Origin of the sequence: Dyadobacter sp. (assembly GCF_039919315.1) — a bacterium.
Lineage (GTDB): Bacteria > Bacteroidota > Bacteroidia > Cytophagales > Spirosomataceae > Dyadobacter.
Genome location: NZ_JBDSFX010000047.1, coordinates 1 through 115,343 on the forward strand (window position 1 = coordinate 1; position 115,343 = coordinate 115,343).

General features: G+C 46.0%; 87 protein-coding genes (1 of these 87 running past the window's edge). 54 read left to right on the forward strand and 33 right to left on the reverse strand.

The annotated features are described in order from the left end of the window. On the reverse strand, window positions 1–1,962 hold a 1,962-nt coding region (locus ABIO93_RS12595), incomplete at its 3' end, for a hypothetical protein (protein ID WP_348068086.1). 736 nt (window positions 1,963–2,698) lie between these two features. Here ABIO93_RS12595 and ABIO93_RS12600 point away from each other — a divergent pair. From ABIO93_RS12600 to ABIO93_RS12620, 5 genes are all read left to right on the forward strand, one after another. After that, window positions 2,699–3,292: an RNA polymerase sigma-70 factor gene (locus tag ABIO93_RS12600; RefSeq protein WP_348068088.1), complete on the forward strand. Its 594-nt coding sequence runs from the start codon at window positions 2,699–2,701 to the stop codon at window positions 3,290–3,292. Between the two features lie 233 nt (window positions 3,293–3,525). After that, complete coding sequence (locus ABIO93_RS12605; protein ID WP_348068090.1) at window positions 3,526–4,713, forward strand: FecR domain-containing protein; 1,188 nt, start codon at window positions 3,526–3,528, stop codon at window positions 4,711–4,713. 164 nt (window positions 4,714–4,877) lie between these two features. Then, complete coding sequence (locus ABIO93_RS12610) at window positions 4,878–8,234, forward strand: TonB-dependent receptor (RefSeq protein WP_348068092.1); 3,357 nt, start codon at window positions 4,878–4,880, stop codon at window positions 8,232–8,234. Window positions 8,235–8,253: 19 nt separating this feature from the next. After that, a complete protein-coding gene (locus ABIO93_RS12615) occupies window positions 8,254–9,864 on the forward strand; it encodes a RagB/SusD family nutrient uptake outer membrane protein (RefSeq protein WP_348068094.1) in 1,611 nt (536 codons plus the stop codon). A gap of 109 nt (window positions 9,865–9,973) precedes the next feature. Next, window positions 9,974–12,220, forward strand: a complete 2,247-nt coding sequence (locus ABIO93_RS12620; RefSeq protein ID WP_348068096.1) for an alpha-N-acetylglucosaminidase — start codon at window positions 9,974–9,976, stop codon at window positions 12,218–12,220. A gap of 151 nt (window positions 12,221–12,371) precedes the next feature. Here the strand turns inward: ABIO93_RS12620 and ABIO93_RS12625 are convergent, their stop codons facing one another. Beyond that, on the reverse strand, window positions 12,372–12,539 hold the full coding sequence (locus tag ABIO93_RS12625; RefSeq protein ID WP_348068098.1) for a hypothetical protein: 168 nt from the start codon (window positions 12,537–12,539) through the stop codon (window positions 12,372–12,374). 262 nt (window positions 12,540–12,801) lie between these two features. Here ABIO93_RS12625 and ABIO93_RS12630 point away from each other — a divergent pair, with 262 nt between their 5' ends. Beyond that, window positions 12,802–13,347 carry a hypothetical protein gene (locus ABIO93_RS12630; protein ID WP_348068100.1) on the forward strand — a complete coding sequence of 182 codons (546 nt, stop codon included), beginning with the start codon at window positions 12,802–12,804 and terminating at the stop codon, window positions 13,345–13,347. 4 nt (window positions 13,348–13,351) lie between these two features. Here the strand turns inward: ABIO93_RS12630 and ABIO93_RS12635 are convergent, their stop codons facing one another. From ABIO93_RS12635 to ABIO93_RS12655, 5 genes are all read right to left on the reverse strand, one after another. Continuing rightward, entirely contained in the window at window positions 13,352–13,564 is a 213-nt protein-coding gene (locus tag ABIO93_RS12635; RefSeq protein ID WP_348068102.1) for a hypothetical protein, read from the reverse strand. Continuing rightward, entirely contained in the window at window positions 13,561–13,695 is a 135-nt protein-coding gene (locus ABIO93_RS12640; protein WP_348068103.1) for a hypothetical protein, read from the reverse strand. Before ABIO93_RS12640 ends, ABIO93_RS12635 begins: the two co-directional genes overlap by 4 nt. Before the next feature lie 200 nt (window positions 13,696–13,895). Further along, entirely contained in the window at window positions 13,896–16,304 is a 2,409-nt protein-coding gene (locus ABIO93_RS12645; protein ID WP_348068105.1) for a phosphoketolase family protein, read from the reverse strand. An 8-nt stretch (window positions 16,305–16,312) separates the two neighbouring features. Further along, on the reverse strand, window positions 16,313–17,506 hold the full coding sequence (locus tag ABIO93_RS12650) for an acetate/propionate family kinase (protein ID WP_348068107.1): 1,194 nt from the start codon (window positions 17,504–17,506) through the stop codon (window positions 16,313–16,315). Between the two features lie 457 nt (window positions 17,507–17,963). After that, window positions 17,964–22,073: a two-component regulator propeller domain-containing protein gene (locus tag ABIO93_RS12655; protein ID WP_348068109.1), complete on the reverse strand. Its 4,110-nt coding sequence runs from the start codon at window positions 22,071–22,073 to the stop codon at window positions 17,964–17,966. 362 nt (window positions 22,074–22,435) lie between these two features. Here ABIO93_RS12655 and ABIO93_RS12660 point away from each other — a divergent pair, with 362 nt between their 5' ends. The 7 genes from ABIO93_RS12660 to ABIO93_RS12690 all read left to right on the forward strand — a co-directional run bounded on the left by ABIO93_RS12660 (window position 22,436) and on the right by ABIO93_RS12690 (window position 36,104). After that, window positions 22,436–25,582 carry a TonB-dependent receptor gene (locus tag ABIO93_RS12660; protein WP_348068111.1) on the forward strand — a complete coding sequence of 1,049 codons (3,147 nt, stop codon included), beginning with the start codon at window positions 22,436–22,438 and terminating at the stop codon, window positions 25,580–25,582. Window positions 25,583–25,610: 28 nt separating this feature from the next. Beyond that, window positions 25,611–27,152 (forward strand): RagB/SusD family nutrient uptake outer membrane protein, encoded by a 1,542-nt coding sequence (locus ABIO93_RS12665; RefSeq protein WP_348068113.1) that lies wholly within the window; start codon window positions 25,611–25,613, stop codon window positions 27,150–27,152. Between the two features lie 14 nt (window positions 27,153–27,166). Beyond that, window positions 27,167–30,601 carry a VCBS repeat-containing protein gene (locus ABIO93_RS12670; RefSeq protein WP_348068115.1) on the forward strand — a complete coding sequence of 1,145 codons (3,435 nt, stop codon included), beginning with the start codon at window positions 27,167–27,169 and terminating at the stop codon, window positions 30,599–30,601. 11 nt (window positions 30,602–30,612) lie between these two features. Continuing rightward, window positions 30,613–31,662, forward strand: a complete 1,050-nt coding sequence (locus ABIO93_RS12675) for a glycoside hydrolase family 43 protein (RefSeq protein WP_348068117.1) — start codon at window positions 30,613–30,615, stop codon at window positions 31,660–31,662. A 61-nt stretch (window positions 31,663–31,723) separates the two neighbouring features. Further along, on the forward strand, window positions 31,724–32,812 hold the full coding sequence (locus tag ABIO93_RS12680; protein ID WP_348068119.1) for a Gfo/Idh/MocA family oxidoreductase: 1,089 nt from the start codon (window positions 31,724–31,726) through the stop codon (window positions 32,810–32,812). 239 nt (window positions 32,813–33,051) lie between these two features. Beyond that, window positions 33,052–34,983, forward strand: a complete 1,932-nt coding sequence (locus ABIO93_RS12685) for an alpha/beta hydrolase-fold protein (RefSeq protein ID WP_348068121.1) — start codon at window positions 33,052–33,054, stop codon at window positions 34,981–34,983. A gap of 35 nt (window positions 34,984–35,018) precedes the next feature. Then, on the forward strand, window positions 35,019–36,104 hold the full coding sequence (locus ABIO93_RS12690; RefSeq protein WP_348068123.1) for an endo-1,4-beta-xylanase: 1,086 nt from the start codon (window positions 35,019–35,021) through the stop codon (window positions 36,102–36,104). Window positions 36,105–36,116: 12 nt separating this feature from the next. Here the strand turns inward: ABIO93_RS12690 and ABIO93_RS12695 are convergent, their stop codons facing one another. Together ABIO93_RS12695 and ABIO93_RS12700 are read right to left on the reverse strand one after the other, a co-directional pair. Then, the gene (locus tag ABIO93_RS12695) at window positions 36,117–36,872 is read right to left on the reverse strand and encodes a response regulator (RefSeq protein WP_348068125.1); all 756 of its coding nucleotides are present in this window, start codon (window positions 36,870–36,872) and stop codon (window positions 36,117–36,119) included. Then, window positions 36,865–38,652, reverse strand: coding sequence for a sensor histidine kinase (locus ABIO93_RS12700; protein WP_348068127.1), 1,788 nt, complete (start codon window positions 38,650–38,652; stop codon window positions 36,865–36,867). The genes ABIO93_RS12695 and ABIO93_RS12700 overlap by 8 nt, the downstream gene beginning before the upstream one ends. Before the next feature lie 236 nt (window positions 38,653–38,888). Here ABIO93_RS12700 and ABIO93_RS12705 point away from each other — a divergent pair, with 236 nt between their 5' ends. After that, window positions 38,889–40,754: a T9SS type A sorting domain-containing protein gene (locus tag ABIO93_RS12705; protein WP_348068129.1), complete on the forward strand. Its 1,866-nt coding sequence runs from the start codon at window positions 38,889–38,891 to the stop codon at window positions 40,752–40,754. Between the two features lie 157 nt (window positions 40,755–40,911). On the opposite strand, the gene ABIO93_RS12710 is transcribed toward ABIO93_RS12705, so the two are convergent. Both ABIO93_RS12710 and ABIO93_RS12715 read right to left on the reverse strand, forming a co-directional pair. Further along, window positions 40,912–41,616, reverse strand: coding sequence for a LytTR family DNA-binding domain-containing protein (locus tag ABIO93_RS12710; RefSeq protein WP_348068131.1), 705 nt, complete (start codon window positions 41,614–41,616; stop codon window positions 40,912–40,914). Continuing rightward, window positions 41,616–42,656 (reverse strand): histidine kinase, encoded by a 1,041-nt coding sequence (locus tag ABIO93_RS12715; protein WP_348068133.1) that lies wholly within the window; start codon window positions 42,654–42,656, stop codon window positions 41,616–41,618. Before ABIO93_RS12715 ends, ABIO93_RS12710 begins: the two co-directional genes overlap by 1 nt. Window positions 42,657–42,855: 199 nt before the next feature. Here ABIO93_RS12715 and ABIO93_RS12720 point away from each other — a divergent pair, with 199 nt between their 5' ends. The 5 genes from ABIO93_RS12720 (at window position 42,856) to ABIO93_RS12740 (ending at window position 47,674) form a co-directional block, all read left to right on the forward strand. After that, window positions 42,856–43,785, forward strand: coding sequence for an ABC transporter ATP-binding protein (locus ABIO93_RS12720; RefSeq protein WP_348068135.1), 930 nt, complete (start codon window positions 42,856–42,858; stop codon window positions 43,783–43,785). Next, window positions 43,782–44,543, forward strand: coding sequence for an ABC transporter permease (locus ABIO93_RS12725; RefSeq protein ID WP_348068137.1), 762 nt, complete (start codon window positions 43,782–43,784; stop codon window positions 44,541–44,543). The genes ABIO93_RS12720 and ABIO93_RS12725 overlap by 4 nt, the downstream gene beginning before the upstream one ends. Window positions 44,544–44,754: 211 nt before the next feature. Next, window positions 44,755–45,693 (forward strand): pirin family protein, encoded by a 939-nt coding sequence (locus tag ABIO93_RS12730; protein ID WP_348068139.1) that lies wholly within the window; start codon window positions 44,755–44,757, stop codon window positions 45,691–45,693. Window positions 45,694–45,785: 92 nt separating this feature from the next. Next, the gene (locus ABIO93_RS12735; RefSeq protein WP_348068141.1) at window positions 45,786–46,805 is read left to right on the forward strand and encodes an Atu2307/SP_0267 family LLM class monooxygenase; all 1,020 of its coding nucleotides are present in this window, start codon (window positions 45,786–45,788) and stop codon (window positions 46,803–46,805) included. 65 nt (window positions 46,806–46,870) lie between these two features. Further along, on the forward strand, window positions 46,871–47,674 hold the full coding sequence (locus ABIO93_RS12740) for a TSUP family transporter (protein ID WP_348068143.1): 804 nt from the start codon (window positions 46,871–46,873) through the stop codon (window positions 47,672–47,674). A 56-nt stretch (window positions 47,675–47,730) separates the two neighbouring features. Here ABIO93_RS12740 and ABIO93_RS12745 read toward each other — a convergent pair whose 3' ends face one another. The 7 genes from ABIO93_RS12745 to ABIO93_RS12775 form a co-directional block, all read right to left on the reverse strand. After that, window positions 47,731–51,558 carry a DUF748 domain-containing protein gene (locus tag ABIO93_RS12745; protein WP_348068145.1) on the reverse strand — a complete coding sequence of 1,276 codons (3,828 nt, stop codon included), beginning with the start codon at window positions 51,556–51,558 and terminating at the stop codon, window positions 47,731–47,733. A 155-nt stretch (window positions 51,559–51,713) separates the two neighbouring features. Continuing rightward, window positions 51,714–52,598 carry an NmrA/HSCARG family protein gene (locus ABIO93_RS12750; protein ID WP_348068147.1) on the reverse strand — a complete coding sequence of 295 codons (885 nt, stop codon included), beginning with the start codon at window positions 52,596–52,598 and terminating at the stop codon, window positions 51,714–51,716. Window positions 52,599–52,736: 138 nt separating this feature from the next. Further along, the gene (locus tag ABIO93_RS12755; RefSeq protein ID WP_348068149.1) at window positions 52,737–53,321 is read right to left on the reverse strand and encodes a Crp/Fnr family transcriptional regulator; all 585 of its coding nucleotides are present in this window, start codon (window positions 53,319–53,321) and stop codon (window positions 52,737–52,739) included. A gap of 136 nt (window positions 53,322–53,457) precedes the next feature. Next, on the reverse strand, window positions 53,458–53,745 hold the full coding sequence (locus ABIO93_RS12760; protein WP_348068151.1) for a TIGR03643 family protein: 288 nt from the start codon (window positions 53,743–53,745) through the stop codon (window positions 53,458–53,460). A gap of 34 nt (window positions 53,746–53,779) precedes the next feature. After that, a complete protein-coding gene (locus ABIO93_RS12765) occupies window positions 53,780–54,901 on the reverse strand; it encodes an AI-2E family transporter (RefSeq protein WP_348068153.1) in 1,122 nt (373 codons plus the stop codon). Window positions 54,902–55,031: 130 nt separating this feature from the next. Further along, window positions 55,032–55,610 (reverse strand): porin family protein, encoded by a 579-nt coding sequence (locus tag ABIO93_RS12770; RefSeq protein WP_348068155.1) that lies wholly within the window; start codon window positions 55,608–55,610, stop codon window positions 55,032–55,034. A gap of 334 nt (window positions 55,611–55,944) precedes the next feature. Beyond that, window positions 55,945–56,481, reverse strand: coding sequence for a GNAT family N-acetyltransferase (locus ABIO93_RS12775; protein ID WP_348068157.1), 537 nt, complete (start codon window positions 56,479–56,481; stop codon window positions 55,945–55,947). Window positions 56,482–56,772: 291 nt separating this feature from the next. Between ABIO93_RS12775 and ABIO93_RS12780 the strand changes: the two genes are divergently transcribed. Beyond that, window positions 56,773–58,269 carry an IMP dehydrogenase gene (locus ABIO93_RS12780; RefSeq protein ID WP_348068159.1) on the forward strand — a complete coding sequence of 499 codons (1,497 nt, stop codon included), beginning with the start codon at window positions 56,773–56,775 and terminating at the stop codon, window positions 58,267–58,269. 235 nt (window positions 58,270–58,504) lie between these two features. On the opposite strand, the gene ABIO93_RS12785 is transcribed toward ABIO93_RS12780, so the two are convergent. From ABIO93_RS12785 to ABIO93_RS12820, 8 genes are all read right to left on the reverse strand, one after another. Next, on the reverse strand, window positions 58,505–60,790 hold the full coding sequence (locus ABIO93_RS12785; protein WP_348068161.1) for a PAS domain-containing protein: 2,286 nt from the start codon (window positions 60,788–60,790) through the stop codon (window positions 58,505–58,507). A gap of 160 nt (window positions 60,791–60,950) precedes the next feature. Further along, window positions 60,951–61,334: a LytTR family DNA-binding domain-containing protein gene (locus ABIO93_RS12790; RefSeq protein ID WP_348068162.1), complete on the reverse strand. Its 384-nt coding sequence runs from the start codon at window positions 61,332–61,334 to the stop codon at window positions 60,951–60,953. Between the two features lie 122 nt (window positions 61,335–61,456). Beyond that, the gene (locus ABIO93_RS12795) at window positions 61,457–61,624 is read right to left on the reverse strand and encodes a hypothetical protein (protein ID WP_348068299.1); all 168 of its coding nucleotides are present in this window, start codon (window positions 61,622–61,624) and stop codon (window positions 61,457–61,459) included. A gap of 45 nt (window positions 61,625–61,669) precedes the next feature. Next, entirely contained in the window at window positions 61,670–62,083 is a 414-nt protein-coding gene (locus ABIO93_RS12800) for an EamA family transporter (protein WP_348068164.1), read from the reverse strand. Between the two features lie 2 nt (window positions 62,084–62,085). Then, window positions 62,086–62,763 (reverse strand): phosphatase PAP2 family protein, encoded by a 678-nt coding sequence (locus ABIO93_RS12805; protein WP_348068166.1) that lies wholly within the window; start codon window positions 62,761–62,763, stop codon window positions 62,086–62,088. 27 nt (window positions 62,764–62,790) lie between these two features. Next, the gene (locus ABIO93_RS12810; RefSeq protein WP_348068168.1) at window positions 62,791–65,199 is read right to left on the reverse strand and encodes an outer membrane beta-barrel family protein; all 2,409 of its coding nucleotides are present in this window, start codon (window positions 65,197–65,199) and stop codon (window positions 62,791–62,793) included. Window positions 65,200–65,262: 63 nt separating this feature from the next. Continuing rightward, the gene (locus tag ABIO93_RS12815) at window positions 65,263–66,534 is read right to left on the reverse strand and encodes a HAMP domain-containing sensor histidine kinase (protein WP_348068170.1); all 1,272 of its coding nucleotides are present in this window, start codon (window positions 66,532–66,534) and stop codon (window positions 65,263–65,265) included. Beyond that, window positions 66,531–67,205, reverse strand: a complete 675-nt coding sequence (locus ABIO93_RS12820; RefSeq protein ID WP_348068172.1) for a response regulator transcription factor — start codon at window positions 67,203–67,205, stop codon at window positions 66,531–66,533. The genes ABIO93_RS12815 and ABIO93_RS12820 overlap by 4 nt, the downstream gene beginning before the upstream one ends. A 267-nt stretch (window positions 67,206–67,472) precedes the next feature. On the opposite strand from ABIO93_RS12820, the gene ABIO93_RS12825 reads away from it, so the two are divergent. Further along, complete coding sequence (locus tag ABIO93_RS12825; protein WP_348068301.1) at window positions 67,473–67,664, forward strand: LytTR family DNA-binding domain-containing protein; 192 nt, start codon at window positions 67,473–67,475, stop codon at window positions 67,662–67,664. 56 nt (window positions 67,665–67,720) lie between these two features. Here ABIO93_RS12825 and ABIO93_RS12830 read toward each other — a convergent pair whose 3' ends face one another. Together ABIO93_RS12830 and ABIO93_RS12835 are read right to left on the reverse strand one after the other, a co-directional pair. Then, window positions 67,721–68,698, reverse strand: coding sequence for a glycoside hydrolase family 43 protein (locus tag ABIO93_RS12830; protein ID WP_348068174.1), 978 nt, complete (start codon window positions 68,696–68,698; stop codon window positions 67,721–67,723). 71 nt (window positions 68,699–68,769) lie between these two features. Then, a complete protein-coding gene (locus tag ABIO93_RS12835) occupies window positions 68,770–69,198 on the reverse strand; it encodes a helix-turn-helix domain-containing protein (RefSeq protein WP_348068176.1) in 429 nt (142 codons plus the stop codon). Window positions 69,199–69,315: 117 nt separating this feature from the next. On the opposite strand from ABIO93_RS12835, the gene ABIO93_RS12840 reads away from it, so the two are divergent. Next, window positions 69,316–69,810, forward strand: a complete 495-nt coding sequence (locus tag ABIO93_RS12840) for a PaaI family thioesterase (RefSeq protein WP_348068178.1) — start codon at window positions 69,316–69,318, stop codon at window positions 69,808–69,810. Window positions 69,811–69,980: 170 nt separating this feature from the next. Next, window positions 69,981–70,955, forward strand: coding sequence for a methylenetetrahydrofolate reductase (locus ABIO93_RS12845; protein WP_348068180.1), 975 nt, complete (start codon window positions 69,981–69,983; stop codon window positions 70,953–70,955). A 1-nt stretch (window position 70,956) separates the two neighbouring features. Here ABIO93_RS12845 and ABIO93_RS12850 read toward each other — a convergent pair whose 3' ends face one another. From ABIO93_RS12850 to ABIO93_RS12860, 3 genes are read right to left on the reverse strand one after another with little or no spacing between them, the layout of a single operon-like run. Then, window positions 70,957–71,757, reverse strand: coding sequence for a DUF4097 family beta strand repeat-containing protein (locus ABIO93_RS12850; protein ID WP_348068182.1), 801 nt, complete (start codon window positions 71,755–71,757; stop codon window positions 70,957–70,959). 44 nt (window positions 71,758–71,801) lie between these two features. After that, window positions 71,802–72,638, reverse strand: coding sequence for a HEAT repeat domain-containing protein (locus ABIO93_RS12855; RefSeq protein WP_348068184.1), 837 nt, complete (start codon window positions 72,636–72,638; stop codon window positions 71,802–71,804). Beyond that, the gene (locus ABIO93_RS12860; RefSeq protein WP_348068186.1) at window positions 72,628–73,185 is read right to left on the reverse strand and encodes an RNA polymerase sigma factor; all 558 of its coding nucleotides are present in this window, start codon (window positions 73,183–73,185) and stop codon (window positions 72,628–72,630) included. The genes ABIO93_RS12855 and ABIO93_RS12860 overlap by 11 nt, the downstream gene beginning before the upstream one ends. Window positions 73,186–73,451: 266 nt before the next feature. On the opposite strand from ABIO93_RS12860, the gene ABIO93_RS12865 reads away from it, so the two are divergent. Both ABIO93_RS12865 and ABIO93_RS12870 read left to right on the forward strand, forming a co-directional pair. Then, the gene (locus ABIO93_RS12865; RefSeq protein ID WP_348068188.1) at window positions 73,452–76,919 is read left to right on the forward strand and encodes a T9SS type A sorting domain-containing protein; all 3,468 of its coding nucleotides are present in this window, start codon (window positions 73,452–73,454) and stop codon (window positions 76,917–76,919) included. A 115-nt stretch (window positions 76,920–77,034) separates the two neighbouring features. Then, on the forward strand, window positions 77,035–77,583 hold the full coding sequence (locus tag ABIO93_RS12870) for a biopolymer transporter ExbD (protein WP_348068190.1): 549 nt from the start codon (window positions 77,035–77,037) through the stop codon (window positions 77,581–77,583). 80 nt (window positions 77,584–77,663) lie between these two features. Here ABIO93_RS12870 and ABIO93_RS12875 read toward each other — a convergent pair whose 3' ends face one another. Then, window positions 77,664–77,921 carry a DUF1801 domain-containing protein gene (locus tag ABIO93_RS12875; RefSeq protein ID WP_348068192.1) on the reverse strand — a complete coding sequence of 86 codons (258 nt, stop codon included), beginning with the start codon at window positions 77,919–77,921 and terminating at the stop codon, window positions 77,664–77,666. A 90-nt stretch (window positions 77,922–78,011) separates the two neighbouring features. Here ABIO93_RS12875 and ABIO93_RS12880 point away from each other — a divergent pair, with 90 nt between their 5' ends. The 29 genes from ABIO93_RS12880 to ABIO93_RS13020 all read left to right on the forward strand — a co-directional run bounded on the left by ABIO93_RS12880 (window position 78,012) and on the right by ABIO93_RS13020 (window position 115,183). Then, window positions 78,012–79,178, forward strand: coding sequence for a hypothetical protein (locus tag ABIO93_RS12880; protein WP_348068194.1), 1,167 nt, complete (start codon window positions 78,012–78,014; stop codon window positions 79,176–79,178). Window positions 79,179–79,351: 173 nt separating this feature from the next. Continuing rightward, complete coding sequence (locus ABIO93_RS12885) at window positions 79,352–81,172, forward strand: M2 family metallopeptidase (RefSeq protein WP_348068196.1); 1,821 nt, start codon at window positions 79,352–79,354, stop codon at window positions 81,170–81,172. A 228-nt stretch (window positions 81,173–81,400) separates the two neighbouring features. Next, window positions 81,401–82,894, forward strand: coding sequence for a ferritin-like protein (locus ABIO93_RS12890; protein ID WP_348068198.1), 1,494 nt, complete (start codon window positions 81,401–81,403; stop codon window positions 82,892–82,894). 39 nt (window positions 82,895–82,933) lie between these two features. Further along, window positions 82,934–85,201, forward strand: coding sequence for a hypothetical protein (locus tag ABIO93_RS12895; RefSeq protein WP_348068200.1), 2,268 nt, complete (start codon window positions 82,934–82,936; stop codon window positions 85,199–85,201). After that, on the forward strand, window positions 85,198–86,586 hold the full coding sequence (locus ABIO93_RS12900; protein WP_348068202.1) for a radical SAM protein: 1,389 nt from the start codon (window positions 85,198–85,200) through the stop codon (window positions 86,584–86,586). Before ABIO93_RS12895 ends, ABIO93_RS12900 begins: the two co-directional genes overlap by 4 nt. A 5-nt stretch (window positions 86,587–86,591) precedes the next feature. Then, window positions 86,592–88,073, forward strand: coding sequence for a tryptophan 7-halogenase (locus ABIO93_RS12905; protein WP_348068204.1), 1,482 nt, complete (start codon window positions 86,592–86,594; stop codon window positions 88,071–88,073). Window positions 88,074–88,104: 31 nt separating this feature from the next. Continuing rightward, a complete protein-coding gene (locus ABIO93_RS12910) occupies window positions 88,105–90,015 on the forward strand; it encodes a LodA/GoxA family CTQ-dependent oxidase (protein WP_348068206.1) in 1,911 nt (636 codons plus the stop codon). After that, window positions 90,016–91,119, forward strand: coding sequence for an NAD(P)/FAD-dependent oxidoreductase (locus ABIO93_RS12915; RefSeq protein WP_348068208.1), 1,104 nt, complete (start codon window positions 90,016–90,018; stop codon window positions 91,117–91,119). Between the two features lie 89 nt (window positions 91,120–91,208). Then, complete coding sequence (locus ABIO93_RS12920; protein WP_348068210.1) at window positions 91,209–92,225, forward strand: hypothetical protein; 1,017 nt, start codon at window positions 91,209–91,211, stop codon at window positions 92,223–92,225. 50 nt (window positions 92,226–92,275) lie between these two features. Further along, window positions 92,276–93,277 carry a LacI family DNA-binding transcriptional regulator gene (locus ABIO93_RS12925; RefSeq protein WP_348068212.1) on the forward strand — a complete coding sequence of 334 codons (1,002 nt, stop codon included), beginning with the start codon at window positions 92,276–92,278 and terminating at the stop codon, window positions 93,275–93,277. A gap of 247 nt (window positions 93,278–93,524) precedes the next feature. After that, a complete protein-coding gene (locus ABIO93_RS12930; RefSeq protein ID WP_348068214.1) occupies window positions 93,525–94,607 on the forward strand; it encodes a galactokinase family protein in 1,083 nt (360 codons plus the stop codon). Between the two features lie 112 nt (window positions 94,608–94,719). Beyond that, complete coding sequence (locus tag ABIO93_RS12935; protein ID WP_348068216.1) at window positions 94,720–96,123, forward strand: Gfo/Idh/MocA family oxidoreductase; 1,404 nt, start codon at window positions 94,720–94,722, stop codon at window positions 96,121–96,123. 162 nt (window positions 96,124–96,285) lie between these two features. Continuing rightward, the gene (locus tag ABIO93_RS12940) at window positions 96,286–96,867 is read left to right on the forward strand and encodes a sigma-70 family RNA polymerase sigma factor (protein WP_348068218.1); all 582 of its coding nucleotides are present in this window, start codon (window positions 96,286–96,288) and stop codon (window positions 96,865–96,867) included. Window positions 96,868–96,940: 73 nt separating this feature from the next. Next, window positions 96,941–98,032 (forward strand): FecR family protein, encoded by a 1,092-nt coding sequence (locus tag ABIO93_RS12945; RefSeq protein WP_348068220.1) that lies wholly within the window; start codon window positions 96,941–96,943, stop codon window positions 98,030–98,032. Between the two features lie 196 nt (window positions 98,033–98,228). Next, window positions 98,229–101,675, forward strand: a complete 3,447-nt coding sequence (locus tag ABIO93_RS12950; protein WP_348068222.1) for a TonB-dependent receptor — start codon at window positions 98,229–98,231, stop codon at window positions 101,673–101,675. 19 nt (window positions 101,676–101,694) lie between these two features. After that, window positions 101,695–103,536 carry a RagB/SusD family nutrient uptake outer membrane protein gene (locus ABIO93_RS12955; protein WP_348068224.1) on the forward strand — a complete coding sequence of 614 codons (1,842 nt, stop codon included), beginning with the start codon at window positions 101,695–101,697 and terminating at the stop codon, window positions 103,534–103,536. A gap of 41 nt (window positions 103,537–103,577) precedes the next feature. Beyond that, window positions 103,578–104,882 carry an IPT/TIG domain-containing protein gene (locus ABIO93_RS12960; protein ID WP_348068226.1) on the forward strand — a complete coding sequence of 435 codons (1,305 nt, stop codon included), beginning with the start codon at window positions 103,578–103,580 and terminating at the stop codon, window positions 104,880–104,882. Window positions 104,883–105,066: 184 nt separating this feature from the next. Beyond that, the gene (locus ABIO93_RS12965; protein WP_348068228.1) at window positions 105,067–105,705 is read left to right on the forward strand and encodes an outer membrane beta-barrel protein; all 639 of its coding nucleotides are present in this window, start codon (window positions 105,067–105,069) and stop codon (window positions 105,703–105,705) included. Between the two features lie 289 nt (window positions 105,706–105,994). After that, a complete protein-coding gene (mnmH, locus tag ABIO93_RS12970) occupies window positions 105,995–107,032 on the forward strand; it encodes a tRNA 2-selenouridine(34) synthase MnmH (RefSeq protein WP_348068230.1) in 1,038 nt (345 codons plus the stop codon). 2 nt (window positions 107,033–107,034) lie between these two features. Beyond that, window positions 107,035–108,075: a selenide, water dikinase SelD gene (gene selD / locus ABIO93_RS12975; protein ID WP_348068232.1), complete on the forward strand. Its 1,041-nt coding sequence runs from the start codon at window positions 107,035–107,037 to the stop codon at window positions 108,073–108,075. A gap of 60 nt (window positions 108,076–108,135) precedes the next feature. Beyond that, the gene (locus ABIO93_RS12980) at window positions 108,136–108,576 is read left to right on the forward strand and encodes a rhodanese-like domain-containing protein (protein ID WP_348068234.1); all 441 of its coding nucleotides are present in this window, start codon (window positions 108,136–108,138) and stop codon (window positions 108,574–108,576) included. An 8-nt stretch (window positions 108,577–108,584) separates the two neighbouring features. Then, window positions 108,585–109,109 carry a TlpA disulfide reductase family protein gene (locus ABIO93_RS12985; protein WP_348068236.1) on the forward strand — a complete coding sequence of 175 codons (525 nt, stop codon included), beginning with the start codon at window positions 108,585–108,587 and terminating at the stop codon, window positions 109,107–109,109. A gap of 341 nt (window positions 109,110–109,450) precedes the next feature. Beyond that, a complete protein-coding gene (locus tag ABIO93_RS12990; protein WP_348068238.1) occupies window positions 109,451–110,296 on the forward strand; it encodes a DKNYY domain-containing protein in 846 nt (281 codons plus the stop codon). A gap of 6 nt (window positions 110,297–110,302) precedes the next feature. Next, complete coding sequence (locus ABIO93_RS12995; protein WP_348068240.1) at window positions 110,303–111,823, forward strand: TPM domain-containing protein; 1,521 nt, start codon at window positions 110,303–110,305, stop codon at window positions 111,821–111,823. 39 nt (window positions 111,824–111,862) lie between these two features. Beyond that, complete coding sequence (locus ABIO93_RS13000; protein ID WP_348068242.1) at window positions 111,863–112,090, forward strand: hypothetical protein; 228 nt, start codon at window positions 111,863–111,865, stop codon at window positions 112,088–112,090. Continuing rightward, entirely contained in the window at window positions 112,080–113,267 is a 1,188-nt protein-coding gene (locus ABIO93_RS13005; RefSeq protein WP_348068243.1) for a hypothetical protein, read from the forward strand. Before ABIO93_RS13000 ends, ABIO93_RS13005 begins: the two co-directional genes overlap by 11 nt. 11 nt (window positions 113,268–113,278) lie before the next feature. Beyond that, a complete protein-coding gene (locus ABIO93_RS13010) occupies window positions 113,279–113,926 on the forward strand; it encodes a hypothetical protein (RefSeq protein WP_348068245.1) in 648 nt (215 codons plus the stop codon). A gap of 134 nt (window positions 113,927–114,060) precedes the next feature. Then, window positions 114,061–114,558, forward strand: coding sequence for a YbjN domain-containing protein (locus tag ABIO93_RS13015; protein WP_348068247.1), 498 nt, complete (start codon window positions 114,061–114,063; stop codon window positions 114,556–114,558). A 4-nt stretch (window positions 114,559–114,562) separates the two neighbouring features. Further along, window positions 114,563–115,183, forward strand: coding sequence for a hypothetical protein (locus ABIO93_RS13020; protein ID WP_348068248.1), 621 nt, complete (start codon window positions 114,563–114,565; stop codon window positions 115,181–115,183). Here ABIO93_RS13020 and ABIO93_RS13025 read toward each other — a convergent pair. Beyond that, window positions 115,160–115,343, reverse strand: partial view of a DKNYY domain-containing protein gene (locus tag ABIO93_RS13025; RefSeq protein WP_348068250.1) — the 3' portion only. 509 nt of this gene lie beyond the right edge of the window; the window shows 184 of its 693 coding nt (coding positions 510–693); the start codon falls outside the window, past its right edge; its stop codon occupies window positions 115,160–115,162. The two genes, ABIO93_RS13020 and ABIO93_RS13025, sit on opposite strands and share 24 nt — an antisense overlap.

Consider the following 115,343-nt stretch of genomic DNA (forward strand, 5'->3'; position numbering starts at 1 on the left):
ATTAGGGTAGGTAGTAGCACCGAATGCAACTTTCGGGGTTTCATCTTCCTCCGCTACACCTTCCTGCAAGGCCGTGCGGCAGCCGCCGCAAGGTGCTGCTTCCTCCCATCCCGTAACCGGCATATCAGGTTCAAAAAGATAGTCATTCGATATCAGCAAAGTTCCGCCATTTCCACCCGCGACATACCGTCCCTGCGCGCAAAGAATGGTATTAAGGTGTTTATAAGTGGATGATGATGGATTTGACCACGTTGAGTTTGATATATACCTGACTATCTTACCGTTGGTTCCCGTTGTCACAAACTGATTGTGGGCGAAAATGATATCTGTATAATCACTGTTGCCTATGCTGATATTCGGGGTTAGCGGTGTCCACTTGATGCCGTTGGTAGAAGTGAGCATGGTATTGTTGTATCCAACCAAAATCCATTTACCGTTTCCATATGCCGCTCCTCTGAGGTGATTCGTTGTGCCGCTATACTGGTACGTCCAGGTACTGCCATCGGGCGAAGTTCCAAGAAGACCGTAGTTTCCGACGACCACGAACAATCCGTTGGCATAGGCCACCTTATCGAATGAGTAAAGGGCCGTGTTGGTTGATTTATGCCAATCCTTTCCATCATAAGACCAGAGAATACGGCCATGAAGGCCCACTGCCACGAACCTTCCATTGCCAAATGTGACGCCGTTAAGTTGTTGTCCAAATTCGACCTGGCGATAAGTCCAGTCTTTCCCATCCGTCGAAGTCTGGATCAATGCATCGGCCCCAACGGCTACAAATAAATCGTTTCCGAAAGCAACATCATGAATGGATTTTGCGCCACCCACCAGCTTGACCGTTTCCCCGACCGAATAATTCACCCCGTCTCTGGAAGCAATAGCGAGGTTTGTATTTCCCAGCCCCGTGTCTCCATTGTCCAGCGCCGCATTTCCAACCGCTACATAAGTCCCGTTTCCATAGGCCAGGCCGTTCAGCTGTATAGTCCTGAAATTGGTGGTTGTTGAAGACCAGGAATAGCCGTTGTTATACGATGAACGCAACGTTCCCTTGCCTCCGACGGCCAGAAATGAATTTTGTAAATATCGGATGCGGTTGAAATACCAGGCCGATCCGGTTGGCTTGGGTGCGTCACCCCAGCTAAGTCCATCGGGCGATACTAACGCCACAGTTTTGTTAGAGCAAACGGCCACGAAACGGCCGTTCGACGGATTGCATTCGATACCACTCAGCGATAATGTTTTGTCCTGGTTTGGAATGGATGTCCAGTAGGTACTGTTCTTTGAATGCAAGATGGTTCCCTTGTCACCTACGATCACAGAACTTCCGTTAAGCCCACCTTTCACGGCCCGCAATTCGTTAAGGGTGCCCGATCCCCGCACTGACCAGTCTACGCCAGGTCCAGAAGATGTTTTGATCAATCCATTCGATCCCACAGCAATAAAACCGTAATTCACATAGGCAACATCATTCAGATTATCCAGGCCATTTGGGCGCTTTGTCCAGTTTAGGCCGTCTGGCGATGTCAGTAATGCGCCTTCTGAGCCTACGATTACGAATGTTCCGTAACCATAGGCTATACCTTTGAGTATCTGTGCTGTAAACAGCTTTTTTTCGGTCCACCAAATCCCATCCGGTGAAGTGACGATCGAACCCTTACTGCCGACCGCAACAAACAGGTTATTGGCAAAAACAACACTGTATAATGTGACACCGACGGGCAGGCCGGATATAGCCGTTTTCCAGGTTGCACCGTCTTTTGAAGTGCGGATGATACTATTTTCACCCACTGAAACATATATGCCCCCTCCAAATGCCACATCATTAAGCTGTTGCTCAGGGCTCAGCGTCAGGCCCGCCCATTGAGTTTGAGCATCCGCAGTGAGGATTTTTAATAATAAGAAAACAAATGTCAGTGTGTGAATGAAATAATGGAATGGTCTGGTGGTAATGATTCTTTTCATGACTAATAGTAATTTGAAATAATGGCTGAACTGCTCTCCCGGAACAAAATGAAATGTCTGTTCAGGAAGGCAATGCAAACCTAGGGCGGATAAATGGAGGCAACAATTTTTGGGGGTACACAAAAGGTCAATGACCTTGAAATGAGGGTATACAAAAGGTAAACATGGCAGGATAGCTTGCAGAGACCGATAGAGCGCACCTGCCATTCTGATATTTTTAAAAAATATTGCCTACTTCGAGTTCTTTCTCCTTGTACAGATTGGAAGACATTAAACCGGCGTCCAGTTCGTGGCCCTTTGCCCGGGGTATGTGGTATCTGCGTCAGTGACTTCTCAAAGACTTAACATTCGCTTTTTCGCTAAGCTGATCGTTGTCAGTAAGACGTATAGGGCTATTCGTTTCCGTTTGGCCGTGTAGAATTGCCAGTTCAATGCTGACTGCTGCACGTTACATGCTCCGGGCAAGCAATGCTACATTGATTATCGACTTAAAACTTTAAAATAATGAGAGCATTTCAATACAGGTCTTAGGAAAAGATATTTTCGGAAGGGAAACTTCCGGTAGCATCTCCGGCGATTGAATGGCGAATTTTAACCATCCATGTCAAATGTTCTCAAAGGAATATTGTTGTTTTGGAACTAGGCTTTTATAAAATTTTATTTCTAGTTTTGATGATTATTTAAAATAAAATATTGTTTTTTTGACTGAACGTTAGTTCTATATTCTCTCCTTGCCGTGGTAGAGCCAACAGGAAATACTGAGAAAGCATTGTTAGTACTTGCATCTGCGGGCGACGTAGTTGCTTTTTCTTCGCTTTTCCATTTACACAAGCACAAGCTTTTCTCATACTTATTAGCTCTGACAGAATCGCAAATGCTTGCAGAAGATATTGTGCAGGATGTTTTTTTGAAGTTGTGGAATGAACATGAGTCTCTTACCGGCATTGAAAATTTTGGAAACTATATTTTTCGAATGTCAAAAAATCATGCGATCAATCATTTCCGGCGAATGGCACATGAAACGCTGATCATTTCTGAAATGTTTCAGGCGGATCCGACCCATAATCAAACAGAGGATTTCATCGCGCTGCAAGAGACCGAAAAAATACTAGCTGAGATTATTGACAAACTGCCTGCGCAGCAAAAAGCAATATACCATCTTAGCCGCCATGAGGGCAGGAGTCATGAAGAGATTGCGGCTTTGCTTAAAATTTCCCCTCATACCGTCAGAAATCACATTGTTCAGGCAATGTCGACGATACGTACGCACCTCATTCGTCATTCCGAAATCTTTCTCATTTTGGCACTGACAGCCAGCTTTAAAAAATAGAATTTTTTCGAAGTGCAATTTTTGAAAATATTTTATGGTGAGAAAACACCCATTACAGCCCGTTTGAGGACTTTCTCAAAAAAAAATTCATTTTTTGTGAGTTCGACTAGTTCCTGAGCGATTCCCATTTGTCTTTTATTTGGTGAAAGGCGGATTTGATGTCAAAAACATCTGCCAAATTCCTGGATAGCAGAACAGAAAATAAGTGCAAAGGAAGATGTCAAGTATTTAATATGTATACAGAAAGAGTAAAATATCTGACAGCCAAGTATTTCGAGGGAAAATGCAGCAAAGCTGAAAGGCAAGAACTTGCGCTATGGATAGACCAAAATCCGGACCAAGCATTGTCAGAGGCGCTGGAAAAAGAATGGGAGAATTTTGAAAGCGATACGCAAATGCCTGCCCAGATGGCGGACAGGATTTTGAACGTAATCATTCCTTCAACCCATGACACGCTGAGCGAAGAAACATTTGAAGAAGATAGATCCACACGCTATCTCTGGCCAAGGATTGCAGCAGCCGCAGTTTTGATCCTATCGCTGGGTTTATACTGGTGGTATGGAAAGGATGACAGTCCGATTGCACAACAATCTGTACCGGAAGTGCACCTTGCGGACATTCCTCCTGGCGGAAATAAGGCAATACTTACGCTTGGCGATGGTTCCAGCATTGTTCTTGATAGTGCGAAAAATGGCAATCTGGTTAGCCAGGGAAGTACGAATGTTACTAAATCTAAAAAGGGAGAACTGGTTTACAATGCTTCTGGAAACACGGACGAGGCGATCGTATTCAATACTGTTGCTACGCCCAAGGGAGGACAATATCACATTGTTTTGCCTGATGGCTCCAAAGTATGGCTTAATGCTGCTTCCAGTCTGCGATTTCCAACTGCGTTTAAAGGAAAGGAAAGAAAAGTGGAAATTACTGGTGAGGTTTATTTTGAAGTAGCCCACAATGAGAAGATGCCATTTATAGTGAAAGCCAATGATACTGACATTGCAGTATTAGGAACGCACTTTAATGTAATGGCCTATTCGGATGAAAAAGTACTGAAAACGACTTTGCTGGAAGGTTCTGTGAAAGTGAGCAGGGCGGGAAAATCGGCCATGTTAACCCCAGGACAACAGGCGCGTATCAAGACGGCATCAGATAACATTCGTGTAATCGACGATGTGGATACAGATAAAGAAATGGCCTGGAAAAACGGATACTTTCAGTTTCAGGATGACAATCTGGGAAATATTATGCGGCAGATTTCGAGATGGTACGATGTGGAAGTGATTTATGAAGGAAATCCTGGGAAAGAAACTTTTACCGGAAGGCTGCCACGCAACGGCAATGTTTCAAAAGTTTTTAAAATACTGTCGCTTAGCGGCGTCAAATTTAGAATAGAAGGAAAGTCAATCATTGTAACCCCGTAAACCAAGCCAGCGCTTATGACCAAATAAACACCAGACAAATTTCAAAAACAGGTGTTGTCTCTAAAACAAAAAAGAACGGGAACGTTGCAACCGCTCCCGCCCGGAAGAGCCAGCATTACTTAACAATTATCTCGAATCGTTTAGTACCAACTCAAAACAAAAGTATGAATCACAACTCTTTTATCCAAAAGAGGGGAGGGCTGTCGTATATAGGCGACAGGTACCGAAACCTTCTGACCACCAAAACATTTTTGGTAATGAAACTGATCTTTATTTTTTGCCTGGCTTTTTGTATGCAGGTTAGCGCGAACAGTTCAGCGCAAAAAATTACGCTGGTTGCCCAAAATGCATCTCTGGAAAGAGTCCTTAAAGATATTGAAAGGCAAAGCGGTTATTCTTTTTGGTATAAAACGGAGTTGATCTCGAAAGCCGAAAAGATTACTGTTTCCATCAAAGACAGCAATCTGGAAGATGCTCTTTCAAAAGTTTTGCAAAATCAGCAGGTTGATTATTCCATTGTAGATCAAACGGTGGTATTGAAAGCCAAGAAGCAATACAAGATCATTGCTCCTATTAAACAGATACTTGAAATCATTAAAGGTCAGGTGCTTGGGGCAGATGGAAAACCGCTCATCGGTGTGACGGTTATCGTGAAAGCAAGTAAGCTGGGAACCACAACCGACACGGACGGGAACTTCTCAGTGAACGCAAATGATACTGACGTGCTCGTTTTTTCCTACATCGGGTTCAATACAAAAGAAGTGATCGTAGGGAAGCAAAGTAACATTTCAGTTTCTCTCTCAGAAAGTAATACAACTTTGGGCGAAGTTGCGGTTATCGGTTACGGAACGCAATCACGGAAAACGCTTACAAGTGCTGTAAGCACGGTAAAGGCGGAAGAAATGAACAAAGGAGCGATCACTGATGTGGGGCAGCTTCTGCAGGGAAAAGTCCCAGGTTTAAATATTACAGCCAGTGGCGATCCAAATAAACCAGCCGCAGTTGTGCTTCGCGGAGCGTCTACTATCAACAGTTCACAGGGGCCATTTTACGTGATCGACAATGTGCCGGGCGCTGACATTGCAACCATTGCACCAGATGATATCGCTTCGATCGACATTCTAAAAGACGCAGCCGCCACAGCAATTTATGGGAATCGTGCAGCGAATGGAGTCATTATGGTGACGACTAAAAAAGGTAAAAAGGGAGAGTCGAAAATTACTTACAACGGCTTTGTCGGAATCGAAAAGGTTTCCAACAAACTAGATATGATGTCTGGTGCTCAGCTGCGCACGTTTTTGGACAACAATGGCGTTGGTCTGGCTCCTAAGGACGACCTTGGAGCTGATACGGACTGGCAGTCTGAGGTTCAAAGGAAAACTGCGATTTCTACAAATCACAACATTTCATTCAGTGGCGGAACCGATCATAGCACTTATAGCGCAAGTTTGAATTATGTGAACAAGGAAGGTATTTTGCTGAACAGCGCTTTGAAACGTTTCATTGGGCGTTTATCTCTTCAGCAATACGCATTCAAGGATAAAATTAAGTTCGGATTGACGGTTACCAACTCAAATAGTATAGCCAAGGATATCCCTTTTCGTAACACTGTTCTGCTTCAATCCGCTCTTTATTTGCCGGTGTCTCCCGTTAGAAATGGCGATGGCAGTTACTTTGAAAATCTTGATCATACCGATTATTATAACCCGGTTTCGATGATCAATAACAGTGAGAACAGCACAAAAACAAACAACCTGACAGGAAGTTTTACGACCGAAGTGAAGTTGCCGTTTGGTTTTATTTATAATCTAAATTTATCTTATCTTAATACGACCTCACTTGGAGGCACTTACTATAACAAATACTTTACTGACCATTACAACAATATGTATGATAATCCAGAACCTGGATTAGGATACCATACCCAACAATCGTTTGGCGCCAACGGCCAGGCAAACAGAAGTTCATACCGAAATTCAAGCAAAATTCTTGAAACATTCCTGACCTGGAACAAGGAATTTGGTGATCATTCGCTCAATGCGGTGGTGGGTTATTCGTGGCAGGATTACATCATCGGCGAAGGTTTTCAGGTAACGACAAGCAATTTGCCGGTGGACAATATCAGCTATAACAATCTGGCATTGAGCAATCCTTATGGTGTTTCAGGTTTTCAGATTGGTTTTGGTGCGGACGGAATTTATCAGCAAACACGTTTGATATCTGATTTTGCAAGGTTCAATTACAACTTCAAAAACAAATATCTTTTGCAGGGTTCTGTGAGAAGAGATGGAAGTTCCGTTTTTGGTAAAAATAATCAATGGGGCTATTTTCCTTCTGTGGGAGCAGCATGGAGAATTACCGAAGAAGGATTCATGGCTGGTCAGAAAGTGTTCAATGAACTTAAACTGCGTGGAAGCTACGGTGTGACTGGCAACGCCACTGGTTTCGGGGCTTATACGACCCAGTTTTTGTCGGGAAGCTTAGGTACCTACTACTATAATGGAACACTTACCGCCGCCCTTGGACCGACACAGGCAGCTAATGCAGATTTGAAATGGGAAAAAACAGCAACCAGTAACCTGGGAATTGACTTTGCCGTGTTAGACGGAAGACTGAGCGGTACGCTGGAATTGTACAATAAAAACACAACCGGTATGATTTATTCATACAGTGTAGACCCGATTCTGGTACCAACCGGCAAAATCACGACCAATGGTGGAAGTATCAATAATAAAGGTATTGAGTTGAGTTTAAATGCGATTGTTTTTGATAAAGGGCCTTTCAAATGGTCGACAGGGTTGAATCTTGCGCATAACAAAAACACCGTAACTAGTCTTTCCAATCCGCTTTTTGCAGGTGGTGACTCCGTTTTGCTTGCTTATCCTGAGGGTTTGGGACAGTCTAGTCATTCGCTGGAAATTCTGAAAGCCGGAAAACCGCTTGGTCAGTTTTTCTCCCTGCAATATGCCGGAAAAAATGCAGACGGTGTTTCACAGTTTGTCGGTGGGGACGGGCAGTTAACCACAACTCCTTCAATCGGTGTTGACTACAAATACATTGGAAATGCACAGCCTAAATTGCTGGCGGGCTGGTCGAACAACTTTCGTTACAAAAACTTTGATCTGAATGTTTTCCTTCGTGGTGCCTTTGGAAATAAGATTTTCAATGCAACCCGCGCCGATCTTTTCAGACCCAATACTGCGCAATACACCAATATATTGGCTGATGCAGGAGGCGAATCCATGGCCGATTACAACTCATATCAGTACTCTTCCAGATTTGTAGAAAGCGGAAGTTATCTGAGATTTGATAATGCTACTTTGGGTTATAATTTCAAAAATATCGGTTCCGGTATGAAAAGCCTGCGTGTATATACTTCGGTCAACAATCTTTTTGTGATCACCAAATACACGGGTGTGGATCCTGAAATAAATCAGGGAGGCCTTGCGCCTGGTGTGGATTCGAACAATTTCTATCCTAAAACAAGAACTTTCCTTTTGGGAGTGAATGTATCATTCTGATTTTTAAAATTTAGATATCATGAAAAAGTCATATATAAAAACAATCTTTTCGGCAGTTTTGATGGGAACAATGGTTTCCTGTCACGACCTCGATGTACCCGTAACTTCTGAGCTGACTCCGGATGTTTTTCCTACTGATGCGTCACAATTTGTCAGTGCGGCCGGTCCTGCTTATGTAGCACTCCGCGGAAATATTTCTGTTGAATTTTTTCACTTACAAACTTTAAGTACTGACGAGGCGATTTTTCCGGCCAAAGGTGGTAACTGGTATAACGGTGCTGAATTCAAAGATTTGCATTTACATACCTGGACAAAAGACCATAGCACGGTAACAGGGAATTGGACCTGGCTGAGCACCATCATTGGCACAGTTAACCAGTCGCTTGCTATCCTGGAAGCCAATATGCCGGACGGAACGTCTAAAAGTCAGAGCCTGGCGGAACTTAAAATGGTTCGTGCGCTTGCCTACTTCTGGATGATGGATAGCTTTGGTAATGTGCCTATTATTACCACCTACGGCGATTACAGTGCGCATCCAAACGCTAAACGTGCGGAAGTTTTCACATTTCTTGAAACAGAAATCAAAGCCGCACTTCCGGATTTGAGTGATGTGGTGGACATTTCAACCTACGGCCGTCCGACAAAATATCTTGCAAATGCATTACTTGCCAAGATGTACCTGAATGCTGAGGTATACACGGGAACCGCGCGTTATGCAGATTGTATTGCGGCATGTGATGAAATCATCAATTCTGGTAAATTTGCTCTTGAACCAGCCAATTCCTATCTGAAAATGTTTTACCCGGATAATGGTCCGGCCATGAAAGAATTCATTTTCGCCATTCCCTTCGACGCGACAGCAACCAATAGTTTTCCTTTCCGGGCAACTAATCTGCATTCACGTTATGATATTCCAAGAGGTATGGTTGGGAAATTCAAGATGCCGTTTACGCCAGACGCCGCGGTGAGTACTTTACCGGAATTTTACAAATATTTCGACGATGCGAAAGACATCAGAAACAAAGAATGGCTGACAGGTTTGCAGTACTATGATGACGGGAAACCAGTAACTGTGACGACTACTAAAAAAGGATATGACCAGTTTTACACAGGCTCGGATCCTTCCGCTCCATATACATATCAGATCAATATTACTCCGCAAGTTACTTTGAGACAAGATGTTGCATCTTTCGATGTGGGCAATGACGAGCTTGCCTGGAACATGGGTTACCGCAATATCAAATTTCATCCGGACGCTTCTTCTCTGAACAGAAACCAGAATAACGACGTACCTATTTTCCGCTATTCCGATGCAGTTCTGATGAAAGCAGAGGCCATTCAAAGAGGTGGATCTGGTACTTCGGGCGCAACGGCATTATCTCTTGTAAACTCGATCAGAACTGCCAGACAGGCAACAGTCTTTGCAAGTGTAACACTTGAATCCATTTATGAAGAAAGAGCGCGCGAATTCGCTTCCGAAATGTGGCATCGGAACGATATGATCCGCTTCGGGAAATTTGAAAATAAATGGGGATATAAAACAGATGCTGACATTAACAAACGCATTTTCCCTATCCCGAATTCTGCAATGCTTTTGAATCCTGCACTGGCGCAAAATCCAGGTTATTGATCTAATCATGTTCTCCGTATTCACTTCGGATACGGAGATATTTTTCTTCACACCAGCTTTCCATTCCACGTCCATTTAAACGGAGCGGCATTAATTCCATAATTTTAAAATGAGAAACTCCCAAAAAGGTTGTTCATTCCTCCGATTTTTGGGGAAAGCCGACCGGCTTTGTCTTGTTCTTTGCCTCATTGTTCTGTCGCAAACAACAAAAGCACAGGTCATCATTAGTTCCGGAAAATCGCTGATAAGCAGGGTCGTTCCCGCCCACGCATCACGTTTTGAAGTAGAGGAATTAACTTCAAAATCCGGGAAAGACGAATTTGAGATTGAAAGTAAAAATGGTAAAGTCGTACTTCGGGGGTCGAGTGGTGTTGCAGTAGCTTCGGCGCTCTACCATTACCTGACCGAATATGCGCACTGCCAGATTACCTGGAACGGGACAAACTTATCTCTTCCTGAAAAACTACCAATCGTTCCGTTAAAAATCAGCAAAGCGACGATATATAATTATCGTTATAACCTGAATTACTGTACGTTCAATTACAGCATGAGCTGGTGGGACTGGGAGCGCTGGCAAAAGGAAATTGACTGGATGGCTTTGCATGGGATCAACATGCCACTGGCCATTACCGGCGAAGAATATACCTGGCTGGAAGTATATAGAGACATGGGTTTCAGTGAAAATGATCTGAAAGATTTTTTCAGTGGCCCTGCCTATTTTGGCTGGTTCTGGATGGGAAATCTGGATGGCTGGGGTGGTCCGTTGCCTTTGACATGGATGGAAAGTCATAAAACATTACAGCAACAAATTGTCAAAAGAGAACGTGAGTTGGGGATGAAGCCGGTGCTGCCGGCTTTTACGGGCCACGTTCCGGCCGCGTTCAAAAAGAAATTTCCAAAAGCACAATTGAAAGCAACGAACTGGACAAACGGCTTTGGTGATACTTACATTCTGGATTCGCAAGATCCGCTTTTTGCAGAAATTGGGAAGAAATTCCTAGATAAACAAACTGAACTTTACGGTACCGACCATTTATATTCTGCTGATACTTTTAACGAAAACGAGCCACCAACCGATGACCCCGCATATTTGTCAAAACTGAGCGAAAGGATTTATGACGGAATGAAGCTGGCTGATGCTGATGCAATTTGGGTGATGCAGGGTTGGTTGTTTTACAGTGACCGGAAATTCTGGAAATCGCCTCAGATTGAAGCTTTGCTAAAAGCAGTTCCTGATGATAAAATGATCTTGCTTGACCTAGCAGCAGAAATTGAACCTGTTTGGAAAAGAACCGGTGCATTTTATGGCAAACCATGGATTTGGAACATGCTCAATAATTTTGGGGGTAATGTCAATCTGTTTGGCAGGATGGAAGGCGTTGCTAGTGGTCCTGCGCAGGCATGGAACGATCCTCATAAAAAGCGACTCGAAGGAATTGGTTTAACGATGGAAGCCATCGAGCAAAATCCTATCATCTATGAGCTGATGATGGATCACACCTGGCGGACAACACCGATTGATCTGGACGACTGGCTTAAAAAGTATGCAAGAAACAGGTACGGAAAAGACGATTCGGATCTTAATCAAGCTTGGCAGGTTTTAAGACAAACAGTTTATAACGGCAAAGAAATTCGGGATGGTGCGGAATCCATTGTGACCGGTAGACCAACGCTGTATTCAACAACGATCTGGACGAGAACGAAGCTGAACTACGCACCGGAAGCGCTTTTGCCAGCCTGGGAGTTGTTTGTTAAATCTGCTAAAAAAGGAAGTAAAGCAGATGGGTTTCGATACGATCTCGTGGATGTTTCCCGGCAGGTTCTTGCCAATTATGCTATGGTTGTCCAAGAGAAATGGGTTGATGCTTTTAAAAAAGGTGACAAAATGGCTTTCAAAAAGCATTGCAAAGAATTTATTGACCTGATCAACGACATGGACTTATTGTTGGCGACCAGAAAAGATTTCTTGCTCGGGCCATGGCTAGCTGATGCGCGAAAATGGGGGACAAATGCAGAGGAAAAGGCTTTGTATGAACGAAATGCGAGAGATTTGATTACGCTTTGGGGAGGTGCTGACAGTCCTTTGCACGAATATTCGAACCGTCAATGGAGCGGATTATTGAGCGATTTCTATAAAGTTCGCTGGGAGAAGTTTTTTGTCATGCTGGATTCGTCACTTGAGAGTGGATCTGAACCTGATTTCAAATCATTTGAAAAAAATATTTCTGAATGGGAGTGGACATGGGTCAATGAGCAAAAATCTTTTCCGGTTTTAGAAAAAGGAAACAGCGTAGCAACCGCTGTGAAATTGCATTCAAAATATCACCGGCAAATTAGCAATGAATACAAAAGGTAACCATTAGCACTCCAATTTTTGCGAAGGTAATTCAATGATGTCCCAGCCTTACCTGCAATCAATGGGGTGCTCCCTTGATTTGGTGTACAATGTGTACCAGAATGCTTGAACAGGGGTTATTTGCGGGAGGGGGCACCTGTTATTCCTTTGGTTAGGTGTTTAAGTAGAGCGGAAGCGGGATTTCATCTATAGGCTCGGCAATTAGCAGTTCGAGAAATAGATCGATACTGGCCAATGGCTTAGGTATTTCCTGTGCCAGTGTAGCCGTGAAATCAGAAGCGGCTGGCACATCGAATAATGGGTTGAATGGATTATTCATTTGTTGAGCTGTTTTGCCTAAATCATGCACCAAAAGTGAAAAGGAACCACACCAGAACTTTACAAGAGGCAGTCAAATAGTTGCATGAATCACAGGCAAGCTCTGTTGTGAATGCGTGAAAAATCAGTGATTGATATAAATAATATCTGTTTTGGTGTAAGTAACTAGGCCTTTGGTTTACCGACCTTTATGTCCTGATCATGCACCACAATTCAAAAATCAGACTACTTGATCTTTGAATAACACTTCAACACAGATTTTTATGAATTTCTACCCTTTCAGCCCCTATTTCCTAGTGGGTGTTTACATCATTGCTAATATTTTAGCATTTCTTTTGATTTTCGCAAGCACGAGGTATCCTAAGCTTACGCGACTATTTTTTCTTTTGCTCTTCGGGTGGGCATTTTGGATCAATTCATCTATGGCCATTGACTCACCATGGGTATACCAGGACTATGCAGACAGTTCGATTCCACTCTATAAGAAATTCATTTTAGGCACTTTTGAAGCTATCATGACACCTATGGTTTTGATCATAGCAGCTGGCCAGGCGTTGCTGGCAATATTGATGACCTTAAAAGGCAAGTTATTTAAAATAGGTTGTTGGGGTGGAATTGTTTTTTGCCTTGCCGTATCGCCAATTGGATCTTATGCTGCATTTCCTGCGACCCTGTTTATGGCTATTGCCTTGTATCTTCTGCAGAGAGACCATAATCATTTATATATATGGGAACGCCATCCGGAGGATCTGAAAAAAGGGGTGCCGTCCCAGCAAAACAAGACTAGGGCGAATTATCTCATCGGGTAGTGAATTAATCTTGTGTGAAGATTTGCTGTTCATATTCCTCATATAAATCATAGCGGAGTGATTGATCGGATAAATATCGCCCAGTTGCATAGAATCCCAGTCTATGTGCATTCTCGGTAACCAATTTTTCATTTTCCTCAAAAGCATTTGCGTCAATTTCGATATCCACAAAATGGTCAGCTAATAAAGGGGCAACATTTAGAACATTCTTTGTCATACCGTCACACTCAGTTTCAAATCTCCCAAATTGGAGGCTTCAAATTCTTCGTACTGCTCTCTCTGTGTCGTCCCCGCTTTTCCATACTGATCATCCAAGGCAGCTAAATAGGTAGCAACTATGCATTTCAATCAGAAATAAGCTTTGACCGTTAAAAAAACACAGCGACAAATAATGCCCCAAAGATGATATTGGCGAAGAAATTTCTTCTGACTTGTTTGGCGGAAGGAAAGAACATCCTGTACATTCCAAGTGTCAGGGATAGCCAGCCATCAATGTAATAAGTACATTAGAAAACGGTCGCAACAAGTATTTTCCTCATGATCCCATTTTAAATCAGATAAGTTGATTGATCCAAATTCCATGTCCAATTCAAAATTTCGGGCATGTCTTCGCCGTGAATGTTGATGTAAGCTTTGTGATCGAGTAGCTTGTCGCGGAGATATTGTTTGAGATAAGCACCTTTCGCGCCTAAGTTTGGCAGCCGGTCAATTACATCGCTGACCAGATGAAACCGGTCCAGATCATTAAGAACAACCATATCGAAAGGTGTCGTGGTTGTCCCTTCGCCCTTATATCCGCGCACATGCAGGTTCTTGTGATTGGTACGGCGGTAGGTGAGGCGGTGGATCAGCAGGGGATACCCGTGGAATGCGAAGATGATGGGTTTGTCTTTGGTGAAAAGAATGTCGAAATCCTTATCATTCAATCCATGAGGATGTTCGCTTTCAGGTTGGAGGCTCATCAGATCCACCACATTAATCACACGCACCTTCAATTCCGGTAAATGTTCCCTTAGAATTTGAACGGCTGCAATCGTTTCAAGCGTGGGCACATCTCCCGCGCAAGCCATCACCACATCGGGTTCAAAGCCTTCATCATTACTGGCCCACTTCCAGATCCCCAGGCCGGCCGTGCAATGTTTGATCGCTGCATCCATATCCAGCCACTGCATTTCGGGCTGCTTCCCGGCGACGATCACATTGATATAGTCCCTGCTTCTCAGGCAATGGTCTGTTACCGAAAGCAGTGTATTGGCATCCGGCGGCAGATAAATGCGGACAATGTCGGCTGTTTTATTGGCCGCAACATCCAGGAAACCAGGATCCTGATGACTGTTTCCATTGTGGTCCTGTCGCCAAACATGCGAGGTTAGCAGGTAATTCAACGATGCGATGGGCTTACGCCATGGCAGGTTCCGGGTAACTTGAAGCCACTTTGCGTGCTGATTGAACATCGAATCTACAATGTGAATGAAGGCTTCGTAGCAGGAAAATAGTCCGTGCCTACCCGTTAACAAATAACCTTCCAGCCATCCCTGACAAAGATGTTCACTCAATACTTCCATCACCCGGCCATCAGGGGAAATATGATTATCACCCGGAACGATCTCAGCGGTGGATGTTCTTTCGGTTACCTCAAACAGATGAGAAAGGCGGTTGGAGGCCGTTTCGTCCGGTCCGAAAATCCTGAAATTCCGTTCATGCCAGTTGGTTTTCATCACATCCCTGAGAAATCCACCCAAGACCAATGTCGCTTCTGCCGTGATATTTCCAGGGGTAGGGACTGCCACTGCATGATCTCTGAAATCGGGCATTTTTAGGTCCACCAGGAGCGAGCCACCGTTGGCGCTTGGATTGGCGCCCATTCGCCTGTTTCCTTTTGGTGCCAGTTCAGCGAGTTCAGCGATTAGTTTTCCGTTCTCGTCAAAAAGCAGTTCGGGTTTATAACTTTTCATCCAGGCTTCGAGCATTTGAACATGTTCCGGCTTGGTGGCCAGCTCTGCCAGTGGAACCTGATGCGCACGCCAGGTTCCTTCAATTGGAAGCCCGTCGACTAATTTAGGACCCGTCCATCCTTTTGGCGAGCGAAAAATAATCATCGGCCAAACCGGGCGTTTTTTATATCCATAAACCCGCGCCTCACTTTGTATCTCGCGGATTTCTTCTATTACGATATCCAATGTTGAAGCCAGCAATTCGTGCATGGTATCCGGATCGTCACCTTCTACAAAATAAGGTTTGTACCCATATCCACGGAAAAGCTGTTCCAATTCTTCTTTTGGTATCCTTGCCAAAATCGTGGGATTGGCAATTTTATAACCATTTAAGTGCAGGATTGGGAGTACCGCCCCATCATGAACAGGGTTCAGGAATTTGTTGGAATGCCAGCTGGCTGCCAGTGCCCCGGTTTCAGCTTCGCCATCTCCGATGACACATGCTGCGATCAGGTAAGGATTATCAAAAACTGCCCCAAATGCATGGACAAGTGAATAACCAAGTTCACCACCTTCGTTAATGGAGCCCGGTGTTTCCGGTGCTACGTGACTGGGAATGCCACCGGGAAATGAAAACTGCTTAAACAGTTTCTGCATTCCGTTTTCATCTTCTGAAATGTTAGGGTAAACTTCACTGTAAGTTCCTTCCAGATAAGTATTAGCCACCAGACCGGGGCCACCGTGCCCCGGGCCGGCCACGTAAATGATATTCAGATCGTACTGTTTAATGATACGATTAAGATGAACATAAATAAAATTTAGCCCCGGCGTGGTACCCCAGTGCCCCAGCAGGCGTGGCTTAATGTGGTCTAACGTTAATTTTGCTTTCAGCAATGGATTGCCATACAGGTATATCTGGCCGACTGACAAATAGTTGGCTGCCTCCCAATAGGCGTTCATTTTTCGGAGTAATTGAGGCGTTAAAGTTTTCACTTCGAGAACGGTTTCTTCGATTTCCATCATTTTTATTGTTAAATGGCGAGATTTATAACCTGGCTTACGAGCCTGGCAATCATTAATTCTTCGTTGGTAGCAATGACCCGGACGGTCACCTTGCCAATTTCTGATGAGATAACGGGATCATTTTTCTGATTTCGATGATCATCCAATTCAATTCCTAGAAAGCCAAGATGCTGGCATATCCGGCTGCGGATCTGTGGAATGTTTTCTCCGATACCTCCTGAAAAAACGAGCAAATCAATTCCACCCAGCACGGCAGCAAATGAGCCAATCGATTTTTTGATCTGATAACAGAACAGTTCGATCGCTTCGGCGGCACGGTCATCAGAGTCCTCGATAGTCATTAATTCCTGCATGTCTGAACTTGTTTCAGAGAAACCCAAAAGCCCGGACTCGTGGTTGATCAGATGGCTAAACTGCCTGGGACTAAGCTTTTCAAACCGCATCATATACCAGGCCACACCCGGATCCAGGTCTCCGCTGCGGCTTCCCATCATGACGCCTGACGCCGGAGTGAAACCCATACTGGTATCGACACTTTTCCCGTTACTCACGGCCGCCAAACTTGCTCCATTGCCAAGATGTGCCAGAATGATTCTTCCATTTGCAGCTTCTTTACCGGCCAAACGTTCAAGTTCCTGCATGAGATAAGCGTATGAAAGCCCATGAAAACCATAACGTTGAAGTCCTTTTTCGTAAAACTGACGGGGAATGGTCAATCGTTTTGCGACGGCGGGCATGCTGGCATGGAACGATGTATCAAAACAGGCGACCTGCTTTAATGCCGGATGACGCTTACTAAAAAGCTCGATCAGTTTAATTTCTTCCGGTAAATGCTCCGGATCATACGGGCTGATCTCTTTGAGGTAGACGAGTAATTCGGGGGTTATTTCTTGCGGCTCTGTATGTTGCATGCCGTGAACAATCCTGTGACCAATGGCCAGAATGTTCGAAAATTCCTGCCGCTCTTCCAGCCGTTCAATCAAAAAGTTAGCGGCGTGCTCGTAGGTATTTTGATAAACTTCAACAGTTTCTGGTTCCTTTGAGACATTATTGGTCAGAACCGGTTTAGTGGTATTGCTGCCAATATTGGCAAGCTTTCCGGTAAGTATTAATGTAAAAGCCGCATTTATCTGATAAAAAGCAAACCGGATGCTTGATGAGCCGCCATTGATAGTTAGTATACAGTTATTGGAATCACTCATAACCGCTTTTTATCACAGTGTAGATCATTTTGAATGGCTCTTTGGCACAAAATGAATTCCTTGCCTGTGCAGGGATGATGATTTCGGGTTCATTTTCCTTTCTGTGCCTGCTATTCATGACGAGAGATCGTTAGTAATTGCTTTGTTGATGTTTTCAAGTAATGAGCGATGAGCATCAGCAAACAGTAGCTATAAAGGTGGGGCTATTTTGCGCGCAGAATGTTACAAATGCGCTGCTACAAGTTGCATCAATCACAGGTTAAGGAGTACCTGTATTATTTGACCGGGAAAAATATGCGAACCTTTTGTATCACCATAATGGGAAAGATCCCGGCAGCCAAGATCAGTTCCAAAGATTGGATATCAAGTACTTGCAGCGATCATGTCTGCCTCAGGAATGGAATGTAATGTCATCTGCCGTGAATGTCACCCCGCTTTGATCGTTTCAATGGCCTACTCAAATAGACAATTTACGCTTTGCATTCATATATTCCGACGGAAGCATGTTGAACTTCGCTTTAAACGATTTAGCAAAATAGTTGGGCGTGGCAAATCCCGTGGAGTAAGAAATCTGGGAGACATTCAGGTCACTTTTTTCCAATAGTATAGCTGCCTTTTCCAGCTTGATGGTCCTGATAAATTCGACAGGAGTTTGCCCTGTTATCTCAAGGAGCTTGTTATAGAGCGTTCCCCGGCTCATACCCAGTTGCTTACTTAATTTTTCAACACCCAATTGTGGGCTGTTATCGATATTGTTGTCAATATAGGCCAGGATATTTGTCAGCAACTGCTGATTACCAGACAATACTTGCGGTTCGGGTCGGGTAACATCAATGTGCCTGGTGTATGTGTTTTTTAGAAGCCGGTTCAGCAAAAGCAGATTATTGATTTTGGCTTTGAGAATGTCAAAGTTGAATGGCTTGGTCAGATAGTCGTTGGCGCCTGAATTTAAGCCGCGAAGTTCCTGTTCCTCACCCGTCGATGCGGTCAGCAGTATCACCGGTATATGAGCAGTACGCTTATCAGACTTGATTTTCTGACTAAGCATGATGCCATCCATTTCAGGCATTGTGATATCACTGATAACTATTTCAGGATGTTGACTGAGCGCTTTTTGCCAGCCTTCCAATCCATTTGATGCCTCAATGACCCGGTAGAAGGGTTGCAGATTCTCTTTCAGATACGAGCGGAATTCCTCATTGTCTTCAATAATAAGGATGTCAGCTGTTCCGTTGCTTTGCAATTGAAACGCAGGAATTGATGGCTGGCTTGCTATGGGTTCAGAGGATTCGGTAACATTCGCGCGCATGGGCATAGTCGAGGGTGAAGGAGCGGCAGTTTCGGCGCTGTGATACGGCAGACAGACCGTAAATATGCTTCCATTTCCCGGCTCGCTCTCGACGCGGATGTATCCGTGGTGCATCTGAACAAATTCTTTTACGATGGACAGACCGATCCCGCTTCCCTGGTTCAATGTAGCAGGCGGGGAGTCATGCTGGAAAAAGCGTTCAAAAATCAGTTCATATTTGTCAGAAGGGATTCCAATGCCGGTATCCGATATCTGTATGTAAACGCAACGCTGTGCATCGCTTTCTTCGGATTTAAATATGGAGAGCATGATCCGGCCTTCTTTGGGCGTATGCTTAAAGGCATTGGAAAGCAAGTTCAGGATGACACGTTCGATCTTATTGGCATCGAAATCCATGTAAAGGATATCAAGCTGGCTATCGACTGTGAATTCAATGCCGTTGGTTTGAGACAGATAACGGAAGGATTCAGCCGTTTCCTTGATGAATGAGACGATTTCACCGGGTTGACTGTCAAGTTTCGATTCGTGCTCTTGCAGGCTTTTGAAATCCAGCAATTGGTCTACCAGATTGAGCAGGCGTTTTGCATTGCGCTTGATTCCCTCCACATATTGGGTTTTATCGACTGAGGTTCTGTTCAGCAGATGATCCAGCGGCGCAAGGATCAGCGAAATAGGCGTTCTGAGCTCGTGGCTTAGGTTGGTGAGAAATTTGATCTTCATTTCATCTACTTCCCGTTGGCGCTCTATTTCCCTATCATGTTGCTCCTGCCTGAATTTATTTTTAAGTTTTTGTATACCCTTGTGCCTGCTCAGGAATAACAAGCCAAAAAAGGCCGAAAAATAAAAAAAGTACGCATACATCGTCATGTAAAATGGTGGTCTAACCACAACCTGAATTGTCGTACCAGGTTCATTCCAGATCCCTTTGTAATTTCTGGCCTGGACTTGGAATGTGTAGGTGCCCGGACTCAGGTTGGTGTAGCTGGCGGTTTTGGAAAAACCAGCCTGGTGCCATTCACCGTCCAGACCTTCCAGACGGTAGCGAAACACCGTCTGCATCGGATCAGAGTAATTGAGCTCCGCGTAGGAGATCGAGAAATTCTGTTTGTAATCCAGATGAATGGATTTTGCAATGGAGATGTGTTCGCTGATAATCAAAGAATCAGACGGCGTTATGATTTTATTGCCAGCTCTTAATTCCTTTAAAATGACAGGCATATCATTATTATTCTGCCTGAGCGTACCGGTGTCCAGGTAATTGAAACCCTGAATGCCTCCAAACAACAACAAATTGTCCCGAGTACGGATGCCGGCCCCGAGCACAAAAGTGTAGTTTTGAAGCCCATTGTGCTGCGTAAAGTTGACGAAGCTTTTTGTTGCCTGATCAAGATAACTGATCCCCTGATTAGTACTGACCCAAATACGCCCCTGGGCATCTTCCAGAATTTGATGGACGACACCGTTAGCAAGGCCTTCCTTATGGTTAAAAACTGAGAACCGGCGCGTTTTTTTATTGAACTTGGCCAGTCCTTCCCCGCCGGTACCAACCCAGATATTGCCATTGCTGTCCTCATGAATAGAAAGTACAACGCCGCCGGGCAGGTTGCTGCTCTGCTTATCTAGCAGAATTGATTTTTTTAGCTCAGGATTATAGATCGCCAGGCCAGTACCATGCGAAGCGATCCAAATATTACCGCTCTTATCCTGATGAATAGCCCTGATATAACCATTGAGCGGAATCTCACGCTGTGGGAGGGGAATGGTAGGGTCGAAGTAGTTGGAAAACTGTTGTGTCCGCGGATCGAACAGGTTGACCCCTCCTCCGTTTGTGCCAATCCATAACCTTCCCTGCGTATCGGTTGTCATACAGAAAATGTCGTTGTTATTCAACGAGGATGCAGCATTGCCTTGTGTAAACTGCTGATAATGACCGTTCGCTGGATTGAGTGCAAAGAGCCCATCCTGAAAAGTCCCTATCCACAGCCGGTCAGGAGAGGACATTTCCAGCGACATGATCGCCAGACCGGAAGAGGCGAGTTTGTTTCTGGGATAAACCGGAATTTGAGTAAACAGGTTTGTTTGCCTGTGGTAGAGGTTTAACCCGCCACCGTCGGTGCCCACAAAAACGTCTCCATCTTTTTTTTCTGCAAATGATGTCACAAATGGAGCGCTTAAACTATGTGGATCATGCGGATCCGAGCGATAGAGGCCGAAAATCGTAAAGTTTTTGTCATACTTATTGATCCCACCCTTATAAGTGCCCAGCCAGAAAATTCCCTGCTTGTCGATAAGAATACTACGGACTGATTTATTTGTCACGCTGAATGGGGTTCGTGCATCGGGAGCATACCTGGTCACGTTTCCGGTACTGATATCCATCAGGTTCAGTCCGCCATCTGTGCAGATCCAGAGTCTTTGATGATTTTCTGCGGCAATCGCATAAATCATATTGCTGCTGATTGTTTTCTGATTGTTTACTTGATATCTGTAGGTCTGGATCCAGCTTCCGTCTGCTGCAAGCTTATACAGGCCGTCGGATGTGCCTACCCAAATATGGCCGAGCTGGTCACCTGAGATGGTTTTTACAAAACTACCGCTGTTTGGCGCACCATGCTCATAGTTGATATGCAAAAAGCGGCCGGTTTTGAAATCAAACCGGTACAGCCCTTTCTCGGTACCAATCCACATTTGCTTCTTTGAGTCTGCATACAAACTAAGGATCTGTCCGTTTGCAATCTGGGCGGGAACGCCCGCACGCTTGTCGAACCGCGTTATCCTGTGTGTTACCGGATTCACAATAAGCATCCCCGAATTGCCTGCAACCCATATTTCACCCTTGTGATCACTGGTGATCGCTGAAACAATTTCGTTGGCATTAATAGGGATGAAGGTGTCTTTCCGGCGGTTGTATAAATGAAGAGACCCCTGAACTGTACCGACCCAAATCTGCCCCAATTTGTCTTCATGAAGTGCGGAAATATCGTTTGACCGTAGACTTGACGGATCTGCCTGGTCGTGTTTATAAATCGTGAATTCCGTTCCATCATACTTATTGAGCCCATCATCAGTACCAAACCAAAGTAAACCGTATCGGTCTTTCAAAATGGTGTGCACTGTATTGGACGATAACCCATCCATGGAGGTAAGCGAAGTGAACTTAAGCAAGTCGTCTTTGGCACTGATCGGGCTAGTAGGGGCGATCCAGCAAAACACCAGAATGACTAGGGCAGAAAATATTATTTTGGGAGGGATTGGCATGGCACTGTCCAATTTTATACTTAATTTTTTATGAAACAAGCGCATTTTGAACATTTGTTACATTAGTTTTTACAAATGTTCTCACTTCAAACTCCCTGGTTGACCTACATTTGTTCGGCGATTAGTTAAATATATTATCGGAAAAATGATGGGCTTATGTCAATTACCTTACTGAAGCATCACAGTCGAAAAATATATTGTCATTTTGACAATAATCGTTGAAAAGTTTGTCAGAATATGCCTGAAAAGGTTTCGCGACGATTTAAATAGGAGCGGACCGATTCAGTAAAATGCGTATCGGATTGGATGAATTTTTTTTGAGTTTTTTAATAAGTGTCTTTTTAACATTTAACTATGAATCTATGAAGAATTGTCTACAAGTACTTTCTCTTTTCAGGGAAAGTTGGCTGAGCTGGTCGCTCGGCTTGCTGCTGGTGCTGCCATTACAGGTTGTCCATGCCGGTAAAAAGGCAGACCAACAGGTAATAGGGAAGGTTTCTGCTGATAACGGAGAGGTTCTGCCAGGTGTGAATGTCACTTTAAAAGGGAGCAGTATTGGAACCACCACTGACACCAAGGGGGAGTATTCGCTGAGTGTCCCTTCTGAAAGCAGTGTGCTTGTGTTTAGCTTTATTGGTTACAAAAAGCAGGAGGTCATCGTGGGCACAAAAACCAGGATTGATATCGCACTGGCCGCCGAGAACCAGGCTTTGGAAGAAATAGTCGTCATCGGCTACGGTACCCAGAAAAAGTCCTCACTGACGGGGGCCGTTTCTTCGGTCTCACCCAAGGAGCTCACTGCCTTGCCCGTCATCAGCGCGGAGCAGGCTCTGCAAGGTCGTGTGCCTGGCGTTCGGGTAGTCAATAATGGCAGCCCCGGCCAAACCCCCATTGTACGTATAAGGGGTATAGGTTCTATCAACTACGCTTCCGGGCCTCTTTATGTGATCGACGGGATCCCGGCAGGCGATCTGAACAACCTGGATCCGAAGGACATTGAATCACTGGAAGTATTGAAGGATGCGAGCTCGGCAGCGATTTACGGTTCCAGGGCGTCCAATGGTGTGATCATTATTACAACCAAAAAAGGATCGAAAGACGGTAAGCTGCATGTTAACCTGGACACCTATTTTGGTACACAATCCGCCTGGAAAAAACTCGATGTCCTTAACACGGATCAATACATTCAATATGCAACTGCTTTGCTTGGAAATGCCGGTATTGCAATGCCTGGCAGGCTTTCTGACCTGAACCAGCCTGTTTATCAGGGAGCTGCACAAACTTTTGCGCAAACACAGACCAACTGGCAGGATGTCATGTTCCGCAGCGCGCCAATTCAACAGCATCAGATCTCCGTTTCCGGAGGCAACACTGTTTCCCGTTTCTTTACTTCTGCCGGTTATTTTGACCAGGAAGGGATCATGATCGGGACAAATTACAAACGCGCCAATGTTCGCCTCAATTCCGACCACCAGGTTACCAAGTTCCTGAGCATTGGCCAGACCCTAACAGTATCTTACGATAAATCTCGGGGAGAACAGGGTTTTGGCGGAGGCCGCACGGCTGTGATGCAAATGATCCGGAACCTTCCTTACTGGCCTGTTACCGACCCAACCAGACCGGGTGGTTACAGCTCTCCGACAGCCGCCGACGGAAGTGATCCTGACAACCCGGTCCGTATTGCGCTGATGGATGTTACCCGAAACCAAAGGTTGAAATTGCTGGGATCTATTTTTGCCGAGGTGAAAATCACCAGCTTTCTGAAATACCGGTTCAGCTTTGGGGCGGATGTAGTTTCGGCCACTACCACCAATCAGTTCCCTATTTATAATGATGGTTTCAAATCGCGCACACAATATGAGATCCGCGACAGCCGTACCACGTATTTCTCGCCGGTACTGACCAATCAACTTACTTTTGAAAAGACTTTCGGTAAGCACCTGCTCAATGTCACGGCGATTGTGGACAAGCAAACTTTCCGCGCCAATACACTGAACGGGTCAGGGTACAGGCCAAATAATGACATCGATGAGTTGCAAGGCGTATCCAACCCGAGCGCTACGAGCTCACTGGACGAAAGCTCACTGATTTCGTATGTAGGACGTTTGAACTATGAATATGCAGGAAAATACCTGTTGAGTGGCTCCATTCGCCGAGACGGTTCGTCCCGTTTTGCGCCAGGGAACAAATGGGGGACTTTTCCATCGCTGTCGGTGGGATGGCGAATTAGCGAGGAAGAATTCCTGAAATCGATTCCACAGATCTCAGAACTGAAAATCCGCGCCAGCTACGGGCAAACTGGTTTCAATGGAATCGGAAGCTATGCCTGGCAGTCACTGGTTTCGGCCGATAACAGCAACTACGTATTTGGCGGAAACAAAGTACTTGGCTCGTATTTCAGTTCCCTGGCCAATACACAGCTGAAATGGGAAAGTACCACCATGACTAACCTCGGAATCGACCTGGCCTTATTCAATAACAGTGTCACATTCACCGCCGAAACCTATAAGAGAAATACCGACGGGCTATTACTTCAGGTACCGATCCCCAATTCTGTAGGTTATTCCTCCTCACCATTGTCCAACATTGGAAGCATGAAAAACTGGGGGTATGAATTCCAACTGGGTTACAGCAAAAATGATGGTGATTTCAAGTGGAATGCATCTGCTAATCTGGATATAACCAGAAACAAAGTCCTGAGCCTTGCTACGCCGAGCGCTACGCTCTTTTCAGGTTCCAATTCGGATTTCGGAGGCTTTGATATAACTAAAACCGAAGCAGGGCAGCCGATTCAATCCTTCTTTGGATGGCAGGTGGATGGTATTTTCCAAAATCAGGCCGAGATCAACGCGGCCAATGCATTAGACGGGAATGACAAAACCAAATATCAGGATCAGGCCGCGCCAGGTGATATTAAGTTCAAGGATTTGAATGGCGATGGTAAAATTGATGCTTCCGACCGGGCTTACAACGGCAGCTTTATTCCAAAGTTCAGCTACGGGGCCAATCTGGGAGGAAACTATAAAGGACTCGATTTTACGTTATATCTGCAAGGCGTTCAAGGCAACAAGATCTATAACGGAACCAAAGTGATCGAGCAAGGTATGTTGAGACTGTTCAATGCAGGTACGGATGTGCTAAATGCTTGGACGCCAAGTAATACCAGCACAGACGTGCCAAGAGCAATAAGCGGCGATCCAAACAACAACAGTCGTTCGAGCGATCGCTTTATTGAAAGCGGATCTTATATGCGGATTAAAAATATCAGCATCGGCTACACCATACCAGCTACGATCCTTTCGGCATTGACCAAGGAAACTATCACGAAAGCGCGGTTTTATATATCTGCGACTAACCTGCTGACTTTCACCAAGTACACAGGACTGGATCCTGAAATCGGGGTGAACGGATCCTCTACCGATTCGGGAACGCAACTGATCAATGGGATTGACTATGGAATGTATCCACAGCCCAGGACCTTGCAAGTGGGTTTGAGTGTAGGATTTTGACATTGAATCTTTTATCAAAGAAACTGATATGAAAAAGAGACTGATTACTATTTATGCCCTATTGTTCGGGATCGTATTTGCCTGTAAAGATGATACGCTTGAAAAGACCAACCCCAATGGAGTGACCGTGGATGGTTATTACAAAAACGGGGCAGAGCTGAGCAGCGGCGTCACCAGCGCGTATTCGATGCTGAAATCCAATAACCTGGTTGCCAGGGAATGGTTTTTCCTCCACGATCTGCGCAGCGATGATGTATCGGCAGGTGGAGGCCAGCTGGAAACACCGCGTAACCAGTTGCTGCTTGGTACGCACGATACCGGAAACTCGGTGATGGGCACGGTGTGGCTTGCTTACTACCGGATGATCCACCGCGCCAATGCGGTGGTGGACAACTCCGAAAAAGTGACCGACCTTGCCGATGCGGACAAAAAGAGGTTGCTGGGAGAAGCCCGTTTTTTGAGAGCTTATGCTTATTATGAGCTCGTTAGTCTTTGGGGCGCAGTACCGCTTTATAAAAATTATGTGCTCACGTTAGATGGGAGCTTACCAAGATCCCCTGCTGAGGATGTGTACGCTTACGTCATCGCCGAACTGCAGGCGATCCAAGCCGATCTGCCGGCTACTTACGACGCCGCTAACCAGGGCCGTGTTACCAAAGGAGCTGCACAAATGTTGCTGGCCAGGGTTCATTTGCAAAAAGGAGACTATGCCAATGCAAAAACTGAGTTGCTGAAAGTGTATAGTTCCGGGCTGTATGCTTTGGTGGATAACTATAACGACAACTTCCTGGAAGAAACCGAGTTTAACAAAGAGTCTATTTTCGAGGTTAATTTCTTCCCTTCTGGCGGGGTTTATAATTGGGACGGAGATGGAAACGGCGCCACTGCCGGTACCGAAACGGTTCGCACGCAGGAGTATTCGGCCATAGGATGGCGGAACGTGATCCCCTCCAATGGATTGCTTGGCGAGTTTGAAAAAACCGCAAAAGGCGATGCCAAGACAGACCCGCGCTATGACGACTCCTTTTATTTTACCGGTGAAAAATACAATAAGGGTGCTAACACGCTGACCGACGGACAACAAAACGGGAATTCATCGGTGGTAGATGGGGTAACCCAGAAAGTAAGCTGGCAGAAATATTCGCTTATGTATAAAATGAACGAATCATTTTTGACCGGAGCCATCAATCAGCGTATTATGCGATTTGCGGAAACGATCCTCTCACTGGCCGAAGTGGAAAATGAGGCAGGAAATATTGCCGAGGCCGTCAAATACCTGAACATGATCCGAGCACGTAAAAGCGTAAGTATGCCCGCCTATCCAACTACCAAGTTCCCTGTTTCGACCAAAGACCAGGTCTTCGCAGCGATCGTACATGAGAGACGTGTGGAGCAAAGCGGTGAACAGATCCGGAACCGTGATATTCTGAGATGGCGGAAACTAGGTAAGCTGAAAGCAGAGCCTATTTCATACTTCCAGGCGAATAAGATCGAATTACTGCCGATCCCGCAGCAAGAAGTAGATAACAACGCCAAAATCGAGCCGACAGACCAGAATCCTGGGTATTAAGTGTATTTCAATTCATGCAAAAGTATTCGTTTTCAGTTTATTCATTCATCTTTTTCCTCCTGCTTCTTTCTTGCAAAAAGAAGCAGGAGACCCTTTTCATTGCCCACAATTCGGAAGAAACCGGCATTACGTTTTCCAATGCATTGAATCCCAACGATTCCATTAATCCATTCACATTCACCAACTTTTACAATGGTGGGGGCGTAGGGATCGGGGATGTGAATAACGATGGCAAGCCTGATATTTTCTTTGGCGGAAACCAGGTCAGTTGCCGGTTATACCTCAGCAAAATCGATACGCTCGCGAAGAAATGGGCATTTGAAGACATTACAGAAGTGGCCGGCGTGAAAACAATACGCTGGTGTACAGGTGTTTCCATGGTGGATATCAATCAGGATGGCTTACTGGATATTTATGTAAGTGTTGCCCGACATCCCAAAATGAACTCGTCCGCTGATCCTGCCGCCTCGGAAAACTTACTTTTTGTAAACCAGGGTTTAGGTCAGAACAAACAGCCCAGGTTTAAGGAACTGGCAAAGGAATATGGTTTGAATGACCCGTCATTCACTGTTCAGACCGCCTTCTTCGATGCTGACCTTGACGGTGACCTGGATGCATACATGTTGAATTCTGCGCCCGATCTTCAAAATCCAAATTACTTGCGCCAAACTTATAACGACGGGTCTTACCCTAGCACGGGCAAGCTGTACCGGAACGAAGGCATTCGCGAAAATGGGATTCCGACTTTTACCAATATTTCAAAGGAAGCAGGTGTACGATACGAAGGACTCGGACTTGGATTGGCCGTAAGTGACTTAAATAAAGATGGTTACCCGGACATTTATTGTTCCAATGACTTCATCAGCAGCGATATTCTTTATCTTAATAATGGGTTTACCAATGCCGGACTGCCAGGTTTTAGCAATGTAATACGGGAAGCCACCTCGCACACCAGTTTGTATGGCATGGGGCTGGATGTAGCCGACATCAACAATGATACTTACCCGGACATTTTTCAATTGGATATGCTTCCGGAAGACAATTTTCGTCAAAAAAAGATGCTTGCAGGGCAGGATTATGACCGTAAGGAAATGAGTATTTCTGCTCAATACGGCTACCAGCTCCAATACATGCGGAATGTGTTGCAGCTCAACCTCGGCGCAGCTCCCAGTGAAAGTCAGGGCCAGGTACCCATGTTTAGTGAGGTAGGTTTGCTGGCAGGTGTTGCAAAGACCGATTGGAGCTGGGCGCCGCTGATCGCCGATTTTGACAATGACGGAAAGAAAGACATTTTCATCACCAACGGCTACCGTCGCGACGTGACCGACCGCGATTTTATACAGTTCAAGGAAGATTTTTCCAATTTTGGTACTAACGATTTCAAGCAGCAAAATGCATTGGAACTAATCAAAAAAGTACCCGAGGTGCAGATTGCCAACTATGCCTATCAAAACACAGGTAACCTTACTTTTTCCAATACCTCCAAAAATTGGGGACTCGACAAGCTTTCCTATTCCAATGGAGCAGCCTACGCGGACCTGGACGGTGACGGAGACCTGGATTTGGTGGTTAACAACATTGATTCAGAAGCTTTTATTTATCAGAATAGCAGCCGGGAAAAAGGTAACTCGAATTTTCTGAACATTGCATTGGAAGGTGTAAAAGGTAACCTGTCCGGAATCGGTGGTAAGGTCACGATCTGGACTGGTAAAGATCCGCAATATGCTGAATTGAGTGTCGTGCGAGGATTCCAGTCGTCTGTGGATCCGGTACTGCATTTTGGTATTGGGGATAAAAAACAGATCGACAGCCTGGAAGTAGTATGGCCGGGAGGAAAATCTCAAAAACTCTACAAAATCACGGCAAACAAACGGCTGGTTTTGAGCCAGAAGAATGCAATAGATTCAAGGAAGCTTGTTATGCCGAAACCCCAGCAATCCTATTTTACGAATATAACTAATCAATTAAATCTCGACTTTCAGCATTCAGAAGCGAATTTTGTCGATTTCAAGCAGACGGCGACGATGCATAAGATGCTATCGAAAAGTGGCTTTGCAATGGCGACAGGCGATGTAAACGGTGATGGTTTGGAGGATATTTTTGCCGGGGGGAGTTACGGCGCAGGCAAGCCCACTGTTTTTCTGCAAAAGGCGGGCGGGCATTTTGAGAAACGCATTGTTTCTCAGGATTCTTTGCATGAAAACACCGCCGCAGTTTTTCTGGATGCAGATCAGGACGGTGACCAGGACTTGCTGATCACAAACGGAGGGAATGAGCTGCCGGCCGTTGAGAAGGCATTTTACAAAGTGCAATTGTATTTGAATAGTGGTACCGGAAACTTTCAGCCTGCACTGAGTACTGCCTTGCCTGAACTCTCATTAAGTGCTTCCTGCATTGTCACCAATGATTTTGACAAAGACGGCGATCTTGATATTTTCATTGGAGGCCGCAGCATTCCGGGTAAATATCCCCTCCCAGCCAGCAGTTATCTGCTGAGGAACGATTCCAAAATGGGCCAGCCGCATTTTACGAATGTAACCTCGGAATTTTGCCCGGCGCTACTAAATATTGGCATGGTTTGCGGCGCTTTGTGGGCTGATACCAACCTGGACGGATTTGATGATCTCGTGCTTGCCGGGGAATGGATGCCTATCAGGATTTTTGAAAACAAAAAAGGCAGATCATTGAAACCCCAAACAGCCCCCAATGGCTTAAATCAGTATACGGGTTGGTGGAACAGTTTGGCCGCCAGTGATTTTGACCATGACGGGGACATTGATTTCATTGCCGGCAACGAGGGGTTGAACACTTTTTACCGCGCATCAGAAAAAGAGCCGATCAAAATGGTAGCAAAGGATTTCAATGGCGACGGCACTTTCGACCCGCTGATGGGATACTTTATTCAAGGTAAGCGCTACCCAAGTGTTCCCCGCGACGCATTGAACCAGCAGGTGATCCAGTTTCGCCGGAAATTCCCGCATTATGCGGATTATGCCAAAGTAACCTTCGACGAACTAGTTACCAGTGAGGAAATTAAGGATGCATTCAGCGCCGAAGCGACTTACCTGCAAAGTGCCTACATCGAAAACACCGGTGGCGGAAATTTCAAAATCCACGCATTGCCGGTAGAAGCGCAGAAGTCACCCGTGTTCGGGATTGTGACCGCGGACGTGAATGCCGACGGGCACGAGGACGTGGTACTGACTGGTAATTTTTATCCCAATGAAGTCAATATGGGCAGGCAGGACGCATCGACCGGGCTGCTGCTGCTGGGAAATGGTAAAGGAAATTTCAGAACTTCCCACTGTGCGGAAAGCGGATTAATGATCCATGGAGATGCCAGGAAAAGCAATTTTTTCAAAGGGGCCAACCAGGAACAATGGCTGCTGACTGCTATCAATTCCGGTCCCATTCAAATCAATAAATTAAACATTGTCAAATTTAAATAACGATCTATTTCATGACCATACCTTACCGATTAGCAATTATTCTGAGTATTTTTTATTGCGCTTCTGAAAATGTGGCTGCCCAATCCAATGCGGCGAAACCTAAGCCGCTCGTGAAGGATATTTATACGGCAGATCCTTCCGCGCATGTTTTTAACGGCAAGATTTACATTTATCCGTCGCATGATGTAGAATCAAATGTGCCGCAGGATGATGAAGGGGGGCATTTTAACATGCGCGACTACCATATTTTTTCAATGGACGATATCAATGGTCCGGCCAAAGACAATGGTGTGGCGCTGGATGTCAAAGATATTCCCTGGGCAGGAAGGCAGCTTTGGGCGCCCGATGCGGCTTTTAAAAATGGCACTTACTATCTCTATTTTCCCGTCAAGGATAAAAAGGATGTTTTCCGCATTGGTGTTGCAACCAGCAAATCGCCAACCGGGCCGTTCAAATCTGAGGCAAATCCCATTCCCGGTAGTTACAGCATTGATCCCGCAGTTTTTACGGACAAAGATGGAAAAACTTATATGTATTTCGGAGGCATCTGGGGCGGGCAATTGCAGCGCTGGCACACGGGGAAATATGATGCAAGCCTGAAAACCGATCTGGGAAAAGGGCGTGAAAACGAGCCTGCACTCACCGCAAAGGTTGCCCGGATGAAGGATAACATGCTGGTATTTGACGAATCACCTAAAAACGTTGTCATTCTGGACGAAAATGGTAAACCACTGCTAGCCAAAGATACCGACCGCCGTTTCTTCGAAGGAGCCTGGATGCACAGATTTGGAGACAAATACTATTTTTCCTACTCAACCGGCGACACGCATTTGCTTGCGTATGCCGTCAGCAGCTCACCTTATGGGCCTTTTACTTACAAAGGCGTGATCATGAAACCCGTTACAGGCTGGACTACCCATCATTCGATCATTGAGTTTAAAGGAAAATGGTACATCTTTTACCACGATGTGGAGCTATCCGGCAAAACGCATTTGAGGAACATCAAAGTAAGAGAACTCGCTCGCGAAAAGGACGGAAGTATCAAAACCATTAATCCTTGAACCCATTTGCAATAGCAACAGCCCTATTGAAATCATCATTAATAACATCATTATCATCGTTATGAATTTAGAAAGACGCGAATTCTTGTCAACCTTAACCCTGGCCGGGGCCGCTACTTTATTTTCCGGCAATTCGCTGTTAGCGTCAACATTGCCAGCCAAGGATAAGCTCGGTATTGCGCTGGTCGGGTTGGGTTATTACAGCACTGATTTGCTTGCACCGGCGCTCCAAATGACCGAAAAATGTTACCTCGCAGGGATTGTGACTGGCACACCGTCCAAAGCTGAGACCTGGAAAGCGAAGTACAACATTCCCGACAAAAACATTTACAACTACCAGAATTTCGACCAGATTGCCAATAATCCTGATATCGACATTGTGTATGTGGTTTTGCCCCCGTCCATGCACCGGGAATATGTAGTGCGTGCAGCGAAAGCAGGGAAACATGTTTTTTGCGAAAAGCCCATGGCACCTTCCGTGGCGGACTGTGAAGCAATGATCAGCGCTTGTAAAAGCAATAAAGTAAAGCTTGCTATCGGTTACCGCTGCCAGCACGATCCGAACATTCAGGCGGTGATGAAAGTCGCCAAAGAACAAAAATTCGGCAAAGTAAAAATGGTAAACAGCGCGGCAGGATATTTCGATGCGCGGACCGACCATTGGAAACAAAAGAAAGCACTGGGAGGCGGAGTAATGGGAGATATGGGTGTGTATGCATTGCAAGGAGCGAGGTTGGCGACGGGCGAGGAGCCTGTCAGTGTGTTTGCGCAAGCCTCAACTACCCGTCCTGAGATTTATAAGGAGGTGGAGGAAACAATGATGTTTATGCTGGACTTTCCCAGCGGTGCACGGGCGGCCTGCCAGACCAGCTTTGGAATCAATATGAATTATTTGCAGGTCAATTATGAAAAAGGTTGGGCAAAGCTGGAACCACAGTCAGGCTACAACGGGAATAAAGGGAGCATGTCGGATGGTACCCTCATTCAGTTTCCAATTAAAAACCAGCAGGCCAAACAATTGGACGAGGATTGTATGGCGCTTATCAACAACACCGACCTGATTGCGCCGGGTGAGGAGGGGCTGCGGGATATCCGAGTCGTAGAAGCGATTTACAAATCCGTAGCCTCAGGCCAAACGGTCAAAATCTAAACTGCCGAACTGATGGAAATGAATAAAACGCAAATCGAGTTGTCACTGGCCACATATATGTTCGGTAAGGCTGATCAGCAAACGAAGGAAATTATCGAGGGCTGGATAAGTAAGGAACGAAATCTACCCGCGTTTTACGACATGTTGCTTAGGTTTGAATCAGAACACCCTGTTTTTGAAAGTAATGCCGAACGTGCACTATTGTTATGCAAGGCCCGACTAAACTTTATAACTCATTCATGATGCGAATAATTTTCTGCCTGCTGCTGACAGCGATGACCATCATCGCCTCTGCTCAAAATGTCCCGCTTGAAATGCCAACCGGGTTCGACTCGGCCAGACCAGGTTCGGTTGCTGGAAAAATCGATACGGTGCAGTACCAGTCCAAAACAGTAGGCAATGCCCGAAAAGCATTGGTTTACACCCCGCCAGGTTACAACAAAAAGAAAAAGTACCCGGTCCTGTATTTATTGCATGGCATTGGAGGGGATGAAAAAGAATGGCTCAAAGGCGGAAATCCGCAGCTGATACTGGACAATTTATACGCGGAAAAGAAAATAGAGCCAATGATCGTGGTCATGCCCAACGGAAGGGCAATGAAAGACGACCAGGCGACCGGTAATATCATGGCCCCGGATAAGGTGGCAGCATTTGCGACCTTTGAGAAAGACCTGCTGACGGATTTGATCCCATTTATTGAAAAGAAATACCCTGTACTCAGCGACCGCGAACACCGGGCAATAGCAGGCCTTTCAATGGGAGGCGGGCAGTCGCTCAACTTCGGGCTGGGTAACCTGGATCAGTTTGCCTGGGTGGGAGGTTTTTCATCGGCCCCCAATACGAAAAAACCCGAAGAACTTATGCCGAACCCAGAGGAAGCGAAAAAGAAGCTGAAACTGCTCTGGATCTCCTGTGGTGATAACGACAGGCTCATTACATTCAGCAAACGCACGCACGACTACCTGTTTGAGCATCAGGTACCTCACGTGTACTACATTGAGCCGGGCGTACATGACTTCAAGGTATGGAAGAATGGATTGTATATGTTTTCCCAATTTCTGTTCAAACCCGTTGATGTGGCCTCCTTGCCTAAATATACCATTCTGGGAACACCTGCGGCGACCAACATTCGCTCAGCGAAATACCCGCAGATCTTGCCCGATAACCGCGTCATATTTAAGGTAAAAGCACCGCAGGCGCAGAAGGTACAGGTTGATCTGGGGAAAAAGTATGATATGGTCAAAGACACCGCCGGAGTATGGTCGGCAACGACCGATTCCATTGGCAAAGGATTTCATTACTATTCATTACTGATCGATGGGGTTGCATTGGCCGATCCGGCCAGCGAAACCTTTTACGGTATGGGGCGGATGGCCAGCGGAATTGAAATTCCATACCGCGACGGCGCCTACTATGCGATGCGCGAGGTGCCCCACGGAGAGATCAGGATCAAGAGCTACCTGTCCAAAGCCAGTAACACCTGGCGCGAAATGTATGTTTACACACCTCCGGGCTACGACCAGTCAACGGAAAAGTACCCGGTACTCTATCTTTTACATGGCGGCGGCGAGGATCAGCGAGGCTGGTCGACCCAGGGGAAAACGAACCTGATCCTCGATAATCTGATCGCAGAAGGAAAGGCCAAACCCATGCTGATCGTCATGCTGGACGGAAATCTGGGTAGTCCGATGGGGCCGGGTAGTATGGCAACAGCCGGTGATAGTTTCCTGAAAATCTTTGAAAGTGAATTGAAGCTGGGTGCGATACCCTTCGTTGAAAGTAGCTTCCGGGTGCAAGCCGATGCCGCGCACCGGGCGCTGGCAGGCCTTTCCATGGGTGGGATACAGACATTGTATGCAGGTGTGAAAAACACCGACCTGTTTTCGTCGCTGGGCGTATTCAGTTCGGGCTGGTTTGCCAACAATGCAGCATTGTCAGGCACGCATTATGAATTTGCCAAAGCCAATGCTACGACGATCAACAGCAACCTGAAAAACTTCTGGATATCGATGGGCGGAGAGGAAGACATTGCCTACAAAAACTGCAAGATCATGCTTTCGAAGTATGATGAGCTGGGCATTAAATACAAATACAGCGAATACCCGGGGGGCCATACCTGGCCGGTGTGGCGGCACGACTTGTTCTCGTTTTCGCAGCTGCTGTTTAAATAAGTGTTGTTTCTCAAATCATTACCAATTCAGAATTGATGAAAAATTCATTCATGGGGATAATAAGCAGTTTTGGATTGTGTTCTATACTGCTGGCTTCACATAATCTTCTGGCACAAAAAACTTTAAAGGAAGCTTATAAGGATTTCTTTCCGATTGGGGTGGCAGTTTCGGTAAGAGGTCTTACAGGCCCTGACGCAGATCTGATCACGCGCCAATTTAACAGCGTTACGCCGGAAAATGCCATGAAAATGGGCCCTATTCACCCCGAACCCAACCTGTATGCGTGGCAGGGTCCCGACGCTATCGTCGCATTTGCCGAAAAGAATGGTATGAAGGTGCGCGGGCATACGCTATGCTGGCATAACCAGACACCGAAATGGTTTTTTACCGATTCCTTGGGAAAGCAGGTAACCCGTGAAGTACTGCTGGCGCGATTGAAGCAGCATATCAATGATGTGGTCGGCCGTTACAAAGGGAAGATATACGCCTGGGATGTGGTCAACGAAGCGGTCACGGATACAGGTACCAGCATTTACCGCCGCTCAAAATTCTATGAGATCATCGGGGAGGATTATATCGCGAAAGCATTTGAATATGCCCACGCCGCCGATCCAACTGCGAAGCTTTTTTATAATGATTATAATACAGAAAGTGCTTCCAAAAGGGAGAAGATCTTTCAACTTTTGAAAAAACTAAAAGAAAAGAATGTCCCCATTGACGGGGTGGGCCTGCAAGGTCATTGGTCAATATATGAACCTACTGCTGCCGAACTTGAAAAATCCATTACCCAGTTTGCGAGCCTGGGTTTGGCGGTGCAGATCACGGAACTGGATGTTTCGGTCCATCCCAAGGAGCACGAGCGGCGCGAGCACCGCCCGACAGACAATAGTACGCTGACAGCCGAAATGGTTACCCGGCAGACTGCCCAATACAAGATGATATTTGATACATTCCGAAAACACAAAGGCACGATCACCGGCGTCACATTCTGGAATGTTTCAGACAAATCGACCTGGCTGGATAACTTCCCGGTGCCAAACCGAAAGGATTATCCGCTCTTGTTTGACCAGAATTTGCAGCCCAAGGAGGCATTCCATCAAGTAGTAGGTTTTTCACATTGACGTCGGCCTACACTATTTTGCCTTGACAATATTAAGTCGGTTGAGCAAGGTCGAACGAGCGCCGTCAGGTAATGGAAGCTCATTTTGTTGAATGGTAATACTGTCCTGGCCGATCAAATCGATCTGGTTCAGATTGACCGTCATGGAGCGGGATAGGCGATAAAAATACCAGGGCAATTGTTCGGCGATCTTCCCCATGTGGATCCAGACCTGAATATAAGAATAGAGATGATTGGGGAACATTCGCTGGTGGGCGTCACGTGTAAGAAATAGCTTGGAATGTGCCCGATCAGCGAGAATGTAAGCTATTTCCTGTTTTTTAAAACGCATAAGTCCTTTATTCCCCGGGATATGAATGCTTTCAAGGGCTTTTCCGGAGCCAGGGAAGAGGTAGTTGCCTTGTTCAAGATTATGCGCCACGATCTTTACCTGGGTAACTACTTCTCTCATATCCAGTGGCTTAATTAGGAAAGAAGTGGGGTGGGTTTTTTTGCTTTTTTCAATAATTTCATCCGACGATTCGCCTGATATGTAAATAACCGCTATCGAATTGTTCCTCACAAGTTCGTTGGCAATCACAATCCCATTTTCAGGCCCGTTCAGATTGATATCGACAAGCGCAATATCCACAGCATTTTTTGACAGAATTTCATTGGTACTGTGCTGATTGTCGGCGATACCGCAAACCTGAAACCCTTCCAGCATGAGGTGATGCGAAATTCTTTCGGCCAAAAGCGTATCGTCTTCGATGATGATCACATTAAACATAACTCTCTGTATTTAACTCTTTACTGTTGAAGATCTTACTGAGTTTTGATTTTCTGGACAATGGAAATGAAAGCGTAAACTCGCATCCTGCCTCATTTTTAAATGCCTGTTTTCCTTTCAGCTTCTTCGTCAGCAGCTCAATGATCCTGACCCCGAATGTGTTTTTATGCGCACCTTTATCAAACCCGGGACCGTTGTCCCTGAAAGTAAGATTTATCCAACCGTCGTTTAAAGTAAGCGATAAGTGAAGCTCCGGGTCTGCGTTGTGATTAAATGCGTGTTTTGAAGCATTCGTAGTGAGTTCGTTGATAATGAGGCAAACCGGGATCGCCTGCTCCACGTGCAATAGAAAATCCTGGATGTCAAAATTAACATCTATCCTGTTCGGAAGCTGATGAAGGCTTTTGCGGACGAGAGCCGGAATAAACGTATGTATCTCAATGGCATCCTGATAGTCGGTGTTGTAAAGATCCCGGTGAATAAGGGATATTGTTTCTACTCTGGACAAACTTTCTTTCAAAACATAGATCGACGCGGGATCAGATAACTGAAAAATTTGTAATTCGATCAAATCGGCAACGGATTGCAGGTCGTTCCTGATACGATGACTTTGTTCCTTGACGAGTTCTTTGTTCAGGTGGCTCAGGCGACGGTATTTCTGGTACAAATGGAAAAAGAAGTAACCCGTCACCATGAAGATAACGCACGCAGTCAGAATGCCCAAAGTAATCCGCTGCTGATAATTTTCATTTTTCCGTAGCAATGCCAGTTCCTTTTTTTGATGCTGGATACTGAGCTCCTTTTTTTCATTTTCAAACAGTAACGTGAGCCCGTCCACAGCGCTTTTTTTGTACGCATCGCGCTGGAAAAGAACGTATTCACTGTATTTTTCCCGGTAATAAAATGCCCGTTTGTAGTCGCCGGTTTGCTGGAAATACCTGGATAGGTCCAGTTGCAATTTAAACGACTGACTGACCACGCCGGATTTTTGCAGCGAATCACTCCATTTTTTTGCCCTGTCGATCCAGGGTTTGGCGTCCGCGGGACGTCGTTGGTCTAAAAACGACGACGCCGCAGTCAGGTATACTTCACACGCGCCCGCTGGCTTTTGGATGGAATCAAAAATCATGGCAGCCTTTTGGAAATAATCTGCACCTCTTTTAAAATCTCCTTTCATAAGCCAGGAGCTCGCCATACTTTGGTACAGCAGTGCTACATCGGTGGGAAGGTCAAGTTCTCTGGCAATTTCAAGCGATCGCGTAAAAAAGTAAATTGCGCTGTCGGGCGAGGGCTTGATAAAAAGTGTCAACGGGGATTGCCCGAGTTCTTCGGGTGTCCTGGAGTAAATTCCGCCCGATAAACGGTAACTGATCATCATACCTCTTTTGGACCCCGACTGACTAAGATTTTCAATGGCCAGTTTGACATATTCAAGGTGGCCAGCCATGTTGTTCTGATAGCCCTCACATTCGCTCATGATCGAGTAAACCTTACCCAGATCTTCGGATGGGCCCATTGGCTTCCGGATCTTTAAGGAACGCTGCAACCATTTCGTTGCCTGATAAAAGTCGTTTAATCCAATATATCGCTTACCCAGCCGGTAGCACATCTCGGCAATTTCGAGCGAGTCGCCACTTTCCACTGCTATTTTGTAATCCTGCTGTGTTTCGATCAATCGTGAGTAGGCGGTTTTACTTTGATATTGAGCGTGGCTGTCAGGTGCAGATACGACGATGCAAGCGAGTGCAAGCAGTAAGAGCAGTTCTTTGAGACGATACATAATGGCAGGGGCTGAGAAGCAAGGCTAATTGTAAATTTAGGTAATCTCGACAACAAAAAACGCGTCTTTACGGGAAGATTAATCAGCGATTTCTTTGTTTGAAATAATGCCCGTTTCGGAAGAAAAAGAAGGTGTTTGGGAATAAATTCGGCAGTGATGCCCGGAAAATTATGAGCTTCCTATATAAATAATTTTAGTCATCAATTCTTTTGTATTTCGCCAAAAACATTCTGCTTATGAAGCAATTACTTTTACTTTTTTTTGTATTCCTTTCCTTTCAAACCTATTCGCAAATTGTGATCCTGGAAGGCTGTACCTCTTCGGAATACAACGTCAACGGTCCGTACTATCTGTCCGGTACCGATGCAGGTGGCAGAAACATCTACGAAGCAAACTATTCCGTCTCGTCGAGCTGCATGGGATACTGTAATCCGCAGTATATCCAATATAATTATAACCAGTGGGTGATCAGGGCAGGAGTTTTATCTCTTGCGTCTAATGACGCGACTTCGACGCCAGATCCACCGACCACAGGTTGGGTAAAGGCTAGCTATTCGCCATGCGCGGCAGCACCAACCATTCGATATCCGGGCACGGCTAGCTCCAAAAATTGCACTGGTTGTTCCTGGAACGATCCTGCTACCTGGGAAGGCGGCGTGGTACCATCTACAACCGACCATGTCGTAATCAATGGAAATGTTCTCCTCGATACCGATGCCTCCTGCCTGAACTTGACGATCAGTTCCGGCAAATCGCTGGATGACACGGGCGACCGGTCATTTAATGTAATGGGTAAATTCGTGAACGATGGTCTTCTCGAAGTGGCGGCGTTTACATTGGGAGGTTATAACATTCCGCAAACGCTCGACGGTACAAAACTCAATACAAGATCCTTGACCATTGACAACAAGGCAGGTGTTACATTAACAGGCAACCTATCGGTTTTGAAGTCCCCGATTTCGTCCGCTAACAACGTTCATCTGGTTTCGGGATTTATCGATATTGGAAATTTCGATCTGACCTGCCATGGCGTGAACATCGTAGGTTTTTATTCTACCAAAATTTACCAACGGATCGTAACAAGCGGTACGGGAAGCTTGAAATACGTACTGCCAGGCGGTGCCATCAACAAAGAGTTTATCATTGGAAAGGCCTTACTTGGTCAGTATGGCTTTGCAAGCGAAAATTTCACACCGGTAACCATTATCGGTACGGCAAACAGCTCGTCTTCTGCACCCGTCACGATCTCGGTAAGAGTTGCCAGCCGCAACTCTACACATCCGGATCCCGAAAATACGCAAAGTCTTGATGCTGAATGGTATATCACCTCAGACCATATTTCGCTGGAACAGGCATTCAGTTTGAAGTTTGGGTGGCCTGGGCTAAACCCTTTAATGCCCGTTGGTTTTGATGTAACCAATATTTACGTGAAACGCTGGGGAGGCACGGATTGGGAGAATAAGACTGGCTCAAAGTATTACGAAACTTACCAACCCGCAGGGTATGGCATTACAGTAGAAAATGTCACGCAATTTTCAGCCTGGGGGGTTTTTGATTCGGAGACCACATTGCCGGTCACCCTTGTTGATTTTGATGTCAAGAATGAGGATAGGTCTGCTTTACTAGCCTGGAAAACGTCCGAAGAGGAAAATAGCCGAAATTTTGAAATTCAATACAGCACAGATAGTAAAGCATGGTCCGTAATCGGCGACGTGAAAGCCGCTGGGGAGAGCCGGGATATGCAGCACTATACATACACCCACTCGTTTCCGGCAGAAGGCATCAACTATTACAGATTGAAAATGGTCGATCAGGATGGGACATTCGCATTCAGCCGCGTCCGGTCGCTCCGGATGAATACTGGGGGTAATGCCTTTTTGTATCCCAATCCCGTTTCAGAACATATACAAATCAGAAATGTCAATTTTCAGGAAATCTTGAAAGCAGAAGTGGTGAACGATGCGGGGAAGGTGGTATCACGCATTGACAGCCAATTTGAAAAGGGTCTTTCGGTCAAAAATATTCCAAGCGGGCATTACATTCTTCGCATTTTCACGAAGGACGGACTGAAATTTCTGGACCGGTTCGTAATAGGAAGGTAGTTTGGTCACTTGTAAAGTTTTACGTAATCCCTCAATAAAGTGCCAATGGCCGGACAGAGATGAGAGCCATCTTTGCCCGGCCAAATTTCACAGCGGAATAAGCTCAAATCCAATGAGCATACCCGGTAACCCATTTTTCCAAAAGGCAAGCAGGAATTTACAGGCCAAGTAATTTCAGAAATTCAATCCTATAATTACCTCCCAGCGGAACCTCAGATTTACCTAGCATGATCCGGTTACCGTGCAAACTGGTGACTTTTGAAAGGTTGATAATAAAGGACCGGTGAACTCTGAAAAACAGTTCTGCTGGCAGCTGGGTTTCAATAGACGACAATGGCGTGGTGCTTATGAAATGCTCGCTGGAAGTGATGACCTTGGTATTGTTCCTGCTGGCTTCCAGATACACAATTTGGTCATAGTTCAATTTATTAATCCTGCCTTCTGTCCGTAATAGTAAATGATGGCTTGGAACAGCGGGGGGGATTTCAGCTATGGTACTCGTTTTGTGAGGCATTTTTTCGACTACTCGATCAATGGCGATAATGAAGCGTTCGATGGAAAAGGGTTTTAGCAGATAATCGCAGGCAGCCAAATCAAATGCATCGGTCGCAAACTCCTTATAAGCAGTAGTGAAAACGACCAATGGAGGGTTTTTCAATGTCTTCAGGAGTTCAATCCCAGACAGCATTGGCATATTGATATCCATTAAAAGCAGGTCAACCGGCAGCTGCTGTATCTTCTCCCGGGCTTCAAAGGCATCACTACATTGGCCCACAACCCGCAGCACAGGAAGCAGTCGGCAGTACCCCACCAAAATTTCACGTGCTACCGGGGCGTCATCAACGATTAGACAATTGATCATTAATATTTTGCTTTCAGCCGTAGTTTAACATGATATGTATCATTTTCTTCCTGTGCATTGTAAAAATATTCGTTTCCATAAATCAGGTTTAATCTCTTCAATGTATGGTGCAAGCCAATGCCCGACGGGTCCTCCAAACCTGATTGCTCCCTGCGGCCAGGTTCGAACGAATTTTTAATCGTAAAAATGATCCAGTCCTCTTTAACTTGTAATGTAATGGCAATCCACATCTTAGGCTTGCGGGTGGCTTTGGAATATTTGAATGCGTTTTCAATAAAAACAATCAAAAGCATAGGAGCAATACGCATCCTGTCGTCCGGAAATTCGTCGATCGCAAGGTCCAGAACTAGCCTTTCACCGTTTTGTATTTTCTCAAAGTCAATGTAATTCTTTAAATACAGCAGCTCATTTTGAAGCGGAATAAATTCCTCTCTGGTTTCATAAATACTATATCTGAGCAATTCTGAAAGTTTAAGCAGCAATTTCGGGACCCTTTGCTGTTGCGAGAGTGATATTCCATACATGTTATTGAGGGTATTAAACAAAAAATGCGGGCTCAGTTGTGATAGCAGCAGCCGCAATTCACTTTCCTTATGCTCTTGTGCAATTTTGGCGTCTGAAACTTGCATCCATACGACATGCCGCGCCAGGGCTATTGCGATACCAAGAAACACGAACAGTACCGAAATAGGAAAGCAGATAAACAAGTTCTGCAGGAAATATTTGGCAACATCACCTTTGAACATATAGGCAGCACCGGCAGCACCACCCAGTACCAGCACCAGGAAGACTAAAACCGACTTCGGGACGGATACTGGCACAGCCGACCGGTTTAGCCACGACTTGCCATACCACCTGCCCACATAGGTGCAGGTCAAAATGTACAGACAACTTACCATGGCGGCAACCGCCACGTCGTGGTTACCACTCAAAATGACGGCGAATGAAAAGACACCCACAAACGCCAGGCAGAACGAAAGGTGCACCAGCATCCTGGAAGCCATTACTTTTCCGATAAAAGATTCCAGGTGTTTCATCATTCAAATATGGACAATCAATGCCGCTTTCAAAATATTTCGTGCCGAAAACCCATTTTTGAATGCCCAATTCACTGATATGTCCCTAAAAAGATTCGGCATATCAAATGACCATTAGGGCAGGCAGGTGTCCGGTTATGTCCGGATGATTTTTCATTTTGAACAAAGCAAAAAACATTTGCAGTCATTTAAACACAGAGATATGATTGATGAGAATGAACTTGCAATTGAAACAAGCGATTTGTCTTTTAGTTTTTCAAAAGACCGGCCTGTCGTTAGCGGGCTTAATCTGCAAATACCGAAAGGAAGCATATATGGTTTTTTGGGCCCGAATGGGGCAGGAAAAACCACTACAATCAGGCTGCTGCTTGACCTGCTTCCAGCCAACTCAGGAGTGATAAAAGTTTTTGGAAAATTCCTTCGCGATCAGCGCAGCCACATACTAGCCCGGACCGGTGCACTCATTGAAACTCCATCACTGTACGAGCATCTGACCGGGCTCGACAACCTTAAAATTACCGCAAAGCTAAGAAGCATCGGCCACGACGGGGTATGGGAAGTACTGGAAATGGTAGGGCTAGGCACGGAGGCTGCAAAGTATGTTAAAAATTACTCACTAGGGATGAAACAGCGCCTTGGCTTGGCGACGGCTTTGCTTTCCCGTCCCGATTTATTGATCCTTGATGAGCCTACGAATGGTTTGGACCCGAACGGCATCATAGAAATCCGTGAGTTGTTGCGGGAGCTGAATGTGAAGCACCATGTCACGATCCTCGTGTCTAGTCATTTACTTTCCGAAGTTGAAAGGTTGGTTTCCCATGTTGGTATCATTGGTCAGGGGAAAATGCTATTTCAAGGGCCGTTGAAAGCATTGCAGCAGATCAGCCGAGACAAAGCGATCATTGAAATTGATACAGACGACAACAGCCGCGCCCTGGAAATCCTACTCGGAGATCATCAGCCCGTCGTGAAAGTCGCTCAGTTTCTGGAAGTACAATATGTGGAGGGTGATCGCGTCGCCCAGCTGATCACGTTGTTGACTGCGGCAGGCTTGCGTATCAACCGCGCCCAGCTTGTTGAAAGCAGTCTCGAAGAAACCTTTCTCTCCATTATAAAAGATGATCACTTATGAGTCTGATTTACACCGAGTTCATTAAGCTAAAAAATACATTCGCGCTCTGGCTGACGATATTGGGCGCACTTTTCGTCCCATTCATTTTATTCGCAACCTATTTATCTGATGTCAGAGCCTTTGTGCCCGGGCATGGAGTAAATCCCTGGGACGATTTCCTGGTTCGGATACTAAACGGGTGCTGCTTCTTTTCGGTCGGCTTTATTCTTTTGATTATCGGCCTGATCGTCCACGTCGAGCATAAGGCAAATGCATGGAAGCACTTATTTACATTACCTATCAGCAGGGGCAAGATCTACCTGGGTAAGCTGGCGGTCATTTTCGCCATGGTGATTGGCTTCTTTATTTTGTATCTGTCTTTGAGTGTTGTGGTAGGTATCACCCTTGGCTATGCAGTACAAGATCTCGGGTTTTCGAAATTTCCGGTGCCAGGCCTACATCTTTTAAGGTTTGTAACCGAGTTCCTGATTGCTATCCTGCCAATGGTTTTCTTGCAGTTCTGGCTGTCGTTCCGGTTCAGAAATCTCATCACTTCGCTGAGCATTGGTTTGGGTGGCCTAATGATTGGCTTACTGTTAAAAAGCTGGGAATATATCATTTACATGCCATACGCTGCCCCTTTTCAGATGTTGAATTATACGGAAGCATATGCAGCCAGCCACCAGGGTCTTAATTTGTTAAATGCCGTGTATACGGTCTTACTTGCGGTATTGAGTTATTATGACTTTACTAAAAGATTGCAATGGGGTGCCGCCTGATTTGAGCATACGGTCGGACAAATCGAGTGTGTGCAGTTCAAAAGCGATAGATAAAAGTCGATGGAATTTAATGTCTTTTATCTTCTATCCCAACGGTTATAAGGAGTAATTTTGGGATGTGAAAATAACTGTAGCCTCATGATACCATCAGAGAAAAGAATCTCAATTTACACTGGATCCGGTTACTTTTTGAAATTAAACATTGAACAGTATGCTTGATATTGTCATAGAATCCCGCCAGGCGGTAATTTCTCCTGGATTTTCGGTAAAGCGTATTCTTCCGTTCCAACTCAGAAGAATGGTTGGCCCATTTATATTCATGGATCACGGCGGTCCGATCAGTGTGCCCGCAACGACCAACCTGGATGTATTGCCGCATCCGCACATTGGGTTGTCGACGGTAAGTTATTTGCTGAAAGGAAATGTTACACACCGGGATAGTCTCGGCGTGGAGCAGATCATCAAACCCGGCGAAGCAAACTGGATGAATGCTGGAAAGGGCATAGCGCACAGCGAACGTTTTGAAGATCCGGCCATACTGGCCGCAGGTGGACTTGAAATGATCCAGACATGGGTAGCATTGCCTGAAAAAGATGAAGAATCAGATCCTTCTTTTAAAAACTATACAGCGGAAGAATTGCCAATTTTCACAGAAAAGGGCGTTTGGATGCGATTGATTGCAGGTAACGCTTTCGGGCTCACAAGCCATGTCAAGACAAACTCACCGTTGTTTTATCTGCATGTCGTCCTTGATCAGGGCGCAAGGTTTGGCCTTCCAAAAGAACATAGCGAGCGCGGCGTATATATTGTGAAGGGAAGTGTTGAATTGAACGGTGGGTCATATACGGAAGGGAAGTTGCTGGTTTTTTCAAGAGGTGTTGATCCGGTAATGATCGCAAAAGAAGCCACTACCCTGATGATGCTGGGCGGAGAGCATTTAGGGGATCGCTATATCTGGTGGAACTTTGTATCAAGCCGCAAGGAACGGATAGAGCAGGCCAAAGAAGACTGGAAGCAGGGACGTATTCTCTTGCCACCAACGGATAATGCAGAGTTTGTTCCGCTGCCGGTAGACAAATCAAGGCCCGCAGGAGGCCCGCCTCCCGGTGGTCCGGCCTTCGGTGGTCCGGCACCAGAAGCACTTTCCTGAAAAGTTAAATTTAAAATGGTTAAAACGGAGCAGTTTAGTGACATTCCGTTTATGTCTGACAATATTGATTTAGTGATTTAAATAAGAATAGAATGGAAATAGGAATAGATAGTTTCGCTTCGGCGATGTATGGTAGTAACGCACTGAGCAGTGTGGATGCGATGGAACAATTGCTGGACAGGATTACAGTAGCAGATCAGGCTGGATTGGATAATTTTGGAATTGGTGAGCATCATAAAAAAGAGTTTTTAGATTCTGCCCCGGCGGTTATTCTGGCTGCTGCGGCTGCCCGTACCAAAAGGATTTTGCTGTCTAGTGCCGTAACGGTGCTGAGTACTTCTGACCCGGTACGCGTTTTTCAAAGTTTTGCAACGCTGGATTTGATTTCGAAAGGTCGCGCAGAACTGGTCGTTGGTCGTGGTTCTGCTATTGACGCATACCCATTGTTCGGCTTTGATTTGAAAAATTACGACGCGTTATTCAAGGAAAAATTGGAGTTACTGCTGCTTATCAGGGATCAGGAATTTGTTACCTGGTCTGGTAAATTCAGACCGGCCTTGAACAATCAGCCGGTTTACCCAAGACCTTTGCAGGAAAAATTGCCCGTTTGGCTTGGCGTTGGTGGCACACCCGAGTCATTCGTACGCGCAGGGACATTGGGCTTGCCGTTGATGGTGGCCGTCATCGGTGGTGAAACACATCGTTTCCGTCCATTGATTGACCTGTACCGTGAGGCTGGAAAAAGGGCAGGTTTTACACCGGATCAGTTGAAAGTCGGACTGCATTCACCGGGTTATGTTGCCGCGACCCATGAAAATGCGGTTGCAGATTATTACCCGGGATATGCTGAGCTATGGACCAAATTGGGTAGGGAACGTGGGTGGCCACCTGTTACAAAATCACAGTTTGATGGCCTGATAGCACCAAAAGGGGTGTTGGTAGTTGGTGGGCCTGAGCAGGTTGCTGAGAAATTACTACGTCACAGTGAAGCTTTGGGTGGTGTGGACAGGTTTACGTTCCAGATGGATAACGCAGGGCTAACGCATCAGCAACTGATGTCTTCCATTGAACTGATCGGGCAAAAGGTAATTCCTTTGGTCAATCAGAAATAACATACAATTGGAAGCCTGATCGGCGAGCACTTGAATTTTAAATGGTAATCCTTCATTTTTGCTGAATGAATTGGAGCACCCTCACAGCCGATTATTCGCTTACACTGATACTATCTCTAAGCACGCTCGCTTTTATTGCTGGTTTTATCGATTCGGTGGTCGGTGGTGGAGGGCTGATCCAGATCCCGGCCCTCCTCATTGCGTTTCCCGACAAGCCTGTGGCAACACTCTTTGGGACCAATAAAATTGCCGCTATTTCCGGGACATCCGTTGCTGCCTATCAATATGCCAGACGGATCAGGTTCGATTGCAGGCTACTCGTAGTTGTTTGCCTGGCGGCTTGCATTGCTTCATTTTTAGGAGCCAAAGTGGTAAGTATGGTGCGTGCCGACGTCCTTAAACCTGTTATTCTGATCATCCTGATTGTGATGGCCGTGTACATTTATATGAACAAAAACCTGGGGGCCGTTCAAAGCAAAAGTCTTCCATTTGGCGAACAAATGATTTTGGGGGCCATTATCGGTTTGGTAGTCGGGTTTTACGATGGTTTTTTCGGGCCGGGAACGGGCAGCTTTCTGATCGTTGGCTTCGTCGTATTTCTGGGTTTCGAATTTGTAACGGCCTCGGCTTATGCTAAAATTGTCAATTGCGTTACCAATATTTCCGCGCTGTTCGTGTTTATCCGGCAAGGCTATTTCCTTTTGGGCATTGGATTACTGATGGCTGCATTCAACATTGCCGGCAATATGGTCGGTAGCCGGATGGCTTTAAGCAGAGGAAACGGATTTGTGCGCTCCATATTTTTACTGGTCGTTTCTTTGATGATCCTTCGATACGGCTACGATGTTTTTCAGGAATATTTTGTCTGAGATGTTTCCAAGTCGATCACGGTAAGGATTAACCTCAAATGATGTTTTAATCTGTACTACAAAACAGGTCTTGCATGATCCGGTACCTGTTGCAGTGACTTTTTGTATTGTTTTTTAAACAGCCTATTAGAGGCAGGAGCAATACTTCCGGCCAAACCACCCACGACCATTCGCAGGAAATAAACGATGGCCGGTTTTTGCCTGTTGCGAACAAATATAAACGAAGCTTTCTTATTTGAGCTGTTGTTTTTTATAGCAACGGTATTGGCAAAAAAGACTTTCAGTTTTGTCCGGAATTTTTGCCTGTTGACATTGCCTGAATCCAACAGGTCGGCTTTAAGATCACGGTAGTGCAAGTCCATTACGCCTTGCGAGATGTATTCGTTACCAACAGCCATCATGCTCATTGAGTCCAGATGCCCTGATTTGACACGGGCGGAAATCAATGGGGTAAGAAAAGGATTCAGATCTGTCAGTTCACCCGACCCCAATTTTATATCCAAACGCAATCCGCTTAATGTGTCCCGATAAGATTGGCTCATGGCCAGTTGCAACTGAATTTTGTCTAAAAATAAAGCCGAGATATTGGTAGACAAACTATCATTAGAAGTTTGTGGCCTGGAAGACAAATTGCTTATCCGGGCATTGACAGAGGAAAAATGAACTCTGCCGGTGTCTTTTGTAACAGGACTGACTTCTGTATAATCCACATGCGCATTGTGAAGCGCTATTTCACCGATTTGAAAAGGTAAACCTATTTTTGTCAAAGCCATGACCGGTAAAGGTTGCCGGAAAGGCAATGGCGTTTTTTTTAGTTTATTGGCATAAATATTCAATGCGCCATCATCGATCGTGACATTGGATATATGAAGGCTTTCGTCTTGAATGGCCAAACCGGTCACTTCAATTTCCTGTGTCTTTGTTGTCATATAGACTTTACGGTATGCTAGGCGGTCGTCAAATTCTGACCTGCTTTCAATCGGATTTAATGCGAAAGAACCAACCATTGCCCTTTGCTGTTTTCCGTCAAAACGCAGCTGGGTCATTGCTAGATTGCTATTTTTTGTTTGCAATCGCAACGAGTCAAACTGAACGTGCGCTCCAGAGCGGTTAACAAACCACGAAACTGCTGAATCAAGATCTGAATGATCGCCTTTCAGATTTTCGACCTTCAACCTGTCCACAGACAATGCTATGTGCTTATCCGGTGTTTTGTTTTTGAAATCAATATGGTCTGTTTCAAATTTGTTCATTTGCAGATCCCAGCCTGAGGAGGGCAGATGATAGCGAAAATGATCCAGTTCTGCTGCTAGGTTGCCATGTATATTTGCCGTAAATCCGTTCGTTTTAGCGGACACAATATTACCGGCTTTTACAATGATCTTGTCGGCCAGCAAAGCGGTGTCAGCTAATGTTTCAATTTGTTTGATCCGCACCGATGTATGCATTACGGAAGTCGCTACGGCTGATTTTTTAATTTCTAAATAAGCATCATTGATTCCGAATCCATGAATATTAAAACCTGGTAAAGACAATGATTTGGGAGATTTTGCACTGGTGCTATCAGCGGAGACGATCATTCGCGGCAGGTTCAGGCTGACGGAATCGAGGGTAAGTTTTTTAGTAAGAAGCGATTGTTCTATATGGGGTACAAAACTGAGCGACGGAATCTGTAAAAGTGTGCTATCTTGCTGGTTTTGAGTACGAAACAATATATTTTGAACCAGTGAATTTGCCTGGTCTCTGATGTCGAAGTCACCGAGCTGCAAAACTCCGGTTGGTAAGTTTATTTTTGCATCGCCTCCCGTCACGATGAATCCATCGGCATGTAAAGGACTGTTATATTCTCTCGAAATTTTGTTTGTAGAAATATTTTTCAAAAACACTTTGCCTGTTAGTGCGTTTCCTGCAATGGTTAGCCATGTATTGTGACCGCCCATGTTTTTGATAAAAAACCAAACTGTCCGATCCGATTTATTGGCTGTTTCTGTGTTTCTGTTTTGTGTGTCAATATAAACGTCGCCTTCCTGCCAGGATAAATTACTTATGTCAAGCTGGTTATTTTCGAAAGAAAAATCCTGCACTTCCACCTTTCTGAATGCTCCGTCAATATCACCGTTTTTTGTATTCACGCGGACTATATCAAACACCAGTTTTTTCCCATTTTCATAAAAACCAGACTGGCCCGTATTAACAAAAACAGACGGTGTGAGGACCGTCGCTTTTCCGAATGTTAATTGTTTCAAAGATCCGATCAATTCATCCGGCGACCGGGCCTTTCCCAGCTTTTCAATGTTAATGTTCAGGTCGAAGTTTTTGAGTTGTAATTCCAGAGTGTCAGCCTGCTGCAGACTGATATCACCACCGATAATACGCAGTTGTTCAAGATCGATGATCTGATCCATTAGTGATAGATTCTGGTAGATGGATTTTTTGGACTTCTCGGAAAACCCGGTCCGCAAAGGATCGTTTTTCTCAACCTTTACAACCGGATGGTACAACACGGCTTGTCGGGCTTTAAAATTATTTTGAAAAATAACGGAAAGCCAGTCCATCCCGGTAATTTCCAAACGTGGTATTGCATAATCCCTTATCACCCTGTTTCGTTGGTTCCGGGGTGTGGAGGCCAGCAAATTGTGCAGCACCACTTTGTCGTTGATAAATTGTAAGCTGTCAAAACTAAAACGCAGTGTGCTGTCACGCAGGAAACCATTGTAATTTCGCAGCGTATAGCGGAAGCCGCCAATACTTAATTGTCTTTTGCCAGAATCGTTCAGACGCAGGCCGGAAATGTTGATATTGTCGTTATTCGCCGACAACTTCGTCGTTTTTCCTCCCAGGTGAACATTTACCGATGCTACCCCATTTTGCATCACCACATGTCCTACATCAAAACCAACAGGTAACTGGTTCAGCGTGCTGTCATACAGCGCTCGTTTTTGATTTATTCGATTCTTTTTGGAATTCCCGCCAATGAAGAAATTGGCAATAGCATCGGGGTGTTCGAGGTATACAGAATCAGCTTTAACTAATCTTTTCTGATATAAGGCATTAAAATCCAGACCGATCATACTGAGCTTTTTTGCTTTGATATCAAGACTGCTTTTACGGCCGTTGGTAGGGTATAGGTGAATGGCGGCACCGTTAAATCTGACCAGTTTTTCTTTTGAATCAATAAGCAGTTCTTTAAAAGCAATATTGCTTTTATTGTCAGGAAGTTTGAGATTTTGATCCTTGATACGGAACACTACCCGTTCGGAATAAATGAATCGTGTCGTATCCTTTACACTGGCCGAATCAATATTTAATTTATTGATTGAAAATTGAATATGGTTTATGGTGAGGGGTTGGCGTGAGGGTTCGTCTTCATTCTGCACAACGAGTTTTCCTTCATTGATCTTGAATAATTGAAGGTTGAGTACATTCAGCGATTTTTGGATTGAGCGATACAACTTTTCCAGATCCTCTATCAAAACGAGTCTTTGATCCAGATTCTCTTGCGTCGAATTTCTGTTCCTGATAACAACTTCCGGATTATTAAAAACAATTGAATCAATGAGAAGTTGTTTCTCAACAAAAAGACTCCATCTCGAACGCGTTCGAAAATGGAAATCCTTCACATTAAATTTAAAATTGGTCGACTGCCTGGAAGTATCAACGGTGAAAATACTAATCCCTTGAATATGGACAGAATTATTGAAATAATCGGATTGAATGGATTCAATGGAGCATTTCAATTTTCCGTTCGAACTCCATGACACCAGCTGTTCAATGGTTCTTTCGGAATTGTATTTAAACCAGAAATGAAAGCATAGCAAAATGATAGCAAAAAAAGCAATGCTGTAACCTGCAAATCTGAATACGTTTCCGAACAGATGTTTCATTAAAATTCAATCAAAACAATTGCTTCTTTGGCTTTGAGTTTTCTCAGATCAGAGGATTATACGTCAACATCTATAACTGTTATAAGTAGATTTGCATGGGTATGGTTCCAATATGCCCGGCACGGACTAAGGGGATATCAATCTCGTCTCCTTTTTCACACCTTTTTATTTTGACTCAACCATTCGTGGAGTGATACGAACTGGCCGCTGGCAATTTCTTTTGCCAGGTCAATCCTTGGTTCTGAATTTGGGCCCATGTAGGTGTACTTTTCAAAGTATCCGAACATCTCTGCAAGTTCACCTGCTCCTTCGAAAAACGTTGAAAACAATTCGGCCGGTACTTGTGTAAAAGTATGTTCTTCACCATTGGCTTGGTAGGCTTCAATGACATCATTGAAACTATATAATGCTGTTGCCAATGCAAGATATTCGCCACTTCCGACTTTCTCCGGTTGCAAAAATGCGCCTGCAACTACCTTTCCAAAGTCATTGATATCTGACATGTGGATCGCTTTTTTCGCCGGGTCAATTGGCAAAGTCCATCCGGTAGTACCATCCTGTTTCGGTTGTGGACCAAGCATTCCGACGAAGTTCTGATAATAAAAGGGTGGCTGTACAAATGTGACATACTTAAATCCCGCACCTTTCACCAATTCATCCGCCTGGGCTTTCCCGCTAAAATGGGGGACTTCAAATTCTGCTTGGCTGATACCTTTTACATCAGGAAGTGTAGACCAGATGAAATGCTGTATACCCACCAGTTTTGCGGCTTCAATGGCATTTTTGGCCTGAGAAATTTCGTCTTCGTTTTCCCAAAAGTTAGTGACTACAAACACCCCGTAAGCATCTTTAAAGGCATCCTTCAAAGATTGTAGATTATTTAGATCGGCAAAAACCGCTTCCTGCGCATTGCCAGAATACTTTTCGGGATTACGGGTCACTGCTTTTACATGAAAAGAGCCATCATCCACAAGTGCATTTACAACCCGCTTACCTTGCGCTCCAGTTGCGCCAAGTACTACTATTGATTTTTGTTCCATTTGAATGTTCGCTAAAAAGTTCTGTTATAATGCTAATCTCTCACTGAATTAACAATACAAAATTGCATCGAAAGCAGGCCGCGCAACGATGATAAATGGCGAAAAAAAACGTAGACAAATGTCGATGAGTGGAAAGCCTTATTTTTTCATGGCCTGTTTTCTAACACGGCTTAATGTGTCTTTTGTAATACCCAGGTAGGAGGCAATGATGTGCTGAGGAAATCTTTGAATGAATTTGGGATGATTGTCGGCGAACTCTTCGTAGCGTTTATCTGCCGTATTACTGATGGTTGAATTTAATCTTCTTTGTGAAGCGATGAAGCTTCTCTGGTCCATTAATCTTGTCATTTGCCCGAACAACGGTATTTTCCCTATCAAGTCCACCATGTCTGCTACTGTTGCGACGAGCAGCTCTGTATCTTCCCAGGTATCAATGTTGTATCTCGACGGCGTTAGCATGACAGCACTTTCACGGTCACTTACCCACCAATTTTCAAGGAACAGATTTACGATGTGTTCGGCGCCCTTATCGTCAACGCTGTATTGCCTCATGGCACCTTTTACTATAAAACCAACGTATTTGCACACATCTCCTTCCTGCAAAAAGTATTGCTTTTTTCTATATTTTTTAGGCTGAAATGACGCCATGATCAAGGCTTCTTCGTCACTGGTAAGCGGCGAGGCAGCATTTTGGTTTATGTAGGAAAAAAGGCTTTCGTGCATTATTTGCTAAGGAATGACTTCACACAAAGTTATGTGTCGCCTGCATATATACGATGGTTGAAGAAAAACAAAATGCAAAAATAGCATCCTTCAAGCCTTACTTTTCTTGCGTCGATGTTTTACATCTCGCCATTTTTTACGCACGTTTGCTAATATTGTTATTGCTGATTTGTTTTTGCAGGCTGGATTTGAACCGGTGATCCTGGCTGCCCGCCAATTTCAGATGCTTAGTTGCGCGTCCTTGCACACGCTTTCTCCACATCCTGAAACTGCTCGGCTTCATTTCCTGACGCATTAAGGCAATTACCTGTTGTTCACGAATGCCGAACTGAACCTCGATTGCGTCAAAAGGCGTCCTGTCTTCCCAGGCCATTTCGATAATGCGGTCAACATCATCTGAACTGAAACTCTTATTTTCTTGCATGTTTTGAAAATTCAATAGCCTACCAATGATAATTTTAAACTTGGGGTATATGACCCTGATTAGTCTCATCCTCTATCACTTCCTTGATGGCAGGTTTTGACCTGGGTTCAATATCCTCTTCGCCCAGCAGAATTCCCCAGGGATTTAGACCGTTTACCCTGTCGAAGATGACCTTGAAAATAGCAATGACCGGGATAGACAAAAACATACCGGTAATTCCCCAGATCATTTCCCCAACTACAAGGCCAATCAGCGCGACAAGCGTATTGATTTTTACTTTGGAGCCTACAATTTTTGGCATGATATAATTGCTGTCGACCAGGTGAATAGCCACAATGGCCGTTGCCACGAATATCAACTGGCTGGTACCGGCTGTTGCGAAGGTGATCAGGCTGGCTAAAAGCAGGGCGGTAAGAATGCCGATGTAGGGGATGAGGTTTAAAATCCCGGTTATCAGGCCAAGCAACAGACCGTATTTGACACCAAGTAACCAAAATGCAATGCAGGAAAGGCCTGTCACCAGTAGCATTTGCAAGAAAAGGCCGAAAATGTACTTTTTGACAATGTATTGGATCTGGCTTACGATGTCATAGACGATCACACTATGCTCCTGGTCAAATACCGAGACAATGAAACGGAGTAGCAGCCGCCTGTGCAAGAGCAGGAAAAATGTATAAAGGAAAGTAAAGAGCAGAAGCAGCAGAATGGAGGAAACAGACAGGATTGTGTGTCCTAATAGCGTAGTGCCAGTATTTACTGCTTTGGAAGCAGAGTCATTAAGGTAGTTCATTTGTTCCTGGCTGTCCACGTGAAAGGTCACCTCAATCCATTTTTGCAGATCAATGGTTGTGTCCAGAACCTGCTGCTTGAAAGCTGGCCAGTCTTGTGCCAGTGCGGTAAGCTGCGAGCCCAGCAGTACAAATATTGCTGCAATGGCACAGATCAGGGTGATAAGTGAAACCATGGAGGACAATGCCCTGGGGAAATGAAACCGGTATTCCAAAAATCCTGCGAATGGTAGGAGCAACAGTGAAAACAGCATTGCAAAAATCAATGGGGCCAGAAGCGTCTGACCAATGATAGCGATATAAACCAGGCAGATAATGCTGATTAATACATGCGCAAGCCGGGTGTAAAAGGGGGTAGAGATAGCCATATGCACTGACACTTTTTGTTATAATAAATTAGTATGTATAATCATGCCGGGTAAGAAAAGCAAAAACCCAGATTGGCAAAGATAGCCTTTCTGGGTTTTTGCTTTCAATGACTTTTCGTTTAAAAAAGTATCACTTCTTAACCAATGGAATAGCCCAGAATAAGCTCGCCTGGATTACGCTGTTTTTGAAGTCTGGATCAATGGCACTTCCTGTAAAATCACCGACCTTACTAAGACCTGCAATATAGCGTACGCCCACTCCAAGGCCAATTGGAGATTGATAGCCGATCCCGCCAGCAGCTGCGAGGTCAAGATTTTTTGCAAAATTATTAATGGTTTGATCCGGAATTTTTGAAGAAGAGCGGAACCCTGCCTGAGGACCGAATTCGACGTAGAAGCCGCCGCTGGTTTTGAATTTCAGCATCACAGGGATTGTAACATAACTGATCTTGAAATCCGAACGGGTTCCGTTATTTTGAACTTTTGCCCCTTGTGTTGAAAACAGGACCTCGGGTTGGATCGAAAAAACATTTCCAAAGCCGTAATTGAGTATCCCGCCCAGGTGATAGCCAACTAAGCCGTCCGAATCAATATTGCCGCCTGTGTAATTACTCAGGTTCAAACCCGCTTTTGGGCCGATGCTAAATGATTGCGCAAAAGCGGAATTTGTGATAGCCGCTATGATAACGGCATAAAGAAACTTTTTCATGTGAAGATTATTATGATGGTTTTTAGACTCATTGTCCCAGCGATGGTTACAAAATCTATGCTACGCATGCAGGATGCCCTTTTGGTTGACACTTGGTTAGGGATAAGTTCTATAAATACGCCTAATCGTTCAATTCTCGCCAATTGCGTAATTAACAGTGAGCAAAAAATTTCTCATAGCATCCCTGCCACGGCTAGCGAGTGAAACTCGTTGTGACGGACAGCAGCGACCCACGCAGCATTAAAATGCCCAGGCGCGATATCGTCTAGTAAACAGGCATCCTATAACGTTAATCTCCGTTAAATCGCTAACAGGAAACGGTTAAAGATCCGAATTAGAATGGGCGGATCGTTTCAAAACACAATTTTTCAGGGTCGTCACTTTCTGTTTCGATAAAACCGGTTTTAAGTAGCACATTCTTTGAAGCTTCATTTTGTCGTAAAGAGTGGGCTATGATTTTCGTAACATTTAGTTGCTTCCACGCATGGCTAACCAGAGTTGCAACTATTTCTGTTGCTATTCCCCTGTTCCGCCACTGCTCCGAAACCGAATAGCCAATTTCCAGCAGTCCATTTTCATTCGGCGGGCCAAAGTAGCCACCACCTGCCACCAGCGTTGCGGGAAAGTCTTCTGTGGGCAGTGCAATAACGTGCCAACCATACCATCCCGCTGCTTCTGTACCGCCCGCTTCAAGCTGATCAAGAAAAAATAGTATGGCATCGTGATCATAATCTCCTGCCGGCCAGTCGGTCGGAATATTTGCATTCAGAAGTTTCGCAAGGTTATCGTTTCCGGTTAATTCTACTTTTAACAGATCGGGAGTGCTTGCAATAAAAAGAAGACGTTTAGAATAAAGAAATTTTGCGTTCATGATATGGAGATGTGTACTAGTCAATTTGTGTAGTCTAAGGGCAATCCCTCGGCGCCAAACGGGCAGGCTAATGTATTAACAATGCCTGGCAATGAAAAGGCGGCTGCAGCTTGCGTATACATTTTGCAAAATGAAGGATAGAGAAGTGGTTCCCCTGATGACACATTACCCGACCTGCCAAGGAGATCAAGCAGTAGTCAGCTAAAACTTGGAACTATTTCTCATACTTTTGCTTATTGTTATTATTATACGCAAACTGATTGCACGTAAGCATTGAAGGCAAATCAACATATGGCACAGTATCTAAACGAGACGTCAAGAACATTTAGTGAGTATCTCTTAATTCCAGGATTGACAACGAAGGAATGCGTTCCTAACAAAGTATCGCTGGCAACCCCACTTACAAAATTCGATGGTCATGGAAAATCCGAAATCGAATTAAATATCCCCTTTGTGTCCGCCATTATGCAGTCGGTGTCTGATGACCAGATGGCCATTGCTTTGGCAAAAAATGGCGGCTTATCATTCATTTTTGGATCCCAATCTATTGAAGATCAGGTTGAAATGATCCGTAAGGTTAAAAATTATAAGGCAGGATTTGTAGTAAGTACGGCGAATTTGACTCCGGATAATACCCTGGCGGACGTACTTTCACTCAAAGCGAAAAAAGGACATTCCACAATTGCCATAACCAGTGACGGAACGGCAAACGGCAAGCTGCTAGGCATAGTTACCGGACGGGATTATAGAGTTACAACAGATGGTTTAGACAAGAAAGTCCATTCATTCATGACGCCGTTATCCGAGTTAGTTACTGCTAAACTGGGTGTGACATTGAATCAAGCCAATGATATCATCTGGGAACATAAGCTTAATAGCTTGCCCGTGATTGATGAGGACGGCAAGTTCAAATTTTTTGTTTTCAGAAAAGATTACGATCATCATAAGGAAAATCCCTCCGAGTTGTCTGATGAGCAAAAGAAGTTGCTGGTGGGCGCTGGCATTAACACGCGAGACTATCAAGAAAGAGTACCTGCCTTGATCGAAGCCGGTGCTGATGTCCTTTGTATTGATTCGTCGGACGGGTTCTCGGAATGGCAAAAAGAAACTCTTGAGTACATTAAGAAGGAGTACGGTGACGGTGTCAAAGTCGGCGCGGGTAATGTTGTTGATAAAGAGGGTTTTCTCTACTTAGTGGAAGCAGGAGCCGATTTTGTGAAGGTTGGCGTGGGAGGCGGTTCAATATGCATCACCAGAGAACAAAAAGGAATTGGCCGCGGACAGGCAACAGCTCTCATTGAGGTTGCGCAGGCCAGGGATGAGTACTATAATGCTACCGGTACGTATATACCTATATGTTCGGACGGGGGGATTGCTCAGGATTACCACATGGTGCTGGCTCTCGCAATGGGTGCAGATTTTTTAATGATGGGAAGGTATTTCGCCAGGTTTGACGAAAGCCCTACCAGAAAATTACTGGTCAACGGCAACTACGTAAAAGAATATTGGGGAGAAGGATCCAACAGGGCGCGCAATTGGCAACGTTACGATATGGGTGGCGAAGACGGCCTGAAATTCGAGGAAGGTGTGGACAGCTATGTGCCTTATGCGGGTAGATTGAAGGATAACCTGGCCGTAACGCTTGGAAAAATTAAGTCAACCATGTGTAGTTGCGGAACTACTTCCATCACCGAGCTTAAAGATAAAGCCAAAATCACACTAGTATCTTCCGTCAGCATTGTTGAAGGCGGTGCACACGATGTAATATTGAAAGATACGAACAGGTGATTGTGCTGGTATTAGCCGGTTGCGTTTTGATAGGCGTCTCGACTTTCTGTTTGTCGCAGTCGAAAAGGGTCTTTACGTGCTGGTAAGAGAATTAATGTGCATTGATCCTTTGGATTTCGGCTTGGTATCATTGTGGTAAATGATCTGATTAAGAAATACCGAGGGGTCTATGGAATGGGCGTCCAGTATGCCCAGGATTCAGATGCAATCTGAGAACAGAAAAAACGCGGTCAAACTAGGCGAGCTTTGTCTTGGTCTTTTTTGAGATGTCTTTGACTATCTCGTCCAGTTCATTGGCCGCCACTAAAATATATTCTAGTATTTCTGTGTTTTCCTGCTCCGTGTTTTTGAAGTTTTTAATCAAACTAACCGCACCCATTAAACGTGCAAGTGGTGCCCTTACTACATGAGATTGCATAAAAGCAATGTTCTTCATATTTTCATTTTGTTGCTCGATTGCCAACGTATGCCGCCTGCTTTCGCTCACATCCAAACATGCTCCAATCATTTTTACCGGTGCTCCTTTTTCGTCCAATTTCAGGCGGCCCCAGGATTTGAGATGCCGAATTTCGCCGTCAGGCCGTATGATCCGCTCCTCAAAGACGATATCTGTCTTATCACGCAATATTCTCATAATGGATTCCACTACACGCTCCCGGTCGTCGGGGTGAAGCAATTCCTGATACCCTTCAAACGTTGCATTAAAAGCGGCTTTTCTGAGACCGTATATGGTGTATAGCTCATCGGACCATTCAACCACGTTGGTTAAGATGTTCCATTGCCAGTTGCCAAACCCTGCCAGTTCTTGTCCTTGCTTCATCACCATAGACGCCTCTTCCAAGAGAACTGCCTTTTGTCTGTTTTCCAGTATTATCCTCAAAATAGATGCACATCTCTCGATAAAAATTAATTCATCTTCCTCTGGGAGCCTCACTTCTTTATAGTAAAAGCCGAGCGTTGCCAACACCACATTTTCGGAACTGATAATCGGCTGCGACCAGCACGCCCGGAGATTATTTTCTAATGCAAGCTCAGCATACTCTTCCCATCTGAGATCATTGGCAATGTCCGATACAACTACTCGTTCTTTCAGAAACGCTGCCGAACCGCATGAACCTGCAAAAGGCCCTATCGGCAGATGATATATTTGACTAAGATAGTTGGTCGGAAGGGATGGAGCTAGCCCCAGTTCCAGGCGATCATCCTTTATCCTGTGCAACGAGCAGAGTAACCCAGGGAATATGTTTTCAATCCCTTTCAAGTAGATCATCAGCAATTCATTGAGTGTCGTATCGTTCGTTGTGTTCAGTTCCAGTATTGACTTTTCCAAAAAAGCCACTTCTTCGATCCTTTTGGTCGCCGTAACATCTACCATCAAACCTCTTAAGCGTGATGCCCTGCCGTCTGTAACCACCACAGATACAATATCTTTGATCCATATCAAACTACCATCTGCTTTGATCATCCGGTAGTCAAGAGTATAATCTTTAAGGTTATTGCTGTGCGCTTTGCGATAAGATATTGCACGTAATAGGTCGTCTGGATGAATATGATTTTCCCAGAAAAACGGTTCTTCCAGCCATTCATTCGAGGTATAGCCTAAGATATCCTTCACATGGTGGCTCACAAAGGAGAACTTGAATGTGTCTGCATCGGCTTCCCAAAATATTCCATTTACTGATTGAATCAGCAGTGCCAGCTGCTCTTGGTATTGTGAGAGTAAATATTTCGCATTCTTTTTTTCGGTAACATCCTGAACTGCGCCATAAATCCTATCGCATAACCCAGCTGTATAGCCCGCCTGGCCGCTAAGCCGTATGGACCGGATATTTCCCTTTCCGGTTGTTATTTTCAATTCAGTGTCAAAAAAATTGCCGCTTAACATAGCTTCTTCGACAAGCCGAATAAATGATTTACTCTCTGATTCATTGACAAAGAAACTGACTACCTTCTCAAAGGAGGGGTTAAAATCATCTGCAACCTCATAAATTTCTTTTGTCAAATCGGACCATACGATTGTATTACTCGTCAAGTCTGCCTCCCAGCTACCAGTTTTGTCAAAGCGGCGAATTTCTTCAGCCAGCCTGGTATTTTGATTTTCGCCGGGTTCTTTCTGGTTAGGCGACGCTACATTCAGTTGAGTTATGTCTGTCAATGAGCACATCAGCTGATAGACGAGCCCATCCTTGTCCGGCAAGGGGCTAATAGATCCTGTAAAATAGATTGGGTGGGATGGGGACGCCTCGCTGAGCGTGCTTATCTGATATTTAAAAATGGGTATTTTGACAGAGACGCCTTCCACAATTACCTTCTCAATTAAGCCTTTCAAGTCAATTTGGGCCAAATCAGTATCAGCTATGAAAATCTCTAAAAAGTCTTTACCAGCCAGCAAACTTTGTGGCAGGTTGACAATAGAAATAAAAGCTTCATTCGCCCGGATAACGCAAAGTTTCGAAGAATCTGCCTCTAAAAGAAGGCAAGGGTTTGGTAGTTTATCGAACAGTGAGCTGTCATGTACCATAGTTCGTTAGATAGAGGTGGTCTTTGTAACTTCGGCAGATCATTAAGAAACAAGTTTGCGAAATTTCAGCAACAATTACAAGAGGATAAACTGATTTACGAACACCAAATTCTTGATTTGGCTATGCAAAAACAGCGTTGAGTCCAACTATATTTTCGGGTCACCAGGAAACGTTCAGTACCCGTTCCACTTCTTTTTGATACAGTCTACCGATCGGTAATTGTTGCCCGGCGACATCAACGTGACGCGGCGTATACGTGGTGACGCGAGATATTGCAGCGATGTAGGATCGATGTATCCGTACAAACTGATCAGCTGGCAACATGGCTTCGACGGTACTAATGGTATGCTTAACAACCAATGGCTTGCTGTTGGTTGATATAATCTGAATGTAGTCTTTCAGGCTTTCGATATATAAGATGTCGCTTGTCATTACCTTCACTAATTTGCGGTCGGCCCGGAAAAAGAGGAAGCCTGCTTCTCTATGCCGGGGAGGCTCTTTTTCAGAAATAGAGATGCCAGCCGAATTGTAGGTTTTTTTCAAAACTTTGCCTACGGCTCTTAAAAATCGTCTAATGGAATGGGTTTGAGTAAATTTGCTGCTGAAAAATGTAGTTATCAATCACGTCTATTTCCCTGGCAAGGAGTACCTGGTCGGGCTGGCTTTCATACAGTACGTAACGAAGTATCCCTGTATTTGGTGACGATCAGAATGTCAAAATCACTCACATATTCGTATTTCTTCTGGTAATCCTCCACCCAATCACCGGGCGCATAGCTACCGAATAGGATGATCATTTCAGCTGGGACTTTGTCCAGGACTATCTTGGTCAGGGTTTTTAGTGTGGTAAGTTAGTGGTTTTTGAGAAAAGATAAACACTACCAAATTATCACAATAGTCCCGCCAACAATCATCAAAGCACCCAAAATGGTTTTCAAATCAACCGGCTCTTTCAGGATTAGTATTGATAATCCAATGGCGATTGCAACACTTAGCTTGTCAATCGGTGCGACCTTTGAAACATCGCCTGTTTCCAAAGCTTTGAAATAAAATATCCACGAAAGGCCTGTGGCGATTCCTGAGAGGACAAGAAAAATCAGGTTCGTCCGGCTCACATCTTTCACTTCCTTCATTTGTCCGCTAAAAAGAACAATACCCCAGGCAATAAACAGGATTACGACTGTCCGAACGGCCGTTGCGACATTACCGCTGATACCTTTGACTCCCACTTTTGCTAAGATGGACGTTGCGGCCGCAAACAGGGCGGAAAGCAAGGCGTAGTATTTCCACATACTTAATACGTTAAATGGTGTTTACTTACTGCCTTCCCCCACTTGTACCGGTGTGTCCAATACGCCACTTTCATGGATAAATATCCAATACCGGCGCCCACAAGCACGTCGCTGATATAGTGCCGGTTGTTTGCCACACGTAGCAGCCCTACGGATGAAGCGACGGTGTAAGAGGCATAAGGCATCCATGGATAGCGGTCCTTGTACTCTTCATTTAGGAAGGTAGCTGCCGCAAAAGCTTGCGTGGTATGGCCCGATGGGAACGAATTGTAACTGCTGCCGTCGGGCCGGAGTGTGTGCGTGGCGTATTTCAAAAGGGTGGTTGTCGTCAACGCCATTGCTTCTCCTTTGATAAGGATCACAGTGCGATTGATGATATCGGTTTTGGAATGAACGCCAAAGGCATCAAGGCCATAAGCGACTACCAGAGGCGAGAATTGCAGATAATCGTCGATTTTGGTATGAAAATGGGGTAGAAGGTGGCCTCGCTCTTCGGCCACTTCGTTTTTAATGGACTCTTCTGAATGTCCGGTGGAAAGCAGTCCTCCGATGATCAGCGAAGCGGGTGGGTAAAACGCGCGGAGTGTAATGGGCCTCCGGACGGGGATTGTGTCTTCCGGAAAAATGGGGTAGGCCAAAGCCCAAGGTGAAAATAAGAGGAGGATTAGCAGCAAGCGCATGGTCAGCGTTATGAGGGTGAATCACGGTTAAAATTTGAAACTATAACCAGCACGGACTAGCTGAGTTTCGTAGTAATCGCGACTGGTGTAGTGAAAACCATCGCCAAAAACTGTTTTACGGACAACCAGCGTGCCGAAAAGATCTGTTGCATTCACAAACAACTCTCCTTTACGCAGCTGGCGTTTCGCGCCTGCATCGACCGAAAAGCGGTAGCCGGTGCGGCCTTGCGGAACAATATCGGGTGCCTGGTAAATGACCGCCACCTGCAATTCCGTTTTCTTGCCTTTTAGCAATGCATTGATTTTCGCACTGCCGGAAGTCAGTTGCTGTTTCCCGGCGCTATACACTGAGCGTACCGGATAAAGGTTTGCCACCGAAAATGCATCAATGCTGTTGTGGTAAAGGTTACCATTCACATTGAGCGAAAACCACGACGCCAGGTCCTGCTGCCACACCAGTTCACCACCCGCATTGCTACTCTTGCCTGCATTTTGAAAAATATTGTAGATCAATGTGCTGCCTGCCACTGTCGTTCCGATCCGTATAATGGTGCCATTGGTCTGCTTGTAATAAGCTGCTGCATACAGCGAACCGCTGGACCAGCTTGTTTTGTAACCAGCCTCCAATGAGGTGGTAAATTGCGGTTTCAGTGCAGGGTTGCCGATCTTAATGATTTCGGCATCATCATATTTGGGGAAAATACGGATGTCCACCTCATTGGGGCGGTCAACACGACGGTTGTAGAAAAGAGAAATCTTGTTATGCTCATCAAACTTGTAAGCCAGGCGCACATTAGGAAACGGTTTGGCATAGGAATATCCATCGCTTTTATAAGTGGGATGCGTGGGGTTGACGGTGTAACGCAGGTTGATATATTCTACGCGAAGCCCTGCTTCCAGCTCAAACTTCCTGTTCTCAAATACGTAATTGCCGTACAATGCCGGAATCGTTTCCTTATAATCTGCCCAGCCACCTGCAAGACTGTCAATGGGTGAATTCAGGCCCGGAAAGAACTGCATATTCGTCGGAATAAATCGCCTGCGCAGCTTGAAGCCACCCTCAAAACGGCCATATCGTAAGGGCCGGATGTAGTCTGCCGTCAAATCGAAAACATTCTCATCCGATAGCAGCTTGAATGCATCCTTACCGGTGAAATCGGGCATGATGTTTGTGAAAAAATACTTTTCATCTTCCCGGTGGAATGTATAGTTGAAGCCGACATTGAGCATGCGGCCTGGCTGTGCATATTTGTGCTGATAGGAGGCTGTCGCAGTCACAGTTGTTTTTAATTCATCTTCCAAAAACTGCCATAAGCGCCTACGCTGGGTAAGATCTGCATTGAAAAACGGCTGATCTCCTCTGTCCAGGATTTTCTCGCTGCTGAATAGCGCTGAAACTGATAATGAATTTTGCTGATTCCAATTCCAGTCAACACCCGCCTTGGATGTTACCACATTAGTGCTGCGGTTACGCTTTAATTGCTGCCTGATCGTGTCTCCCGAATCGTAGTAACGGTCTGTAAATTCGTTCTTGTTGAGCGTCGGCGTGTGCAGGTAATCGCCCTGGAAAAAGATGTTCAGTTTCTCTTTTTTGTAATTAAGGGCCACGGAAGGATTTAGTTTCAGCGTGTTTCTGGACTGCGGGCGGATGTCCGGGAAATTCTCTTTTCGTACCCACAATGCGCCCAATCCTGTGGTCATGCCGATCTTTCCGTTGAAGCCTTCTTGTTTGTTCTTTTTGTAAATAATATTAATGATGCCCGCATTTCCATTGGCATCGTACCGGGCCGAAGGGTTATTGATGATCTCTATCCTTTCGATCGCAGATGCGGGGATATTGTCCAGGCTCGTCTGGTTTCCAAACCCTGTTAATGCGGTCTGACGTCCGTCCACCAGCACGGCTACCTTATCACTTCCACGCAGCATAACCTTGCCATCTTCACCAGCTGTAACACCCGGCAAGTTTTTAAGTGCCTGCAATACAGACCCACCGCTTTGACTCAGGTTTTTGCTAATATCAAATACTTTCCGGTCCAGCCGGGAATCTACTCCATCAGCCTGAGATCCGGTGACGGTTACCTCTTGTAATATCTGCGCGTCTTCGTTCATTAGAAGCACGCCGAGGTCAAGGAATGCGCTTAATGCACCGACTGTCACAGGTGTTTTAAGTGTTTGAAAGCCCAGTAAACTACATTCCAGCAGGTAATTTCCGGGTGCAATGTCGGTCAGTGTAAACCGGCCATCCGCTGCGGTAATGGTGCCCGTCGCGAACGCACTGTCTTTTTCAGTTTTTAAAATGACATTGACGAACGGGAGCATTTCCTTTTTAGACTGCGAAGCAACCTGGCCTGACAGGGTCACCTTGCTTACCTGCGCATGGACGCTGTGGAACGCTGCAATGAACGCGAGCAGAAATAATGATTTTTTGAAAGCCATTCAGATTCCTTTTGGTGTATCTGATGGTGAAAGTCAGGAATGATTTAGAAGAAATTTAGAATTTCAGAAGCTGACGGTAAAATGATGAAACCCGCCTTCGAAACGATAATGGATCTGCCAGCCGTACCGTTCGCAAATCTCATGGGCAATAGCCAGTCCGAGGCCGCTGCCAGCGTGCTCCGGTGATGCCTGCGCGAACCGCCTGAAAAGATTTTGCTCATGAAGCGGCGATGCGCCAGTGTTTGAAAAAGTCAGCTCGCGCTGGTCCAGATGTACAGATACACTACCGCCTCCCGGGGTGTAGCGCACAGCATTTACGAGCAGGTTTGTTAGCAGGATTTCCAACAACATTGGATTGGATGGCACAATTATTTCGCCCACATGTTCCTTATAATGAATGCCACCGCTTTCGAATCGATCGGCAAATTGCGTGGTCAGCTCAGCCAGTAATCCGCTTATAGAAATGTTCTGCTGTTCGTCAAACTGTGCATGCTCGATCTTTGCAAGAAGCAGTAAATTTTTGTTAATCCTTGTGACACGGTTGATGGCTTGATAGGCATCATCGAGGATCTGCATTTGCGACTGGTCCAGAGAGCGGCTTTGTAAAAGTAGGTCAAGTTTGGATTTAACGATCGCTAATGGTGTTTGCAGCTCGTGGGAAGCATTTTCGGTAAATTCTTTTTGCTGTTTGTATGAGGCAAGACTAGCCTCCATCAACCTATCAAGGCTTTGATTAAGATCAGTAAATTCGGTAACTTTTGAAACAGGCAATTTCATCGTTTTACCGCCTTCCAGCCTGAAGGCATGCAAACCGGCGAGTGTTTCATAGAATGGCTGCCAGACACGAATCGCCGTCCTACGGTTCAGGTAAACGAAGCCGGCCAGCAGCAGAATAAAAAAGAAAATGGTCACTGCCGCGATGGCCAGGATCGTTTCGTCGATTTCTTCCATATTGGTTTCAATCAAAACCCGTAAAAGCTTGCCATTCACCCGAATGTCGGTCATCAGGCAACGAAACTGCTCCCGGTCATTCATGAAAGTATCGAACCGGATGAGCGTGTAGGTACTGTCCGGACTTGGCGCCACGGCCTCATTGAAGGAAAAGCCGGGCTGCACTTTGTCCAACACCGTGATCATATCGCCCACTGCGCTGTCGGGGAGGTCCAGGCTCGTCAACCGTTTTTCGAGTTTTTCCCGGATCGCGTAATGGTGTTTGTCCAGTTCATTTTCCCAAATCCAATTGATGATTAAAAAATAGACAGGAATGCTGACTATCAGCACAATCAATGTGTAAATCACCAGCGGGCGAAGGCTTTGATCGAGCAATTTTTTCATCCTTCCCATTTGTAACCCGTTGCGTAGATCGTTTTGAGATAATTACCGTAACCCGCCTCTGTCAACTTTTTTTTCAGGTTTTTAACATGCGCATACACAAAGTCGTGGTTATCGAACATATCGGCAATGTCGCCCGACAAATGCTCGGCCAATGCACTTTTGCCGATAACGCGGTTTTTGTTGCCAATAAAAAACAGTAGCAGGTCAAGCTCCTTGCGCGTCAGTGCAACCGGCGAGCCATTAACCGTGACTGTCCTTGATGACAGATCCACTTTCAGCTCATTTTGCACCACATGATTCTGATTGCCAAAGCTTCTGCGACGGATAACCGAGTAAATGCGTGCTGCCAGTTCGGGCAAATGAAATGGCTTGGCCAGGTAGTCGTCCGCACCCGCGTGCAAACCCCTGATCTTGTTTTCGTAGTCGCTTTTTGCAGAAATAATGATCACGCCATCTTGCTGACCCTGTTCTTTCAGGATGCCGAGCATGTCAAGCCCATCGCCACCCGGCAGCATTAAATCCAGTAAGATGCATTCATAGCGGTACAGCTCGACTTTTTCCCGTGCCTGCGCCCAGTTGCTCGCATATTCGCACAGGTAGTCCTGCGCGGATAGGTAGGCGCCAATGTCGGCAGCAAGTTCGGGCTCATCTTCTATAATCAGGATTTTCATCCAGGCAATTTACAGCGATGATTTGGAATTCTTTTAGAAGAGAATTTTCGACTTGCTTGTGCTGTTGATTGATGTGTATTATTTAAACACTGCTTCCAGCGGAACCAGCAATGCTTTGGGCAAAGATCACGCTGCATACTACCCCGCAATGACCGACAAACCCGTCGGTCGGCACCCTAGTCGATTGGTAGGGACAATTTTTTTTTGGCTATTATGTGACCGATAACCTTTTTAGTTGTCTGATGCCCGTACTCGACGACAAGCCGTATCCTGAGTTTGCAGACTATGAAAAAAATGGAAGAGGTACTGCCAGGTCCGCGGTTCATGCGCGTTCATAAATCCTACATTGTGGCTATGGACAAAATCGAATCCATTGAAAGACAGCGTGTTTTTATTGGGAAACACGTTATTCCTGTTGGTGAAAGTTATGTGAAGGAATTTGGCAGGAGGATTGAATGAAATCGGGCAGTTTTAAAGAATTGATCGACGGAAAACGCACGAAATCGTAAAGTCGACTAGCGATACACAGGTACAATTACCTCTTTCCCTTTCGCACTAAAAGTATAAACACCAGCTTTTTTATCCCACTGTTTTACTATCGGCACGATGCGTGTCCTGCGCGGGCTTACTTGGTCTGACGAGTTGTGAATGTGGTATAAATAATACAATTGCTTGTCCAGCCCTTCAAACAAATCACCATGTCCTGATCCATTCTCGCCAACAATAGAGCGATGAACGATAGGGTTATTCTTATTCTTTACCCAAGGCCCGTATGGTGAATCGGCCACGGCATAGCCAATAGCATAATCGATGTTCTGGAAATGGTTGGCCGAATAAAACAGATAATATTTATTTTTCAGTTTTATAACGGTAGGGCCCTCCATAATGGGTGAGGATTTAAAATTGGGCGTAGCCTCCCAAGGTTCTGTTTGGTCAAAACATCTTTTCAGGGTCCCGGATTTTATCTTTCCGGCTTTCATGTCAAACTCGGCTGCATACAGGTAGTTGCCTTTATTAAAACGTACACTGTAGAGGTAATATTTACCATCGGTATCCTTGAAAATATAGGAATCGATATTTTTCTCAGAGCCATCAATAGGCCCAACTTCTTTTTGTTTGTACGGACCCAATAACGATTTCGACTCAGCCAATACGGTTTGTTCATCGGCTGTATAGGTAATATAGTAAGTGCCCTTATCCTTGAATATTTGTGGTGCCCAGAAGCCCTTGGTGCCGAAAGTGTGGTCGCCTTTTGCCAGGATCGTACCCAACGAATCTATTGACTCAGAAGGTACTGCCCATGTTTTCAGGTCTTTTGACTCTAAAAAGGCAAATCCCTGCGGTCCGTCGCTCACGCCCTTCGACCCTGTAAGATAATACTTGCCTCCCTCCATATATATGGTTACATCCGCAAAGAAAATCTCTCGCTCGGCCTGTGCTGATGCCTGCAATGCAGAGAATAAAAGGATAGCATATATAAGGATTGATTTCATATTGTGAGGCTATAATTAATTTTCTGTTAAACTAAGTTGTACATCTGTTATAAGCAACCAGCTTACTGAGTTTATCCAGCCGATGGTTGGTATCGTTTTTCTCTGAGCTTTTCCTGAATTTCCCGAATCGTCTTGTCTCTGTTTTTGAGTATCTTAGCAAGTAATGCCTTTGGCTCTCCCTTTTTATTGTATTTTTCTCCCCACTCCATCAGGTCAACTAAGACCGGTACCAGGTCAATAGCCTTTTCAGTCATGGTGTAAAGAAATTTAGATTTGTTTAGCTCGGACGCCTTTTTTGTCACAAATCCTTGGCTATGAAGTGTGTTCAGACGATCAATGAGAATGTTAGAAGCAATCCCCTCCGCTGAGTTCATAAATTCGCTGAAAGAATTCTTCTCATGCAGTATCATGTCCCGAAGGATCAGCAATGTCCATTTATCACCAAAGATATCCAGTGAAAAACTGATAGGGCAATCGGATCTTGTAGCAATGGGTTTCATCCTAAATAAATTTATATAGTTATTGCAAAGTGCAATAAGATATTCTAGATTTGACCTTGCAAATTACAAGAACTTTTGGTGTGAACATTCGATCCAACAACAAAATCTATTAAAGCTATGAGTGAAACAATAAGAACAAGAACTTACGAATGGGTTGATCCTTTGGAAACTGCGGAAAAAGGAAAAACAATGTCAGGATACGATTTTTTGAATGGCATTTTAAAAGGCGAAATACCGCCACCGCCAATTGCAGCAACGTTGGACTTTCACCCATTGAGCCTAGAAGAAGGAAAAGTAATCTTTGAATTCGAACCTCGGGAATTTCATTACAATCCGATAGGAGGTGTGCACGGCGGTGTGATCTCCACGGTATTAGACACTGTGATGGGTTGTGCCTTACAATCCAAATTACCGCAGGGTGTTGCTTACACCACCTTGGAGTTAAAAATAAATTTCATCAAAGCGGTAACATACAAGAGCGGAAAAATGAAAGCTGAGGGACGGCTGATTCATTTAGGCAAAAGCACGGCATTGATAGAAGCCGACCTTAAAGATGAAAAAGGTAAATTATATGCACACGGTGTGTCAACTTGTTTGATCCTCAATATTTGAGAACAGATTAGAAATATAGCATTGAATAGTTTCAGGAGGTCAGAGTGAGGTTTCAGAATCTAAGGGCCCGGGGTAAATTTAAAGATGAGTCGTCTTTACTGATGTTAGAAAACCCATTATATTGGCTAATGAATGAGGAGGGGGCCAGAAGTCGCAATTCAGATTATATCATGTTTCTACAAAAAATCAAATCCAGGGAATCAGGGGTGGTGCTTTACGGAATCACCCCGCCCAAAGCCGGTACTACTCCGGAACGCATTGCAGAAATTGCAGAAAAAACAATCGCCCGCTTGTCTTCCCTGGACATAGATGCACTCGTCGTATACGATGTGCAGGATGAGTCGGCCCGGACCAAAGAGGAAAGGCCCTTCCCGTTTTTAAATGCCCTTGATCCGCTCGCTTTTGCATCGGAATATATGGGTGGGTTAGATGTTCCCAAAATCATATACCGCCCCGCGGGTAAATTTTCAGAGAATGAGCTAGCCGAGTGGCTCGAAAAGCTGCATGCGAATAAATTCTATCCGGTTTTTGTAGGTGTGCCTGCACCGGATTTCCCGGTGAAAACCAGCCTTGCGGAAGCGTACAAAATCTGGGAGAAGCACGAAGAGACGTCCGTTATCGGTGCGGTAACCATTCCGGAGAGGCACCAGGTGCTGAAGGACGAAGACGTCAGGATGCTGGACAAGATGAATAGTGGTGTATCCTATTTCATCTCCCAATGTGTTTTCAATGTCGACTATGCTAAGAAGGTCGTCGAAGATGTTGCACTCAGTTGTAAAAGCAAGCAGATAGATCCTCCGACTATCATATTTACGATCACCGCCTGCGGGTCTGCCAAAACATTGGACTTTATGGAATGGCTGGGGATTCATATCCCGGATGAATTGAAGGAAGACCTAAAACGAGATGGCGATGTGCTGGAAAAATCGGTAAAACTGTGTCTGGAAATCGCCTCGGAACTAACAGCGTTTTGTATAAGGCAATCTATTCCTTTTGGCTTCAATATCGAGAGCGTTGCCATTCGCAAGGCGGAGATCGAAGCTTCGGTGGAGATAGCGAGCAAGATAAGCCAACTGCTTAAAGACCAGGGAGTAAGAAAAACGTTGGAGCATGCACAGATTCCTAAACCATTCATATATACCTGAATCATTTAAGTTTTTTCAGGTATATATTTCCGTAGTAATTGCTGATCATGATCTCCGGCCCACCACCATCGATCTTGCCATATAGCCAGTCATCCAGTGTTGATTTGTTTACGCCCGAAATGCTGGTTTTGACAATTGCAGCCGGATTTCTGGCAATGTTAAAATCGCTAAACACTTCCCCATTCTCGGACTTTACTTTCACATTGGCTTTCAGTGATGAAGGGTACGAAACTTCAATTCGCCCACCCATCGACGAAAAAGCCATAGGTTTGTCGAACTTGGTATCCTGAAACGATGCTTTCAGCTCTCCCTTATAGGTATTGGCCACGATCGATCCGCTTACATTTTTTAAGCTGATGCCCCCATTTACGTTATCCACTTCCATATCACCAATTACATTTTCCACGACAATATCACCTTTATCGTAAGTTCTTAATTTTAGTGCGGTCCGCCAGGGAACCTTGATAATCACATCGATCGGAAATGCGTTACTGTTTGTGCTTATGGTAATGTTGTTGTTGCTCTCTTCCGCAGAAAGTCCCAGAGGATTACCCTTCGAAATTCGTTTTAAGCCATCATTGCTTTCACTCTGCGGCTCACCGCTCGACGCAGCATCAATGATTATGTCTTTGCCCGCATAACCCTGAATGTGAATTTTTCCAAAAACCAGATTTAAATCCAACATTCCGGGTCTGGCAGGATTTGATAGACTAACTGTCAGCTGGTTTTTGATAACATTTTGTGCTTTCATGGCGCTAGCGGATATCAGCAACATTAGGCCGATTTTGACGTATCTGTTCATATATAAAAAATTAAATGGTTTATACAAAGCTGTTTTGCAAGGTTTTAGGAAAGTTTCATAATGGAGTGCTCGATTTTGGCTTTCACAGGACTTCGGATTCCTTTCTGCAGAAGTAAGCCGCGGAGCGCCTTAACCGAACGTTTTTCCTGAAGTTTAACCATCAGGTCAGCCAGTGCCATTTGAACAACCGGCGAATCCTGGTAAGCCAATGATTCAATAAGCCCTTCCCGGACATGGGGCCTATCGGTATACTTCAGAAGCGCATCAAGTGTTACCAGGCGTACATTCACGTTGGTATCGTAGCTGAGCGTAGTCAGTAATGCGTCAATCACCTGTTCGTCCGGATGATCAAGTTCATTGGAAAGACTGACCGCCTGGAGCCGCTCAGCTGCGGACGGGTTTTCCAGTAAGGTTAGCATCATCATCTGCCGCATTTGTTGAATCTGCACAGCCATTGTATCAATCTGTTTCTGGGCAAATTGAACGCTGGGAGCCTGACTTCGCAACCAGTATCCTGTGATTATTCCGGAACTCACCAAAAGGATAGTGGCAGCAACTTGAAACCAAACAGCTGAATTACTTTTAAACTTGATGGCATTGAATGGGAAAGCAGACTTGGTTGGCCGCTGTTCCGATTTAACTTCTTCAAGCGAGTAAAGCATATCGTAAAATTGAGTTTGCATCCGCAGACTTGGTGCAGGGGCCTGATCGGTTTGTAACCATTGCCTAAGCTGCCGGGTGTCTTCCAAATCCTGCCGACATTGCGTGCAAATCGACATATGCGTATCCATGGCAGCCTGTTCGGCATCCGACAAACGTCCTTTCGGTCCATCCGATATCCAGTCCTTTGCCTGGTCACAATTGATAGGTCTATCGCTCATGTTCGCTTTTTAGATAGGTGATTTTTAACTCATTGATTGCCCGGTGAACCCGGGTTTTAACAGCTCCTTCTGTTATATCCAGAATTTCTGCTATCTCTTTATACTTTAATTCCTGGTACTCACTCATCACTAATACCTCCCGATGTGCATCACTTAATCGGGCAAGGGCATTTCGGAGCTGTTGAGCTATTTCTGATTTTTGTAAGGATTCATCTGCGAGCGTACCACCTCCAATTTGATCCGAATAATGATCAAGGTTTTGAGAGTGATTTGATCTTTTATTTTGCTGCACATGATCCCGCAACACGTTACGTGCCAGTTGATACATCCAGCTCCTGAAAGGCCCTTCGCCAGTAAATGAATTTTTGTATTTGATCATTCTGTAAAAGGCCGTCTGCACCATATCCTCACAAGCATCCGCGTTTCCATACATATGGTAGAAAAAGCCAAATAGCTCGCGATGAAAGCGTGTAAACAGCACACCCATTGAATATAAATCGCCCTCTTTTACCCGGAGCATCAGAACATTATCGGCTAGTGAATTCAAGTTTACAGTACGTCAGATTATAAAATCGTTGTGAAGACCAGTTAAATCTCAAAAGGTTACCGAGATAAGCATTTATTTTTTACAAGTGTTTACTGACATGTTTTCCTCCTAGCCGCGCTATCACCGGTTTCTGTCGCTTCATTAGTATGAATTCGCAATTCACCCGGGTTGCGCTGGGTTCACATCGTTTCGTGAACAAGTTTTGTATCTCCGATCGGTGCCCAATTAAACAATGTCCTATTAGCCATACTTTTATTTAACTTAAAATGAACAAGCTTTCAATGTTTGTGATGTGCGTTCTTGTGAGCGTATGCAGCTTTTCTTATGCCTCCGCGCCGACAGTCCCGGCCAGCAACATCAACTTAAATCCCGCTGACGGGTCCCGGATTTCGGGTTATTTTACAAAAGGAAATGGTACCTCCCGCATTCTCGTGCTCAAAGAAGCCAGCCAGGTTACCGGTACTCCCGTTAATGGAACGGAGTACAGCTTTAATGCAGGATTTGGAAGTGCCGGAAGCGAATTTCCTGCGCCGGGCGAGTTCGTGGTCTACCGGGGAACCTCAAACAGTTTTTCCATCGACAAATTAAAACCAGGTACCACTTATTTTCTCAAAATCTTTGAATACAATGGAACCGGAGCTGGCATTGAATATGGTACCACTGCCTTCACAGCCAGCATGTCAACGGCCTCTACTCCCCTGATCGCAACGAAAGGTCTGGCTTTGAGTAATGTTACAGGAAATTCTGTCAAGTTGACGATCACAGCCGGTGATGGTGAACGTCGGATCATTCTGGCTAGGAAAGCCAGCCCGGTCAACGCCACGCCGGAAGATTTGAAGGCTTATCCCAACAATAACAATTTCGGGGAGGGTGCTGTGCTAAATGGCGATAACTATCTAGTTGCAAGCGGATTAAGCAGTTCTAGTGTGATTATCGGGAATCTGGAACCCAATGCGACCTATCATTTTGCGTGTTTCGAATACAATGGCAGCAGCAACCATTCGCCGGTTTACATCAAAACAGCCGCCACGAACTCCCTTACCACCAACACTGGCCCGACAAGCAGCCCGGGCGTGATCACATTTACCGAAAAAGAAGGTAATGGACTAAAATTATACTTTGCAATCGGAAATGGCACAAGAAGGCTGATCATAGCAAAAAAAGGTAGCGCGCCCCAAGGCATTCCTCAAAATGGAGAGACCTATAACGGGAGTACGAGTTTTGGATCCGGTTTTCAGATCGCACCGGATGAATTTGTACTAAGCAGTTCCGAAGCCTCTTTGATCATCGTTAGCAATCTTGAACCTGCCACGCCCTACTTTTTCCGGGTTTACGAATACGACGTTAATCTGAGCGGCTACACCTACTATCTGACAACATCTTCCCGGACCGGCGAAACCAGCACGGAGCAAAAACCAACAGCCAACAGCACGCTCCAGATCACCGCAACGACCGGTTCTACTGCCTCATTAAGCTTTCCAAACGGAAATGGAAAATACCGGATGGTGGTCATGCGGGAAGGATCTGCAGTAACTGCAAACCCAACAGACCTTACCTATTACACCGGCGGCAATACGACGTTCGGATCGGGTGCGATGCTGGGTGCCGGAAATTATATCATGGCTTCCAATATGAATGGTTACAGTCTTAATGTCACCAGCCTCAAAGCAGGCGTCACTTACCACATCGAGGTCATTGAATCAAACGGAAATAAAGGTCCGGTTTACCTTACACCCGGTGCAAAGGGCAGCTTTACGATTTCTGGTGAGCCTTCGGCTCCGTCAACGCAGTTCGAAGTACAACTTGCAGAAGGCAATAGTTTGAAGCCAACCTGGAAAGCCGGGGATGGGGCCAGAAGAATCGTGATCGCGCAAAAAGGCGCTGCCGTTACTGCCAAGCCAACTGATGGTCAAACTTATGCTGCAAATTCAGAATTTTCAAAAGGGGTTGAAATGGAAAGTGGACAATTTGTGGTTTACGATGGTACTGCCAACAGTTTTATGTTGACAGGATTAGAGAAGGCTTCGTCATACCACCTAGCGATTTTCGAATACAATCCAACGTCTGCTGGCCCGGATTATCGACTATCATCGTTTTTGCAGGGGCAGGTAGCCACGGTTTCCGCGCCCGGGAGCCAGGTTTACAATATTGGAACCAGCGACATCAAAGCAACGCAGGCTACGCTGACTTTTAAAAGTGGCAGCGGTGCAAGGAGGCTTTTTGTGATCCGTGAAGGTTCTCCGGTAAATGCAGAGCCAGAGGATTTGAAACGCTATGAAGCAAACAGCAACTACGGCTCTTCGCCCATTGGAACAGGTAATTATGTAGTGCAATTAGCTACTGTCGAAGCCCCGTTTATCGTTTCAAATCTCAAACCTAACACACTATATCACATCACAGGATTTGAGTTTAACGGCTCATTGAACCCCGTGTATCTCCGGCCAGGCAATGTTTTTAGTTTCACAACATTGGAAAATACCGGCCCCGTTGTCGCACCTACCACGCCCGCTTCGGAGCCAGGCGTGACTGCTGCAGACGGTAACCAATTTAAATTGGGCTGGAAAAATGGAAATGGCACCGGCAGACTGATCATTGCCAGAAAAGGCAGCACGGTGGATTTCAGGCCCACAGACGGCATCGTGTATGCAACAGACCCGCAGTTTGGGAATGGGCTGGATTTAGGAAACGGACAATTCGCCATTTTCGACGGCGGCTTGAATTTCGTGACGACGATCAATCTTCTTCCAGCTTCGGGTTATCATTTTGCGGTTTTTGAATACAATGGTGCTGGTGCCAACAGGAAATACCTGGTCAGTGACTTTCTGGCTACCAACGGGTCAACGCTGTACGAACCAACGACCGGCAGCAAAGAAGTTACTTCTGTAACCTCACTTAATTCGATTGCACTGAGCTGGACTGTCGGAGACGGAATGGGAAGGATCGTGGTGGTCAAAGAAGCGGGTGCATTGACAGGATCACCCTCCAACCTGAGCGTATATCCCGCCAATAACAATTTCAAATCAGGCGAGCAGATCACCAATGAAGAATATGTAGTGTATGGCAGCAATGGCAATTCGGTATCAATCAACGGATTAAAGCCAGATACTGAATACTACTATGCTATTTTTGAATTCAATGGCAGTAGTGCACCGGTTTATAGCTCTTCGAAAGCGGTATCTGGAAAAGCCAAAACCACCGGAGGGTTGCCGGTTACCTGGATTTCCTTTACCGCCAAAGCGAACGACCATGGAACGACGCTGGAATGGGCTACTTCGTCCGAACTAAATTCGGCATATTTTGTAGTAGAACGGTCCGCTAACCCCACATTTGGTTTTGATTCCGTTAGCACGATCCAGGCTGGTGGTGAAAGTAGCCATGTCCTGAAATACAGCTATGATGACATTTTCAAAAATCCGGGAAACCTCTACTATCGGCTGAAACAAGTCGATCTGGACGGCCGGTTTGATTATAGTCGTATTGTCGCTGCCAAAGCGCTGACCAACAACACACTAAGGCTTTTCCCGAACCCGGCGACGGACAAGTTATATATCCAGGCAGATGATGCTACGACTAATGCGGGTGTGGAAATTTACAACCAGTCCGGCCGCCTTGTCAAGTCAGGAGCATTGTCTGAAAATCAATCCGTCGATGTACAAACGCTCTCGCCAGGTACCTATTTTCTCATGATCAAAGGCCAGTCAAAACAGTATTCCAAGAAATTTATGAAACAATAAAAGCTCGCTTTTAAAAAATTAATATCAATTATATTTTATATATAAATAAATTATATATTTGATCAATCTATTAGCCATGTCTCATCTTCCATTTTTTAACTAGCCTGGTAATATTATGGCAGCAATTGAAATTTCCGATCAAGGCCACAGCGCGGGTCACGGCAAGGTACGAACCAGCAGATTATCAACAACCGTCGACATGACGCCCATGGTAGACCTCGGTTTTCTGCTGATTACATTTTTCATGCTCACAACTACGTTATCCACGCCAACAGCCATGTCGGTATTCTTCCCGAAAAAGACGGACATTGGCACCATGCCGATTAAAGCATCTCATGTGCTCACTATTTTTCTTGGTGAACATGATGAAATACGCTATCTGGATGGACTTGCCGCCAATGACGATAAGGCCCCATCAGCCTTGAAAACAACACATTCGGGTTATGAACTAAGAAATGTCATTTTTGCGGCTCAGCGCCGCGTCAATTCAATGCGCCGGGACGATGGTGAGAATGGTAACCTGTTCATGGTAGTGATCAAACCTACGGCCGGTTCCAGTTACAAAAACATGGTGGACACCATGGACGAAATGGCCATCACAAAGACCACCCGCTATGCATTGGTCGACGAGCTTACCGAAGCGGAAACGAAGTTGCTCCGATAAAAAGCGCCGATCAGGGTAAATGTGACCTCATTTCAGGAAGCTACTAATGATTGAAGAAGGAAGGGGCCACCCCTTCCTTCTTATTTTATGGCCTCGGTTTCTTCTTTTCTGAATTGCAATAGTCCTTCTATGAACGCTACGGGTAAAGGCTTGTCCAAAGGGAATTGGATCACAGATTTTGAAACTTTCAGGCCTTTTAATTCCTTCGCAAATGCTGTCAGAAACACCTCGCTCCACGGATTGGAAACGGTAATGTGCTTTGCAAATCCCGCGTAGTAGATCAAAAACTTTTTGCCGATTTTAAATGCGGGAATCTGATAACTGATCTCCTCTTCCACTTCCAATGCTAAAAATGATCCCGCAAAAAAAATTGGCAGACTATATCTCTACTTTTGTATATATTGGTTACAAAAATAACTTCGTCTCCCATGCTACATTCATTTACGCGCCTGATTATTGTTTTAATGCTTGCAATGGCCTTCAATGCCTGCAAAAAAGACCAGGAGATACCAGCTGTGGCGGATAAGACTTTTGCGGTTGACCCCGAGTTTGAAAAGGAGCTGTTTCGAAGACACATCGATAATATATTAAACGGAGTAATCCGCGATGCGGATGTTAAAAATATTAAGGAACTGAGCTTGCAGGGAATTAGCGCAATAAAAAGTCTGAAAGGCATTGAACATTTTGAGAACCTTACATCACTTACCATTTTTGATGTTAAAATTGATTCACTGGATCTGAGCAAAAATACAAAGCTTGAATATCTATTTTGTAAGACTATCGGAGCGGAAGGCGGGACGTCTTCACTGGTTTATCTGAATGTAAAGAACTGCAGGGCATTAAAGTTTCTGAATTGTAGCGATAACCTTCTTTCTGAGCTTGATGTAAGCGGCAATCCAGCCCTGACCTATCTTGCATTTTCAACTAACCGAAATATCAAAGAAATTGATCTGTCGGCCAATGTGGCTTTGGATACGCTGGAATGCGCGGTGTATAATCTTACAAAGCTGGATGTTAGCAAAAACGTCAGACTGCGCAGTATCAATTGTCAGAGCGTTTCAATCAATTCGCTGGATTTTAGTATGTTACCTGACTTAAAAGCCTTGGATGTGCGGTCTTCGAGTGTTTCTGAGATCAAATTCAAAAACGCAGGCTTACTGGAAGAGCTTTTAATTACAGGGTCAAAGGTCACTTTTGCCGATCCGGCCGTATTCTCAAAAATACATACGCTTCATTTTGGGTCCGGGCAGTTTTCAACCAATCTTTCGTCCCTGCCTGAGCTTAGGATTCTGAATTTGTACAATATCAAAGCGACCGCTATCGACTTGTCGGGTAATAAAAACCTGGAAACAATTTTGCTTTATGAATGTGCATTCAACGAGTTGAACCTGGCCAATAATACCAAACTAAAAGAGCTATCATTATACACGCTGCCCAATTTAAAAGCGCTGGATCTCAGTCGCGCAGTTGATCTGACATTCTTCGGAAGTCTCCTCAATAAGGCCCTGAAAACCATTTGCGTGAGCAAAATCCCAGATCCATTGGGCATGGGTTGGAGCAAAGACGAGTGGTCGACTTATGTGTTGTGCAAGTAACATCGTGACCGATTTGTAGATCTTGCCGGTCCTTCCAAAAGATTTATCAATCGCATTAGTGAAAATTGATTCAGTTAAGTCTTTTAGTTACAAGCGCTTAAAGTTTGGTGTTGTTATTCACCAATAGGAGGTGTCGAATAAAGAAGGTATACTAAAAATCAAACGATTTGACTATGAAATTGATACATGCTTTTTCGCTGATCTTTGTTTTGGCTGCGTGCAATAATTCGAAGGACAAGCCTGCCGGTAATGAATTACTGCAATCGCAAGCGCAGGCGTACCTGGATACCTATAACAGCACTTACAAAAAATTAAGTACCGCCTCCAATGAAGGCCAATGGCGGCTTAACACGCACATCGTCGTGGGTGATTCTACTGATTCCAAAGCAGCAGCAGCTTTTGATGAGGCAATCGCGAAATACACCGGTAGCACAGCGAATATAGACAGTGCCAAAAAATACCTCGCATTGAAGGGCGAGCTTAACCCTCTTCAGGTAAAGCAATTTGAGTACATACTATTTCTGGCAGGCAACAATCCTGAAACCGCTGGCCGATTGGTAAAGGATAGAATTGATGCCACTAATGCACAATTGGAAAGACTGTATGGCTTTAATTATACATTGAAAGGAAAAAAAGTATCAACTAATGATCTGGATGCTATTTTGAAAGGCGCCGGGCCATTAAGCGAACATTCGGAAGCTTGGACGGCTAGTAAAGAAGTAGGTAAAACTCTGAAAGATGGTTTGGTTAAATTACAAACACTTCGCAACGGCTGCGTAACGCCATTGGGCTATACGGATTATTTCGCCTACCAGACCAGTGAGTATGGAATGAGCTCGAAAGAGATGGTCGATTTGACACAAAATTTTATAGCCGACGTTTGGCCGTTATACCGGGAACTACACACCTGGGCCCGATATGAGCTGGCGAATAAATACCATCAGCCCGTTCCGCAATACTTACCGGCGGATTGGTTACCTAACCGTTGGGGACAGGATTGGAGCGCGCTGGTCAATGTGGAAGGGTTGAATATAGATCCGGTCTTGAAAAAAAATGGCGCAGAATGGATTACGAAGAAAGGAGAGGACTTCTGGACTAGCCTGGGGTTTGCTAAACTGCCACAATCGTTCTGGGATAAATCTTCACTATATCCGTTGCCGGCCAATGCTAAATTTTCAAAAAACAATCACGCGTCGGCATGGCATATAGACTATGACAAAGACGTACGGTCACTTATGAGTGTAGAGCCGAATACGGAGTGGTGGACCACCGTTTTGCATGAACTTGGGCATATTTATTACTATATGGAATATTCCAATCCCGATGTTCCGATTGTACTCCGAGGTGGCGCCAATCGTGGGTTTCATGAAGCATTTGGAAGTATGATTGGGCTGGCTTCGTTGCAAAAACCGCTATTGGAAAACCAGAAATTGATTGCAAGTGGGGTCGTGACTAACGATACTTTGAAGCTTTTGAGTGAGGCCCTCAGTTATGTCGTAAACATTCCATGGGGCAGCGGTGTGATGACTGGTTTCGAGTATGAGCTCTATGCCAATCATTTACCCAAAGACCAATACAATTCGAAATGGTGGGAATTGGTGAAAAAATACCAGGGTATTGTGCCTCCTCACGAGCGAAAAGATGCTGCCGGGTACTGTGATGCCGCTACCAAAACGCACATTAATGATGATCCTGCACAATATTACGACTACTCGATAAGCAATATCCTGTTATTTCAGGTACACGATTACATTGCCAAGAATATCCTGAAACAGGACCCTCATGCGACCAACTATTGGGGCAGCAAACCCACAGGTGACTTTTTACGTGGACTAATGCGTCCGGGAGCCACCGTTGAATGGAGAGACCATTTAAAAAAATCGATTGGTAGTGAGATGAGTGCGAAACCGATGGTCGATTATTTTGCGCCATTAATGGCCTATCTGAAAAAGCAAAATGCCGGCAGAAGTTATAGTTTACCGGAAAAACTGTGAGGGGAGATTTAGCAAGGTTAACGTGCTTATGTCATTGAATCTCTTACTTCAAAATTACAATTTTTCTACAAATAGGATAAAATATTTTGACTTCACGAGTAGTTTATACTACTGGTTACTTTTGGCTATAGATAACCCCATTCTCGAATAGTACCGATTCCGATGTACTTGTAAATGCAATTCATTTTTTAAGTGAAGCTTACCTTCTTTTATCAAAATTTCAACACCATGGACGAGAAAAATTTGAGGAAATCTCTGATCAATCCGATTTTGGAATGGGCCAGATCCAACCAAAAGAGCGCGAAGCATCGGGAGACGAAATTGTTTGCCGAAAAATCCTTCAGCCTCGCCGAGCCTCCTTCTGATGAGCCAAAAGAGACGCTTTTCAAGGTTCCCGCACAGTTTAATGGGAAGGACTACATTACCATGTTACTGCACATTGATGCGGAAATAGAGCATGGATTGATGCTGCAATACCTTTATTCTGCTTATAGCATCGGTGGTCCGGAAGTTCCTGATGTACATAAGGAAGCGGTGCATAACTGGAAGAATATCATCCTCGGTATTGCCAAGGAAGAAATGGGGCACTTCATTTCGGTGCAGAATGTGCTGAAAATCATTGGCGCGCCACTGAACTTTGGTCGTGAAAGTTATCCCTGGGATATTCCTTTTTATCCCTTCCCGTTTACGCTCGAAAAGTTTACATTGAAGTCGCTGGCCAAGTACGTATATGCAGAAGCGCCCTCCGACTGGCTGGATAGTAAAGACCCGCTCGCCATAGAGATCAACAAGTCCGTTCACGCACAGGCTTCGGATCCGCATACCGTAGGCGCTCTTTTTAAAGTGCTGCTTCAGTTGATCAAAAATCCTGATGTGATACCTGATGCGGCCTTTCAACCAGCAACCTATCCATACCAGGCCAAATTCGATGAATGGGGCCGGGGATATACCGGAGGCGACCGCGGCAGTGCCGGCCACAATGTTTTTACAAACAGTCCGGACGTGTTGGTGGCACCTTTGCTTTCCCGTGACGATGCCTACAATGCCTTATCTGAAATTTCAGAGCAAGGTGAAGGCGAGGAAATCGATACGGATACGCCTTCGCATTTCGAGCGCTTTTTATATATCTACAAAGATTTTAAACGCATTTTGGAAGAAACCGGCGGTTTTGATCCTTCCTATCCGGTCGCTACCAACCCTTATGTAGGTGAGCCGGATAGCGGGAACTCGCCTGAATCGGATGAGCCCGCATTGGATCCGGAGCAGAATCCGATCACCAATCCCGAGGGCATATTGTGGGCAAATCTGTTCGATATCCGTTATCGATTATTGCTTAATTTCCTGAACCATAGTTTTTTATTGGATAATGGCAACAACAATAACGGTGGCTACACCCCACGCGGGCTGATCATTAATTCGACATTCGGCGAAATGTACAACCTCAGGAGTTTGTCGACCATTCTGGTGCAGACGCCACTGTCGACCGGTAGTCGATTTATGGCAGGACCCCCATTCACCTCTCCTTATAGTTTCGATTTGCCTTTTGGAGAACACAACCGATGGCGGCTGCATAAAGATCTGCTTGTTTCGTCCGCTAATTTGATCGAGGATCTCAAAGCCATTACTCCGCAGCCGCATAGCCAGTACCTCAATGCTTTGCAGGAAATAGACCGTAAGCTGTTACAAACGATCGCGCAGCTTATGGAAGCAAATCCAGTATAACCTTCATCTGTCTCAAAGAGAAAATTGTCTCTCCACTTTATGAAAATACTAGAACTACGCATACTTCCACCCATTGCAATAGGGCGTTTGGGGGAATCCAATAAACCTTTGGCCGCTTACGACCTGGAATTATCAAAAGAAAAACCGCTGGATTTCCGGAAAATAGTACCGCAGGAAACCTTCGAGGTTGATCCGGTCACGGGAGAAATTCAGGTACATATACCTTCCAAAATCAGGTTCAAAGATGCTAAAACGCTGGCAGATAAAACCGGGAAGGCACATCCGGTCGCACCGTTTCTCGAAGTGTTTGCCATGACCGATAAGAAACCGGACGAACTGGTACCGGTCACCGAAGAACTCCTCAAAAAAGCCGGGTGCAGTCTGGATGATATTAGCTGGGATGTGCAAGTAGGCAACATCAAAATATTCAGGAGAACTGCCGATAAGGACGACAAAATGTTCGCGATCATCAACGATATCAAATCGCATGAACTGAAACCGCTGCTCGGCCAGTGTAACAATTTCCTTGACGGAAAAACGCTGCCGCTGGGTACCATTCAATTTGTCAAACCTACATCAGATTTTCCCGAGTTGCGGCTTCGCTTTACACCTGCTGCCGGTAAAGTATATGGTTCTAGTTTAACCAGATTTGATGGTACCAAAGAAGTAGTAGACCCTATTTTCAAGGACAGGCCAGATGCTATTTTGTACGACATTCATAAAGGTAAATGGCATGGTTATTCAGAAGGAAGTAGTCCCAATCCGCTCTATACCAATCCTGCGCAGATATTTGCCGGGTATGCCACCGCCGATGGAAGCCAGGTGAGCTGGGGATATCTGGATGATGAATGTGATGGATTTGTAAATGTTAAACTAAGGATTTCGGCAAGTGAAACGCTTTCCGCCAAAGCCCATATCAGTGCCGGGCCGCCTGCCTATGCACCCGACACGCTGCCTATCCGGGTGGTTTCCGATGAATTGGAACAAATACTGCTGAGCACGGATATTGATGGGGAAGTCACGATGGATGAGGCGGAGGAAATTGTGCGCCGCGCTTTTGAAACCATACGCCTCATGAACACGACGATCATGAACGGCAACAGCTATGAAGGCAAACTGAACGTGGCAAGTACCATGTTACGACAGAATACCAACGATTTCGGCCGGTTGTACGAGCCCATCATGGCTACTTCCATTGTCGATAATCTTGCCTTGCAGGTGCTGCACGAGCGGGTGTTTACAGGATTGAGCACGGGAGCCTCGCCCTGGTTTGCAGATGTACTCCGCAGACCAACGGAAATAGGCGATTTGTCGGCAAAGGCACTTCGTAAAATGCCTGCTCTAATGAGAGGAGCGGACGGACGGTCATTGACATTTACTTATCGTCAAATCAATATGATCGTCAAAGCGGCGTCGAGTTCCTTGTTTAGAAGTACCGAACCCGATGGACCGTATACAGCCTATGGTTCGCCATTAAAGGCTTCCAATCTGACCGCCCAGCTGCATTACCGCGGAAAAGGTAACCCGATCGCGGTTTTGCCTCGTACAGCCATTTCAAACTGTTTTCCGGGTTTGGAACTGGATTTTAGAAATCTCTGGAGACGGGCTTTTCAGGGTATTGTCCTGATTGAAAATAACAATTATGTGATAGAAGCCGAAGATCCGGAGCTGAAAAACCTGGTCGGGCACCGGCTGGTGGCGATAGAAAGCAGACCGACAATGGTTTCTACATCGGGACCTGTGTTTCCGGATGGTGACAGCGTGCCGTTAAAAACGTTTGCAAATCCCAACGGCGTTTCATTTATGGAATGGTCCAACTCGATGGTGAACGTCTTGCAGAAACAAGGACAAGAAGTTTTGTGCCATTTTACCGCCGAGCCGTCCAAAGTGGAGGTGGTAGTGGACCTTGGCGATCTTGATAATAAGGAGAAATACATTAGTTTTTTATTGAAAGTCAATCACATTTTTGACGGGAATAGCGCGGCATTTTCAGAAACCATTCTCAGGCCTGGCGAGTTGACGCAGGGCTTGTGCGCACCATGGCAAAACGATTACCGTGAATGTGCCTGCTATTACTGGGCGGCAAGCCGACCGGATTATGTTAATGTGGTACCCGATGAAAATGGATTGAGCACCGGTGATAGCTGGATGGCGAAAAAACGTACCGGGACCTACATTCCCGACGATCGTGTGAATTCAAGATTGCTCTCGTATGATGATCTTTTTAAAAACTGGCAGGGCGAACTGAATTTCATCATCGAAGGAAAGGATGCGCTGGAAAGTGAAGAAACGGATAGCGTCCAATGATCAGGGAAGCGCATGTAAACGAAGGAGCTGGTGGAAATGTAATTTCCATGGCCCCCAAAATGGCCAGGTTGGTCGCAGAGCAGTCAAGGCCGGCTTCTCCATTCATACATTTGATCAAAGGCGGACGGCAAACACAGCTCTTTGTACCCAACGGAAGCAGGCTTTACACCGTTTCGGATGAGGTTGAACAACGCATTTCGGCATTAATACAGACCAGGGACGAGGCAAGGCTGCAAGACGAACTGGTCCGGCTGGGACTGGCGGCCCCTGATTATATCGATGACGCTCCCTTGCAAAGCCCGCGGTTGTATGCGCTCTCATTGGCCATTGCGCAAAAATGCAATATGGGCTGTACGTATTGCTATGCGGATCAGGGAAGTTTTGGCGGCGCCACAAAAAATATGTCGCTGGAAACAGCCTATGATGCCATTGATTTATTGCTGAAAGATTGTCCGGAAGGTGAAAAAGTACAGCTGACGTTTCTTGGAGGCGAACCTTTGATAAACCGTAAGGCCATTGTCGCAGCCACTGAATACGCGGTTGCGAAAGCCGAAAGAAAAAACATCCAGGTTAATTTTTCGATTACAACCAATGGAACATTGGTAACCGAAGCCGATGCGATATTCTTCGAGCAGTACGGCTTTGCAGTTACCGTAAGTCTGGATGGCCTGGGGGAGAGCCATGACCGGCAACGGCCTATGAAAGGTGGCAGAGGAAGTTTTGATACAATATTGAAAAATCTGGGCCCGCTTTTATCCATTCAAAAAAAGATGCAGGTATCGGCCCGTGTGACAGTTACGCCCAAGAACCTGAACTTGCCCGGAATGCTGGATGAGTTTGTGAGCATGGGCTTCCATAGCATTGGATTTTCACCGCTGCTGCGATCGCCGAACGGGCAGAATGAAATGGGAAAGGAGGATTTGTCCGTACTGCTGGAAAATATGATCGCCTGCGGATTGAATTTTGAGAAGAATGTACTGGCTGGCAACCGGTACCCCTTTCTGAACATGATCAATGCATTGAAGGAAATTTCCAAAGGTACCCATCGGCCGTATCCCTGCGGTGCTGGCGCGGGCTACATGGGAGTTTCGGCAGATGCTGAGCTATTTGCCTGCCACCGCTTTGTGAATGAGGAGGTTGGCAAAATGGGAGACCTTAAAAATGGCATCGATACAGCGGTGCAGAACAACTGGCTATCCTCGCGGCATGTGCACACACAAAGCCCGTGTACACAATGCTGGGCGCGCTACCTGTGCGGGGGAGGTTGCCATCATGAAGTGATCGAAAAAGGCCGACTCGCCTGCGACTACATTCGTTCGTGGCTATATTATACGATACAGGCCAACGAACGGTTGACACGTCTAAGACCAGATTGGTACAATTAAACAGCATGAAATCGTTACCGGAACGTTTTGATATACTGATCGTCGGTGCCGGACCTGCCGGTATCACTGCAGCGATTCGTTTGCTGGAACTGGGGCATACGGTGGGCCTGATAGAACAGGCCGTTTTTCCCCGGCAGCAAATCGGAGAATCACTATCTCCGGGAATACGAAACATCTTTGCTTACCTGGGCGCTGACGAACTTTTGAATGATGACAGCTATCTCAATCACATTCCGGCCAGGGTACATTGGGACACTGAAGCACCGGCCTACATTGGCGCTGAGCAGCGAGGGCCGGGCATTATCGTAGACAGAGGTCTCCTGGATCAGCAGTTACTGGCATTTGCACAGGGAAAAGGGCTGCACGTTTTTCAGCCTGCAAAATTAGTGTCCTCGTTTTATGACGAAGGCGTATGGAAGCTGAACATGAAAACCGGGCCATTTCTTCGAACGATTTACAGCAATGTCGTGCTCGATGCGCGTGGCCGAAAAGGGTCTCAACTGCACGAACGCCTGGAAACTGCACCGGCCTCGGTAGCTATCTGGACCCAGGTTCCGGCTGAAATAATGCCAAAGGAAAGCCGTATCGAGGCGATCGGCGATGGCTGGTTCTGGGGATCCCCTGTGGCGGGCAATCAGTACCGGGTGATGGCGTTCACGGATGCTGACGCGGTCAAAGGAAAAAACCTTTCATCCCATTTTTCAAAAATGCTTGGCAAAGCCGGACTTTTTGGGCCGGTCAATGGTCCATTGGAAGGGAATGGGCTGCAAACCTGCCCGGTTACTTCTTTTGTTCACACGCAGCCCTGGGACAGGCAGTTTATCAAAATCGGCGAGGCGGCATTTACACTGGATCCATTGTCGTCTACCGGGGTGGAAAAAGCAATGCGTTTCGCCATGCAAACGGCGGTTGCGGTCCATACTTTGCTCCGGTATGGGGAATCTGTTGTTGCACAGGCGTTTTATGAAGAAAAATTAATAGAATCCGCAGTCAATCATGCACATTGGACGGCTGCCTACTATTCGAGTTCCCGGTTTTCAAAAGAGCATTGTTCGTTTTGGGACAAGCGAATCAATTTTCAGTTAAATGATTTGAAAGTGGCCAATGAATTTACACAATGCTTTCATCGAAAATTTAACCAGCAACCTCCGGTATATGAAGCGAAGAAGCCGCCTGCGATTCCGGTCAATCCGTTGATGGATTATTTATGGAATAAGCCCGTCAGATTGTCGCCTCGTTTGGTTTACAGCAACGAGTTTGCGGTGACCGGCGACCGGGTCGAGATGAAGCAGGCTGTGAACCATCCGAATTTGGAAAAACCGGTCATATACCTGAATGAAATAGAACTGAACCCGCTTTTGAGCCAGTTGCCGGAAGGGATAACTTACGGGGGATTGATTGAAAATTGGAATCAATCGCTTGCTATGGAAGACACAAAAAAGATAGTCACCTTCCTTTGGAGCCACGCTATTTTTATTTCTGATTAAATGAAACTTTACCACCTCTTTAACACATACAATGAGCTCCACCATCAAATCAGTTGCCATTTACCCTCCGCTAGGCGTTGCCAGGGTTGGTAATTCCAATGCGTTTTTCTTTGCTTCGGAAATACCCGGGCATCCCGCCATTCCGGAAAACGGTTATAAAGACGACCTTGGGCGGGTGAAAAAACAAGCAGTACGTTTCCGCATTTACGGGTTGGATGCGGATGGGAATATTGTAAAGGAAATCACTGCGGATGACGCAACGATCAGCTGGCGGGCGCACATTGCCAACCGCAAAGCCGGCTGGTACCAGTTTTTGAATGCGCTCGATCTGCCTGGGTTAGGTATATCTTCGGCTTTTCGCAATGGCACGGTTACCGGCAGTGACCGCTCGAAACTGATCATTGATCCCGGCCCCAGAACCATCAGCGGAACAAATGTGTCAGGTCCTGAATATCAATTCGCAGGCGGCAAGTTTTACGAGCTGGAAGTGCCGCTGGGGGAGGTGCAGACAGATGAAAAAGGGCGGCTGATCCTGCTGGGTGGTGATGGTAAATCCGCATCCTATACCAATGCTGCCGCCACCACCTTCGCTAATAACGACGGCTGGCATGACGACGTTTCCGACGGCACCATACGGGCTACGGTTGAATTTGAAGGGGAAACTTTGGAGGCTACTCCTGCTATGGTGGTGGTAACGCCTCCCAATTTCGGGCAGGGATTATATTCAGTAGTGACCATGTACGACGTTGTCAGCGACCTCTACATGCGCAACGGATGGTTGGAAAAGCCCGCTGATATTGTTTTTTATGAACACATTTATCCAATTCTCGAACGCACGGTGCAGACGCAATGGGTGAACGAGGGTTTTTATATTCTTTTCGGACAAAACTCACCGAGTGATTTTACCGCAGATGACTTACTGAGAAAATTATCGGACCCGTCCGACAGCTCCCGGGAGATCCGTGAGAAGGTATTCAACTGGTACCGGAAGCCCGATGGGGACCAGTATGAGCCGGAAAAGATTCCACCATTTTACGGCGATGCTTTCGGCGACTACGAGGCTTTACCCAATGTGGATCTGCCGCTGACGGTCACACAATATGAATGCATGGAACGTTGGGCGAAAGGTGATTTTACAACTGGTAAACCATTGGGGATCATTCCTTTTGACGATCTTAGCCCGGCTGAACAGACGGCAGCGCTGAACAAGGCGCCGCTGGAAGAATGTCTGGGCGGACCTTTTCACCCCGGGATTGAGATTACCTGGCCTTTTCGTAACCTGATTTTCTGGGATCAGCCATTCAGGATAAAAATACTCCCGGAGAATGAAACACCTGCGGATGATTATGGTCCGCTGCTGTCTCCTGCCATTGCGCTGGCGCCCAATGGTCCGCTCGACGGAAGTGGCCCCGGTTCATTAACCCGATGGATGGGTGTACCCTGGCAAACCGATGAGGCAAGTTGTCTTTCGGGCTATGATCCGTCGCTATACCTCACGATACCTTCGTTCTGGGCGGCACGGGTTCCGAATCAGGTATTGTCGAAAGACAGTTTTACCCGGCTCTCGGACGCGGGTATGAACGACGCGCAACGTTTAAAACACCTGGATTATCGCCAGGACTGGCTGCGTGATTTCGGGTCTCAATATCAGTCCAAGATCAATAAAATGGTCAAACGCTGGCACGAACTGGGCATCATTGTGCAACATCCATTGCCGCAGACCGGCACGACCAAATGGCTGCCCGGAAAATTATGGGTGGAATCCGACCGCGTAGGTTTCACAGCAGATGATCCGACTTACAAACAGGTACTGGAAGCTGAAAATGCAACACCGCGAGTGGTGCACGAAGCAGTTGTATTGTTGAAAACAGTTGCCGGAGATATAGAAAACCCGGCGCGGCCAGAACGTAAACGACGCAGCTTCCGCAGGGACGAAAGATAAATGAAAAGCGATATTTCTGTACTGATTGCCGGTGGGGGCCCCGCGGGTATCGCTACCGCATTGAGCCTTTTGAACAGAGGCATACCATGTATGATTGTGGAGCCCGGAGTGCCGGCGCTTCATAAAATAGGAGAGACTATCCCTCCGAATGCAAAACCCATGCTGATCAGATCCGGGATCGACCATTTGCTGGCCGATCCTGCACATTTGCCTTGTTATGGTAATAGCTTTATCTGGGGGAGCAACGTCGCAACGGAGACCCATTTTTTCAACCAAACTGATCAGCAGGGCTGGCACATTAACCGGACTTTCCTTGAACAGCAACTGCGACAGCTGGCCTTATCCAGGGGAGTTGTGTGGTTGGAAGGGCAACGGGTAATGCAATGTAAAAAGGAGCATAATGGCTGGCATGTAACGTTAGAAAACCAGGAGAATAGCATGTCTGTTTCCTGTGATTTTCTGGTTGACGCCACGGGCAGAAGCTGTCGGGTAGCCCGCTCGCTGGGTTTGCAGCGTACGCGTATGGATACGCTGACAGGTATTTCGGCCATGGTAACAACCGCTGAAAAAATACAACCCTACCACACATTTATCGAGGCCACGGCAGAAGGTTGGTGGTATGCCGCGCCTTTATCAGATAAAAAGTTATCACTTGCATTCATGACCGATGCCGACCTGATGGACAAGCAAATGCAGGAAACGGATCATTTTCTGGAAAATGCTGCGAAAACTACATTGATCGGTAACTTATTGAAAAACAGAATAGGCGATGAAAATAGCCGCACAGCGCTTCATCCCGCCTCTACGTCTCTGCTGACGAAGCGATTTGGGAATTCCTGGCTGGCTGTGGGAGACGCCGCCTATGCCTTTGATCCGTTATCTTCTTATGGCATTGTGTCGGCACTGGAGGGAGGGTATTATGCCGGCCATGCCATCGCCGATGCATTGTCCGGCGAAAAAGATGCGCTGCTGGTTTATGACGGGATCATTAGTCAGGCTTTTCATATTTACCTGAAAATGCATGCACAGCAATACCAGCAGGAGCGACGGTGGGAAAACTCGGCTTTCTGGAAAAGACGTGGAAATGGGTTTGGAAGCACGTAGTTACGTATGATCTTGCCAATAGAAATATGCCGTGTCACTAAGTAACAAGGATAGTATTTGCCCTTATTGGTTCTAAAACTTACTACGAAATGAAAGTTACAAAAACAGGCGGATGGCCAGGTGTCCCGGTACTATTGCTGATCGTGCTCATGACCTGTCTTAGCAAATTGGCAGTGGCACAAACGGCTGCTGCTGATAGACCCGCCGCACCGGCTGTATTGCCCGGAAATGGCTTAAAACAATTCGACTTCTTTTATGCGGGTGAGGCCAAAGCGCGCAATATGTATATCGTCCGCGACGGGCAGATCGCATGGTCTTACATCGACACGGTGGGCAAAGGTGAGATCAGCGACGCTATTTTAATGCAGAATGGCAATGTACTGTTTGCGCATCAGTTTGGTGTGACGCTAATTGACCAGGACAAAAAGGTACTTTGGAAATACAATACACCCGACGGATTCGAAACGCATACCGCTCAGCCGATTGGTAAAGAACATGTGGTATTTGTTCAGAATGGCAATCCCGCCAAGGTATTTGTAGTGAATATTAAAACAGACCAGATTGTAAAAGAATTTGTGCTGCCTTTTAAAAGCGGTACCCATGGGCAAATAAGACATGCAAGATTAACAGCAGAAGGCACATTGCTGGTAGCGCATATGGATCTGGGTAAAGTGATCGAATATGATATCAATGGAAAACAGCTTTCATCCCTGGACGTTCCGAGCGTGTGGTCGGCAGTACCGTTGAAGAATGGCAATCTGCTTGTGGCAAGCAATCAGAACATTGTTAAGGAAATAACCCGTACCGGTAAAGTCGTGTGGGACTATCCGTTATCCGACGTTCCCGGCTACCATATCACGAGCCCGCAGATTGCATTGCGTCTGCCGAACGGAAATACGCTTATTAATAACTGGTTTAATCAATGGAGTACGAAGTTGGATCTCAACAATGCACCTGTACAAGCCATTGAAGTGACGCCGGATAAAAAAGTCGTATGGGCACTGCGCTCCTGGACATCTCCAAATTTGGGCCCGTCGACCACTTTTCAATTACTTAACGATCCCGACAACACCTATGAGAAAGTTTATTTTGGGAATATTAAATGAAGTGGATCGCATCAGTGACTGCCTCCCCAGTATGTTAATTTAACGGCCAAATGTTACAAAACACGCCTACTATGAAGGAAATCGCCAAGATCCTGGGCGTTTCCGTATCGACTGTTTCCCGGGCATTGCAGAACCACCCGCGCATTGGGTCGCGCACGAAGGAACGTGTTAAAAAGCTGGTCAGTGAGCTGCATTATGAGCCTGATAGCAGGGCGATTAATTTTAAAAACAAGAAGTCGTTCCATGTAGGAGTGGTTTTGCCAAGCCTTACCGAGCAGTTTTTTTCATTGGCACTGTCGGGAATAGAAGAGACATTGATGGCCGAGGGATACAGCATGGTAGTGATGCAATCCAAAAATGAGTATGCCCGCGAAACCGCCGCCATTGCTTCGCTGATCAAACATGGCGTGGACGGGATCCTGGTTTCTCTGGCTGCCGAAACATACAATAAGAGTCACTTTTACAATGCCACCCATCAGGTTCCGATCGTTTTTTTTGACCGCATATTAAAGCATCCGAGGTATAGCAGTGTGTACGTGGATCTTTCCAAAGCCGCCCGGGATATGACAGCTTTTCTGATCGCCAAAGGATTGACCAACATTGCATTGATAAACGGCCCGAATTCGCTGCAGGCCACCGACGACAGACTGACCGGGTACGTCAGGGCGCTCAAAGAACACGATGTCCCGGTCGCGATGGAGTACATTAAGAATGTAGACCTGTCCATGGAGGATACCGTGCAGAAAGTAACGGACCTGCTGGACCTGCCGAGGCCGCCAAAGGTCATTATGGCCTTTCACGACTACATTGCGCTGGATGCGATGCAGGTTTGCAAGCAGCGCGGACTCAAAATCAACCAGGATATTTACTTCGTTACTTTTTCGAACCTCTCATTTTGCTCCTACCTGGATAATCCGCCCATTGCGACCGTAGAACAGTTTCCGACCGAGCTTGGGATCAGGGCGTCGGGATTGCTGCTGAATGCCATGCAGCACCCGGATAGCTACGAGCCTTCTGAGATCGTGATTGCACCGGAACTCATTGTCCGTTAAGTCGTTTGCGCCTACCTGCTTCTTCTTTCGCGATTTGTAAATTATGCCAAGCATTATTGTCTATTTGAAATGCCTGGCAGCATATTATTAAAGCAGATAGCTCATTAAGGCTTTCATTGGTCAAAATTTGCGCAATCGGTTGCGCATTCTGAACAATCGGTTGCGCGGATTTATTCGGTAAGCGTCGGTAAAGAATGCTTTTTATCGGTGCCAGCGAAGTCTACATTTGTCCAAAAGCGATCCTTGCATGTCTTCTGTACTTACCACTTCTGCTCCGGGCAGGATTTGTCTCTTTGGCGAACACCAGGATTATCTCGGCCTGCCGGTGATTGCGGCCGCTATTTCCAGACAAATTGCTGTCACAGGAGCACACAGGATTGATAATAAGGTGGTGATCCACATGCCGGACATTGATCAAATCGAATCATTTTACCTATCCACCGACATTGCCTACACCAGTGCCAGAGATTACTTCAAAAGTGCAATAAATGTCTTGATGCGGAGCGGCTATACGTTTTCGAAGGGGATGGAGGTAAGCGTTCATGGTAACATTCCGATCAATTCGGGGACTTCCAGCTCTTCTGCATTACTGGTTGCGTGGATCAACTGGCTGATCCGCATGTCGGATAGTGGCCAGAAGCGTACGAAAGCTGAAATCGGCGAGCTGGCCTACCGGGCCGAAGTGCTGGAATTTGGCGAACCGGGTGGCATGATGGACCATTATTCCACTTCAATCGGGAAGGTAATTTATCTGGAATCGCAGCCAACGGTCCGACTGGAAGTTTTTCAGCCTGCCCTGGGTACCTTCGTTTTGGGTGATTCGAGGCAGCCAAAAGACACGTTGCGCATTCTGCAACACGTCAAATTTGGAATGCTGGATGCGATCGCGAAGATCAGAGCAGTTGATGCCACATTTTCGCTCCATGATTTTCCGCAAGAACGTGCCGGTGAATACAAAAACATCCTAACAGACACCCAATACCAGCTGTTTGTGAGTAACCTGTCCGATCGCGAGGTGCTGAAAGAAGCATTGAAAATGTTCCGGAGCGACCGGATGGATCATGTTCGGCTGGGCGAGCTCTTAACGATCCACCAGGAAAGCCTGCGGGATGCGAAGAAAGTATCCACGCCAAAAATCGATGCCATGATAGATGGAGCCTTAAAAGCAGGTGCACTGGGAGCGAAAATTAACGGTTCGGGAGGGGGCGGGTGCATGTTCGCCTATGCGCCCGAGCAGCCGGAAGCAATCGCCGGAGCCATTGAGCGGGCGGGGGGTACCGCGTACCTGATCCGCATCGACGAGGGCACGACCGCTGACTTGGTAAACTGACAACATTATATTAGTACCTGATACGCATTATTTCTAAACCTTTAATATAAATTGGAGCAGCCCGGCATACCGCAATGTATGCCAGCTGCCTTTATCCAAAAACCTACATCCGATGAAATCAGATCAAAAACGCAGGAGTTTTCTCAAAAAAGGCCTACTTGGTGGCCTGGGCTTTTACGGCGTATCCTCAGGCGCAGACTCGGCCGGAGGCGTAGAATATGATGCTATACCTGGCTTTGCGGGCTCTGCTGCCAAGGGCAAATCGGTCATTGATCTGAAAGTAGACCCGATTAAACAGGTGAAAGTAGCATTGATCGGCATTGGATCGAGAGGGACGGGCCACGTGAGCCAGTTTGCATCCTTATTTCCTGATAAAGCGGCAGTAGTAGCTGTGTGCGACATTCAAAAAGAGCGTGCTGAAAAAGGAGTTTCCATTTTGGAGAAAAAGGGACAAAAAGCAACTCCTTACTTCGGGAAAATCGATTCATGGAAAGAAATGGTCAAGCGCGACGACATCGATCTGGTGGTGATCGCCACACCCTGGCGCGACCATGTGCCGATGGCCGTTTACGCCATGCAGCAAGGCAAGCACGTCGTGATTGAAGTACCAGCGGCCATGACCCTTGCTGAATGCTGGCAGCTTGTCGATACCGCTGAGGAAACACAACGGAATTGCATGATGATGGAGAATGTATGCTATGGCGATGAAGAACTCTGGCTGCTTAATATGGTTCAGAATAACGTTTTTGGTACATTAACCTATGCCGAAGCCGCTTACATTCACAACCTGGCCGATGCATTGCTGGATAAAAATGGCTACTATGAATTTTGGCGCCTGAAAGAAAACATCGCCCACGACGGCAACTTATACCCGATGCACGGCCTTGGCCCGGTAGCACAATATCTCGACATTTTACGAGGCGACCGGTTTGAGCAGATTGTATCCATGAGCAGCCTGGAAGCCAGCCTTTCGGAAAAGATCAAAGGCCTGCCTGGTGATCATCCTTATGCATCTTTCAAAGGAAAAATCAATCACGGCGACATGAATACGTCTTTGATCAAAACCAACAAAGGCAGAATGATCACTTTGAAGCACGATGTGGTAACGCCCCGGCCTTACGACCGGATCAATGCACTGGCAGGCACGCATGCCTTTCACCAGGGATACCCGAGCCGTCTTTCGTTGCTGGACAAAGGCCATGATTTTCTGAAAGAAGCAGATTATAACGAATACAAAAGCAAGTACAAGCACCCGATCTGGGATAAATTAAAGAAAGAGATTGAGCTGAACGGCGGACATGGCGGAATGGATTTCGTGCTCGTTTACCGGATCATCGATTGCCTCAATAAGGGTGTCCCGATGGATATGGACGTGTATGATGCTGCTACCTGGTGCTCGGTGATCCCGCTTTCGGAAGTGTCGGTGAGTAAGGGCAGTTCGGCAGTGAAATTCCCGGACTTTACGCGCGGCCGGTGGAACGAAAAGCGCGCACTGGGCATTATGAAGCCACTCTGAGAGCAAACAGAAATGACACTCATTGTTATTGGGCAGATCGCGTGATTTTCAGAACAATATAATCTCTGTTGCTTAAATAGCGGTAAAAATTAGCTGTGTTTTGTGTTTCTTCATGGCTCGGCCGCTATTTTGTGGTATTTTGCATTGGTTAAACTCTGAAATATGTCTGCGTGCAGCGATGATGATCCAAAACTCTGGCAAGCCTTCCAACAGGGTGACAGCGCTGCGCTGGGCATTCTGGCTGAACGCTACTATCGTTCGCTGCGCAAATACGGCTTGAAATTTATCCAGGAAGTGGCAGTCGTTGAGGATTGCATTCAGGATGTGTTCCTTGAACTTGGCCAGGATCCTTACAAGCTGAATGTGAATGGCTCGCTGAAATATTATTTAATGAAAGCGCTGAGGAATAATATCTTCCTGCACCTCCGGTACCGGCAGCGCTTTCAAAATCCCTCTCCTGATTGGGAGCTGAGCCTCCCTGACGACTTCAATGCGGAAGCGCTGCTCATCGAAAAAGAACGCATTTCAGACATCAGCGCACAGCTGGATCTAGTCCTGGAATCCCTTCCAAAAAGAGAGCGGGAAGCCCTTTACCTGCGTTATTACGAAAACCTTTCCGTCGCCGAAATCGCCGGCATCATGGATGTCAACCGGCAATCCGTTTCCAACTTCCTTCAAAAGGCATTATCCAAGATCCGGGCCAAATGGGTGACCGCGATGATGCTCATTTTAAATTTGTTTTAATTTTTTTCAAAACGGAAGGGTATATCTGCCCGGCGAGTTCATATTAGGCGTGCAATCAATTTTACTGCCGCAAATGGACAATGCCTACGACCGTTTCCAAAGCCTGGACGACTTTTTGGAAAGTGACCGTTTTCACGCCTGGATCAAAGGGGAAAACCCCGCAGACCGTGCATTTTGGGAAGGAATGCTCAGTGCCTATCCGGAAAAGGTAACCCTTTATGAAACCGCAACAGTGATCCTTCTGAGAATGAATGGAAAAAGCGATGAGGTTTCAGGGGAGTACATCAGCGAAAAAGTAAGGGACATTGTGTCACAGGTAAGCCAGCCCCGGAAGGCGGGCAGGATCATGAGCATCCGCCCCTGGAGAATGGTGGCAGCAGCCATGTTGCTGCTCGGATTGGGATGGCTCGGATACCTGGCCTATTCGTCCCGTACCGAACAAAAACCCAACATCGCTGGTCAGGAAAATAAGGGTGATCCATGGCAAACCAGAGAAAACAAGAATGCCCGGCCGCTGCTCGTCAACTTTCCCGACGGCTCCTCGGTGCTGTTGAGCAAGGGGAGCAGTGTTCGTTTTGAAACTAAGATGAATAATACAAGCCGTAGAGTATTCCTGGAAGGTGAAGGTTTTTTTGAGGTGGCAAAAAATGCGAGCTGGCCGTTTTTCGTCTATACCAATGGGCTTACTACCAAGGTACTTGGGACCAGTTTCAGAGTTAGGGCATTTGCCGGGGAGGCTGAAATACTGGTGGTGGTAAAAACGGGTAAGGTGATAGTTACACCCGGCCCGGAAAGTGAAACCGGTGAATCGGAGAAAGGGGTGACACTTTTACCGCTGCAAGAAATCAGGCTCAATAAGGCGCAGGAGGCGTTTGTTGAAAAGCAAATAGAAACCGCGCCGGAAGTTCGTTCGGCAAAGACTTTGGACGCGATGCCGGTGTTGGATTTTCGGAACACGCCGGTTGCAGAGGTTTTCAACCGCCTCGAAAAAGCCTATGGCGTTCCCATTGCATACGATATAGAGAAGATGCGCAATTGCACCCTGACGGCCACGCTTACCGATGAGCCGTTTCTGGATAAGCTCCGGCTCGTTTGCCTGGGTACCGAATCCACTTTTGAAATGACGGACAATCAAGTGACTATCCATAGCAAAGGCTGCCTTTAATACCGATTCTGACTCACCAAAAAACTACGATATGGTAAAATTCAACTCCACGAAGTACCTACATTAAAAAAGGCGATAGTGCTACCAACACTACCGCCTGGTTTCCAGATTTTGAGATTGTCGTCACAAAATCCCTCTTGCGAGGGAGCTGGATTTATTTTGCCAATTCCAAAGAACTTTCAAAACAGTCAAAAATATGCAAATAAAACGATCCAACCGAGAGGTCATACGAAGGATTATGAAGTTCACGTTCCTGCAAAGTTTAATCGCCATTTTACTCATGAACCTGAGCTGGGCGCATGATGGGAAAGCACAGGAGATCCTGAAACGGAAGATCAGTATTTCCGTGCAGAACCAGGAGATAGGCGCGATTGTGGATGAGCTGGGCAAATCAGCCGAAGTTCAGTTCCTGTACAGCCGCGAAATTGTCTCTTCCCAACGGAAAGTCACCTACCAGGCCACCAATGAGCCGCTTTCCAAAGTGCTGGATGCATTGCTGACGCCGCTCAAACTCCATTATGAAGTGTTAGGCCAGCACATTGTCCTGAAAAGAAATGCAAGGTTTTCTTCCTTTTCAGACATGAAGATCGCTCCCGTTATGCCTGCCGCTAGTGCGAACACGGTGGCAGGCAAGATCCAGGATGAAACCGGCCTGGCGCTACCCGGCGTAAGCATTGTGATCAAAGGAACTTCTACGGGTACTACCACGGATCTGAGCGGAAAATACAGCATTGCCGCGCCCGAAAATGCGATCCTGGTTTTTTCGTATGTAGGTTTTTCGTCGCAGGAAATTGCTGTTTCCAATCGGTCCGTGATTGATATAACAATGAAAACGGATTCCAAAAACCTGGAAGAGGCTGTCGTCGTGGGCTATGGCACGCAGCGCAAAGTGAGCATTACCGGCTCGGTCTCATCTGTGAATATGGAGGACATGAAAACACCCGTTCGTTCGCTGAGCAATGCGCTGGCGGGCAAAGTGGCCGGGGTCATTTCCATGCAAAGTGGCGGTGGTGAGCCAGGTTACGATAATCCGAATTTTACGATACGCGGCATTGGGACGTTTACCGGCAGTACCTCTCCGCTGATTATAGTCGACGGGGTGCAGCGCGAAGATGTGAACAGTACCTACGGAGGCGCATTCAACAACATTGATCCGGAAGACGTTGCCAGTATTTCCCTACTGAAAGATGCTTCTGCCACAGCCGTTTACGGAGCGAAGGGAGCCAATGGTGTACTTATTATCACTACCAAACGAGGCGCATCGGGCAAGCCGAAAATCTCTGTGAAAATAGAATCCGGTGTAACGGGGCTCACTCAAATCCCCAAAATGCTGAGCGGTGTGCGATACATGCAGCTTTACAATGAAGCCAAGATCAATGGGGGAGAAGCGCCTATCTATTCGGACGAAACCATTCAAAAAACCGCCAGCGGCCTTGATCCGTACCTATATCCCGATGTGAACTGGACGAAGACGATCTACAAAAACCTGGCGACGATGTACAATGCCAATGTGAATGTGAGCGGTGGCGGCGATGCGATGAAATACTACGTTTCGCTTTCGTTTTACGATCAGGACGGGCAATATAAGGTCAAGGAACTGAACAATTACAATCCAAACCTGAACTTCAAACGTTATGATTTCAGGAGCAATGTGGATGTGAATGTCAGTAAAACAACGGTTTTGTCGCTCAATCTGGCTGCCATGCTGGTGAATAGTAAATATCCCGGCAACTCGGCGGGCAATATCTGGTACGCCGCATTTGCAACCAACCCGATTTCTTTTCCGGTTTCCTATCCGGATGGAAAATTTGCCGGGCCAAGAAACAATGGTGGAAGTAACCCCTATAACCTCGTGCAGAATGCCGGTTACAGCACTGAGTTTAAGCCTTCGATACAGTCGGTGATTACATTAAGCCAAAACCTGAACAGCATTACCAACGGCCTGAGCGCCACGGGCCGGTTTGCATTTGATACTTACGGCGAGTTTGGTACCAACAGGAGTGGTACCAACGATCTTTGGTATGCAGGCTCGCGGAACCCGCAAGGTAACCTGGTGATAGAGCAGGTACGCACAGGTGCAACCTACCTGGGCTACTCCACCTACTCGGCTGGAGAACGCATCATGTACCTGGAAGGGAACGTTGCGTACGACCGCACATTCGGGGCGCATAACTTTGGCGGTTTGCTAGTCTACAACATGCGTAACCGGGTGATCGGCACGGCCGATAATTTGAAGCGGTCGATTCCATACCGTTCGCAAAGCATGGCTGGGAGAGCGACTTACGCATTTAAGGACAAGTACCTCGCCGAAGTGAACCTGGGCTACACAGGCTCCGAGAATTTCCAGAAAGGAAACCGGTTCGGATTTTTCCCGGCTGCGTCTTTGGGTTGGGTAGTTTCCAACGAAGACTTTTTCCAGCCATTAAAATCAGCCATACCATTGTTAAAGCTCCGGGTTTCGAGGGGAGCCACGGGTAACGACCAGATCGGTGCCGGCGATCGCTTTGGCTACCTGACCTACATTGATGGAGCAAATGGTACATCCTTCGGACTGGGGCCAACCAGTTACGGCGGGATTTCTGAAAGTGTGATCGGGGCAAAGAACCTGCGCTGGGAGAAATCACTGAAAGACAATCTCGGTCTTGAAATCGGACTTTTTAATAAAATCAATATCGTAGTCGATGCTTTCAGGGACCAGCGCAAAGACATTCTTATTAACCGAAATTCTATTTCACCCATTGCCGGATACAGCGGTTTGCAGATTTATGCCAACATGGGCGAGATGATCAACAAGGGCATTGACGGAAGTGTAGAGTACAACGACCGTTTCGGAAAAGATCTCACGCTGAGGGTTTTTGGAAATCTTACCTATGCTAAAAACACGGTACTTTTTGCCGACGAACCTACCCGTATGTATGCGTACCAGCAGTGGGCGGGACATTCGGCAACCGACAAAACGGGCTTTATCTCCCAGGGACTATTTACAAGCCAGGATGACATAGATGCCAGTGCACCACAGTTCCGTACCGTTGCACCGGGCGACATGAAGTACCAGGACCTGAGCGGGGATGGCCTGATCAATGATAATGACTGGCAATACCTGAACAAATCTTCGTTTCCGAAATGGTCCTACGGTTTCGGGTTTTCTTCGGGCTACAAAAAATTTGACATTTCGGTACTTTTCCAGGGTGTGGCCGATGTGGCGATCATGGCCAATGGTGGCGGAGTCAATGGAGGCAATAATGGGGCGTCCGGGGTGGGCGTGGTGCCTTTTGCCGGGATGGGACAGTACCCGGCCAATGTGCTCGCCAATGTGGAAAGCCGCTGGACAACCGATAATCCCAGCCAGGATGTGGATTATCCCCGCCTGAACATTACCAACCTGAGCGATAACAATTACAGAGGTAGTACGTGGTGGCTCAAAGACGGCAGCTTTTGCAGGCTCAAACAAGCGAGCCTGGGATACACGATCTCTTCCACGGGACTGAAAAAGGCTGGATTTGCGAACTTGCAGCTTTATCTGGCCGCTACCAACCTGCTCACCTTTTCAAAATTCAAGCTTTGGGATCCTGAACTGGGAGATAATGGTGCAAAATACCCTTATGCCCGCACATTTACCCTCGGTATCAGAACACATTTCTAACACCTTTACGTCAGAACAGATGAAAATCAATATACGCATTGTCCATCTATTAGCCCTGTTTTTACTTCCCCTGATCATGGCCTCCTGCGAGTACCTGGACCAGCAGCCCGACAACCTGCTGACCGGCGATCAGATCTGGCAGACACGCGCCAATGCGGAAGCATACCTGTACAACATTTACTCGTATGTACAGGCTTCCTCCGATGGTGGCGATTACCGTGCGATGGGTACCTCGGACGAATCTTCGATAAGCATTCCGGGTGTGAATGCACGGCAAATGGTAAGCGGTAACTGGAGTGCGGCAAGCTTCTATTACTACACCTGGGGCGACTACTATACCGCCATCCGAAAGTCATTTATTTTTGAGGAAAATATAGATAAGGTACCCTCCGACCTGCTGAGCAACGAACTGAAAGTACAGTATAAGTCAGAAGTGCGGTTTTTGAGAGGATGGTTTTACTGGAAAATCCTGCAACAGTACGGGCCTTTTGTGAAGCTGACTGCCGTACTTGGCCAGGACGAGGACTTTAACCAATATGCCCGAAGCTCATTTGAAGAATGCGTAAGCCATATCAACGAGCTAATGGATTCCGCTGTCCCGGACCTGCCGCTGCAATGGAGCTCATCAAGCAACTATGGCCGGCCTACCAAAGGCGCTTGCCTGGCTGTGAAATCACAGCTTGCCCTGCTGGCCGCCAGCCCCCTATGGAATGGAAATGCCTCCTTCGCGAGCTTCAAAAACAAAGACGGCGCTGCACTGGCACCTCTGCAATACGACGCAGCCAAATGGAAAATCGCTGCCGATGCCGCAAAAGCGGTGATCGACGCGGGAGCTTATCACCTCTACACCAATCTGGATTCGGGGGACGATACTTTTGATCCCTACCTTTCTGTACGTAACATTTTCCTGACTACCTGGAATAATGAGATCATATTCGGGAAGGCCACATGGTCGCGCTGGGGCTTTACTAAATGCGCCTCACCAGGGCCGGGCGGGTATAACATGTACAATGTGACGCAGAATCTGGTTGATGCTTTTTATACCAAAAATGGCCGTACGATCACTGACGCGAAGTCGGGCTACCTCGAATCTGGGTTTTCGAGCACCGATGGGGCCAAATACTGGGAACACAAGAAGGGCCAGTGGAACATGTATGCGAACCGGGAGCCGCGTTTTTACGCTTACGTCCTCTACAATGGCAGACCGGTGCTACCTGCACCGACAACGGACGACAAAAACTATTACTCATCGCCCGCTAATGTGGACGGTACCGGTCGGTCCGAGTTCTACTATACTGGCAAATCAGGCCAGAAGTCAGCAGGAAGTAACAACATTACAGGTTACAATGTCCTGAAAAGGATCAGCCCAAGCGACAATATTCGCTACGACGCCACTTCACATCAAGGGCCGTATATACTGTTACGTTACGCGGAGATCCTGTTGAATTATGTAGAAGCATTGAACGAATCCGACCCCGCGAACGCAGACGTAGTACGCTATCTTAACCTCGTGCGGGAACGCGCCGGACTTCCTGGGATCGAAAAAGTATACCCAGAAGCAGTCGGTAATAAGGAACGGATGCGCGCATTGATCCTCAACGAACGGCAGGTGGAGCTATGCTTCGAGGATGACCGCTACAATACATTGGTAAGAAGGCTGCTGCTGGGCAAAACCGAAAATCAGACGGTTTACGGGTTAAATGTGAATGCTGACGACGGTGGCCAAGGCTTTTCTTTCACCGGTTTTTACAAGCGAACGCTCGTTCAGAAGCGTACCTGGAACGACAAAATGTACCTGTTCCCGATTCAGCAATCCGACATTGAAAGAGACAGGGCGCTGGTGCAAAATCCGGGCTGGTAAGCGTGTATGATGTTCATAATCCATTTTAAAGCATTCAAATCATGGTAAATTATAAAGTAGGAAAGCTGCTGCTGGCATTGCTGTTGCTCGCGGCCAGCTGTAAGGACGATACCTTCGAACATAATCCTTCATCGCCGATTGTAATCAACAGTTTTTTACCTGCACAGGGTAGCGGCGGTACCGAAATTCTGATCAACGGCGCCAATTTTGCAGGGGATACTTCACGGATCAAGGTAATGATCAATGGCGTTCCGTTACGGATCATCGGTGTCAAGTCGGACCAGCTCATGGCGGTTGTTCCGAAAGGCGTTGGGACAGGGCCTGTTACCATTCAAATTGGTGAGAATCAGGTGCAGAGTGAGGCGGTTTTTAATTACAGCTACACCCGCACCGTTACCACCCTTGCGGGTTCGGGTGAGGCAGGTTTTGCGAATGGAAAGGGCAGTGAAGCTTCCTTCAACTTTTCCGGTCAAAACTGGTACAGGAGCTCCGGCATTGTCGTAGATGACCAGCTCAATGTGTTTGTGGCTGATCCGGGGAATCATTGCATCCGCAAAATCGATAGCGCCGGCAATGTAACCACGCTGGCCGGAGATCCGGGCCAATCCGGTTTTGCGGATGGGAAAGGAAGTAAGGCACGTTTTTCACTGCCTTATTCATTGGCCATTGATCCAAGCGGCAACCTGTACACGGCAGATCCGGGCAATGGTGATATTCGCCGCATCTCACCGGACGGCACGGCGGTAACGTGGGCCATGGCTAAGCAGGAGCCGTGGAGTGTCGCTTTTGACAAGAAAACGGGCATGGTTTATTACACCAGCTGTAATGCATCCGGCAATATTTACCCGATCAAGCAGCAAAATGTCAGCGGCGATCCGATCGTTTCAGGGCTTCTGTACCCAGCCGGAATCGCATTTGATACTGATGGAAACTTATATGCTTCGATGAATGGCGAACAGGTGATCCGCAACTTTTCGGCTGGAACCTGGCAAAACAAAGTCCTTGCCGGCCAGGTAGGAACGCCTGGTTACGTGAATGGGGCACCTACCGCTGCCCGATTTTCTTCTCCGTGGGGTTTGGCAGTGGACGCCAAGGGTAACATATATGTGGCTGGCAATGGTACCTGGGACGGTGGTGCTTACAATGCGGATCAAAGCATTCGCATGATCCAGTCGGAAAGCTGGCTCGTAAGCACATTCGCGGGCTCAGGCGTAGCAGGCTTTGCGGATTCCGTAGGCGAGTCGGCCGCGTTCAGCGCCCCTACCGGCGTCGCTGTTGACAAAAGCGGAACGGTATATGTGCTCGATAAGATCAACAACCGGGTACGAAAGATTGTCTCCGAATAACAACTCTGCTTTTTCAACTCAAAACCGTCAGTAGCCAATCCCGGTAGCTGACGGTTTTGAATGTACTGGCCTTACCATCATCGGGGAGGACCCACTTTTACTAGTCGCTTAGAATACTTTTATTTATTGATCTTTTTTTGATATATCTTATTAGTATATTAGTGGTTATTAAAGATGATCAGCAATGAAATCAGCAATTGGCGCTTCATTAATCTTGGCTGGGTTTTTGTTGCCTTGCTCAGATGCTTTCGGCCAGAGCAAGTTTGCATTATCTGTTACCGCGGCCCCTTTTTTTGGACATACCAAATCCAGAGTAGAGGCCATGTTACCTGATCCAAATGGTAGCGGAACACCTGCTTTGCAAGTGCTAAGATCGGAATCGTCCCCAAAGGGATATTGGATCGGTTTGGGCGGCAGATATTCTTTTTCACAGAAATGGTCCGCGTCAACCGGTTTATGGTTTAGGAATTCTGTATTTAAAACGTCCACCGGCAATAGCCGTTCCTATCAATTTTCTATTCCTTTTATAGCTAATTTTCAGGCATCAGAAAGGAAGTTGTCACCCTATTTTTCGGCGGGGGCATTATGGAATTTCGGTACGACCAGCCGTGTGAAAATTCCTGATGTGGGAACTGTGATTTTCAAATCCGATCGTAACACTGCAAAGATATCTCCCATGGTAGGTGCAGGCGTAATCTATCATTTTGCGCAACGATTATCGCTGATCACCCAACCAACTTTCAGCTATGCTATCCCTCCCTCGCGTCTCGACATTAACGCCTATCAATTGGGTCTTCATGTACAGCTAATGCTTAAATTGTGACCTGACGAAAGCCAGTAGGATGAGCCAATGTTTGCAAAAGCGTTTACCCGCACTCAAAGCTGTGGCCCACATCTATGGCCTTGTAGTGTGCGCCTGCCCTATACAACTGACATTAGAATGAGTCAAAGCCGACGGCGACAACCGTTGCACGGCTGAGTACCACGGGAAAGCTTTGCCGAAGTCATATCGCTTGGCTGAAATAGAAAAAGCTGAAATAAACTGAAGATGTTAGGAAGATTTGATAGTTTGAAGATAAGTTTCAGCAATATTTCGGCCAAGAAATTGAATCATGATCAAAAATGTAGCGATAAGCGATTTCCTGGACCTTGGAGGCACGGTTACTTTGGCCGATGTACGCACACCGGCTGAATTTGAGCACGGGCATATACCCGGCGCGTTTAATCTTCCATTGTTCAGCAATCAGGAGAGAGTTCTCGTGGGAACGACTTATAAACACGTCGGTCGTGAGCAGGCAATTCTGCTGGGTTTTGATCTTACTGGCTCTAAGTGGTCGGGATTTATCAGAGAGGCCATTGAAAAAGCACCGGATAAAAAAATTGCTGTGCATTGCTGGCGTGGCGGCATGCGGAGTGGCGCCATGGCCTGGGCACTTGATCTGTACGGTTTCGAAGTATATTTAATTGAGGGCGGATACAAAAGCTATCGGAGGTGGGCACACCAACAGTTCGAGGCCAACCACCGGCTCTGCCTGTTGGGAGGTATGACAGGTTCAGCCAAAACGAAGATCCTGCACGAGCTTAGAAAACTGGGCGAGCAGGTAATCGATCTCGAAGACCTTGCCCAGCATAATGGTTCATCGTATGGGACGATGAACAAAATGATCCAGCCAACCCAGGAGCAATTTGAAAACAATCTGGCTGAGCAGCTCAAAGATCTGGATAGGGCCGTTCCGGTATGGGTGGAAGACGAAAGTTTGAACATTGGTAAGGTTTCGGTTCCCAGGCCTTTTTGGCATCAGATGGCAAATGCGGTACAGATTAATCTGGAAGTAGGGTTGGAGCAGCGTATCGAAGAATTGGTGAAAGTTTATGGATCGCTGGACAAAGATTTTCTGGTTACCTGCACGGAGCGTATCCACAAGCGGCTTGGGCCTGTTCAGACCAAACAAGCCGTTGCTGCAATCAGACAAAACAGGATGGCTGACTTTATCAGGCTTGTTTTGGTTTATTATGACAAAACCTATCTTAAAAGTTTGAGCAAAAAAGAGGATGCTAAGCTGTTTTCCTTCTTGATCGATACCGACCAACATGCAGAGAATGCGCTGAGCATATTAGATTTTAGAAAAACCATTCCAAGCATAGCGTAATCATGGAGAGCACTGATATAAAACTGACGCAATATTCCCATGGAGCAGGCTGTGGCTGTAAGATAAGCCCGGCGATCCTGGACAAAATATTGCACAGCCCGATAAGCCACCAGGCGGATCCGAGGCTTTTAGTAGGAAACGACAAACGGGACGATGCCGCAGTGCTTGATCTGGGCAATGGGACAGCATTGATTTCAACGACTGATTTTTTCATGCCAATCGTCGATGATGCTTACGACTTTGGGCGTATTGCTTCTGCAAATGCGATCAGTGATGTGTATGCTATGGGTGGTAAGCCCGTTCTCGCTATCGCAATTTTGGGCTGGCCCATTGACAAATTACCTCCCGAGGTAGCGCAAAAGGTACTCGAAGGGTCTCGGGCAGTGTGTGCTGAGGCAGGTATTACGCTGGCCGGTGGGCACAGTATTGATTGCCCCGAGCCTGTTTTTGGACTGGCCGTTACCGGACTCGTAGATATTGCTCAATTGAAACAAAACTCAACTGCGACAGAAGGGTGCAAGTTGTACCTCACCAAACCATTGGGCGTAGGGATACTTTCAACTGCGCAAAAACGCGGTATATTGCTGGAAGAAGACGCAGCGTTAGCATTGAGGAGTATGACCACGCTCAATAAGCTGGGAGAACTTTTTGGCAAGATGGATGCAGTGAAGGCGATGACAGATGTGACAGGATTTGGGTTACTGGGCCATTTGTCTGAAATGTGTGAAGGAAGTGGGTTATCGGCGGTGATTGAGTTTGAAAAAGTGCCCGTTATTGAATCGCTTCCTTTTTATATTGCCAAAGGATGCTTTCCGGGTGGGACAACCAGAAATTGGAGCAGCTATGGCCACAAAGTAGGCAGCCTGACAGATTATCAAAAATATGTACTGGCTGATCCTCAGACCAGTGGGGGATTGCTGGTTGCCGTGTTAGCGGAGCAGGCCAGCGCTTTTGAAAATGAGCTTGCAGCTCTTAACCATTATTTCGTATCATTGGGCACACTAAGGCCTAAGGATGCAGGCCCACTTATCGTTGTCGAATAGGGGCTTTTATAATTTGAATCAATGTTTTAGAGATTTTAAAACTTAAAAAAACTAAATGGTATGAAAAACTTAACAAAGGTTTTAGGCTTTATTTTTACAATATGCTCAACGATGGCTAGTCAGGCCCAGGAAGTAACCGAACCATGGACGGAGGCACAATTAAAACCGACCCAGGAACTGGCTGATCAGATCAACGGGTCCGGCAAAGTCAAACCGACGGTCATTAACATTGGTCCGCAGGCGGTGATTAAAGGTTCTCTGGATGCCGGCCCGGGTAGTGAAAAAGAGAATCTGAAAAAATTGGAAAAAATCTTGTCGAAGCACGACAAAAATCATGAAGTGGTACTCTATTGCGGCTGTTGCCCATTTGCAAAATGCCCCAACATCCGACCGGCTTTCAAGCTGATTCAGGAAAAGGGATTTACGCAGGCCAGATTGTTAAACATTCCTAAAAATATCAAGACCGACTGGATAGATAAGGGCTATCCGGTGAATAATTAATTCGCCTGATGATGTTTAAAAACCAATGTAAATTCTTCATCATTTGCATCTTACTGATCGGATGCAGCAGCGTCAGGGCCCAGTTTATTGAGATAAAGGAAGGTAATGTGGCACCGGAAATCAGGTTGCCAAATTTGAAAGGAGACACGATTGCACTGTCGTCTCTTCGCGGAAATTTGGTACTGATTGATTTCTGGGCGAGCTGGTGTGCCCCTTGTGTCGAAGAGCAGCCGGAATTGAAACAATTGTATTTTAAGTACGCCGACTCCAATGGTAAGGGTAAGGGACTGAGGATCTTTGGTGTGTCTCTGGATAGTAAAAAAGAGGCATGGAATAAGGCGGTCCGAAAATACAATATTCCCTGGATCCAGGTCAGCGACCTCAAATTCTGGACTTCACCAGTCGCAAAGGATTATCAAATCGAAGCATTGCCGTTTAATGTAATCCTGGATGAAATGGGTGTTGTAATCGCAGTGAATTTACATGGTCATCTACTGAATGATTTTATTGACTCCTATTTGAAAGCAAAATAAGAAGATTTGATAGACAGCCGAAATGCTGGTCTTTCGCCCTCCAACCCTTCGGCTTCTACCCCATATAAACCCAATTCCGCCAGTTTTCAATCGATTCGCTCCGTTTATCAACCCTGCATAATCAGCCTCGCTTTTTATGCCAATTTTGATTTACAAACCACACAGTATTAAAGCCATGGAGCGGAACAGAAGAAATAGAGAAATAAAAATGCGGAAATTTTCCCGGCGATGTCGTCATTTCCTGGAAACGCAGTTTGACTGGATTGCATTGATCGTCATTACCTTAGTTACATTTTCTATACTGGTTATTTTTTAATTACTGCTGCTTCGCTCTTTGTATCATGAAAAAAATGGCCTCGATTTTCATTTACATTTCACTCATCTTCGTAGGAGTCTACCTGCTGAGCTGCGGGCCAAGCAGCTGGAAAGGCTACCGGGTTGAAAAAGGTGAAGTCGTCATTTACAGAGGTTTTCCGGCATCCCGGACTATCATATACGAAGCGGATGCGAAGTCATTCACAGCGATAAACGACGAATTTGGCAAAGACAAAAACCACGCTTTTTACCTTACGGGCATCATCCCCGAAGCCGACCCAGCCACATTCATGTACCTGTCGGGAGGATACTCAAAAGACAAAACGCACGGATATTCGAGAGACCAGCTGATCAGCCGCGACGGCTTAAATTTCAAAATCGTACCTGATCCCAATGAAATCAGGCCAGATATTACAATGGAAGGCAGTCCCTATGCGCATGATAGCAAACAGGTTTTCAAAGATGTATTCGTGCTGGAAGGTGCAGATCCGGCTACATTCACTTTTGTCCCCATGTTTAATGGCCAGTACCTGACGTATGACCGCTATCGTGTGTACTTTCAGGATAAGCCGATGGAAGGTGCCGATGGCGGTACATTCCGAAAAGTATCGGATTTTAACTTTGCTGACAAAAATGCGGCATGGGGCCTGGAAATGGGCCAATACACACATTGGAGCATAATTGAAAATGTTGACCTCGCTACCTTTAAAGGCATTGACAAAAATTATGCGAAAGATAAGAACCACGTCTATTACAGTGCTTTCATTGTAAAGGGTGCTGATGTCGCTACATTTAAGGAAACGGGATACCTGCTAGCCAGTGATAAAAATGGAATCTATTCATCCGGCCGCCCCGCCACTGCAAAAAAATAATCTGCCATGAATCAAAACATTACATTGACCCGGATTTGTTTGTTTTTTCTGCTCTTGCTGTCGGGAATTCGCGGCTATGCACAGGCATACACGATTGAAACAGTCCCCAACCCGAAGAAAAGCAGCAGTCCGGATTACGTCAGCAATCCTGACAAAATACTAAGTGCCGAAGCGGTGCAGCAGATCAACTCGATACTCAGGATGCTGGAAGATTCCACGACAGCGCAAGTGGCCGTCGTATGTGTCAATTCGATAGGCGACGCGGTTCCCAAGGACTTTGCCACTGCATTGTTCAGAAAATGGGGCCTGGGTTATCAGCAGAAAAATAATGGTCTTTTGGTACTGCTCGTCAATGATCAGCACCGGATCGAGATGGAAACGGGTTATGGCCTGGAAGGAATTCTTCCCGACGCAGTATGCAAAAGGATACAGGTTGAAAAAATGGTCCCGCAGGCTAAGACTGGGAATTTTGATGGTGCGGTAATCGATGCATCCAGAGAGATCGCGCGGCTGATCAGCCAACCAGAGGCGAAAGCAGAGGTATACGACAACTCAAAGTATGATCCAGGCAAACCGCTTGAAGATTCGGGCATATTTGTGGTTTTCCTGCTATTCGTGCCCTGTTTGTTTGTGTATAGAGGGATTTTGTTTTTAGCAAAGAAAAGAAACCCGGTTGCGGATCAGATCGAAAAAGCTGTATCGCAAGCCAAAGGGCGATGGGCCTGGGGTTTTGGGCTACGTATGGTAGTGCCGCTCATTCTGGGCTGGATTGTGATCGAATTGCGTGCGCCATTGTCCTTGCAGGGCTGGCAAATGTTAACCATCATGTATATATATGCAGGTGCGGTTGCGTGGGACGGTCGCAGGAGAAGAAAAAATGCATTTGAACAGCTTTTTTCGAACTCAACTGAACCCGAACGTTACGCTCGCGAAAAGGCATCGGGCTTTAATAACTGGCTGAATATCATTGTTTTTCCAATCCCTTTTGTCTGGTTAAAAATTCAGGATAACAAGGCATTGAATCACTTGCGGAATCATTCCCGCCAGACATCGGAAGGCTTTGTGCTTACCAAAGCACAAAAAAATGAACGGGATGCTTTTCTATCAGACTATCAGAAAGTAGAGCAAGAGCTGGAAACCGTCGACTATGACCTATGGCGCAATGAAAAGCATCATATCATGCAACTAGTCGGGTATGATAACATGGCCGGAACAAAGTACGAATATTGCAGCAAGTGTAATTCAAAAGCCATGTACTTTACGGGTGACCGGATTGTGAAGGAAGCAACAAAGGATCAGGAAGGAAGCGGCTTGAAAGAATACACCTGTAAAGCCTGCGGCCATCACCGCGAAACCGAATACGTCATTGCCATGATCGTTGCCGCGACTCCCTCAAACGTTAATTCGTCCCACACTTATTCTTCATCGGGCAGCAGCTCATGGAGCGGTTCTTCTAGCAGTTCATCCAGCAGCAGCAGCTGGGGAGGCGGAAGTTCTGGTGGCGGTGGCGCCGGTAGCAGCTGGTAGTACAATATGTGGTTTGGGAAATATTTTAAAAACCAGTCTGTGCAGAAACAAATTAAAAATCTGTCGGAAACCGAACGAGCACGCATTCTAATGGAATCGCCTTTTGAGGTAGGCTGCTTTCAGGGCACGGGTTATGACGTTTTTTTGAAAAGTGAACCTGATTTTGAAAAAGCTTACATACGCGGGCTGGGTCAGGTGACAGGAGAAGTGGCGGAAAACTGGATTATCGAACAATACATTTTGACACAAAATAAAAATGATGATTAAATTGATCGCCGGGTTGGTGGTGCTAATCGCTCTGTTGATTGGAGGAATAGGTTTTTTTCGCGAATACATCCCAGATTCGGCTCCAAAACCATATTTCGGGACCAACCTAACAATCAAACCGATAGATATTCCGCTGCCGTATTCAAACGGACTGATCTACGAGGCTTCCCCGGATCCATCAATCATCACCGGGCTGCGAAGAAAAGGTTCTGGTAGGTCGGAGGTGACCGGATTTGACCGCAAGACTGCAAAGATGCTATGGAGCATCAACTTTTCCGGTGAGCTCATCGGCCAGACAGACAAGGAGATACTCATGTATGAACCCGGTGAATCGACGGTATATTTTATCAATCCGGTTACTGGCAGGACCACCCGGAAAGTTTCGCCCCAACCCGATGCTTTAACCCACCCGTCGAGCCTTTACGTGGGAATGGCGTTCACGGACCTCGTTTACATTACCACCAAGCCGCTTTATGGAAGTGTTATCACAGACAAAGAAGGCGTTATAGACACAACACTGCACATTGGTATCACAGCCAAAAACTGGCTCACGAATGAAACAGTATGGTTTTTACCACCCGTCAAACAGATTGTGACCATTGAACACAGACCTGTCGTTTCCGGTGATAAAGTGATGGTAATTAACCCGGAACAAAAAATAAGAGAAGGCCATTCATATCAGATCGTTTCGCTCAAAACCGGACAGGAACTGTATCGAGGCGTGACCGAAGGTACTTATTTTCCACTGGGCAAAGAGCGGTTTTTTGAAAGGACCAACGCATTTGTACGGCGCATTGATCCATTCACGCAAAAAGAAATCTGGCGCATTGATGGTCATTTCCTGTTTGGCCAGCTTTCTGAAATGGGTGACCAGTTGACAATTATTTCGAGGCATGCGGACGGCTCCCAAAATAGCGTGCGTATTGTGAACAGCGTTACCGGTAAACCGATCAAAGAATTCGATCTGCCATTCTTTAAGGAAACAGTCATTAATGGCGCTTTTATTACCGCTGATAACCGAGTGTTCCTTCATTTTAAAGAAGCCGATTCGAAGAAGCCAGGGAAGCTACTCTATGATTACTGGGTACATTATGACCCCCAAACCCGGAGCGCCCTGTCGCGAACGCATTTTCACAGCGAATCAATTACCAGTTTAATTCCATTCATAAATCTATAATTACTTGACTAATGACAACTTTAATGTTTACACTCAGCACTATGTTCAGCCTTTTTGGAAACCCTGCAGTAGCACCCAATTCAGCTCTGGATCTTAAAAATTATCCGGCTACCAGAGATCAGATCAAGGCGCTAGACTTCAATGCCGTGCAAAAGATTACCGCATCGCCAACTGAAATAACGGTTAAAAAGGGCCTTGCGTCCTATTATACTTTCCTCAAAGTGCCACTTCCAGAAAACAATCCTGCGGCCGGAAAAAAGGCTGTTGACGCACTTGAAGCATCACTAAGTCTATACATGGACCCGTTGGCTTATGTAAAATTGGCAGTCATTTACGCACAGGACAACCCTGCATTTAATATCAAACAGGATCGGATCAAATCGTTGAAATACATGTCAATTGCATGGGAGATTGCTGATTTGTCGGACCGCGCCACGAAGGATAACGGATTGCTGACGCTCGTCATTAATAGTAGCCTGGGCCTGGGGGATGGCTTCTGGGCTGACAATGTGAATGGACGGTTCGCAATGAAAAAAGCGCTGGATACCATCCGTCCCGATGTGCTGGCGGCACGCAGCAAGTTCAAAAAGCTTTACAATCTGTCTGTAAAAGATGAATTCGCAGGATCTACCAATGTGGAGCGCCACTACGGAGGTTGATAGCCGTTTTTAAGGTGCTTTCCGCCAGCTATAAAGCCAAAGTGGTAATCAGTGTAGTTGCTTCATTTCGACATGCCGGCGACCTTACCTTTAATTCATCAAACTCAACCATTTCATAAAAAGCATCACGTTCCATGGAGCCTATCAAAAACCCGACGCCAGCCAAACCCAGTGAAGCTCAGGCTGCGTTGCAGAACGAGCAGTACAACCGCGTCACTTTTATGATTCAAAACTATGTTGAGTCGATTGGATTGACCAAAGAAAAAACCTTCAATCCCAAAAACAACAACTGGATCTGGAAAAACGGCTCGGCGACGATAGAAGTATTTATTCAAACCATCAATTTTGACAATGGTAATCGCCGCGATTACCTGCGTATTTTCTCTCCGCTCCTGGAAATTCCGACCAATAATCTGCTTAATTTCTATCGTCATTTACTGGAATTGAACGACAAAAGGCTTGGTGTGAAGTTATGCATAGCGCCCAATACGCAGACCGTTTATGCGACGTACGAGCGGGACGTCAGAGGAATGGATTACCAGGAACTTACGACTTGCATTATCGATCTCGAACTTTGGGCCGACGAATTGGACGATCAGCTGAAAGCACAGTTCCCGAATTGGTCAAACTAACACCATGACAACTTTTCAAACCCTCTGTGCCGGAATCTTTTTGATGGCGTATTATTTTTTCGTGCTGCGAAAATATAATACGCTTGGGTTCCGACTTTTCTCGCTGTTTTTCTTCACCAGCCTGGCAGTATTTTATTGGTGGTACATTGATTATGCCGACCTGAAAGATGTTGAAAAAAATGGTGCGGCGACTGAGGCGGTTGTTCTTAAAAAAACTGCCGATGACATTGAATTTCGTTTCAAGGACCAAAACGGTAAAATGATTGTCAGAAGGCAAATGGGAGGCGTTTCGGTTGACGAGTTCGCGTCGGTCTCTGAGGGGAAACCGGCGGCAGTTTTATACAGTCCGCATTCTGATGTTGTCTTTTTAAAAAGCAGCTACCAGCGCCAGTTAAGCGACAACATTTACATTCTTTTTTTTCCGGGCCTGCTGTTTCTGATCGGAAGCTTGTGTTGGATTTTTCTTCGGAAGTATCGCGTTCACGCACATGGGGACGGCTCGATTTACGAATACGTTACCGACGAAAACGGAAAAATTGTGCTCGACGATGCCCAAAGCAGCACTACGAAGTCACTGAGAAATTACGCTACTATGTCGAAGCTATTTGAGATTTTCGGAAAGTAATGTTAAATCCGATTCACGCATACCGTTTTTGTCCAAGGTATAAAAGGCCAAGCGGTCTTTAAAACAGCGGCCTTCGAGGTGAAGAAAGCCCTCAATGTCCTTCACTTTGTAGCTTTTGCCGCCGACGTACACCGCGAATCGATCTTTATAGCAGGATAGA

Excerpts from the sequence above, each read along its gene's own strand:
- ABIO93_RS12690 (WP_348068123.1), top strand. The coding sequence starts at position 35,019 with ATGAAAAATTCATTCATGGGGATAATAAGCAGTTTTGGATTGTGTTCT.
- ABIO93_RS12770 (WP_348068155.1), bottom strand. The coding sequence starts at position 55,610 with ATGAAAAAGTTTCTTTATGCCGTTATCATAGCGGCTATCACAAATTCC.
- ABIO93_RS12780 (WP_348068159.1), top strand. The coding sequence starts at position 56,773 with ATGGCACAGTATCTAAACGAGACGTCAAGAACATTTAGTGAGTATCTC.
- ABIO93_RS12985 (WP_348068236.1), top strand. The coding sequence starts at position 108,585 with ATGATGTTTAAAAACCAATGTAAATTCTTCATCATTTGCATCTTACTG.
- ABIO93_RS12660 (WP_348068111.1), top strand. The coding sequence starts at position 22,436 with ATGAAGAATTGTCTACAAGTACTTTCTCTTTTCAGGGAAAGTTGGCTG.
- ABIO93_RS12620 (WP_348068096.1), top strand. The coding sequence starts at position 9,974 with ATGAGAAACTCCCAAAAAGGTTGTTCATTCCTCCGATTTTTGGGGAAA.
- ABIO93_RS12615 (WP_348068094.1), top strand. The coding sequence starts at position 8,254 with ATGAAAAAGTCATATATAAAAACAATCTTTTCGGCAGTTTTGATGGGA.
- ABIO93_RS12625 (WP_348068098.1), bottom strand. The coding sequence starts at position 12,539 with ATGAATAATCCATTCAACCCATTATTCGATGTGCCAGCCGCTTCTGAT.
- ABIO93_RS12980 (WP_348068234.1), top strand. The coding sequence starts at position 108,136 with ATGAAAAACTTAACAAAGGTTTTAGGCTTTATTTTTACAATATGCTCA.
- ABIO93_RS12610 (WP_348068092.1), top strand. The coding sequence starts at position 4,878 with ATGAATCACAACTCTTTTATCCAAAAGAGGGGAGGGCTGTCGTATATA.
- ABIO93_RS12695 (WP_348068125.1), bottom strand. The coding sequence starts at position 36,872 with ATGTTTAATGTGATCATCATCGAAGACGATACGCTTTTGGCCGAAAGA.
- ABIO93_RS12655 (WP_348068109.1), bottom strand. The coding sequence starts at position 22,073 with ATGCCAATCCCTCCCAAAATAATATTTTCTGCCCTAGTCATTCTGGTG.
- ABIO93_RS12810 (WP_348068168.1), bottom strand. The coding sequence starts at position 65,199 with ATGGCTTTCAAAAAATCATTATTTCTGCTCGCGTTCATTGCAGCGTTC.
- ABIO93_RS12925 (WP_348068212.1), top strand. The coding sequence starts at position 92,276 with ATGTTACAAAACACGCCTACTATGAAGGAAATCGCCAAGATCCTGGGC.
- ABIO93_RS12910 (WP_348068206.1), top strand. The coding sequence starts at position 88,105 with ATGAGCTCCACCATCAAATCAGTTGCCATTTACCCTCCGCTAGGCGTT.
- ABIO93_RS12765 (WP_348068153.1), bottom strand. The coding sequence starts at position 54,901 with ATGGCTATCTCTACCCCCTTTTACACCCGGCTTGCGCATGTATTAATC.
- ABIO93_RS12815 (WP_348068170.1), bottom strand. The coding sequence starts at position 66,534 with ATGAAAAAATTGCTCGATCAAAGCCTTCGCCCGCTGGTGATTTACACA.
- ABIO93_RS12950 (WP_348068222.1), top strand. The coding sequence starts at position 98,229 with ATGCAAATAAAACGATCCAACCGAGAGGTCATACGAAGGATTATGAAG.
- ABIO93_RS12865 (WP_348068188.1), top strand. The coding sequence starts at position 73,452 with ATGAACAAGCTTTCAATGTTTGTGATGTGCGTTCTTGTGAGCGTATGC.
- ABIO93_RS12935 (WP_348068216.1), top strand. The coding sequence starts at position 94,720 with ATGAAATCAGATCAAAAACGCAGGAGTTTTCTCAAAAAAGGCCTACTT.
- ABIO93_RS12990 (WP_348068238.1), top strand. The coding sequence starts at position 109,451 with ATGAAAAAAATGGCCTCGATTTTCATTTACATTTCACTCATCTTCGTA.
- ABIO93_RS12685 (WP_348068121.1), top strand. The coding sequence starts at position 33,052 with ATGATGCGAATAATTTTCTGCCTGCTGCTGACAGCGATGACCATCATC.
- ABIO93_RS12995 (WP_348068240.1), top strand. The coding sequence starts at position 110,303 with ATGAATCAAAACATTACATTGACCCGGATTTGTTTGTTTTTTCTGCTC.
- ABIO93_RS12915 (WP_348068208.1), top strand. The coding sequence starts at position 90,016 with ATGAAAAGCGATATTTCTGTACTGATTGCCGGTGGGGGCCCCGCGGGT.
- ABIO93_RS12870 (WP_348068190.1), top strand. The coding sequence starts at position 77,035 with ATGGCAGCAATTGAAATTTCCGATCAAGGCCACAGCGCGGGTCACGGC.
- ABIO93_RS12785 (WP_348068161.1), bottom strand. The coding sequence starts at position 60,790 with ATGGTACATGACAGCTCACTGTTCGATAAACTACCAAACCCTTGCCTT.
- ABIO93_RS12630 (WP_348068100.1), top strand. The coding sequence starts at position 12,802 with ATGAATTTCTACCCTTTCAGCCCCTATTTCCTAGTGGGTGTTTACATC.
- ABIO93_RS12720 (WP_348068135.1), top strand. The coding sequence starts at position 42,856 with ATGATTGATGAGAATGAACTTGCAATTGAAACAAGCGATTTGTCTTTT.
- ABIO93_RS12920 (WP_348068210.1), top strand. The coding sequence starts at position 91,209 with ATGAAAGTTACAAAAACAGGCGGATGGCCAGGTGTCCCGGTACTATTG.
- selD (WP_348068232.1), top strand. The coding sequence starts at position 107,035 with ATGGAGAGCACTGATATAAAACTGACGCAATATTCCCATGGAGCAGGC.
- ABIO93_RS12945 (WP_348068220.1), top strand. The coding sequence starts at position 96,941 with ATGGACAATGCCTACGACCGTTTCCAAAGCCTGGACGACTTTTTGGAA.
- ABIO93_RS12805 (WP_348068166.1), bottom strand. The coding sequence starts at position 62,763 with ATGCGCTTGCTGCTAATCCTCCTCTTATTTTCACCTTGGGCTTTGGCC.
- ABIO93_RS12850 (WP_348068182.1), bottom strand. The coding sequence starts at position 71,757 with ATGAACAGATACGTCAAAATCGGCCTAATGTTGCTGATATCCGCTAGC.
- ABIO93_RS12930 (WP_348068214.1), top strand. The coding sequence starts at position 93,525 with ATGTCTTCTGTACTTACCACTTCTGCTCCGGGCAGGATTTGTCTCTTT.
- ABIO93_RS12905 (WP_348068204.1), top strand. The coding sequence starts at position 86,592 with ATGAAATCGTTACCGGAACGTTTTGATATACTGATCGTCGGTGCCGGA.
- ABIO93_RS13020 (WP_348068248.1), top strand. The coding sequence starts at position 114,563 with ATGACAACTTTTCAAACCCTCTGTGCCGGAATCTTTTTGATGGCGTAT.
- ABIO93_RS12730 (WP_348068139.1), top strand. The coding sequence starts at position 44,755 with ATGCTTGATATTGTCATAGAATCCCGCCAGGCGGTAATTTCTCCTGGA.
- ABIO93_RS12960 (WP_348068226.1), top strand. The coding sequence starts at position 103,578 with ATGGTAAATTATAAAGTAGGAAAGCTGCTGCTGGCATTGCTGTTGCTC.
- ABIO93_RS12895 (WP_348068200.1), top strand. The coding sequence starts at position 82,934 with ATGAAAATACTAGAACTACGCATACTTCCACCCATTGCAATAGGGCGT.
- mnmH (WP_348068230.1), top strand. The coding sequence starts at position 105,995 with ATGATCAAAAATGTAGCGATAAGCGATTTCCTGGACCTTGGAGGCACG.
- ABIO93_RS12760 (WP_348068151.1), bottom strand. The coding sequence starts at position 53,745 with ATGCAAGAAAATAAGAGTTTCAGTTCAGATGATGTTGACCGCATTATC.
- ABIO93_RS12880 (WP_348068194.1), top strand. The coding sequence starts at position 78,012 with ATGCTACATTCATTTACGCGCCTGATTATTGTTTTAATGCTTGCAATG.
- ABIO93_RS12735 (WP_348068141.1), top strand. The coding sequence starts at position 45,786 with ATGGAAATAGGAATAGATAGTTTCGCTTCGGCGATGTATGGTAGTAAC.
- ABIO93_RS12800 (WP_348068164.1), bottom strand. The coding sequence starts at position 62,083 with ATGTGGAAATACTACGCCTTGCTTTCCGCCCTGTTTGCGGCCGCAACG.
- ABIO93_RS13015 (WP_348068247.1), top strand. The coding sequence starts at position 114,061 with ATGGAGCCTATCAAAAACCCGACGCCAGCCAAACCCAGTGAAGCTCAG.
- ABIO93_RS12715 (WP_348068133.1), bottom strand. The coding sequence starts at position 42,656 with ATGATGAAACACCTGGAATCTTTTATCGGAAAAGTAATGGCTTCCAGG.
- ABIO93_RS12840 (WP_348068178.1), top strand. The coding sequence starts at position 69,316 with ATGAGTGAAACAATAAGAACAAGAACTTACGAATGGGTTGATCCTTTG.
- ABIO93_RS12890 (WP_348068198.1), top strand. The coding sequence starts at position 81,401 with ATGGACGAGAAAAATTTGAGGAAATCTCTGATCAATCCGATTTTGGAA.
- ABIO93_RS12705 (WP_348068129.1), top strand. The coding sequence starts at position 38,889 with ATGAAGCAATTACTTTTACTTTTTTTTGTATTCCTTTCCTTTCAAACC.
- ABIO93_RS12820 (WP_348068172.1), bottom strand. The coding sequence starts at position 67,205 with ATGAAAATCCTGATTATAGAAGATGAGCCCGAACTTGCTGCCGACATT.
- ABIO93_RS12965 (WP_348068228.1), top strand. The coding sequence starts at position 105,067 with ATGAAATCAGCAATTGGCGCTTCATTAATCTTGGCTGGGTTTTTGTTG.
- ABIO93_RS12665 (WP_348068113.1), top strand. The coding sequence starts at position 25,611 with ATGAAAAAGAGACTGATTACTATTTATGCCCTATTGTTCGGGATCGTA.
- ABIO93_RS12835 (WP_348068176.1), bottom strand. The coding sequence starts at position 69,198 with ATGAAACCCATTGCTACAAGATCCGATTGCCCTATCAGTTTTTCACTG.
- ABIO93_RS12745 (WP_348068145.1), bottom strand. The coding sequence starts at position 51,558 with ATGAAACATCTGTTCGGAAACGTATTCAGATTTGCAGGTTACAGCATT.
- ABIO93_RS12645 (WP_348068105.1), bottom strand. The coding sequence starts at position 16,304 with ATGATGGAAATCGAAGAAACCGTTCTCGAAGTGAAAACTTTAACGCCT.
- ABIO93_RS12725 (WP_348068137.1), top strand. The coding sequence starts at position 43,782 with ATGAGTCTGATTTACACCGAGTTCATTAAGCTAAAAAATACATTCGCG.
- ABIO93_RS12775 (WP_348068157.1), bottom strand. The coding sequence starts at position 56,481 with ATGAACGCAAAATTTCTTTATTCTAAACGTCTTCTTTTTATTGCAAGC.
- ABIO93_RS12635 (WP_348068102.1), bottom strand. The coding sequence starts at position 13,564 with ATGACAAAGAATGTTCTAAATGTTGCCCCTTTATTAGCTGACCATTTT.
- ABIO93_RS13005 (WP_348068243.1), top strand. The coding sequence starts at position 112,080 with ATGATGATTAAATTGATCGCCGGGTTGGTGGTGCTAATCGCTCTGTTG.
- ABIO93_RS12845 (WP_348068180.1), top strand. The coding sequence starts at position 69,981 with ATGTTTCTACAAAAAATCAAATCCAGGGAATCAGGGGTGGTGCTTTAC.
- ABIO93_RS12670 (WP_348068115.1), top strand. The coding sequence starts at position 27,167 with ATGCAAAAGTATTCGTTTTCAGTTTATTCATTCATCTTTTTCCTCCTG.
- ABIO93_RS12650 (WP_348068107.1), bottom strand. The coding sequence starts at position 17,506 with ATGAGTGATTCCAATAACTGTATACTAACTATCAATGGCGGCTCATCA.
- ABIO93_RS12755 (WP_348068149.1), bottom strand. The coding sequence starts at position 53,321 with ATGCACGAAAGCCTTTTTTCCTACATAAACCAAAATGCTGCCTCGCCG.
- ABIO93_RS12900 (WP_348068202.1), top strand. The coding sequence starts at position 85,198 with ATGATCAGGGAAGCGCATGTAAACGAAGGAGCTGGTGGAAATGTAATT.
- ABIO93_RS12680 (WP_348068119.1), top strand. The coding sequence starts at position 31,724 with ATGAATTTAGAAAGACGCGAATTCTTGTCAACCTTAACCCTGGCCGGG.
- ABIO93_RS12940 (WP_348068218.1), top strand. The coding sequence starts at position 96,286 with ATGTCTGCGTGCAGCGATGATGATCCAAAACTCTGGCAAGCCTTCCAA.
- ABIO93_RS12955 (WP_348068224.1), top strand. The coding sequence starts at position 101,695 with ATGAAAATCAATATACGCATTGTCCATCTATTAGCCCTGTTTTTACTT.
- ABIO93_RS12750 (WP_348068147.1), bottom strand. The coding sequence starts at position 52,598 with ATGGAACAAAAATCAATAGTAGTACTTGGCGCAACTGGAGCGCAAGGT.
- ABIO93_RS12885 (WP_348068196.1), top strand. The coding sequence starts at position 79,352 with ATGAAATTGATACATGCTTTTTCGCTGATCTTTGTTTTGGCTGCGTGC.
- ABIO93_RS12605 (WP_348068090.1), top strand. The coding sequence starts at position 3,526 with ATGTATACAGAAAGAGTAAAATATCTGACAGCCAAGTATTTCGAGGGA.
- ABIO93_RS12740 (WP_348068143.1), top strand. The coding sequence starts at position 46,871 with ATGAATTGGAGCACCCTCACAGCCGATTATTCGCTTACACTGATACTA.
- ABIO93_RS12855 (WP_348068184.1), bottom strand. The coding sequence starts at position 72,638 with ATGAGCGATAGACCTATCAATTGTGACCAGGCAAAGGACTGGATATCG.
- ABIO93_RS13010 (WP_348068245.1), top strand. The coding sequence starts at position 113,279 with ATGACAACTTTAATGTTTACACTCAGCACTATGTTCAGCCTTTTTGGA.
- ABIO93_RS12675 (WP_348068117.1), top strand. The coding sequence starts at position 30,613 with ATGACCATACCTTACCGATTAGCAATTATTCTGAGTATTTTTTATTGC.
- ABIO93_RS12830 (WP_348068174.1), bottom strand. The coding sequence starts at position 68,698 with ATGAAATCAATCCTTATATATGCTATCCTTTTATTCTCTGCATTGCAG.
- ABIO93_RS12710 (WP_348068131.1), bottom strand. The coding sequence starts at position 41,616 with ATGATCAATTGTCTAATCGTTGATGACGCCCCGGTAGCACGTGAAATT.
- ABIO93_RS12700 (WP_348068127.1), bottom strand. The coding sequence starts at position 38,652 with ATGTATCGTCTCAAAGAACTGCTCTTACTGCTTGCACTCGCTTGCATC.